Origin of the sequence: Paraburkholderia sabiae (genome assembly GCF_030412785.1) — a bacterium.
Classification (GTDB): Bacteria; Pseudomonadota; Gammaproteobacteria; order Burkholderiales; family Burkholderiaceae; genus Paraburkholderia; species Paraburkholderia sabiae.
This window is the reverse complement of record NZ_CP125296.1, coordinates 749,731-862,873: the sequence shown is the minus strand read 5'-3', so window position 1 is coordinate 862,873 and position 113,143 is coordinate 749,731. Positions and strand designations below refer to the sequence as shown.

The following is a 113,143-nucleotide window of genomic DNA, read 5'->3' as shown; positions in this document are numbered from 1 at the left end:
TGTCGGCGCCCTGACCTTCGTAGATCGCCGTCGCGATGCCCGCCATCGACGGCAGGTAGTAGCTGCGGTGCTTGCAGACCACATTTGCGGGCAGCGCGCCGCGCATCGTCAGCCACATGATCACTTCCGCGCCTTCGTAGCCGCCGAGTTCCGCATACTCGGCGAGCGTCATGCCTGCGAGCTGTTCGGGATCCTGTTCGAGCAGATCGAGAAAACGGTGATCCCACGGCGTGTTGTTGAAGCCCGAGCGCTCGCCGTGCACCTGATGCGACAGACCGCCCGTCGCAACGATCGCGACGTCGAGATCTTCCGGGTAGCTCTCGACTGCACGTCGCAGCGCCTGGCCGAGCTTGTAGAAACGGCGCGCGCTCGGCACGGGCAATTGCAGCACGCCCATTTGCAGCGGCACGAGCTTCACGGGCCATTCGGGCTTGTGCGGACACAGCATCGACAGCGGCGAGAAGCAGCCGTGATCGAGCGGCTTGTTCTGAAAGAACGACATGTCGAATTCGTCCGTCATCAGCGACTTGCCGACGTGCGCGGCGAATTCGGGGTGGCCTTGAATCGACGGCAGATCGCGCGGTCCGCCGCCTTCGTCGGCCACGTTCCATTCCTGACCGACGCCGAGTGCGAACGCGGAGTAATGGTCGAAGAAGAACGACGTCACGTGATCGTTGTAGATCAGCAGCAGAACATCGGGACGCTTCTCCGCGAGCCAGTCCGCGAGCGGCGCGAAGTTCTCGAAGATGGGCGCCCACACGGGGTCGTCCCGCTTGTTCTTGTCGAAGGCAAACCCGATGGTGGGCGTGTGTGAGGCCGCAATGCCTCCGATGATCCGTGCCATGCCAAAACTCCTTGGTGCTAGTACTTTCCTGCCAACGGGCGTCGATACGTCCGTCTGTCTATCGTTTCTGCGGGTCGAGCATTCGCTTGACGACCAGCGCGAGCGGAACGGTGAACACGAAATGCGACATGAAGCCGCCGATGATCACGTTCGGATCGAAGTAATTCGGGTGATTGCTCGATGCAATCATGATCAGCACGTGCATCACGATCCACGCGAATATCGCGTAGAACAGCGCGATGAACGTCGCTTCGTAACCGCGCCGGCGGAAATACGGCCAGATCGCGGCGAACAGCACACCCCAGCTGAGCGCGAACACAAAATGGATACCCGTGCCGAGCAGATAGGCCCAAACGCCGAGCGCATCCTGCACGCTCTTGCCGAACACGAGACCCGTCGCGTTGCGCGGAATGCCCGCGAGCGGCATCAGATGCTGCGCGCCGACCCAGACCAACGCTTCGTAAACCCAGATCAACACCGCGCCCGTCAGACCGCCCGCCAGCCCTGCGCGGATCGTGTCCTTCACACTGTGACGATCCGCTTCGGGATTGCCGAGGTGCCGGCTCGAATCATTGCTGCTGGTAGCAAAATGACTGCCCATGTCTCCTCCTGTGTAGTCGCATCGAACCGAACAATCGCCGGTCTGTATGGGATACGAAGTACAAACCCAGCTTAGCGTTGCAGGAAGTCAGGGTAAATACCGGGTGGAGTGGGTTTGGCGGCGTCCGGACAACGGTCCGGAGAGAACGGAGGGAGGTATGAAGATACCGGGAGGCCCGCGTAGAAGGCATTCCACGGTATCCCGTGCGAATGCCGTGCGCCGTATCGGCTCACGGCTCGCGTGTTGGGCTCATAAACAAAACAGATGGCTTAATAGCGACTCTGTGTGGGTACGGGTGCAAGCGGGCGTCAGGGCTTGCTGAAACCGGCGTGCAAAGGGGCCGCGCCCATTGCGTAGTTCGCGAAGCCCGGCGGCAATTCGCTTGCCACCCCGACGGATTCACGAAGGCGATCCGCGCGATATGCATTGGGTGCGACGCCGAATTCCTTACGAAATTCTCGCCCCATATGCGAGGCGTCCGCGAAGCCGCAGATCGCCGCGATCTCCGCCACGGTACGATCCGAATCCGTCAGCAGCCATGCGGCCGTCCGCAGCCGCATGCGTCTCGCGTACGCGAGCGGCGACTCGCCCGTTTGCGTCTTGAAGAGGCGCTGCAAATGACGCACCGACATGTCGACGCGTGCGGCCAGTTCATCGAGACTCAACGGCTGCCCGATGTGCTGCTCCATCAGATGCACCACACGCTTCACGCGCGGATGCGTCACCGGTTTCGTGCCGGGCGGATGCGGTTGCGGCGCGCTCGCCCGCTGCGCATCTTCGACGAGAAGAATGCGCAGCGCCTTTTGCACGGTCGCGGCATCGACATGCCGCTGCAGAATCGCGGCGGCCACATCGATCGATGCGCGCCCGCCCGAACACGAAATGCGCCGTCGATCGATCACGAACAGACGGTCCGCGACGAGCAGCGTCTCGTCTGCATCGGGAAAGCGCGCGAGGTAGTCCCAGTAGTGAAACCAGCTGACACACACGCGATGCCCGTCCATCACGCCCGCGCGTGAAAGCGCGAACACGCCGGTGCAAATGCCGACCAGCGTCGACGAGCCAGCGGCGGCGCGGCGCACGAATTGAAGCGTCGCGTCGCTCGCACCAGGCCCGGAATGCAGCAGTCCGCCGATCACGACGACGTAATCGAATGAGCCGGCGTCGTCGAAGGTTTGCCACGGCTGGATCTGGATGCCGCAACTCGCTCTGACGGGCGTCAGCGTTTCGCCGACAACCGTCCATGCGCACCGCACCGGCTTGCTGAAATCGCCTTCGTCGCTTGCGAGGCGCAACAGATCGACGAAACCGGAAAACGCCGTCAGCGTGAAATTCGGCAGCAGGACGATGCCAAACGTCACGGGCCGCGTTTTCCCGGCGACGACGACAGGCTTTCTCGACGTGCCGACAGCGCGCACGCCCGAGCCGAATTGATCCGTCACGATGCGCATGGCGGATTACTCGTCGGCCAGAGGTGCACGCGACGTCTCGCGGCTCGCGCTCATCGCAATCAACGCGACGACGGACGCGCCCACCAGATACCACGCGGGCGCGAGCTTGCTGCCCGTCGCGCCGATCAGCCACGTCGCGACCAGCGGCGCCGTGCCGCCGAACAGCGCGTTGGCCGCATTGAAGCAGAACGCGAACCCACTGTAACGCACACGCGTCGGGAAGATCTCCGACAGGAAGCAAGGCAGCGTGCCGTCGTTCATCGTCAGCAACGCACCGAACGCAATCTGGATCGCGACGATCGTCATGAAGCCTGCGCCCGCCAGCCCCTTGAAGAGCGGCACCGTCAGCACCGCAAAGAGGATCGACGCGCCGATCAGCATCGACTTGCGTCCGAGCCGATCGGACAACGCGCCCATCAGGAAGATCAGCCCGATATACGCCGTCAGCGAAATCGTCGCTGCGATGAACGACGCTGTCTCGTCCATCCCGAGTTCCGTCGACAGATAGGTCGGCATGTAGCTCAGCACCAGATAGAACGCGACGGCATTCAGGCAGGTCACGCCGAACGCGATCACCATCTTCATCCGATGCTTGCCGAGCAGTTCTGCGATCGGTGCGCGCGCCACGTGGCTCTGTTGTTCGAGCGCCTTGAAACGCGGCGTGTCTTCGAGCTTCACGCGAATGTAGCGGCCGATCAGACCGAACGGCGCGGCGAGCAGAAACGGCAGACGCCAGCCGAACGCATGCAGTTGCTCGCTGCTCAGCACGGCATGCATGATCGCGATCAGAATCGAGCCGAACAGCAGGCCCGCCGCGGTGCTGGCGGGCACGATGCTCGTATAGAAGCCGCGCCGGTTCGACGGCGCATACTCGGCGAGAAACGCCGACGCGCCAGCATATTCGCCGGAAGCGGAAAAGCCCTGGACCACGCGCACGAGTAGCAAAAGCACGGGCGCGAGCACGCCCACTTGCGCGTAGGTCGGCAACAGCGCAATCACGAACGTCGATGCCGACATGATCAGAATCGACAGTGACAGCGAAGCGCGCCGCCCGATCTTGTCGCCGAAATGTCCCCACACGATGCCGCCAATCGGCCGCACGATGAACGAAATGGCGAACACGCCATAGGCCGCGAGCAGCCCCGTGCTGCCGTCCGTCTTCGGGAAGAACACGACGGCGATGATCGTCGCAAGATAGCCGTACGACGCGTAATCGAACCACTCGACGAAGTTGCCGATAAAGCTCGCGCAGGCCGCACGCTTAAGCAGTTTCGGATCGACGGCGGCGTCCGCTGCAGTGTCACCCGTAAGCGTGCCCGTTGATGCGATGCCACGCGTGGAGGACTCTCCATGTACTGCTCTTCTCGTATTCATTGATGCTCTCCAGACCTGACGATGATCGATTGGCTTGAGTGCATGGTAGAAGTCCAATAACGCGGAATATTTCCCCTTTCGACATCGCGCTCGCTGTTTCCGACATCGAGGGTATACGCCAGCGAGCCCATGAAAATAGACGTAAACGCAAAAAAGCCCGCTATCTCCGCGGGCGTTATGCAACGCCTGCGGACATAGAGGGCAACCTCGGACGCGACGGATCAGATCGGGATCAGATCGACGTGGAGTGAACGTCGCCGCGCAGGCGATCGCTAGCCGATGTCGTGATAAACAGCGGATGTTTGCGCGCCAGCAGGAAGTACGCGATACCGCCCGTCAGCAACGAGAACTCGAAGCTCAGATCGCCCCAGCCGAGATAGTCGCGCATCAGCGGGCTTGCATAGGTTGGCGAGTTCGAGAACACGATCGATGCAACGATGCCCAGCATCCACGCGATCATGCCCGGCCAGAAGATTCCGTTCGTGTACCAGTACGCGCCGCTGCCCCACTTCGTCCAGTCGTCCGCACGATAGTGGCCGCCGCGCATGAAGTAGTCGACGACGACGATCGCAGCCCACGGCGCAGTCCAGAAGACCATGTAGTTGAGAAAGACCTGATACATGTCGAAGAACTGGCCATAGAACACGGTCACCACGCGGAACGACAACGTGAACAGCGCGATGATCGCCAGCGACGTCACGCGGTTGATCGGAATGCGCAGCGCGAGCAGACCGAGACCCGCCGTATAACCGTTCGGCACGTTCGCCGCGATGCCGCCCAGAATGATCGCGAACAGCAGCGGCACGATGAACCACGTCGGCAGAAAGCGGCCCAACTGGCTCACGGGATCTTCGCCAAGCGAGCCGCCAAGCGCCGTCGCGAACAGCACCCCGATCACTTCGCAGAACATCAGCGCGACGAACTGTCCGCCGCCTGCCGCCAGCACGATCTTTTTCCAGCTCGTTTCAGCGGGGAAATAGCGGCTGTAGTCAGAGGCGAAATTGGCCCAGCCGATCGGGTAAGAAAACACGATCCCCATTGCGATCAGCCACGTGCTGAACGAGCCGCCGCCATGATTGACCTGCGATGCGATCGCGAGGCTCGTATGCGGCAACACGAACGCGGCAAGCCCCGCGAACAGCACCGCGAGTATCACCGCGATCCATTTTTCGGCGGCGATGATGGTCGCGTGACCGAAGATCGCGAGCACGATTTCCGCAGCGAGAATGATCGCGAGCGATACCCACACCACCGCATGGCTATGAAAACCGCCCATTTTCAGCAGTGTTTCGAGTGCTTGCGTGGCGACGACGGAGTTGATCGAGAACCAGCTCAACGCGGAAATCAGGCTGACGGCTTTCGGCAGAAACGAGCCGAGTTGTCCGAACGAGCTTCGCGACGTCATGATCCCCGACGTGCCCGTTTTCGGCCCCATGATGGTCGTGAGTCCGAGCACGAAGCAGCCGAATGCATTGCCCACCAGAATCGCGAGCAACGCCTGCCACAACGACAGCCCTTGAGACAGCGCCAGCGCGCCCGTGACCACCACCACGTAGTTCGTGTTTGCACCGATCCACATCTTGAAGAGTTCGGCGGGCGTGCCGTGCCGGTCTTCGCGAGGGATCGGATCGATTGCGTGCTGCTCGATGCTCCACGCCTTGTCGGCGTCCACTTCATGCTGCGGGTGACTGCTCTGGTGCGCGCTCATCGCTCTCTCCCGGTTGTCAGGCCCGCGATGCTTTCGCACGCGCTTGCCAGGCTTCGCCCAGTGCCTGCGACATACCTTCGACGCAGACATCGAACAGCAATTTCCCCTTCTCCGCAGACGCATTCGCGGCCGACGACAGACATCCCGATGCGGGCGTCCACTCGGGAATCGGCGGGAATACGTCGTACGGCGGGAACGTCGCGGCCGCGTGCGTGGGCACTTGCGACATGTCCACGAGATGCGGATGCAGATGCAGCATCAGCGAGGTCTCCAGCACGCCGCCATGCTCGACGGCCCAGCCTGGAAATCCATCGGGATAGATGCGCGCAATCGTCTGCTCGGTGACGAAGTCCCAATACGACAGCATCACGACCTGCAAGTCGTGCACGCCTTCCCATTTCAGTTCGCGCAACGCGAGATCGATGCCCTCGACGGCAAACATCGAATTCTCGAAGTGACCGTTGATCAGGCAGATCTTGCGTGCGCCGTGCCGCGCGAATTCCTTGAGAATGTCCTTGATGGTCGATGACAACGTATGACCGTCGAGACTCGTCGTGCCGCACAGATGATTGCCGCCGCCGCTCTTTTGCTGCGACTTGTACCCGTAGGCGATCGCGGGCGCGACCAGCGCGTCGATGTTCTGCGCGACCGCGATGCCGATGGCCGTCGGTAGCAGCACGTCGGGGTTCATCGACATATGCGGCCCGTGCTGCTCCAGCGCGCCGAGCGGAATCAGCACAGGCCAGCCGCCGCCGATACGGCGCGCGTACTCGGGCGCCGCCAGTTCTCCTATCACTACGTTTTGCTTCATGGCTGTTGCCTCCTTCACTTGTCTCGTTCCTGCTGCAATGTCGATATGCGTCGGCGCGATGCGTCACAGTCCGCGATAAACGGGCAAGCGCGCGCACAGTTGCGCGACCTGCTCGCGCACGCTAGCTTCCGTGTTCTCGTCGCCGATGCTGTCAAGCACATCGCACACGAGCGACGCCGTCAGCCGCGCTTCGTTCTCGCCGAATCCGCGCGTCGTGATCGCGGGCGTGCCGATGCGAATGCCGCTCGTCACGAATGGCGACTGCGGGTCGTTCGGCACCGCGTTCTTGTTCACCGTGATATGCGTCCGGCCGAGCGCCGCGTCCGCGTCCTTGCCCGTGATCCCTTTGTCGATGAGATCCACGAGGAACAGGTGATCGTCCGTGCCGCCCGACACTACCTTGTAGCCTCGTTCGATGAATACCGCCACCATCGCGCGTGCATTGTCGAGTGTCTGCTTCTGGTAAGCGGCGAACTCCGCGCCGAGCGCTTCCTTGAACGCCACCGCCTTCGCGGCGATCACGTGCATCAGCGGACCGCCTTGCGTGCCTGAGAACACCATCGCGTTGAGCTTTTTTTCGAGCGCTTCGTTGGCGCGCGCGAGAATCAGGCCGCCGCGCGGACCGCGCAGCGTCTTGTGCGTGGTCGTCGTCACGACGTCCGCGAACGGCACGGGGTTCGGATAGAGGCCTGCGGCGACGAGGCCCGCCACGTGCGCCATATCGACGAAGAGAAGCGCGTCGATACGATCGGCGATCTCGCGAAAGCGCGCGAAATCGAGCACGCGCGAATATGCGGAGAAGCCCGCGACGATCATCTTCGGCCGATGTTCGAGCGCCAGCCGCTCGACTTCGTCGTAGTCGATCAGGCCCGTCGACGCGTCGACGCCGTACTGCACCGCGTTGAATACCTTGCCCGAAAACGACACTTTCGCGCCGTGCGTCAGATGCCCGCCGTGCGCGAGGCTCATGCCGAGTATCGTGTCGCCGGGCGTGAGCAGCGCGAGATAAACGGCTGCGTTCGCCTGCGATCCGCTATGCGGCTGAACGTTCACATAGTCGGCGTTGAACAGCTTCTTGGCACGTTCGATAGCCAGCGACTCGACCACGTCAACATGTTCGCAACCGCCGTAATAACGCTTGCCCGGATACCCTTCCGCGTACTTGTTGGTCAGCACCGAACCCTGCGCTTCCAGCACGCGCGGGCTCGCATAGTTTTCCGATGCGATCAGTTCGATGTGATCTTCCTGTCGTTGACGCTCGCCCTGCATCGCGGCCGACAGTTCGGGATCGAAGCCCGCGATCGTCTGTTCTTTCGAAAACATGTACTACGCCTCCTGCCACAGTGGGTCGCCTGCGGCCTGCGCCGCAGGGTGTCGCGCAACGTGCCGTCAGGCCGCGATGATGTTGTGCTCCGGCCCGTACGCGAAGCCGGTGATGTTCGTCGCGCCCTTCTCGCCGATCACGAGAATGTCGTGCTCGCGATAACCGCCCGCGCCCGGCTGACCTTCCGGCAGCATGATCATCGGTTCCATCGACACGACCATGTTCGGCTCCAGCACGGTGTCGATGTCTTCGCGCAGCTCGAGCCCCGCTTCGCGGCCGTAGTAATGCGACAGCACGCCGAACGAATGGCCGTAGCCGAACGTGCGGTACTTCAACACACCGTACTCGGCGTAGATCTTGTTGAGTTCGTTCGCGATGTCGCCGCAGCGCGCGCCCGGCTTGATCAGCTTGAGACCCGCTTCATGCACTTCGACGTTGATCTTCCAGAGCCGCAGATGCTCGTCCGGGCAATGATCGAAGAACATCGTGCGTTCGAGCGCCGTGTAGTAGCCGGCGATCATCGAGAAACAGTTCAGGCTCAGGATGTCGCCCTTCTGCACCTTGCGCGTCGTGACGGGGTTGTGCGCGCCGTCGGTGTTGATGCCCGACTGGAACCATGTCCACGTGTCCATCAGTTCCGAATCGGGAAAACGCCGCGCGATTTCGCGCACCATCGCCTGCGTCGACGCGAGCGCCACTTCGTGCTCGGGCACGCCTTCGTGCACGGCCGCCGCGAGCGCCGCACCGCCCACGTCGCAGACGTTCGCGCCATGCTTGATCAGTTCGATTTCTTCTGCCGACTTGATCATCCGCATGCGCATGGTCTGCGCGCTGATATCGACGAATTCGGCGGAAGGCAGCGCCGCTTTCAGTTTAGCCAGCACTTCGACGGGCATCTGATCGAATTCGACGCCCACGCGCCCACGGTTGTCGATTTCGCCCTGCACGGCGCGGAAAAAGTTGTCGCGCTGCCAGTCGGTATAGACCACGTTGTAGTCGCCGACCGTGCGCCGCCACGGCTGGCCGCCGTCGATATTCGCCGAAATCGATACGACCTTCTTGTCCGTCACGACGAGCCCGTATTTGCGGCCAAACGAGCAGTAGAGGAAGTCCGCGTAGTAGTTGATGTTGTGATACGACGTGAACAGCACGGCGTCGATATTTTCGCGCGCCATCAGTTCACGCAGTTTGCCTTGACGGTTCGCATATTCGGCGTCGGAGAAGGTGTGCTTCGCTTTCTCCCCGTTCTCGATCCGGATCAGGTTTTCCAGTTTCATGTGCTCGACTCCTCGGTGAAAAATCCAGTTGAAGTGAGCCTCATGTTAGGGTTCTGCCCGTTTCGAATATTTCTCGAAGCGACACCGGAGTTTTTATTTTCGACATCGAGGGTTAACCACGACCATTCGCGTACTCACGCGCGGCGGCTCGCTGCGGGGTGGTTAGAGCGCCTTCTGATAGCGTCGGCGATCGGCCATCGGGGAGATATGAAACTGCGCCTTGTAGCGCGTCGAGAAGTGCGTCAGCGACGTGAAGCCGGTGCGCGCGCAGACCTCTTCGAGCGGCTTGGCCGTCCGGTAGAGCAACTGCCGCGCGCGCAACAGGCGAATTTCCAGGTACGCCTGTGCTGGCGTCTTGCCGAGCCGCTCGTTGAACCAGCGTTCGAGCTGACGTTGCGAAACGTCGAGAAACGTCGCGATTTCCGCGACTGAAAGCGTTTCCTCCACGTTGCTTTCCATCACCTGCAAGGCTTCGTCGAGTTTCGCGTGCTCGGCGCCGATGTACTGCCGCAGCGACGTGACCTGCCGCTGCTCGTGACTGCGCCGCTCGGCGACCAGCAGTTCGAGCACGCGCGCCGCCAGCGAATGGCTGCCGGGCGGCATGCCGAGCAGATGCACCATCAGATCGAGTGGCGCGACGCCGCCGCTGCACGTATAACGGTCGCGATCGACCTCGTACAGACGATTGGATACGGTGAGCTTCGGAAACTGTTCGAGCAGCACGTCCTGGTCTTCCCAGTGAATCGTGCATCGATAGCCGTTCAGCAGCCCCGCTCGCGCGAGAAAATAGCTGCCTGTATCGAGGCCGCCGAGCGCCGTTCCGCTGCGCGCGTGATAACGCAGCCAGTCGAGCACCGCGCCGATGCCTTTGCGCGGAATCGGATTCGGACCGACGACGAACACGGCGTCGAATTTCCCCGCATCGGCCATCGACGTGTCGGGCATCACGCGGATGCCGTCGCTCGAACAGACGTACTCGTCGCCGGTTCCGATCAGCTGATAGTCGTACACCTTGCGTTCGACGAGCATGTTCGCGATACGCAACGGGTCCACGGCCGTGCCCAGTGCGATCAGCGAAAAGTTGTCCAGCAGCAGGAAGCCGTAGCGCGTGACGCGCAGATCGTGCACGCCCGCCTCGATACGGCTCTCGGGACGTTGCTCAGGTGATGACGACATGGCCGGCCATAGCGGGGGCGATGGTTGAAACCGGCATCATAGCGTCACTTCATTCGACAACCCGGTATCAACGGAAGTACGCCACAAGCTGAAGAATCGTGCCGATACCCGCGATCAGCGTGAACACGGCCGCCAGTACGACGCCTGCCGTTTCCTTGATCTGTTCGGAACGATCGTGCGGGACGCTGTACGTTCTCAGGCGCCCTTCCACCAGGTGATCAGCCAGATACCCTTTGCCAGCCGTTTGACGATAGTTCTTCGTGTTCATTCTGGATCAGTGCCGTAGAGGAACGGGCGACGCGCGATGCGCGGCGCTTGTGTGTGCCACCACAGGTTCTTCGGCGCTGATCCGGAAAACTTTAGAGCTCTCGCGAGGCTGCTCGCGAAATGCCAATGCAGCCGGGAATTACTGATTCGACCCGTCGAAACTCACGACCTCGACCCAGTTCGCACCCTTGCCGACCGGGTACTTGCCGATCTCGCCGAGGTCGCCCGTCTTCGCGTCGATGCGATACACGCTCAAGGTGGGCGACAACTGTCCCACGGCGAACAGATAGTGCCCCGTCGGATCGATGTTGAAACCGCGCGGCTGCTTCTCCGTAGAGAACGTGCCGACGCGCTTCAACTTGCCCGTCGCCGCGTCGATCTTGTACGCCGCGAGCGTGCTCGACGTCCGCTCCGACGCGTACAGGAAGCGTCCGTCGGGCGTCAGGTGGACATCGGCGCCCCACGGTTTATCGCCTGAAAATGCGGGCGGCAGGATCGAGACCGTCTGGATCGGCGTGACCGTATCCGACGCGCGATTGAACGACAGCACGTGCAGCTTGCCGTCGAGTTCGTCGATCAGATACACGAAGCGTTGATCGTGCGAAAACACGAAGTGACGCGGCCCCGACTTTTCCGGCAGCTTGTACGCAGGATCGTGGTCTTCCGTCAGATGCCCTGTCGATGGATCGAATTTCAGGCGCAGCCACGCGTCCGAACCGAGCACCGATGCGAACGCGTAACGGTTGTCGGCGGACGTGCGGATTGCGTGAGCCATCGGTCCCGTCTTGATGGTCTGCTGCACGTCCTTCGCAACGCCATCGGCGCCGATCGCGTTGACCGCGAGCATGTTGCCGCCGTAGGACGCCGAAAACAGATAGCGCCCCGTGGCGTCCGTCGATACATAAGCCATGCTGTCGGCGAGCGGCGCGCGGCCCAGTTCGATCAACTTGCCGTCGAGCGGATTGATCGCGAAACTCACCACGCGATACGGCGTGGAACGCAAGCCCGCATACAGACGATGCCGGTCCGGCGACAACGCCATCGGCATCACCGTGCCATCGACGGACACGGTTTCGACGGAAGTCAGCTTGCCGTTCGCCTGATCGAGCGCCAGCACGGAAATATCCTTGCTGTCGGCATTCGACACATACACGTAGGTCGACGCATGCGCCGCGAGCGTGACCGTCACGCCGACCACTGCCGCCGTGACGATCCGAAGAGCATGCTTCGTGAACTTCTGTTTGCTTTTCATTGTTGTGGTCTCCGTTTTGTCGTTTTCAAGCATGCTTCGGCTTGCCGATACGCGCAGGCGTGTCCGCTCAGGTCACCGGCGCGGGATTGAACAGCACGAGCGCGTTGTGCAGCTTGAGCGCTTCGGCGCAAGTCTTCTTGCGGCCGCTCGCGACTTCGAGCATCAGATGGAACAGTTCCCAGCCCACGTCTTCGATGGTGGCGTCGCCGGTCGCGATCGTCCCCGCGTTGACGTCGATCAGATCGAACCAGCGACGCGCGAGGTCCGTGCGCGTCGCGAGCTTGATGACGGGCACTTCGGCGAGGCTATACGGCGTGCCGCGGCCCGTGGTGAACACGTGCAGGTTGATGCCGGCCGCCACCTGCAGCGTGCCGCAGATGAAATCGCTCGCGGGCGTCGCCGCGTAGATCAAGCCTTTTTTCGTGGCCTTCTCGCCCGGCGAGAGCACGCCGGAGATGGACGAATTGCCTGACTTGATGATCGAGCCCATCGCCTTTTCGACGATGTTCGACAAGCCGCCTTTCTTGTTGCCGGGCGTCGTGTTCGCGCTGCGGTCCGCGCCGCCGCGCTTGAGATAGCTGTCGTACCACTCCATCTCGCGGATGATGGCCGCGGCGACATCGGCATTGGCTGCGCGCGCCGTGAGCTGACCGACGCCGTCGCGCACTTCCGTCGTTTCGGAGAACATCACCGTGGCGCCCGCGCGAACCAGCAGGTCCGTTGCGAAACCCACGGCCGGATTCGCCGTAAGCCCGGAGAATGCGTCGCTGCCGCCGCATTGCACGCCGATCACGAGATCCGACGCCGGACAGGTCTCGCGGCGCCGCGTGTCGAGCCGCTTCAGATGCCCTTCGGCCATCTTCATGATCGATTCGATCATCGCCTGAAAGCCGATGTGCGAGTCGTCCTGCAACGTCACGACCTCGCCGTTGCCCGTCTTCACGGAGAGATCGCCGATATCCGCGACGTCTTCCACGGGCGCGGTTGCGATCGGGATCGTGCCCGGCGGCATCAGGCGTTCGGGCTGCAGCTTCTCGCAGCCGAGGCTCACCATCATCACTTCGCCGCCGAAGTTCGGATTCAGGCTGATGTTGCGCACCGTGCGGATCGGCACCATCGCATCGGGCGCGTCGATCGCGACGCCGCAACCGTACGTGTGCCCGAGGCTCACGACGTCATCGACGTTCGGGTACTTCGGCAGCAACTCGGCCTTGATGCGCGTCACTGCGTGCTGAACCACGTCGGCCACGCATTGCACGGTCGTCGTGATCGCGAGGATGTTGCGCGTGCCGACCGAGCCGTCCGCATTGCGATAGCCCGCGAACGTGTAGCCGTCGAGCGGCGGCATGTCGGGCGCCTTGATCGTCGCGATGGGCAGGTCGTCGAGCGCGGGCGGCGTCGGCATGCGGATGACGTGCTCGTTCACCCAGCTGCCCTTCGGCAGCGGCTGAAGCGCATAACCGATGACCACGTTGTAGCGCACGACGGCATCGCCTTCGGCCAGATCCTTGAGCGCGACCTTGTGTCCTTGCGGCACGCGCTCGCACAACGTCAGGCCATCGGCAAAGACGGCGCCGGCGTCCAGGCCGCCGTCGTTGACGACGATCGCGACGTTGTCGTCGGGGTGCACGCGAATGTAAAGCGGAGACTGTTTCATTGCCTTCAACTCGATCGGCTTCAAGCCGGATATTTCGTCAAACAACTTAGGCGTCATCGTACAACATTTGCCGTCCGATGAGCTACGAGTAAACCCTTAAAATTACGCAAATATGGTGATTTCGTTTGATTTGGCGGTGTCGCACTTGTACGATCTCTCCACACAACACGTCTGACAACCTCATTCCGACACACGAATCATGACGACACCCCAGGAACTCAAGCAGATTGTTTCGGAAGGCCTGCTGTCCTTCCCCGTAACCGACTTCGACGCGAACGGCGATTTCCGCCCCGACACTTACGCGAAGCGACTCGAATGGCTCGCGCCCTACGGCGCTTCGGCGTTGTTCGTGGCGGGCGGCACGGGCGAATTCTTCTCGCTCACGCATAACGAATACTCGAACGTCGTGCGTACGGCGACGGAAGTCTGCAAAGGCAAGGTGCCGATCCTCGCGGGCGCGGGCGGCCCGACGCGCGCTGCCATCGCCTTCGCGCAGGAAGCGCGGCGCAACGGCGCGAACGGCATTCTGCTGATGCCGCACTATCTGACGGAAGCGTCGCAGGAAGGCATTGCGCTGCACGCCGAACAGGTGTGCAAGTCGGTGCCCGACATGGGCGTGATCATCTACAACCGCGCCAATTCCAAACTCAACGCCGACACGCTTGAGCAACTGGCTGACAAGTGTCCGAACCTGATCGGCTTCAAGGACGGCGTGGGCGAGATCGAAAGCATGGTGTCGATCCGCCGCCGCCTCGGCGACCGGTTCTCGTATCTCGGCGGCCTGCCGACCGCGGAAGTCTACGCAGCGGCGTACAAGGCGCTGGGCGTGCCCGTGTATTCGTCGGCTGTCTTCAACTTCATTCCGAAAACGGCGATGGAGTTCTATCGCGCGATCGCCGCCGACGATCACGCCACTACGGGCCGCCTGATCGACGAGTTCTTCCTGCCGTATCTGGCCATCCGCAACCGTCGCGCAGGCTACGCGGTGAGCATCGTGAAGGCGGGCGCGAAACTCGTCGGCCACGATGCGGGCCCCGTGCGCGCGCCGCTCACCGATCTGACGGAAGAAGAACTCGCGCAACTCGACGCGCTGATCCGCAAGCTCGGCGCGCAATAAACGCCAGCGGAAGGAGACCGGCGAGGCCGCGCCTTTCGCGCGCCTCGCCGGTTGCAAACCGGCGCGCATTCAAGAGGAGACATCATGGCTATCAGCCGCACTGCGAACCCGGCAGACGCCGCAACACCGACGCGCGTGCGCTACGTCATCCTGTTGCTGATCTTCGCGATCACGACGTTCAACTACGCGGACCGCGCGACGCTCTCCGTCACGGGCTCAGCGATGCGCGCCGAGTTCGGCTTCGACGCGATCCGCATGGGCTATATCTTTTCGGCGTTCAGCTGGGCGTATGTGCTCTCGCAGGTGCCGGCGGGATGGCTGCTCGACCGTTTCGGCGCGCGCCGCGTGTATGCGGCGAGTATCTTTCTGTGGTCGCTCTTCACGCTGCTGCAGAGTTCGATCGGCGTGCTGGGCAGCGGCGCGGCCGCCGTCACCGCGCTGTTCGTGTTGCGCTTCGCGATGGGCGCGGCCGAAGCGCCCGCCTTCCCCGCCAACGCGAAAGTCGTCGCGAGCTGGTTTCCGACGAAGGAGCGCGGCACGGCATCGGCGATCTTCAACTCGGCGCAGTATTTTGCGGCCGTCATCTTCACGCCGTTGATGGCGTGGCTCACGCATGCGTTCGGCTGGCATCACGTGTACATCGTGATGGGTGTCGCGGGCTTTCTGCTGGCGTTCACGTGGCTGAAGGTGATGAAGAATCCCGCGCAGCATCCGAAGGTCAACCGCTCCGAACTCGAACATATCGAGCAAGGCGGCGGGCTGATTCACGGACGGCAGACGCAGGTTGCAGGCTCACTAGCCGGTTCACGCTCGGGCCATGCACGCTGGTCGATCGTGCGTCAGCTGCTGGGCAACCGGATGCTGCTCGGCGTCTATCTCGCGCAGTTCTGCATCAACGTGCTGACGTACTTCTTCCTCACGTGGTTCCCCATCTACCTCGTGCAGGCACGCGGCATGACGATCCTGAAAGCGGGCCTCGTCGCTTCGCTGCCGGCGATCTGCGGCTTCCTCGGCGGCGTGCTCGGCGGCATTCTGTCGGACGCGATGATCCGGCGCGGCCATTCGCTGACCGTCGCGCGCAAGGTGCCGATCGTGGGCGGTATGCTGCTGTCGGCTTGCATCATCGGATGCAATTACGTCGACACGGACTGGCTCGTGGTTGCGCTGATGTCGCTCGCGTTCTTCGGCAAAGGACTGGGCGCATTGGGATGGGCCGTCGTCGCGGATACGTCGCCTAAGGAAGCGATCGGTCTGTCGGGCTCGATCTTCAACATGTTCGGCAACATGGCGGGCATCGTCACGCCGATCGTGATCGGCTACCTGGTCGCGCAGTCGGGATCGTTCAACGGCGCGCTCGCGTTCGTCGGCATCAACGCGCTCGTGACGATCTTCAGTTACCTCGTGATCGTCAAAGACATCAAGCGAGTCGAACTGCAGCAGTAATCCCGTCACTTCAGCCGCGAAAAACGCCCGGGTTTCCGGGCGTTTTTACTTTTGCATCGACCATTGCGTCGTCCACTCGATTTCCCTCCACGTCTTCCCCGTTGCACGTCATCTCGCCTGTCAGGGAAACTCCCGATACAGTAATTGATGACTAATAATATTATTAATTCCGCCGTATCGTTTCCGTGTCTTCCTAACATAAGAATCGCCGTGCACAGGTGAAGGCAGAGCCATGCACGATAAATTAATAATAATCTTCGACCTTTTATAAACACGGGGGATCACAGGAGAGACAGGTGCGCAACTTATTCGTGCTTTCGGCAAGCGCGGTGCTTCTGGCCGCGTGCGGTGGAAACAGCGATTCATCTAACCCAACAGCGGTGGCCGACACACAGACGCCCGCCGCGAACACAGCAGCGGCCGCGGCATCGGCTGCCGTGCAGAACGAATTCAAGCTGGCGGGCTCCACGCCGCTCGGCATGCGAACGACGACACCCGCCGTCGTCATCAGCGATCCCGACAAGAACCTTCCGCCGTACACGCCACCCGCGCCGCCCGCGGCGCTCTCCACCACCACGCTCAGCTTCGGCGACTTCACGAGCTATCTCGCGCCCGGTTCCACGCAGGGCTGGGTGCCCGGCACGTCGGCGTCGAGCATCACGATTCCGGCGCCCGCCACCAACGGCACGGGCGCCGGCGACAAGGCCGTCGCGCTCGGCAGCACGTATGCGACGGCATCGTACGAAGCGGACGTCACGATCAGCAATCCTGTCGGCACGGGCCCGGCCAACGCGGGCTTTATCGTGCGCACGAGCAATCCGACGGCGGGCGGCCCCGATAGCCTGACGGGCTACTACATCGGCCTCGACACGGGTTCGCACACGCTGGTCGTCGGTCGCGAAAACAACAACTGGACGCAGTTCATCCAGTATCCGAACAGCGCGATCACAGGTGGCAGCACGCACCATCTGAAGGTCACGACAAGCGGCACGGCCATCACCGTCGACCTCGACCAGCAACGCGTGATCAGCGCGAACGATGCGACCAATGCCCTGCCCGCCGCGTTCGCGAACGGCAGCTTCGGTGTACGGCGCTTTGGCGTAGGCGCGACCTTCAGCAACGTGACGATCAAGACCTATCCGAAGGTCACATCGCCGACGTTCGATTTCTCGAAGGTGGCCGGCATGGTCTACACGCCATCGACGGCCGTCAACGCGATCGACTTCTGGCAGAACTACGATCCCGCTGTGGTCAATCGCGAACTGACGTACGCGCAGACCTACGGCATCAACACGATCGCCGTGTATCTGCACTACCTCGTGTGGGCCAACGACCGCGTCGCGTTCCTCAGCAAGTTCGAAAACCTGCTGGAGATTGCGTCGCGGCACGGCATCAAGGTGTCGCCGATCTTCTACGACGACTGCTGGAATCCGACGCCGCAATACGGCCCGCAACCTGCTCCCGTCTGGGGCGTTCACAACAGCCAGTGGGTGCAGTCGCCGGGCACGCCGGTCGAGCAGGCGTACTTCCAGCCGACGGCATCGAATGCGTCGATCACCTACAAGGCGAGCCTCGCGAACTACATCACCGATTTCGTCGCGCCGCATCGTAACGACTCGCGCATCATCTTCTGGGAGCCGATGAACGAGCCGGGCTGCAGTGGCAACGGTTCGCTGCAGCAGACGCGTGCCGTGCTGATGAACGACGCGCGCATCGCGATCCTGAATGCGGGTGCGACGCAGCCGATCAACTCGCCGCAGGTGCAGGAGGACGAAGGCACGTACTTCTCGGACTTCTACGCGTTCCATCCGTATGGCAACCCGTACGCGGGCCCCGTCAACGGCAGCTATGCGAACGCGCTGAATTCGGAGACGCTGCAACGCGGCTTCCCAGGCACGACAGGTCAGACGATGCCCGGCATCGTGTCGAACTACGGCGGCAGCACGGGCTTCATCATCTGGGAGCTGATGATCGGGCGCACCAACACGCGCTTCCACTGGGGGCAAGTGCCGAGCGCACCCGCGACGGTCGAACCGGCGACGCCGTTCCAGGGAACGATCTATCCTGACGGCCACCCGTGGCAGACGTCGGAAGTTCAGGCGCTGACGGGTGGATTCGATGTGAAGCTGCCCGTGTTGAACGTCGCGTACTACAACGATCCGACCTTCAGCAGCGCGCCCGTCAAGACGTCGGTCACCCCGCTCGTCGATTTCGATCTGAACACGGAGCGCGGCACCGACTCGCCGGATGCGTCGGCGGGCGTCAATGCGTCGAACTACGGCATCCGCTGGACAGGTGCGATCGAAGCGTCGATGACGGGTCTCTACACGTTCTCGATCAATAGCGATAACGTGGCGCGGCTGTGGATCAACGGCGTGCAGGTCATCAACAAGAAGACCTCGACGCGTTCGACGACGAGCGGCATCGTGTGGCTGAATGCGAAGCAGGCTGCGTCGATCAAGGTCGAATACGTGCATGGCACGGGTGCCGCAAACATGCATCTGTCGTGGTGGAATCCGCTGGTTCAGAGTCCTGCTGCTGTGCGGATCGTGCCGTCGAATCCGCTTGTGGCGACGAACTGATTGCGTGTTGTTTGTGTGAGAAGGCCGGCGGCGCGAAAGCGTCGCCGGTTTTTTTCGTCATTTCTTTACGATCTCGCACGTCTCGCGCCCGATGAGCGCCCTGACCCCGAAACCAGGGTAAACATCCATTCGCGCAGGTAGTTCTTTAAAATGGTTGGTGTACGGAGTATATTCACCAACAAGATGACCTGTACGCAATGGAGGACGACATCATGCAATTTCATCTCAACGGTTTCCGCGTCGGCGATCCGACGATCGAGCCCGCACTGGAGAGCGCGCCTCGCGCCGATATGCCCGAGACGGTCGATGTACTCATCGTCGGAAGCGGTCCTGCGGGACTCGTGCTCGCCGCACAACTCTCGCAGTTCCCGTCGATCACGACGCGCATCGTCGAGCGCCGCGCGGGACCGTTGTTGATGGGCCAGGCGGATGGCGTCGCGTGTCGGACTGTGGAGATGTTCAATGCGTTTGGACTCAGCGACCGTCTGTTGCGCGAAGCCTATTGGGTCAACGAAACCGTGTTCTGGAGACCCGATGCGAACGATCGTGGCGCGATCAAGCGTACCGGTCGCGTTCAGGATACCGAAACAGGTATGTCGGAGTTTCCGCACGTCATCGTCAATCAGGCCCGCGTGCAGGACTATCTGCTCGACGTGATGCGTCGCTCCGCGCAACGTCTCGAACCCGACTACGATCTCGAACTCGTCGATGTACAGCGCGACGACGGCGACTACCCTGTGCGCGTCACGTTGCGTCGCACCGATGCGACGCGGCTCGATGAACAGGTCACCGTGCGTGCGCGTTATGTAGTAGGTTGCGACGGCGCACGCAGCCGAGTGCGCACGGCCATCGGTCAAACGCTGCGTGGCGATGCCGCCAATCATGCATGGGGCGTGATGGATGCGCTGGCCGTCACGGACTTTCCGGACATCCGCCTGAAGGCCGCCATTCAGTCGGCAAGCAAAGGGAATCTGCTCATCATTCCGCGTGAAGGCGGCTATCTGGTGCGCTTTTACGTCGATCTCGGCGAGGTCACGCCGGAGAACCGCGACGACATCAAGCAGGCCACCGTCGAGCGCATCATTCAGACGGCGCAAGGCATCCTGCATCCCTATTCGCTCGATGTAAAGGAGGTCGCATGGTTCTCGGTGTATGAAGTCGGTCAGCGTCTGACCGACCGCTTCGACGACGCCATTGCAGCCGATGGATCGTCGCGCGAACCACGCGTGTTCATCGCGGGCGATGCCTGCCACACGCACAGCGCGAAGGCAGGCCAGGGCATGAACGTATCGATGCAGGACGGCTTCAACCTCGGCTGGAAGCTCGCGGCCGTGTTGCAGGGACGCAGCGGCATCGATCTGTTGCGCACGTATTCCGACGAACGTCAGCCCATCGCGCAAGAGCTGATCGACTTCGACAAGGAGTGGTCCGCGATGATGGCCGCGCCGCCGAAAGATCCCCTGCATCCGGAAGCTGGCGGCGTCGATCCCGCCGAGCTTCAGGCGTATTTCGTACGCGCGGGCCGCTATACGGCGGGCGTCGCGACGCGTTATCGTCCGGCCATGCTGACGGGCGAAGCGACGCATCAGGCGCTGGCCAAAGGCTTTGCGATCGGCACGCGTTTTCACTCTGCGCCTGTCGTGCGTCTCGCGGATGCGAAGCCTGTGCACCTCGGACATGCAGCACGCGCGGACGGTTGCTGGCGGCTGTATGCGTTCGCTGATGCCGACCGAAGCGTGTTCGACAAGCTGTGCGAACATCTCGCCACATCGACCGATTCGATCTTGCGGCTCGTCACGCCGGAAGGCGCCGATATCGACAGCGTGCTCGATCTGCGCGCCGTGTTGCAGCAGCCTCATCGCGAAGTGCGGCTCGACGGCCTGCCCGCTATCCTGCTTCCACGCAAGGGGCAACACGGTCTCATCGACTACGAGAAAGCATTTACGAGCGATGCCGCGGCTGATATCTTCGACGAACGCGGCATCGATCGCGAACGGGGTGCGCTCGTCGTGGTCCGTCCGGATCAGTATGTCGCGCATGTTCTTCCACTCGATGCATACGCCGAACTGAACGCCTTCTTCCGGCCGATATTCCGCATGCACTAACCCTTCGAACATCGCGAAATTGCCGAACAAACACGACACACCCGAAGCGCTTTCGAAATTCACAGGCAGCCTCGTGCGCCGCGCCCAGCAGCGCCACGTCGCGGTATGGCTCAGCGAAGTGTCTGCGGACATCACGAGCGTGCAGTACGCGGCGCTCGAGATCCTGCAGAAGACGCCGGGCATCAATCAGCGGCAACTCGGCGATGAACTCGATGTAGACCGTTCGACCATCGCCGATCTCACCGCGCGCATGGTTCGCAACGGTCTGATCGAACGCTCCGACGATCCCGACGACAAGCGCAGTTACGTGCTGTTTCTCACGATTGCGGGCAAGAAGCAGCTTGCGATCCTGCGGCCGCGTGTCGAGGAAGTCGAGCGGATTCTCACGGCGAAGTTATCGCCGCGGGAGTCGGGTGAGTTGAAGCGGCTGCTGGCGGCGTTGCTGGCGTAGCGGCTAGTCGCGTTCACACGCGGGACGTGATTCACCGCGCCGAATCAACAGCAAGCAACTGCATATGCCGCGCTTCCGTTTCATCATCGGCGGGAAACATGGATTCCAGCCGTAGCTCCTGCGCCGCCACGTTCTGTGGCGCACCCACCGTCGTGACCATCGAGAAGTAGCGCAGCACCGCGCCCTCGCTGACGAAGTTCAGCGGAATGACAGGCATCGACGGCGCGCTGGAGGTGATTTGATGCGTCTTCCAGTCGCGCGGCACATCGGGATAGGCAAGCAGTTCGTCGAGCAGATGCTGCGTCGTGCCGTCGACCACATGTCCGACGGATTCGCGATGCACCCGCTGCAAGAGGCTACGCGCCACATTGTCCCAATCCGCCACGAAAGGACGCATGCCTTGCGGATCAAACATCAGATGCAGCATGTTGCGCGGTCCTTCGCGCGCCGCCATGTCGACGAAATGACCGAAAAAACGCGGCGCGGCGTCATTGGTCATCAGCACGTTCCAGTGGCGATCCATTACGATCGCCGGAAACGGCTCATGCTGCCGCACCACGCGTTCGAGTGCGCGAACCACGCTGTGCATTTCCTGCGCATTCCACGGTGCCTCCGAATACATCGGCGCGTAGCCTGCGGCAAGCAGTAACGCGTTGCGCTCGCGCAGCGGCACGTCGAGCGTTTGCGCGAGAATCAGCAGCGTGTCGCGGCCCGGCACGCTGCGTCCGCTTTCGATAAAGCTGATCTGCCGCTGGGAAATACCGGCCTCCAGCGACAGATCGAGCTGACTCACGCCTCGCACATCGCGCCAGTAGCGCAGCAGGTTTCCAAGTTCGCCCGGCGGCATGTCAGCGTTCATCACATTTCCCCGATTCGAGAAGCAGCAATATATAACGTAGCGGACTCAGACTGCGGGCGCGCGCCAGACGAATTCCTCGAACTGCCCTTCGAGCGCCGGTTGCGTGACGCTCGCCGTGTAGTTCGTAATCGCAGAGGCCGCCACGACTGCGATGACTTCGAGCAACTGCTCGGCACTGAATCCGGCTTCGAAGAAGCGCTGCTGATCCGCGTCGGTGAGGCGCCCGCGTTTGCCGATCAACGTGCGCGCGGTCGTCGACAGCGCGGCCAGTCCGGCGTCGTTCGGCAGATCGCCTTGCCGCATCGCTTCGACATCGGCAGGATGAACGCCTTGTTGCAACGCGAGCGCCGTATGAAACGCGACAGGCCATTCGCTCGCGTTCGTGACCGCATTGGTCAGCAGCAGCGTCTGGATCTGCGGCTCCGTGAGGCTGCTCGCGTGCACGCGTTCGAACACGCCGATGAAGCCGTTGATCAGCACAGGCGACACAGCCATCTTCGCCGCGATGTTCGGGATCATGCCGAACGTGTGTTGCAGCTGTTCGAGAACGGGCTTCGATTGCGCGGGTGCGGATTCGATCGTATGGGTGGGATAGCGGGACATCGTGACTCTCCGTGGTGTTGAGCGCAGCCGAACTGGTCGCGCGACAGTCCGAAGAGTAGGCGCGCCCTGGAGGCGCGCCAATTACATCGCATGTAATCACTCTGCCGCGTCGAGTCTCACGAATTCGCGCGCCTGATACGACCTCTGCGCCCCGTCGATCAGACGATGCATCCGTACTGCATCCGCGAAAGTGGGCGCTGTGTGCGTGCCGTTCGCGACGTCCTGCGCATAGGCCCAATACAGTTCGGCGAGTTCCAGCACCGCCGAAGGCAAAGGCGAATCCGGCAGTCGCCGATACGATTCGGGCACGTCGAGCCGTTCGAGCGCGAGCTTGTCGCCATGCGCGCCGAAGATTTCATAATCGTCGCCGACATCGCCGAATGCCGATGCATTCGTAATGCGCAAATCGCCTTCCGTCCCCGTGATATCGATCTGCACGCCCGAGCCGTTGCGCTTGCCGCCTTCGATATGCACCGACACGACCGCGTTGCCCTTCAGCATGCCTGCAAGCACGAGCTGATCGGGCGTCGATGTCGGCATCGATACGCCCGTTTCCCTGATCGTCACCGATGGAAACTGGTTCGGCGTGAGCGCGGCAATCGATACGGGCCAGCCGGTTGCGGAGAACAGCATGTCGAGAAAGTGCCCGCCGTAGATCGACACGACCGACGAAAAATTCTCCGGCGGCACGGTCCATTCGAGCGCACGCGTGCGCGTCGCCTGGAAGTAATTCATGCTCACATGCATGCGCACGGAACGCAATTCGCCGACGTAGCCCTGCTCGATCAGACCGCGTACATAACGGCTGTGCGGCGCAAGACGGCGCTGCAATCCGACGACATGACGCACGCCGCGCGCTTGCGCAAGCCGCAGCAGTTCTTCCGATTCGGCGAGCGTCGTCGTCAACGGCCACTCGCAATACGCATGCTTCCCCGCCGCGATCACGCGCTTCACCGTCTGCGCATGTTGAGGCGCGGTGTTCAGCACAAGCACGAGATCGATATCGTCGCTTTCGATCAGTTCATCCGTCGACGCCGCCACGCGGCCAATGCGGTACTCGCGCGCCGCTGCTTCGGCGGCCTCGCGACGCTGACTATAGACGGCCTGCAACGTGTACTGCGGCAACAGATCGAGCACGCGCAGATGGCCGTGCTTCGCCCAGTTGCCCACGCCGATCACGCCCACGCGCAACGGCGAACCTTGCGATGCTTCCATGATGTTCGATTCTCCAGTGAATGACGGACGCCGGCATCAAGCCGGCCGCTCCGTCCAGCTTTGCAGCGCGATGGCGGGCAGACGTATCACGTCGTCGGTGCGTACATAGGTATTCGGTTCGCCGCGTCCGATCAGACGCAGTTTGCGCGCGTCGATATAAGCCTTCTGCGCATCGATCACGGCAGTATCGGCGATATGCATCGTGAGCACTTCGCCGAGTACGAGCGAGCGCGACGGCCCAAGCTCGACGACATCGAACAGCCTGCATTCGAATGAAACGGGACTGTGCGCAATGCGCGGCGTGCGTATCCGCGTCGACGGCGCGGCGACCAGCCCCGCTTCGATGAATTCGCTGCGATCCGGCGGAAAGTCGATGGCGGTGACGTTCATCGCATCGAGATTCGCCTCGCCCACCAGATTCACAACGAACTCACGCTCACGCCGCACGTTCTCGCCCGTGTCCTTGCGATCCGTATCCGAGCGATGCAGGATGCTGAAGCCCAGCACGGGCGGATCCTCGCCGAATGCATTGAAGAACGAGAATGGCGCAGCGTTCAGCTCGCCGCGTTCGCCCAGCGTCGACACCCATGCGATCGGGCGCGGCGTGATCGCGGCGCCGAGCAGCTTGTAGCGTTGCTTCGCGTCGATTGCTTCGAAGTCGAATTCCATCTTTACCTCCTCATCGAGCAAGGACGCGGCATCACACCGACACCACGACACGGCCAAAGTGTTCGTTGCGTTCGAGCAGCGTGTGCGCCTGCACCATCTGCGCGAATTCGAAGCGATGCGCGATCACGGTCTTGAGCGCGCCCGACTGCAAGCCGTCGAACACGAACGCGGCGGCAGCGGCCTGGCGTTGCGCGTCGGTGGTGGTCGCGAAGAGGTTGTAGCCGTGCACGGTGATGCGTTTCAACAGCAGCGGCAGTACGGGCAACACGGTTTCATCGGCACTCAACGCGCCGTATAGCAGGATCGTGCCGCCTGGCCGCAACGCATCGATCAGCCGCGCGAAATCCTTGCCGCCGACAGGATCGAACGCGAGGTCCGCGCCGCGTCCTTCCGTGATGCGCTGCACCGCAACGACCAGATCTTCTTCTCCAGTGACGATCACATGATCGGCGCCGAGCGCGACGAGCGCATCGCGCTTCTCGCGCGTTCGTGTGAGCGCAACGGCCGTCGCACCGAGACGCTTCGCCACCTGAATCGCGCCGATGCCCACGCCGCTCGATGCCGCTGGAATCAGCACGACGTCGCCCGGTTTGACGCGCTCGTGTTCCGTGAACGCCGCATAGGGCGTCACGAATACATTCCAGATCGCCACGGCATCTTCGTGCGACAGCCACGCGGGACTCTTCACGACGGCATGTTCAGGCGCGAGTACGAGTTCGCCGTACACGCCGTAATCGTTCATCGAAAACGACGGCACGGTGCTGACCGCATCGCCGACGCTCACATGCGTCACGTTCGCGCCGATCGCATCGACCACACCGGACGCCTCATAGCCGACGCGCGCCGGCAGCGTCGCCGGCTCGACATACTCGCCGCGCCGCCACATCGATTCCGCGCGATTCAGGCCAATCGCCTTCACGCGTATACGCACTTCGTTCGCAGCAGGTTCAGGTGTGCCCGCTTCGATGTATTCGAAGACCTCGGGGCCGCCGTGCCGCGCAAAGCTGATGACTTTCGCCATGATGCATTCCTTTCATCGTATCTATCGGACGCGCATTGCCGAACGCGATGCGCGTTGAAGTGGGTCGGATTATGGAAATGCCTTCACCGCGGATAAACGCGGCGCAAAAGACATCAGTGTTCTGCTGACACAAACAATCGCCGCGCGCCGCGTGCAGCGGGCTTCGCGCGATTGCGGACACGCGCGTCCGCAGTGACCGAACCCGCCGACGGTTTTTCCGGCGCGGTGCTGCGTCTACATTTGCGTCAAGCGTCGCCCGACAGCGGGCCAATACGCAGCAGCTTCCCGAATCACTGAAATTGTGGAGATTGACATGTCCAAACTGTTCTCGAACGTCGCAGTCGGCCCTTATGAAATCGCTCACCGCGTCGTGCTTGCCCCGCTCACCCGCATGCGCGCCGAAAGCGGCGCACGCCCCGGCCCGCTGATGGCCGAATACTATGCACAGCGCGCGTCTGCTGGCGCGCTACTGATCGGCGAAGCGACCATCGCCGCACCCGACGGCAACGGCTATCTTGGCGCGCCCGGTCTGTACGACGACAGCCAGATCGCCGGATGGAAAGTCGTGACGGACGCCGTGCACGCGAAAGGCGGCAAGATCTTTCTTCAGCTGTATCACGCAGGCCGGCAATCGAACGCACAGTTGCAACCCGATGGCGGCCGTCCCGTCGGACCGTCGGAGATCCCGCACGGCGGCGTTGCGTACACGGAAGCGGGCTGGGTGCCCAACACGCCGAACCGCGCGCTCGAAAAAGCGGAAATCGCGCGCATCGTCGAGAGCTTCCGCACGGCTGCCGAACGCGGCGTGAAGGCAGGCTTCGACGGTGTCGAACTGCATGCCGCCAACGGCTATCTGTTCGATCAATTCCTTCAGGACGGCAGCAACCGGCGCACGGACGAATACGGCGGCTCCATCGCCAACCGCGCCCGCCTGCTGCTGGACACCACGCGCGCCGTGATTTCCGTGTGGGGCGCCGACAAGGTTGCCGTTCGCCTCGGCCCGAGCGGCTCGTGGGGCGACATGTCGGACAGCGATCCTGAAGCGCTGTTCACGTATGTGGCCACGGAACTGAATACGCTCGGCATCGCTTATCTGCATCTGATCGAGCCGCGCATTGCAGGCAATGTCGAGGATGACGCGCGCGACCAGACCCCTGTCGCCGCGAAGTCGCTGCGCACGCATTTTCATGGTGCGATCATCGCGGCGGGCGGCTTCGACGGCGATAGCGCCGAAGCGATCCTGCAAAGCGGCGACGCCGATCTCGTCGCCTTCGGACGGCATTTCATCGCGAACCCGGATCTGCCGGAACGTCTGCGCAATCGTCTGCCATTGAACAGGTACGATCGCGCGACCTTCTTCGGCGGCACGGAAGTCGGCTACACCGACTATCCGTCGTACGACGAAGACGCCGTCGCGGCTTAAGCGCTCCGAACCCTTCTCCGAACCCTTCTCCGAACCCTTCTGTTACGCAATGCGGCCGGTCCGCGCGATGCACATGCACGCGCGGACGGCTGCGCGCCTGCTGGAAATTTCAACCATGGATACCAATCAGCCCGCATCGATCGCCGATGCGCCCACGTCACTTTCATCCGCCGCCGCCAAACGACGCTGGCTAGCCGTGCTGTCGATTGCGCTCGGCTCGTTCGCTTTCGTGACGACGGAATATCTGCCCGTCGGCGTGCTGCCGAAGATCGCCGCCGACCTCGGCGTCACGTCCGGCACGGCGGGCCTGATGACCACCACGCCCGGACTCATCGCAGCGCTCTCCGCGCCGATGCTGCTGCTCGCGGCAGGCCGTCTGAACCGTCGCTCGATCCTGCTGTTGCTGTCCGTCGCACTGGTCGCATCGAACCTCGTCGCGGCGCTCGCGACCAACTTCACGACGATGCTCATCGGACGCGCATTGCTCGGTGTCAGCCTCGGCGGATTCTGGACGGTCGCGCTGGGCGTCTCCGGACAGATCGTCACCGAAGACGAAAGCGCGAAGGCCAGCGCGACGATCTTCATGGGCATTACGCTCGCGACGGTGATCGGCGTGCCGCTTGGAACATTCATCGCCGATCTGTCGTCGTGGCGCGTGTCGTTCTTCGCCACGTCCGCGCTCGCGCTCGCCGCGCTGCTGCTGCAAGCGACGCTGCTGCCCGATCTGCCGCCGCGCGCCGCTGCCCGTCTGATCGATTTCGGCCGCATGCTCACGCGCTGGACCGTTGTGCGCAGCCTCGTGCTCGTCGCGCTGCTGTTCGGCGCTCACTTCAGTGCATATACATACATCGCACCGTTTCTCGAAGACAATGCGGTGCTCAGCGCGACGTGGGTGACGGCGCTCCTGCTCGGCTTCGGCATCGTCGGCTTCATGTCGAACTTCGTCGCGTCGACGTTCGTCACCTCGCATCCACGGCTTTCATTGTCGGCGATGACGGCGCTCGTGATGGCGTCGCTGGTTGCGTTGCCCGCGTTCGCGCACATGCATGGTGCCGTCGTTGCAGGCGTGCTCGCGTGGGGCATCGCTTACGGCGCGATTCCGCTGTGTTTGAGCGTGTGGATGCAGCTGACGTCGCCGGATCGTCCGGAAGCCGCTTCTGCGCTGTTCGTCAGCGCTGTGCAGACTGCGATTGCAGCGGGTTCGCTCGCGGGCGGCGTGGTCGTCGATCATGCAGGCGCGACGGGCGCGATGCATCTCGGTGTGCTGCTGTCGGTATTGGGACTCGCGGTGCTCGCGTCGTTCGCGACGACGGGCCGCACGCTCGCATCCGTGCTCGCGGAGTAATCGTTCGCCGGGTCCGTACCTGCTGGCATGTCACGTCTCCGTGCTACGATGTTCTGCGCTCACCGCGCCGAGGAGACGAACATGCCAGCCCATGACTTCAACGAGTTTTCGTGGGACGAACAGGAAGACGTCAAGGCTGTCCTTGCGAGCCGCGGACTCGCGCTGGGCGAGTTCAAAATCACGGACACCGCTGATTCGCCGCAGAGCGGAAAAAACGGAGCGATCCGGCAAATCTCCGTCACCCGTCTCTCCAACGGCAAGGCGGCGATCTACGACACCGATCATTTCGCTCCGTGGCTCACCGATTTCGACGAGGCGCTGGCAGCGGGTTATTTCGACGACTGACTGACTAATCCGTCAGGCAAGACTCGCCAGCTGGAACCGCCCCGCCGCAGCCTTCAGCAAATCGGTCTGTTCTTTCAGCGAGGCAGCCGCTGCCGCCGCCTCTTCGACGAGCGCGGCATTCTGCTGCGACATCTCATCCATCTGCGAGACCGCGCGATTCACTTCCTCGATGCCGTCGCTCTGCTCGGCGGAGGCCGTCGCGATCTCGTTCATGATCGACGACACGCGACTCACAGCCGAACGCACTTCGCCGATGGTCTGCCCCGCCTGTCCGACGAGACGCGAGCCGTCGTCGACACGCGCACTCGATGCGTCGATCAATGCCTTGATTTCTTTTGCCGCACTCGCGGAGCGTTGCGCGAGCGTGCGCACTTCGCCTGCCACGACGGCGAAACCGCGACCTTCTTCGCCGGCGCGCGCAGCCTCGACGGCAGCATTGAGCGCGAGGATATTCGTCTGGAACGCAATGCCCTCGATCACCGCGATGATCTCGTTCATCCGCTTCGCGCCGTCGTGAATGTCGCGCATCGTGGCAATGACCTGATTCACCACGTCGGCGCCCGCACCTGCCGTAGCGCTCGTTTCTTCGGCAAGCGCGCGCGCTGCGCGTGCATGCTCGGCGTTCTGCGAGACGGCGCTCGTCAGCTGTTCCATGCTCGCTGCCGTTTCTTCGACGGATGCGGCCTGCGCTTCCGTGCGTGCGGACAGGTCGGCATTGCCGGCGGAAATCTGGTGCGTCGCGGCTGCAATCGAATCGCTGCCGCGCGCGATCTGTTCGATCATCGACGCGACGCCTTGCTGCATCTGTCCGACGCTCTTCACGAGACGCCCCATTTCGTCGTCGGTTTCGAAACGCAATTGCTGGGACATGTCGCCGCGCGCGATCCGTTCGACGTGCTGCACGGTCATCTCGATCGGACGTGAGATCGCGCGAAGCAATGAGAAGGCGCACGTGACGCAAGCCAGCAGCCCGACGACGATCGCGATGATCGTCACCGTGAACAGCGTGTCGTAGCGGTCCTGCGCTGCCTGGTAGCGCTCGGCGCCCTGCGTCGTGCGGAACTTGTCGAGCGCCGCCGTTTTCTGCGTGAGGGACGCAGCGAGCGGCGGCATGTCGACCATGGCAATGTGGTCGGCGCGTGCGTGATCGCCGTGGCGCATCGCATCGACCATCGGTTCGAGCGCGCCATGCAGCATCGCTGCGCGCGCGTCGGCGACAGCCGTCGACAACGTCGCTTCTGCGTCGGATGCGGGCAGTGCGCGGTATTCCTTCCACGCCGCATCGGATACCGCGAGATAGTTGAGCGCCTTGTCGATCAATGCTCCCGTGTCCGCTGCTTCGGGATGCAGCAGCACGCGGTCGAGCGTCGTGCGCACCACTGTGAGGTTCAGGTTCGATTTGCCCAGCGAGGTCGCTGCCGCCACATCGCTCGTATAAGCCTGCGCAACCGCGCTGTTCGATCCGCGCATACCCATGATACCCAGTACGCCGCTCACCATCAGGAGCAGGCCGAGCAGCGTCAAGGTAGCGAGGAGACGGAACTTGATGGTGAATTTCATGCTTGTTTCATCGATACAAAGGGACCAATCCTTGTTATCGGCACGGATCTGCAGGAACTTCACTTTTCCTGCGATCCGTTCGTCCCTATTTTTTGTCAGTGTGCGTTCGAACGCACGGCCGGTTCACGTTCGGCAGCCGGTTCGATCGCTGGCTGCGCGTGCGGCTCCGCAGCGATTTCGCGATTCAACACGGCGCGCGCCTGCTTCATGTCGAGCTGCCCTTCCCAACGCGCAACGACCAGCGTCGCCACGCCATTGCCGATCAGATTCGTGACGGCGCGCGCCTCGTTCAGAAAGCGGTCGACGCCCAGCAGCAGCACCAGACCTTCCACAGGAATCTTGTGCATCGATGCCAGCGTCGCGGCCAATGCAACGAAGCCCGCGCCCGCCACGCCCGCGGAACCCTTCGATGTCAGCAGCAGCACGCCGAGCACGAGCAGTTGATCCCAGATCGACAGATGCACGTTCATCGCCTGCGCGATGAAGAGCGCCGCCATCGTCAGATAGATCGCCGTGCCGTCGGCGTTGAACGTGTAGCCCGTCGGCAGCACCATGCCGACCACGGGACGCGAGCAGCCCATCTTCTCCATCTTGATCAGCATCTGCGGCAACACCGCTTCCGTCGACGCCGTGCCGAGCGTGATGAGAATTTCGTCGCGGATATAGCGGAGATATTTCCACAACGACAGCCCGCACATCTTCATGACAAGGCCAAGCACGACCACCACGAAGAAGATCGACGTGAGATACAGGCACACCATCAACTCGCCGAACGATGCCAGCGTGCCGATGCCGTACTTGCCGATGGTGAACGCCATGCCGCCGAATGCGCCGACAGGCGCGACATACATGACGATCCGCACCACGCCGAACATGCCTTGCAGGAACATGTCGAGCATGTCGACGAACGGCGCAGTACGCGGCCCGAGCTTCGCAAGAGAAATCGCGAGCAGCACTGAAAAGAAAATAATGGGCAGCATCTCGCCATTCGCGAATGCACCGACGATGCTGTTCGGCACAATGCTCATGAAGAAGTCGAGCATGCCGTGCTGTTTCGCCGCGTGCGTGTACGTCGTGATGGCCGCGCTGTCGATATGCGCGGGGTCGATGTTCATCCCGCTGCCGGGCTTGATCACGTTCACGACGAGCATCCCGACCACGAGCGCGATCGTCGATGCAACCTCGAAGTACAGCACCGCCTTGACGCCGACGCGCCCGGCTTCGTGCAGATCGTTCATGCGCGCAATGCCCACGACGACCGACGCGAAAATGATCGGTGCGAGCAGCATCCGGATCAGTTTGATGAACAGATCGCCGAGCGGCTTCATCTGCGAGCCGATGTCGGGATAGAAGTGCCCCACCAAGATGCCCGCGACGATCCCGATGAGCACCTGCACGTAAAGCTTCGAAAGGGTTTTTCTGACCTTTGATACCAGCATGTCTGTCTCCTGCATGGCCTCTACTGACGAAACAGTGCGAGCGTCCGCCGCGGAACATGCCGAGGCGGCGGATACAGGCCGGCTTTCGCCTGCGTTGCTTAGTCTTTTTATGAAGGTCGGCGCCGGCCACATCCCGGCGCCCTGCTGCGAGTGGCGTTACGCCGACAGCTTCTGCATTTCGACGATGAGGTCGGACTTGCCCTCGAAGCCGATACCGGGCAGATCCGGCATGGCGATGTAGCCGTTCTCGACGCGCACGCCGTCGGGGAAACCGCCGTACGGCTGGAACAGATCCGGATACGATTCGTTGCCGCCCAGACCCAGACCCGCCGCGATGTTCAGCGACATCTGATGCCCGCCGTGCGGAATGCAGCGGCTTGCCGACCAGCCGTGCTGATGCAGCATGTCGAGCGTGCGCAGATATTCGACGAGGCCATAGCTCAGTGCGCAATCGAACTGCAGCCAGTCGCGGTCGGGACGCATGCCGCCATAGCGGATCAGGTTGCGGGCGTCCTGCATCGAGAACAGATCTTCGCCCGTTGCCATCGGCTTGTCATAGTAGTTGCGCAGCGCCGCCTGCAATTCGAAGTCGAGCGGATCGCCCGGCTCTTCGTACCAGAACAGGTCGTATTGCGACAGCGCCTTCGCGTATTGAATCGCGGTGTCGAGATCGAAACGGCCGTTGGCATCGACGGCGAGTTTCTGGCCGTCCTGCAGCACGCTCAGAATGGAATCGATACGACGCAGGTCTTCGTCGAGCGACGCGCCGCCGATCTTCTTCTTCACGACCGTATAACCACGGTCGATATAGCTGCGCATCTCGTCCTTCAGCTTGCCGTGATCCTGGCCCGGGTAGTAGTAACCGCCCGCTGCATAGACGAAGATCTCGCGATTCGGCTGGCCGTTACCGTAACGGTCCGCCAGCAGCTGAAACAGCGGTTTGCCTTCGATTTTCGCCACGGCGTCCCACACGGCCATGTCGATCGTGCCGATCGCGACCGAGCGCTCGCCGTGACCGCCGGGCTTCTCGTTCGTGAACATCGTCGCCCAGATCTTGTGCGGATCGAGATTGTCGCCGGCGTCGTTGACGAGCGAAGCCGGGTCCGCTTCGAGCAGCCGGGGAATGAAGCGCTCGCGCATCAGCTTGCCCTGACCATAGCGGCCATTCGAATTGAAGCCGTATCCGACCACCGGCTTGCCGTCGCGAATCACGTCCGTGATCACCGCAACGAGGCTTAGCGTCATCTTGCTGAAGTCGATGTACGCGTTGCGGATCGGGGAACTGATGGGAACGGTCTTTTCGCGGATTTCTACGATTCTCACAGCACTGTCTCCTGACTTTGAACAGTTATTGCGCCACACCGGCTGCAATGCTGGACGTAGCTTAGTCGCGAAAGCCCCTGCTACACTTCACCAAGATTCATTTCATCTTTCACCAAAAGTGAATACCGATTCATGAATACCGATACCGCTTCCGACTTCGAATTTTTCATTCTGCTTGCGAAACTCAAGAGCATGTCGGGCGCGGCGCGCGCGCTCGACCTCACGCCGCCTGCGGCCACGAAACGGCTGGGTATCATCGAAAAGCGGCTTGGCGCGCGTCTCGTCAACCGGACGACACGCAGCGTCAGTCTCACGCCGGAGGGAGAAACGTACCTGCGCTACGCGAGCCAGATCGTCGGGCAGGTTCGTGAAATGGAAGAGGCGATCTCGGGCGCGAAGCGCGACCCGCAAGGTTTGCTGCGCATCAACGCAACGCTCGGCTTTGGCAGAACGACGATCGCGCCGCTCGTATCGGATTTCGCCAAGCGCTTTCCAAATGTCGAGGTGCAGTTCGAAGTGACGGACCGGCCCGTCGATCTGGTCGAAGGCGCGTTCGACATGGCGATCCGCTTCGGCGAACTCCCCGACAGCCGACTCAGCGCGCGCCGCATCATGAGCAATCGCCGCTTTTTGTGCGCGTCGCCGAAGTATCTCGAACGGTTCGGCACGCCTGAGCGCGTCGACGATTTGCAGCAGCATCGCTGCATCATTCATCGACAAAACGACGACGCGTATGGCGTGTGGCGCTACATCGTGAACGACCACATCGAGGCGATCAAGGTCAAGGGCGCGCTGTCCAGCAACGACGGCGATATCGTGCTTCGCTGGGCGCTCGACGGCCACGGCATCCTGATCCGTTCCGAGTGGGACCTGGCAAAGTACGTGCAGAGCGGACGGCTCAAGCTGGTGCTGCCCAATACCGTGCTGCCCTCAGCGGACCTGTTCGTCTATTACTCGCGGCAGCGCAATCAGACGGCACGCGCGCGGGCTTTTATCGATTTCCTCGTCGATCGTTTTCAGGCGCCCTTCACACCCGTCGATACGACCGTCGACACACGCGAGCGAAAAAAGCGCACTACGCGAAAGTGATGGCAGCAGATTCAACGCAACGGGACACGCCACTTCAGCAGCACTTCAACATCCGTTTCTGTCGCGATGATGAAACCGTGCTTGACGAACAGGCGCACGGCGGGATTCGTCCGTTCGAGTATCGCTGAAACGTTGACTCGCGCCAGTTGCGCTTCGTCCTGCACCGCGATCAGCAGCAGGCTGCCGAAGCCTTTGCCACGGTGATCGAGATCGATGTGAAGCGCCCTGAGCCGCCATTCCCTGGGGCGCCGATCGATGTCCAGCACGCCGATGGGCACCTCGTCGGCACACGCGAGCATGGCCTTGCCCAGTTGCGTGTCCTGATGACCGAATTGCACGACATCGCCGAGCAGTTCATAGCCTTCCGCCCGCAATGCCGTCGACGGCTTCAATATCCTCAGCAGGATCGGCTCGTCGCCGGGCCCGCACGGACGCAGCTTCAGACTGACGAAATTCGTGGGCTCCATGCGTTTTTTTGACGACGGACAGGTTGATCGCGAATGCCGCGCGATGCGGATGCAGGCTCGAATGCAGGCGAACAGGCAGCGTTCCCTTGCGGACACCTGTCATAACTTCATCGTAACGTCTGCAGCAGCACACTGGTGTGTACGAAAGCTATCCATTTCGAACAGCATGAACATGCAAGGAGAACGCCGGATTAGCGCGTATCGAGGCGACCGGACGCGTCGCACGCACACGTTTGCGTCCTTTCGCATCTGCGCTCATAACGTATCATGTTGTGATGTATTGGATGGTAGAAGGAGGCCGGACATGTCACTCTCTCGCAGACGTTTCATGATACTTTCCGCATCCGTTGCATCGACGGCCGCGCTGCCGATCGGCGCGCGCGCCGACGCGCCGACACTCGCCGAAAACGATCCGACCGCACAGGCGCTCGGCTACAAGATGGATGCATCGAAGGTCGACAAGGCGAAGTTTCCCCGCTATCAGACGGGGCAAACCTGCGCCAACTGCCAGCTTTATCAGGGCAAGCCCGGTTCTGCGGAAGGACCATGCCCGACCTATGGCGGCAAACTGGTGAATGCGAAGGGTTGGTGCAACTCTTATGTGAAGAAAGCCTGATTCGAGGTCGTTATCGCTGTCGCACAGGACCTTCCGGGCGCGTCTTGCGCCGTCGTGCGACAGTCGTACCATGAATGTCCCGAACGGAAGCGCGGTCGCGCGCGCGTTCTTCCTTGCCTGTCGTGCAACGTGCCGGCATGCACGCCGTTTGCGCGCCACCACGCTCCTCACACTTCCCCACAGCGGAGGCCCGCATGCTCACCCAGCGTACGAAGGATATCGTCAAGGCAACTGCGCCCGTCCTCGCCGAACACGGCTATCCCATCATTCAGCGCTTCTACAGGCGTCTGTTCGAAGCGCACCCTGAATTGAAGAACACGTTCAACATGGCGCATCAGGAGCAGGGTCAGCAGCAGCAGGCGCTGGCGCGCGCCGTGTATGCGTACGCAGAAAACATCGACGATCCCAGCAGTCTCTCCGCCGTCCTGCAGAACATCGCGAACAAGCACGCGAGTCTCGATGTACGTCCGGAACAGTACCCCATCGTCGGCGAACATCTTCTCGGTGCGATCCAGGATGTACTCGGCGATGCCGCCACGGAAGAAATCCTGTCGGCGTGGGCACAGGCATACGGCAATCTCGCCGATGTGCTGATGGGCATGGAAAGCGGGCTGCGCGAACAGCGAGCCGCGCAGCTGGGCGGCTGGAATGGCTGGCGTACTTTCGTCGTGAAGGAGAAGAAGCCGGAAAGCAGCGTCATCACGTCGTTCGTGCTCGCGCCTGCGGACGGCAAGCCCGTCGTCAATTTCGAACCCGGCCAGTACATCAGCGTCGCCGTACCCGTGCCTTCGCTCGGCCTGCAGCAGATTCGCCAGTACAGCCTGTCGGATATGCCCAATGGCAACACGTATCGCATCACCGTCAAACGCGAAAGCGGCGAAGGGCAAAAGCCGGCGGGCTATGTGTCGTCGCTGTTGCACGATGAAGTGCAAGTCGGCACCGAAGTACTTCTCGCCGCGCCGTACGGCAGCTTTCACATCGACGTCGACGCGAAGACGCCGATCGTGCTCATCAGCGGCGGCGTCGGCCTCACGCCGATGATCAGCATGCTCAAGCGCGCGATCCAGGATCCCGCGCGTCAGGTCGTGTTCGTGCACGGCGCGCGCAATAGCGCGGTTCATGCGATGCGAGACCGCCTGAAACAGACGGCCACGACGCACGCAAATTTCCGCGCGATCATCTTCTACGATTCGCCCTTGCCCGCCGATACGCAAGGAGAGAACTACGACTATCCGGGCTTCATCGACCTCGATCTGATTTCACGCGAGGTGCTGTTGCCCGAAGCCGACTATTACATCTGCGGACCGATTCCGTTCATGCGGATACAGCACGACAAGCTCAAGAGCATGGATATTCACGAATCGCATATCCACTACGAGGTGTTCGGCCCGGATCTGTTCGCTGAATAGGCCCCACGCAATCGATACGTCGAAGCAAGCCGGATGCACTACGCATGTGCATCCGCTTCGGGGAATAGCGTGGATACGTCGAGGTCCGCCATCTGCTCCAGTTCGTCACGCCGCGTATCGAACGCCTGCCGTATCTGCGAGCCGAGAACTATCCATACGCCGAGTGAAACGACGGCGAGGCTGCCTAGCACCATGAAAGCGACGGGAAACCCGAAGCGGTTCGCGAGCCACCCGCCCAGCAACGGACTCAGGCACGCACCCGCCGCTTCGACGCCTTTGACGGCGCCCTGGCCGAGGTTCACGCGCCCGCTGCCATGCAGCAGATGCATGACGAGCGCCGGTATCGCAACGCCTTGCAAACCCGAGCCCAGACCGTCGAATATCTGCACGGGCAGAATCCCCCAAGGGGTGTTGAGCAGCGCCGCCGTGAAGCCGCGCAGAGGCAGCGTGAACAGCGTCGCGAGAATGATCCACCAGAAGCCCCAGCGACGAATCGCGCGACTCGCATACACGGCGGCGATCAACATCACGACCTGCGAAATGACGATATTCGCGGCCGTGATCTGGCTCGCATCCTGATGATGGGTCGCCGCGACGGCGAGACTGAAAAGCGGCAGCAGCGCGGAATTGCCGAGACTGAACGCGGCCAGCACCAGCGAGAGCACCAGCAGTGGACGGCAGTGCAGCAGCATCCGCAAGCTGTCCGCAGGGACGTTCGATGGCTCCTTCTCGTCCGTATGCGCGAGGCCACGGGCAAAGTGACGATGCACCGCACGCGGCGGGATCAGCAGCACGGAAACGATGCACGCGAGTCCGAACGCTGCGCCCAGCGCGAACACATACGGAATGCCGAGCCACCATCCGAGCGCGCCCGACAGCACGGCCGCGGCGATATTGCCCGCATGGTTCGCCACCTGATTGCGGCCGTATTGCCGGTCGAAGTTTTTGCGCCCGCTCATGCCGAGCGTCAGCCCCATCATCGCGGGGCCCATCGTCGTACCGGCAATCGCCGTGGCCGTCTGTGCGAGCGTGATGGGCCAGAAGCGCTGCGAGATCCAGATCACGCCGGCGGCGGCAATCGTCAGCACGCCTGCGCCCACCACCACAGCGCGCCGATGATAGAGCGCATCGACGAGCGCGCCGGCTGGCACCGTCACCAGCATGCCGACGATCGCACCGAGCGTCATCACCGTGCCGATCGTATCGGGCGTCCATCCGCGCGATTGCAGGAAGATGCCGAGGAATGGACCGGCGCCCGCCTGGACGTCGGCGGCGAAGAAACTCACGGCCAGCAGCGGGATCGTCGGCTTCACGATGTCCCCACACCCGTCTGCATAGCGGCTCCCGAAGTTCCCCGTTCGAGGCTTCGGCAAGCAATGCGTGCGCCCGCCGGCTTATGCCACGGCCATGCTCTTCTTCTGGCGCTTGACCTCGTACATCGCGGCGTCCGCGACGGCCACGATCTTGTCGATCGTGTTGGCATCGTCCGTCACTGCTGCCACGCCGATGCTCGCGCCAACGTGGACGGTCACATTGGCCGCCAGTTGAAACGGCCTCTCAATCTCGCCGATCGCGCGGCTCGCAAACGCATCCGGCTCGCGCGCGTTCGACACCTCGCCTGCAATCACGAACTCGTCGCCGCCCATGCGCGCCACCAGCGCATTCGCGCCCGCGAGCTGACGAAGCCTTGTCGCGACCTGCACGAGCAAGCGGTCGCCGAACTCGTGCCCGTATGCATCGTTGACGGCCTTGAAGCCGTCGAGATCGATATAGAAGAGCGGCGTCTTGCCGCCCGCTCGCGCCGCGCCCACGAGTTCATGCGTGGCCGCATGGAAGAAGCCCGCGCGGTTGAGCAGCCCCGTCAGGCCATCGTGGCGCGCACGGCGGTCGTTTTCGCGCTCCGCTTCCATCGTGGAGATCAGCATCACGTTGAGCTTTCTGGCCGCGACGCTCATCGCGAACAGATAGAACGGGATCTGAACCAGGGTCAACAGCAGCACCCGTTCGCCCGACAGCACCGCGCCGACACAGCACGGACCGAGCGACAGGAAGATCATGATCGCCACCAGACGCGGCGCTGCGAAGTTGCGGAAGCAGATGCCGCCGACCATCGCTGCGGCGGAAAGGAAAGACAGCGTGGCCGCGACCCAGTCGCCGCTGGTTGCGCTGATCAGCGCGCCGTAGCCGACCGTCGCGCCCCATAGCGGCGCGAGCAGCAGGTAGATGTCGGTGGGCGTCGGTCTGCCCTGCCGCGCCCGCCGATGCGCGACGATCAGGATCACGAGCCGCACCGCGCAGACGAGGACTTCGGAAATCAGCCAGAAGCGGAACGGCGGGCTCGGATGGCGGTACGCCAGCACCCACGCGACGGCGATCGTATTGAACACGCCGCCGAAAAAGATCGGCAATGTGCCGAACAGGGTCGCGACCAGTGCGACCCGGATTTCGGGAGGCGTATCGCGCCCAGGATAGAGCAGCCAGGTGGCCAGCCTGCCTTGGGGCAAGCTGAACGTTTCAGGGTAATTCGTCATGCAAGCGCCCCGCAAACCGCCTCGTGACGACCGATGTCGCCTCTGGCGGCTGCCGTCAGAGTAACGTCGCCCGCTTGCTGGCAGGGGAAACGGGAATGCACGATGGCCGACGGTGGAGCACGATTTGCGCGTTCGCTTTGTCAGACGCCAGCAGTACAAAGCTCGACCGCAGATGACGCTTTCTGCCATTGCTTAACTGGTTATCGGCGCTAACCTGACAAATCTTAAGGGTCGAAGCAATGTGCCCGACCTCTGCCCCATAAGGGCGGCGCTGGTCGATGCGTACCGGATAGTTTCGTGCCTGCATCCGGCTTCGAGCGGCACGTGGCTTTCGTGGTGTGCATCGCACGAACCGTCGCCTAGAATGGAAGCGGCCACGTCATAACGGAGGATGCCGTGAATGAAACCCTGATCGCTTATTTGCTGGGTCCGGCCGTGATGGTGCTGATCGCAGCGCTGCTGTGGCTAGCCAGTCGTCATCACTGGCACGACAATCCGAGGCGGATGGCCCGATGGCTCGATACCCATTACGTCGACCTGATGCATCATCGGCATTGAGCGCCATTTACACCCTCTCTTCAGCAGTTCCACGCTGCACACTCTGCCTGGCGCGCTCCTGAAAGCGCGCCATTCGGCCTCTCTCCATCTCTACGAGCGGCACATCGCTTGCAGGCTTCACCTGAAATACGCATGAGTTCAGGGAGGCCTCAATGGAAAAACGCTTCGCAGGCAAAGTCGTCATCGTGACGGGCGCGGGTTCGGGCATCGGCGCCGCCACGGCCCGACGATTTTCGTTTGAAGGCGCAACCGTCGTGCTGTGCGGCCGCACCCGCAGCAAGCTCGAAGGCGTTGCGAGCACTCTGCCCGCCGAACGCACGCTCGTCCACCCTGCCGACGTGCGCAAGTTCGACGAAGTCGCGTCGCTCGTCGAGAGCACGGTCGAACGCTTTGCCCGTCTCGACGTGATCGTGAATAACGCGGGCGTCGCGCCGACAGGCCCGATCACCGAAGTCCCCATCGACGACTGGCACGACGTCATCGCCACCGATGTCAGCGGCGTCTTCTACGGATGCCGGGCCGCGATTCCGCATCTGAAAGCGACGCGTGGCGCGATCGTCAATGTGTCGTCGGTATCGGGGTTGAGCGGCGACTGGGGCATGAGCTTCTACAACGCGGCAAAAGGCGCGGTGTCGAACTTCACGCGGGCGGCGGCACTCGATTGCGCGGCGGACGGCATTCGCGTGAACGCTGTATGCCCATCGCTGACGGCCACTGATCTGACGCGCGACATGCTCGACGATGAAAAGCTCATGAAGGCCTTTCGCGAACGCATTCCGCTCGGCGATCATGCGCAGCCCGAAGACGTGGCCGCCGCGATCGCATTTCTTGCAAGCGACGACGCGCGTTTCATCACAGGCGTCAATCTTCCCGTCGACGGCGGATTGATGGCGTCGAACGGACAGCCGCGGCAAGCGTGAACGCGCAGCGCACAGCGCGCGGTTCGCCGCTTGCTGTTCATCAGGTCCACACCGACTCAGGGAGAACATCAATGAAACTCAAACACGTGATCATCGGTACGATCGTCGTAACGAGTGCCCTCGCCATCGCCCCGCTCGCGGCGCAAACGGAAGCGGCCTCGACCACCGCCGCCAATCCGCTGGCGCAAGCCGACAAGGACTTCGTGCAAGCGGCATCGATGTCGTCATCGACGGAGATTGACGCGGCCAAGCTCGCGACGTCGAACTCGGAAGACAAGGACGTGAAATCGTTCGCGCATCACATGATGCTCGATCACACCAAGCTCACGATCCAGCTGAAAATGGCCGCGCCGCACGGCGTGACGGTTCCGAAGGACAACTCGGATACGACCGTGCTCGGCCCGTTGAAGGGATTGAAGGGCAAGGCCTTCGATCAGGCGTATATCTCGAAGGTCGGCGTGGAAGGCCACAAGGAAGCCGTCGCAGCGTTCGAAAAGGAAATCGCCGAAGGCCAGAACGCGAAGCTCAAGAAGGCGGCGCAGGACGCATTGCCGACCATTCAGAAGCACTATCAGATGGCTCAAGACCTCGCCGCGAAGAAGGGCCTTTCACAATAGCGCTGCCGCTTTGACGTCATTCATAAGCTGCGCGGACAGGCACCGCGTTTGCGGCTCGCCTGAATCGCGGCGATGCAGTCCGCGCGGCTTTCATCAACGGAGAACATTTCATGTCACAACATCCGGCACATTCGCAGGATCAACGTCATCCCGGACAACCCAATCCTATCGATATCCAGAAGGCGCTGGCCGGCATCGCCTATCCGACGACGCGCGAGAAACTCGTCGAACGCGCGCGCCAGAATCACGCCAATACGGATATCGTCGATCTGATCGACAAGCTGCCCGATCACAATTACGACAGCCCGGCCTCGGTGTCGAAGCAGATTTCGCGTATCCAGTGAGCACGACCGACGCTTCGATGCCGAGGCACGCAGGGTCGCGCATCACGATCGTCGTGCTGACGCATAACCGCGCAGAGCGTCTCATGGAGACGCTGCATTGTTTGCGTGCGTTGCCGGAGTATCCGCAGATCATCGTCGCCGATAACGCATCGACGGACGAAACGGTATGGATGGCCGACGTCGCGTTCCCCGACGTGCGCATCGTTCAATGCGGCAGCAATCTGGGCGCAGCGGGCCGCAATCGCGCGGTGGCGTGCGTCGATAGCGGGTACATCGTACCACGCGAGCAAACGCAGGACCACCGTCTTTCGTAGAACGCAGGAAAAAAAGCGACCGGCACAGGGAACAATGCCGGTCGCACGGGCGCCAGAGATGGCCCTCCGGCTATCCGTTGCCCGCAGCAACGGAATGACTGGCAGCAACGCGTATCAACGCGTCGCTGCCGTTACTCTTCGAGGCCTGGCGCAGGCTCGCTTTCGGGTGCAAGAACGTGGAGCAACGCGTGCGTGATCCACTTCTGCTCCTTGAGACTCGACAGAATCTTGTCGGCTTGCGCCCTGCCCAGCGGTTCGAAACTGATCGTGATGCGCTCGAATTCTTCGCGCCTCACGCAGGTCGTCGACGTGCCCCGCATGCATGCGCCCGCATCCGTGAGCAAACGCCAGAGCGCAATGACATGCAGGTCGCCGCACGCCGCCTGAACCGTGATACCGCCCACACGCCCAGTCAACTGCCGATTGCGCGTCATGTCTGTCATCCGGAACGGTATCGCGATGAAGGCGTCGAGTGAGCGCCTTTTCGTGAGCGGTTGCCGCCGCTCTTCCGGCAGCTTTCCACTCACACCTGCTGAAAGACTAGCGGTTGCCAGCACGCTTGTTAAGCGCTGCGACATGTCCGTAAGTGCTGGATATCGTACAGCGACCTTTTCGGACAACACCCGCTGCTCCCTTACCAGTGCGGGAACGCGGCTTGCCGCTCGATCAATAGCAATCCGGACAGGCATCGGCGCAGACACTAACCCCGCAGGCAAAACCATTAGGAGCAAATCATGAGCATCACTACGATTCGTACATCGGACACCGAGCTCCAGGTCGAGCAGACCTCCTGCACGTTTGCAAACAAGGAAGACGCCGACGCATTCCAGCAATGTCTCGTCAATGGCAGCGTCGAAAGCTGTTATCGCGATCATCCGCCTGTGTCGATGAGGCCCGCGCGCCCCGACGAACGCGCCGACGATCCCAATCGCGACAGCACCATCTCGCCTTCGCTGGGCGGCGACACCGCGATGTGACGAGCCGATGTGACGTATTTAAACGGGAATAACGTTTGCAACCGCGTCGATTGCGATCTCAAACCGAATGGACACATGGAGGCTCACATGCAACCCGACGAACCACCCCTTAGCCCCGGCGACGACGGGCCGCCCGACGCGCCTGGCGTCGGCGAGGACGTATGCCGCGCATGCCACGGCACGGGCAGCGTCGAAGGACAGCGCTGCAGCGTGTGCAACGGGACCGGCAAGGTGCTGCAAGGCATCGGCGGCGGCTGACTGACACGCCACACAACAGGCTCAAGGAGATGGAGACACGAATGGATCTGACAGACAAGGTAGCGCTCGTGACGGGTGCCGGGTCGGGCATCGGCAAGGCATGCGCGCTCAAGATGGCGGCGGAAGGTGCGCGGGTGATCGTCCATGCGCACAAGGACGAAGAAACACGCGCGACCGTCGACGCCATCACGCAGGCGCGCGGCACCGCGTTCGGCGTGACGGCCGACCTGCGCGACGATGCGGGCTTCAAGGCCGCCATCGAGCGCGGCATCACGAACTTCGGCGCGCTCGACATCGTCGTGGCGAACGCGGGCATCAACGGTATCTGGGCGCCCATCGACGAACTGCAGCCCGACGAATGGGACAACACGCTCAACACCAATCTGCGCGGCACCTATCTGACGCTGCACTACACCGTGCCGCACCTCAAACGCGCGGGACAAGGCTCGATCATCATCATTTCGTCGATCAACGGCACGCGCGTGTTCAGTCACGGCGGCGCATCCGCGTATTCGACCACCAAGGGCGGCCTTCTTGCACTCGGCCAGATGGTGGCGCTGGAACTCGCCAAGCATCGGATCCGCGTCAACGTGGTCTGTCCGGGCAAGATCGAAACGAAGATCGACGAAAACACCCGCGCCCGTTCGAGCGGCGAGGCATCCGAACCCGCGCAATATCCGGACGGCAAGATTCCGCTGACCGACGGCGCGGCAGGCACGGGCAACGACATCGCCGAAATGGTGACGTTTCTCGTCTCGGAGCGTGCCCGCTACATCACAGGAACGCCTGTCTGGATCGACGGCGGCCAGTCGCTGCTGGTGGGCTAGCACCTCGATCCGTTCGCTTCGCCTTGGCCTGCTCGCACTGCAAGTTCGCGGCATGCGGATTGCTACACAGTAGAGTTATGGCGAAGCGGAGGCATTTTGACCCACCGAGACTTTATTGCAGTTGGCGCGTCGGCGGGCGGTGTCGACGCGCTGCGCGATCTCGCGTCCCAGTTCCCGCCCGACCTGCCCGCGACCGTGGCCATCGTGCTGCACGTGGGATCGCACGAGAGCCTGTTGCCCTCGCTGCTCAATGGCGCCGGCCCGCTCGAAGCCAGTCACGCCGAGGATGGCCAGGTCTACAAGCGCGGCAAGATTTACGTCGCGCCGCCTGACCGGCATCTGGTCGTCGAAGGCACACGTTTGCGTCTCGTGCACGGCGCCAAGGAAAACTTCGCACGCCCCGCCATCGATCCGCTCTTTCGCAGCGCCGCCGCCGAGATCGGCTCGGGCGCAATCGGCGTGGTACTCACGGGCCTGCTCGACGACGGCGCGGCGGGCCTCGAAGCCATCCAGGCCTGCGGCGGCGCGACGCTCGTACAGGATCCCGCCGACGCCTTCGCTCAAGACATGCCGCTCAACGCTTCGCCCTTTGCCGACTACATCCTGCCGCTCGCCGGTCTCGCTGCGCGCCTCGTGCAACTGGCAGGCGGCGTGGTCCATGCGCAGGGAAAAGACGTCGGCGGGCGGCAGACCGCCGCCCGCCAGCGGATCGCCATCGAACAGCACGCATGGACGGGTGACCGTTCGCCGCCCAACGCGCTGAGCCAGATTGCCGTGCCGTCGACGTTCACCTGTCCGGACTGCAACGGTTCGCTGTGGCAGGTGAAGGACTCGCGGCTCTTGCGCTTTCGCTGTCACACAGGGCATGCCTTCTCGCCTGCTTCGCTGACCTCCGGCCGCCGCGACGACGTGGAACGCTCGCTGCTCGACGCCATGCGCGCACTGCGCGAACGGGAGATGGCGAGCCGTGCGCTGGGCGAGCATTTCGGCCGGCAGGGAGACACCGCCGCGCAAACCTACGAGGAGGACATTGCCCGCCGTGCAAACGAAGCGGCAGGACTCTTGCAGTCACTTCTGCTAGAGCGATAATAGCGGTCTACGCCTGGTTGCATGGCCAGCCCCCACGTGGCGGCCCGCCACCGGCGGCGATCCCTATTCTCTAATGGACATGCGGCCATGCCGAAAAAACGTGCACAGACACTGCCCAGCCAGGCCAATTTCCCGATCGTCGGTATTGGAGCCTCTGCGGGTGGACTGAGCGCACTCCGGGAGTTCTTCGAAGCGTTGCCCGCCCACACGTCGATGGCCTTCGTGGTGATCGTCCATCTGGCGCCCGATCACGAAAGCAATCTGGCCTCGCTGCTCCAGAAGGCCACCGACATGCCTGTGCTGGAAGTCACCAGCGCCACCCCCATCGAACCCGACCACGTCTATCTGATCGCGCCTTCGCTCGAGCTGACGATGGTCGACGACTATCTGCGCGTCGCGCCCAAGCAGCCGGAAGACGGCCGCCGCGCGGCCATCGATCTGTTCTTCCGCACGCTCGCCGAGGTTCACCGCGAACGCGCAATCGGCGTCGTGCTGTCGGGCGCGGGTTCGGACGGCTCGGTCGGGCTGTCGCGCGTCAAGGAGATGGGCGGGATCACGCTCGCGCAGGATCCCGCCGAAGCCGAATACGACAGCATGCCGCGCAGCGCGATCGCGACGGGCATGGTCGACTTCGTGCTGACGGCGGCCGAGATGCCGCAGCGTCTGCTCGATCTGTGGGTGACGGCGAAGGAAATCCATCTGCCCATCGCCGATAGCGACGAGCGCGAACCCGCACTCACCAACGAGTCCGCCGAACGCGCGCTGCGCGAAATCATGGTGATTCTGCGCACGCGCACGGGTCACGACTTCCGGCATTACAAGCGGGCCACCGTCCTGCGCCGCATCGAGCGGCGTCTGCAGGTCAACGGCATCACCGACCTGCAGGCCTATCGCGACCACCTGCATCTGCATCCGGACGAAACCCAGGCGCTGCTGCAGGACATGCTGATCAGCGTGACCAACTTCTTCCGCGACAAGGAAGCCTTCGACGTGCTCGAACGCGAAGTGCTGCCGCAGCTCTTCGAAGGGCGCGGCGAGCAGGACCGGATCCGCACGTGGTCGGTCGGCTGCGCGACGGGCGAAGAAGCCTATTCGCTCGCCATGCTTCTGCAGGAGCGTTCGCTCAAGTCGGCGGAAGGCATTTCGTTCCAGGTGTTCGCCACCGACATCGACGAACGCGCCATTTCGTTCGCCCGCACGGGCCTCTTTCCCGACTCGATTCTCGCCGACGTCACCACGTCGCGCGTGCGCCAGTTCTTCTCGAAGGACGCCGCGCATTACCGCGTGAAGAAGGAACTGCGCGAGCACATGCTGTTCGCGCATCACAACGTCCTGAGCGATCCGCCGTTCTCGCGGCTCGACCTGATCTGCTGCCGCAATCTGCTGATCTATCTCGACCGCGAAGCGCAGATCGAAATTCTCAAGATGTTCCACTTCGCGCTGCGTCCGGGCGGTGTGCTGTTTCTCGGCAGCTCGGAATCGGCGGACAGCGTCAGTTCGATGTTCAGCGTCATCGACAAGCGCAACCGCATCTATCGCGCGAACATGGCCGTGCGCGGCGATACGCCCGTGCCCGTCGCCATTTCGGGCATGGCGAGCACGCGGCCCATCGTCGCGACGGTGCAGCCGCCGGGACGGCGCCGCTTCTCGTTCGGCGATCTGCATCAGCGTCTTGTCGAGCAATACGCGCCGCCTAGCGTGCTCGTGAGCCGCGACTCCGAAATCGTTCATCTGTCCGATCGCGCGGGCCGCTTCCTGCAGTATTCGGGCGGCGAACCGTCGCACAACATCGTGGCCGTCGTGCGCGCCGAACTTCGGCTCGAATTGCGCACGGCGATCTATCAGGCGCTGCACACGAATCGCAGCGTCGAGGCGCGGCGCGTAAGGATCGAGCGCGAAGGCCGCTCGTATTTCGTCAATATGACAGCGCGCCCGGTGCACGATCCCGAGGCGAACGCGGACTTCGTGCTGGTGCTGTTCGACGAAGTCGAAGACAGCATGGGCGGCTCGGAAACGTCGGCCTCCGATGCGCAGAAAGACCCGATCATCAGCCAGCTCGAACGCGAGCTGCAGCGCACGAAGGAACAGCTGCAGTCGACCATCGAACAATCGGAAACGTCGACGGAAGAACTGAAGGCATCCAACGAAGAACTGCAGGCAATCAACGAAGAACTGCGCTCGGCGACGGAAGAACTCGAAACGAGCAAGGAAGAACTTCAGTCGATCAACGAAGAACTCACCACGGTCAACGCGGAACTCAAGTCGAAGGTCGAGGAAACGGGCAAGATCAACGACGACTTGCAGAACCTCATCGCCGCGAACGACATCGGCACGATCTTCGTCGACCGCAATATCTGCATCAAGCGTTACACGCCGCGCGCAACGGACGTGTTCAGCATCATTCCGTCGGATATCGGCCGCTCGCTGCTCGACATCACGCACCGGCTCGAATACGACAAGCTCGCCGACGACGCAGCGGAAGCGTTCGACTCGCTACGCCTGATCGAGCGCGAACTGAAGAGCAACGACGGCCGCTGGTATCTCGCGCGCTTCGTGCCTTATCGCACGACGGAAGACCGGATCGACGGCGCGGTGCTCTCGTTCATCGACATCACGGGCCGCCGCCAGGCGGAAGACCGTCTGCGCGAAGGCGAGCGGCGCATGCGCATCGTCGCGGAAGGCACCAAGGACTACGCGATCATCACGTTCGACGACGAAGGCCTCGTGACCAGCTGGAACGCGGGCGCCGAGCGGATCTTCGGCTACACCGAAGCGGAAATGATCGGCCAGTCCGCCGATATCCTGTCCACCGAAGAAGACCGCTCCAGCAACATCGCGCAGCAGGAATTCGCCGAAGCGCGCCTGAACGGCCGCACGGAAGAAGAGCGCTGGCACGTGCGCAAGGACGGCACGCGCTTCTTCGCGAGCGGCGTGCTGTCGCGTCTGGACGAAGCGGGCGTCAGCGGCTTTGCGAAGATCGCGCGCGATCTCGGCGAATTCACCCACGCGACGGCCGAGCGCGGCACGCAGGGCGAACTGCTGCGCGCCGCCACCGAGCGTGACGCGCAACGACGTCGCGACGAATTCCTCGCTGTCGTGTCGCACGAACTGAAGCATCCGCTCAATCTCATTTCCGCCAGCGCGGAACTGATCGCGCGCGCGCCGGAAACGCGCCAGAGCCTGAACATTTCGCGTGCCGCCGACACGATCCGCCGCACGGTGATCGGCCAGGCGCAGATCATCGACGATCTGCTCGACATTTCGCGCGTGCGTACGGGCAAGCTGTCGGTGGTGCGCACCATCGTCGATATGCGCGAGGTCGTGCAGCGCGTCTGCAACGCGGTTCAGGACGACGCGCGGCAACGCGGCATCGCGTTCAATGTCACGATGGCCGAATCGCCCGTCATCGTTCACGCCGATCTCACGCGGGTCGAGCAGATCGTCTGGAATCTGGTCAGCAACGCGCTGAAGTTCACGACCCGCGGTTCGATCGACGTCTCACTGCACGTCAACGAATACGCCGAAGCCGTGCTGCGCGTGACGGACACGGGTAACGGCATCGAGCCGTCGCTGCTGCCGCATATCTTCGAGATGTTCCAGCAAAGCCGCGATCCCATGGCGCGCCGCGCGGGCCTCGGCATCGGCCTCGCGCTGGTCAGGGATCTCGTCAATCTGCATGGCGGCGCGGTGCGGGCCGAATCGGAAGGCGTGGGCCGCGGTTCGATCTTCACGGTCACGCTGCCGACGCATCGCCCGCTCGGCTATGCGAACATCGACGGCCACGCGGCGGATTCGCTGCAGGGCGTGCGCGTGCTGATGGTCGACGACGACGCGGCAACCGTCGAAACCTTCCGGCTGTTACTCGAAAGCGAAGGCGCGATCGTGCAGACCGCGACGAGCGGCGAAGAGGCGCTGGCCATGCTCGACGGCGACGTCCCCGATGTCGTGCTGTCGGATATCGGCATGCACGGCATGGACGGCTTCGAGTTCGTCGGCAAGCTGCGCGGCGAGCCCAATCTGAAATCCGTGCTCTGCATCGCGCTCAGCGGCTTCGGCCAGGAAGCCGATGTGAAGATGGCGGAAAACGCGGGCTTCGACGCGCACCTGAAAAAGCCCGTCATGCTCGAGGATCTGTTGCATGTGTTCTCGCGACTGCGAACATAGCGACCACGCGAACGATATCGCCGCGACGGTCGTGTTCTCTGCAATCGACGACGTATCCGGCTGCCCGTGCTGAATCGCGGGCAGCCGTGCAAGGAGAGTCAAGGAGGCAAGCGGTGGCGAACGATAGCGGCAACGATCCCGTCGGACAGGCAAAGGCGCAGTTCGATGCAGCGTTCAGGCGGCTCGAAACGGCCCAGTTGCGTCTGCAGACGCTGGCAAGCAAACCGGATGCAGACGAAGAGGCGCTCCAATCGGCGCGCGTCGTCTATGACGAGGCCCGGCTGCTGTGGCTGAGCAGCGAAGCCGCGTTGCGCAGCGCGGCGATTGCGGACAGCTATAGTCATTACATGAACCGGCTTGTCGTGGTGCTGGAAGGCAATGCGCACGTCGCGGAATCGATCGCGCTGCTGCTGCGCCTGCGCGGTTTCAGGGCGACCGTGATGTCGCGCTATCCGTCGGACGACGAGCGGACGATCGAACCGGCTTCCGCCGTCATCGCCGATTTCGAGCGCCGGCCGGTTCCCGCCGACGCGCAAGCCATCAAACGGCTCAGGGCCAGCCCATCCACGCGCATGATCGCGATGGTTCCACCCTCGCTGCTGCTCCACAACTGGGACGGCTTCGACGCCGTGCTGGAGAAACCCGCTTCGATCGAAACCATCATCCAGCAGGGAATCCTCGGCAATGGCTACGAATAAAGCGATTGCGCCGCAGTTGCCGGACGTTCCCGCGCAAAAGACCTACTTCTACATCAACAACCCGCACACTCGCCAGTTCCCCGAACAGGAACTGATCGATCTCGATCGCGCCGGCTTTACCGTCGTGCTCAGTCGCGTCGCCGTCGATCACTTTCCGCCTTTCGTGCCGGCTGTGGATCGTGTCGAACTGAACGGATTGCTGCGGCGCATCGCACCCGACGATGCGCTCGTCGTGCTGGAACTCGCGTCGCTCGGCTGCAATGCGCGCGACGTGCTGTCGACCTTGATGCTGTGCCGGAAGGCCAGGATTTCCGTGCGCTGCGTCGAACTGGGCGGCGCCGAACTCACGCGGCGTCCCGAGCCGCAGGCGGTCAGGACGCTTCGGGCGATCATCCGCATGGAGACGTCGGCGCGCAGCGAACGCAGCACGAACAGCCTGAAATCGGCGCGCGAAAGCGGGCGTCCGACGGGCAGACCCGCTTCGCTGTCGCGCACGGATCAGGAGCGGATCGTGCGATTCCTCGGCAAAGGGCTGTCCGTCAGTGAGGTTGCGCGCCGGTTCGGCACGTCGCGTCAGACGGTCATGCGCGTGCGGGCCGCGGCCGCCATCCAGTTGCAGGACGAGTGACGCCTCAACTCACGCATACCTGCCGCACTCACGCTCAGCCCTGCTGCATCTCCGGCTCGCGAACCACCCGCACGGGAACCGACTTCGCCGCGGGCACCTTGCTCTCTTTCGCGTGATGCGAAAGCGGGATCAGCGGATTGCATTCCGGGTAGTAGCCCGCCGCGCAGCCGACGGGCACATCGTAGCTGACGACCGTGAAGCCATCGACCTGCCGCTTCACGCCATCGGGCGAAACCGCTTCGAGCGAAACCGACATACCGGGATCGAGCCCGTGACGCGCGATGTCCACCGGGTTCATCAACACCACCATCCGCGTGCCGCTGATGCCGCGAAACCGGTCGTCGTGCCGGTAGATCGTCGTGTTGAACTGGCTGTCGCTGCGTAGCGTGAAGAGGCGCAGGTCGCTTGAACTGCGCTCCGGCATGTCAGGGTCTTCGTTCAAGCTCTCGGGCACGGCGAATTCCGCTTTGCCGCTCTTCGTCTTCCATTTCCGCTCGCGCGCGGCGAGCGGCCGATGAAAACCGCCCGGCGTCCAGAGACGCGCGTTGAAGTCGTGAAAGATGTCCGGATAGGTTTCGGCGATCGCGTCGCGCACCAGCGCATAGTCGTCGCTCCACGCCTGCCAGTCGACGGAAGACTGATCGAGTGTCGCCATCGCGATGCCCGCGACGATCGCCTGTTCGGACAGCAGCCGGTCGCTGGCGGGCAGCGCGACGCCGCGCGAGCCATGCATGCAGCCCGTGCTGTCCTCCATCGCGACGGCCTGCCGCTTGCCGCCGCGCACGTCGATCTCGATACGGCTCAGGCACGGCAGCAGATACGACACCTCGCCATGCACGAGATGACTCCGGTTGAGCTTGGTCGCCACGTTCACCGTGAGACGCAGCTTGCGCCACGCGGGCTCGATCGCGTAACGGTCCGGCACCGAGCGCACGAGGTTGCCGCCCAACTGCATGACGGCGCGCACGCGCCCGTCGATCACGCCCTTGCACGCATCGACGGTCGACATGCCCGTTTCGCGCGGCGGCTCGAAACGATATTGCTCGGCGAGCTTGTCGAGCGGCGCGAGCTTTGGCTTTTCGGTGATGCCGACGGTGCGCTGTCCCTGCACGTTCGAATGTCCACGGATCGGCGACGGTCCCGCGCCGGGCTTGCCGATATTGCCGCGCAACAGCAGCAGATTCACGATCATGCGCACGTTCTGCACGCCCATCCGATGCTGCGTGAGACCCATGCCGTAGTGCGCGATCACGGCTTTCGCGCGCATGTACTCGTCGGCGGCCTCGATCAGCGCGGCGCGCGGCAGCCCGCTCATCTGCTCGATCTCTTCCCAGCCGGTCGCGCGGACGTAGTCGGCGAACGCGTCGAAGCCCGTCGTATGTTCGTCGATGAAGGCCACGTCGACGATGCGTTCGCGCCCTTCCGCCTTCGCCTGATCATCCGCTTCGATCACGGCCTTGCAGATGCCCGCGATCGCCGCCGAGTCGCCGCCCGCTCGCACCTGGTGATACTGCGTGCTGATCTGCGTTTCGCCCGGCTTGACCATCTGCGCCGGCGACTGCGGATTGACGAAACTGACGAGCCCCGGTTCGCGTAACGGATTGAACGTGATGATAGGCACGCCGCGTTCGCGCGCTTCCTGCAGATCGTGCAGCATGCGCGGACTGTTGGTGCCGACGTTCTGGCCGAAGAAGAACATCAGATCGGTCGCCTTGAAGTCGTCGAGCGTGATCGTGCCGACGCCCACGCCGATCGCCTCCGTGAGTCCCACGCTCGTGCTCTCGTGACACATGTTCGAACTGTCGGGCAGATTGTTGGTGCCGTACATGCGCGCGAAAAGCTGGTACATGTACGACGTTTCCAGCGACGCCCGTCCCGATGTGTAGAACACGACGGAATCGGGATCGAGCGCGCGCAGTTCGCGGCCGATCTCGCCGAACGCGTGTTCCCAGGTGGTTTCGACGTATTTGTCGGTGGCGGCGTCCCAGCGCATCGGTGCGCACAGACGGCCCGCTTCTTCGAGATCGTGGTCGTGCCACGTTTCGAGTTCGCTCAACGTGTGTCCGGCGAAGAACTCGGGATCGACGCGGCGCGAGGTCATATCCCACGCCGTCGCCTTCGCGCCGCTCTCGCAGAACTCGAACGGATGCGAATGCGCCGGCTTGGCCCACGAACAGCTGACGCACATGAAGCCGTCAGTCTTGTTCTGATGCACCAGCACGCGGCTCGTCGTGACGGGCGCGCCTTCGTGCATCAAGGCGCCCGCGACGGCCTTGACGGAACCCCATCCGCCGCTTGCGTGCTGATACGCGTCTGTCTTCTTGTGCACCGTGCTCATCATGCGCTCCCTGAATTTCACGCAGACGAGGCAAGCATCCGGTGTGCCTTGCGATTCTTTCGAGGCGTGGCACGCTAATCGCTCCCGGCGAACGTTTGGCGTATTGCATCGGCGGACGTGCGCGTCGGCGAAGCGGACTAGCATCTGCTTATTGATGTCGATCTATCGAGCTGTCGAGCCGTCGACGAACACAACCGCGCGTGCGAATCGCACGATACGAAAGGAGTTCATCATGCCCGCTCTCATGCCCATCCTGACTGACCGCGTCGCCCTCGTGACGGGCGGCTCGCGCGGAATCGGACGCGCGACGTCGATTGCGCTCGCGTCGACGGGCGCCGCCGTCGCCGTCAACTATCTGCACAGCGAGAACGAAGCGGCCAATGTGGTCGCGGAAATCGAACGTGCAGGCGGACGCGCGCTTGCGGTGCGCGCCGACGTCTCCGTGGCGGCCGACGTGACGGCGCTGATCGAAGCAATCGAACAACAGCTGGGCCCCGTCGATGTGCTCGTCAACAATGCAGGCACGGCCACGTTCGTCGACATCGACCATCTCACCGAAGTCGAGTTCGACCGCACGCTCGCCGTCAACCTGAAGTCGGCGTTTCTCTGCACGCAGGCCGTGTTGCCGGGCATGCGCTCGCGACGCTGGGGGCGCATCGTCAATGTGTCGTCGGCGGCTGCGCGCGGTCCGGGGCTGGTCGGCATTCACTACAACGCGTCGAAAGCGGGCCTCGAAGGTCTCACGCGCGGCTATGCGTCGAAGGTCGCGCGCGAGGGCATCACCGTCAACGCCGTCGCGCCCGGCCCGATCGATACCGACATGGCCGGCCCGCTCAAGGCGGCCAATGTCGCGGACCGCCTGCCCGTGGGACGACTCGGCGAAACGGAGGAAATCGCGCAGGCCGTGCTGATGGTGGTCGGCAATGCGTTCATCACCGGCCAGACGATCTCCGTGAACGGCGGCGCCAGCTTTATCTAGGCGGGCGTTTTCTGGGGTGGCTTCTGCTGGCGGTTTTGAGAGCGATTCTCGCAAGATTGCGTCGAAAGCGATGTTTGTGCCCCGACTAACATACGAACCCGCCGCCTTGCCGAAGAATGCGTCTGAGCGCGCCGCCGCGCACGGCCTGTAGAAAGAAACGGCGGCGGCGTGCAATGCGCCGGAGGATGCCCTCCTGCCGGTGACAAGGAAAAGAACGCAACGCGCCAGCGGCAGGGGGACATCGACTATGGGCATCATTCGCAAACGTCTTGCGACGTCGAGCGAGGCGTCTGCGGAAGCGCCAGGCACCCAGCCCACAGAAGGCGATCCCGCGCAGCCGCTCGACGAACACGCGTCGTCGCCGCCCGCCGCGTCCGAAGCGCCCAGGAAGACTTCGAAGCGCGCGAACGATGTCACGCGTCCGCTCGTGATCGTGCGCGTGCGCTCCAAACCCCGACAGATCGCGCAGGTCAGCGACATGGGCATGCCGGACTGGAGCCTGAGCGCGGGTGTGGCGATCGTCCTGTTCGGCCTGGCGGCTGCGTACGGCACCTTCGCGATCCTGGATCAACGGGAAGCCATGAAGAGCGAGATGCAACGGCTCACCAGGCACGAAGAGCCGCGTCCTGCCGCGCGGCATGAGCCGCCCGCGCCGACGATACCGCCCGTCGAGGTGGCGCAAGCGCCCCGCCCTGTGATCGATACGCCGCAGATTCCCGTCGCAGCCAGCAGCATCGCGCCGGTGGGTACGAAGCTGAGTCATGCGGCAAGCGCGCCCAGCGTGGCCGTCGTTGCGAGCAACAAGTCACCCGAGCCAGCCCGAGCCTCCATCGACGCGCCGCCGACCGCCGCCGCAAAGCCCCCGATCAAGCGTGGCGATGCGGTTGCCACTCCTGTTCTGGCGCGACAGGCGCCGAAAATCACTCAGGAAGTCGCGAGCACGACGCCAACCCGCGCACGCGCGGCGCCGTCAGTGGCTGTGACCTCGCCAATGTCTGCGCCTGCGCCAAAGACGCGTCGCACTGGCCCGGCACCGGCGGGCGTTTCGTTGGCTTCGCTGGGTTCGTCGCAAGGTTCGAACGTGCGGCAGGAAGACCGTGTGGTTCACGAGCCACCGCCGACCGCGCGGCCACCCGCAAGAACGGTAGCAGCGGCTGCAGTGCCGCGAGAGAACGTGGCAGCGCTGTCGGACACGTCAGCGATGGTCATGGCGTCCGCGGCGGCACAGCCTCGCCCGCAAGCCGAAACCCCTGTCTCGCTGCGCTCAGCGGAAAACAAGGACCTGTTTCGCGGGCACTGAGGGCGCGCCACGCGATCCGCTTCGCTCTGCTCGTCATGCGAAACAAAGTGAGACGCACTGTCAAGCCATGACGGTTTTCGCCCCTATCATTGCGGCGACTGCAAGATTGGGGACGAAAACGGCTATGAACGCAGATTGCATCGACTATGAATCGCTGACGCTGGTGATGGAAAAGCGCATTGCCGGCCATGTGAAAGCCGCGAGTAAAAAGCGTTCGCGGCTGGAGGAGAAGGAGCGGCTGTTTTTCACGGCAGCCGCGAACGAGGCGCTGTTCCTGTGGATGCTGCTCGCGGGCCGCATGAATTCCGATCTGTACCAGGACGACAAGGTGCGCCTCACCCGCATGGTCGAGGACATCGCGGCGGAAAGCGCGCCAGTCACGCATGAGCGCTTCCATGTCGAGACGCTGACGCTCGCGTAAGACGCGAGCGTCAGGCCGCCGATCCTGCGCGGCACCATCGTCACGCTTCCGTCACGCCTTCGCCGCGTCAGGCGACGAACGGTTATCGAGCTTCAGCTGCATGAAGGCCAGGTCGAGCCACGTGCCGAACTTCATGCCCACTTCCTTCAGAAGCCCGACCTGCTCGAAACCGAGCTTCTCGTGCAGCCGGATCGAATCCGCGTTATTGGCTTCGATGCCCGCCACCATCACGTGTTTGCCGATCGACTGCGCCCGGACGATCAGCGCCTGCATCAGCAAACGCCCGAGTCCCTTGCCGCGCTGGTCGCCGCGCACATACACCGAATGCTCGACAGTGTGCCGGTAGCCATCGAACGCGCGCCAGTCGCCGAACGACGCATAGCCGAGCACGGCGTCCTGCTCGTCGACGGCAACCAGCACGGGATAGCCGGCCTTGTGCCGGTCGGCCAGCCAGGCGGTGCGGTTCGCGTGATCGACGGTCTGGTCGTTCCAGATCGCGGTGGTGTGCGCGACGGCGTCGTTGTAGATGGCCGTGATACCTTCGATGTGCTCCGGACCTGCATCGCGAATGTGCATTTGATGACTCCTTGATAGCGCCTGATTCGTCCACTATAGTATAACCAATGGACAATATAATAGACAATGTGGATCTGCGTATCGGCGCCCGTATTCGTGCCGAGCGGGAAAGCCGCGGCTGGTCGCTGACCAGTCTCGCAGAAAAATCCGGCGTATCGCGGGCGATGGTGCACAAGGTCGAGCGCGGCGAAAGCAGCCCGACCGCGTCCCTGCTGGCGAAGCTCGCGGGCGCGTTCGGCATGAGCATGTCGGCGCTGATGGCGCTCGCGGAACTCGAAGACGGACGCCTGCTGCGGCTCGCCGATCAGCCGCTATGGGTCGATCCGCAAAGCGGCTACGTGCGGCGTCATGTGTCGCCGAAATCGGCGTCGCCACTGAATCTGGTCGAGATCGACTTGCCGCCGTCGACGGAAATTCCGATGCCCGCGTCGGCGTATCTGCACTCGCAACAGCTAATCTGGGTGCTGGACGGCGAACTGGTGTTCATCGAAGGCGGCGAACGGCATGAACTGGGCGCGGGCGATTGCCTCGAACTCGGCCCGCCGGGCGATTGCGTTTTCAAGAACGAAAGCGCGCGGACCTGCAAGTACGCTGTGGTGCTCGTGCGCAAGGCCTGAGCGCGCGGCGCGCACTTTTTTCGACGCCGCCTGTCCGTCAGCATGCGGCCCGAGCGTCAATGTGATGACGGGCCGATTCGATCGATTCAAACGCCCGCCTCAACCCCATGACGGAGGCTCATATGCAATATCTGTTGATGATCTATTCCGAGGAAACGCGCTGGAGCCAGATGACGGACAGCGAGCGGCAGCAAGGCGTCGCGGCGTATCAGGCGTACACCGAATCGCTGAAAAAAGCGGGCGCGCTGGTCGGCGCGAACCGGCTGCAACAGTCGAACTCGGCTACCACGGTGCGCCTCGTCGATACCAAGCCGCAAGTGCTCGACGGTCCGTTCTCCGATTCGAAGGAACAGCTTGCCGGCTACTACCTGATCGACGTGCCGAACCTGGACGCGGCGATCGCGTGGGCGTCGCGCTGTCCCGGCGCGGCGCACGGCGCGATGGAAGTGCGCCCGGTGTGGACGGCTCCTTACGACGCGCCTTCCGGTGCATGAACCCGTCCGGCGGCCGCGACGCTGACGGCGCCGCGCAGGCGATCGCCGAGGCCGTCGCGCGCCGCAGTTACGGCAAGCTCGTCGCGCTGCTGGCGATGCGCACGCGCGACATCGCCGCCGCCGAAGACGCACTCGCCGACGCCTTCGCAGCCGCGCTCGCCGACTGGCCCGCGCGCGGCTGTCCCGCGAATCCCGAAGCGTGGCTGATGACGGTCGCGCGCCGCCGGGCGATCGACGGCGCGCGTCATCGACGCATCGGCGACGACGTCGCGAACCAGCTGGCGATTCTCACCGACGAGATCGACGAACACGACGCCGGCGCGTTGCCCGACCGGCGGCTCGCACTGCTGTTCGCGTGCACGCACCCTGCACTCGACGCCGCGATCCGCACGCCACTGATGCTGCAGGTCGTGCTCGGACTCGAAGCGAAGACGATTGCGTCCGCGTTCCTGACCTCGCCGGCCGCAATGGGCAAGCGCCTCGTGCGGGCCAAGAACAAGATTCGCGAAGCGGGCATTCCGTTCAGCGTGCCCGAGCGCGAAGAATGGCCCGACCGGCTGGCCGCCGTGCTCGAAGCCGTCTATGCAGCGTACGCGGAAGGCTGGACCGATCCTGTCGGCGGCGATACGGAGCGGCGCGATCTGACGGGCGAAGCGTTGTTTCTCGCGCATCTGCTCGTCGAACTGCTGCCCGATGAACCCGAGACGCTCGGTCTGCTCGCGTTGATGCTGTATGCGCAAGCGCGTTGCGACGCACGTCGCGATGCAGCGGGTGACTATGTGCCGCTGTCGGCGCAGGATCCGTCGACGTGGAACGCGCCGATGATCGACGCCGCCGATGCGTTGCTGAGGCGCGCAAACGCGTTCAATGCGATTGGGCGGTTTCAGCTTGAAGCGGCGTTGCAGTCGGCGCATGTGTATCGCTGCCGCACGCGTCGTCCGAACTGGGACGAGGTCGTGCAACTCTACGATGCATTGCTCGCGATTGCGGCATCGCCTGTGGTTGCCGTGAACCGCGCGCTCGCGCTGGCGGAGCGTGACGGTCCGCAAGCGGCGCTCGATGCGCTTGCGCCGTATGCGGACGATCCGCGTCTCGCCGACTATCAGCCGTACTGGGCGGCGCGCGCCGATCTGCTCGCGCGAGCGGGCGCGACGGCGGAAGCGCTTGGCGCCTACGATCTCGCGATCGGCCTCGAACGCGATCCGGCTGTGCGACGGTTTTTGCAGCGCAAGCGGCTGGCGTTGTCGTCGGCTAATGGCCGAGATTAAACCGGGCTGGTCTCGCGTCTGACTGCCCTGCCGCCGATTTGCACAGCGCCGTCCATATAGCGCGCCAGCAGCGTGCACGGCTGGCCGAGCGCGTCGCCTTGCAGCAGCGTGATGCTTCTCTCCAGCGACAACGCAAGCGCGCCCGCCGCCACACCCGTCGCGGCATCTTCGAAACGCGGCTCCAGGTGATTGAAATTGCGGCCCGCATAGACGTCGTCATCGACGCGGCAATACGCGTACATGCCCGACACGCCGTGCTCGCGGCTCCAGTTCGAAATACCGTGCAGATCGGGGTTCAGTGCAGCGAGCACGGACGGCTCGTCGACCTCGACCAGCAGCTTCGCGCTGCCAACCGATGCGAGTCGCGGCACGCTCTTCAGCTCACGCGTTTCGATTCGAAGCAGTTGAGCCACTTCGGCGATATCGACGGCCAGATCCGGGCAACGCTGCGCTTTGACGCCGACGAAAATAAGCCCGTCGATTCGCTCGACGTCGAGCGTCTGCCGATGCATGCCCGTCACGAACCGGACCTTTGACGTCTGCGGGTTGCGCTCAAAGAACACCGCGCTTGCCGCGAGGGTCGCATGGAGGCATAGCGGGCTGCGCGCGTGCGGGTAGTAGAAATCGAGTTGCATATCGCCCGCCGTGTTCGCATCGATGAACACGGTCGCGCTGGCGTCCTGCTGTCGAGCGAACATCAGCCGTTCCTGTTCGGCGAGTGTCGATGCTTCGACAACGAGCGCCGCGTTGCCGCTTTCGTCGTGACGGCCGAAGCACAGCATGCGATGGGTTTTCATGGTCGATTGGATTGCTGTTGGATTGCGGTCGGATTGCGGGGAGCGCGAAATATCCCGTACTCTATCCTGAAGGCAGCCGATATGCCGCCCCTTCATCCAACGGCACGAACCATGGTCAATGCGATAAATCCTGCTGGCGTGTGGCAGCCGTTCGGTGCGTTCTCCATGGCCGTCGTGCAAGGCGACGGACAGATCGTTCATCTGAAGGGCCAGGTTTCGCTCGACATCGACGGTCGCGTGACGGGACCCGGCGACATGCGCGCGCAAGTGCGCAAAGTGCTCGAGAATATCCGCGACGTGCTCGCGGCGATGGGCGGCAACATGACAGACGTGATCTCCCTTGTCCACTATGCAACCGATATCGAAGCGTTCATGGCGACAGGCGATATCCGTGCCGAGTTTTTTAGCGCGCTTTATCCCGTTACGACCACCGTGCAGATCGAACGGCTCTATCACCCGGATCTGATGATCGAGATCACCGCCGTCGCGGAGATTCCGCGCGCACGGTTCAGGATGCCGTGAGCCCGCCGCTCGACTGCTGAACTCGCGCGTCGCGTGTACGATAGACCGCATCGACCGATGATTTGCAGGAGGCGCCATGAACGCCATCTGTCCGCTGCACGGGCCCACCACTGTCGTGCGCACCAACGCATACGGGTTTCCCGTGTACGCATGCTGCTGTAACGACGTCGCCGATCCGACACCGCCCGACGCCTGCACGCGCGCGCCGACGCAACGCGGCGCCGAGCGGCAGCCGCTGCCCCAGGAGCGCAAGACGACCCGGGAATGACACGCACGTGTCACACCTTCCATCTATGGAGCGCACACATGTCCCTCGCCAGCGAACAAACGATACGTGACACGATCGAGCGCTTTTATGCCGCGTTTTCGGCGAAGGACACGGCGCTGCTGCGCCAGGTCGTCACGCCCGACTGGCAATATCTGCCCGAGCCCGCTGGCGCAGCGCCCGGTCCGGAACAGATGACCAAAATGTTCGAGAACATTGCTTCGGCGATGCCCGACATGAAAATCCACATCCTCGATCTGCTGATACACGGCGACCGCGTCGGCGTGCGGGCAGAGGTGACGGGCACGCAAACGGGCAAGCTGTTGGGCATTGCGGCGACATCGAAGGAAGTGCGTTTCGCCATTCATTCGTTTCATCAGTTGCGCGGCGATCTGATCGAAAAGACATGGCATCTGGAAGACTGGCTTTCGGTGTTCCGGCAACTCGGCGAATTGCCAAAACAACTCGACCTAAGTTGATCCTCTGTTGCTTCCCAGTCGATGGCACTTTTGACCGATTCTTTCTGATAATTGCTTGCGCAACAAATGACGATAATTCCGCGCACTACTTCCACGCGCCCGACAACGCCGCGCTTCAAAAAATCTTCAATCAGATTGCCGGTGGATTGAGCGAACTGCGCCTGATTCAGTAGCGGACATTCCGCGACTAGTGCGGAGATCCGGGGTTCCTCCAGCAGCCGTCGTCATCCTGTCGCTCGCGTCGACCCGACCGGACGGCGATCGATCCCGCAGAGTCGGGACCGGAGGTGGAGTCCTCGATAATCTGCGACGGCGCCACATTGCCCTTCGCTCCCGGCGCGAACGCGAGAATGCGCCGGTTCGGCACGGCGACGAAGAGACGTCCGTCTGCGGACACGGCGATCCTGTTGCCCGGCGGCGGCAAGCTTTGGCCGACAATTTCCGTTGCCGGACCGCTGATTGTCCGTAGCGGGCTCACGTTGCCATTCGCCTTGGCAGCGAAAATGCTTACCTGGACCTGGCTTGCATCGGCCGTCGTGTTGTAGACGAACAATTCGTCCGTATGAGGATCGACAGCGATCGACGTAGCGATCTGTGAGAAAAAGACGTTGCGGCCCGGAAACAGGCCAGTTTTGGGACCTGTGATGCTGCGCAGCAGCGGTGGCGCGGTCACGCTTCGGCTCGTGCCGAACGTGTCGATAACCACTGTTCCCTGTATGTCATAACCCGCAATCAGCAGATTGTCGTCGCCGTCGATCGCGACGCTCTGATAGTGAGTGATGTTCGGATCGTTGATGCGGGCGGGATTCGGTATCGGCCCGGAACTGTGAACGGGAATGACCATCACGCCCGCCGTCGACGGACGTACGCTCAGAACGAAGTCGTTGAGGCGTGAATCCACCGCTATACCGGGCAGATCATTTGTCATCGGCAACGTGAACGAGCGACCGGGTGGCTGATTGCCCTCGGCGTTGCGCGGAAAGATGTCGACTGCATCGTTGCCGAACTGCGCAACGTGGAAGGCATCCTTTTTGTCGATTGCCGTCCCCCCTGCCGACATCAGCGTCGTGAGCGGCCCTTGCAGCAACTGACACGGTTCGGTCGCGCCGTTGGCGCGCGCTGAATAACCGCGAATCTGATCGCCGAGCGTGAGAAAGACGGTATCGTGCGAGCACTCGGCATGCGCCAGCGGGACTGCGAAAAGCATGCCGACGACAGCGACACATAGCGCGGGTCTCATCACACACCTCCTTGCTCGGATCGTGCAAATGCACCGATCAAGCATAGACGCCACAAGGAGGCCTAACGGAACTCCGCCAGCTGGAACCTGTGTTTTGGCGGACAAAGAGGATATACCGGGCGCTGTGCAGAAACTCAGACGCTATATCCCGACTCGCGCATCATCAGGCGCGAGACGTCACCGCGTGGGCCTTGCGCCTCGAACTGTTCGCGAAGCCGCGCATCCGCCTTGCGGGCCACGCCGCGGTGCATGGCCACGATTAGCGCGAAAAGCGCGATGAGAAACATCAGCGTGGGTACGGTCATCATCATGTTGCTCCTGGCTACGTCGATACCGATGCAGCGCATAGGCCGGGCCTGACGCGCGCAACGGTAACGTGATCTCTGTGCGTACCTGCATAAAACTACGAGCATGCAAGCTCACGATCAATGCCAGCCTGGCGTCCGTAAGTGCACGGTTTTGTACTGCAGCGGCCAGCCCGCTTCATCTCTCACGCCTCATCTCTCACGCTTCATCTCTCACGCTTCAGCCAAGCCTCATCGACACCTCGACGTCGTCGCTGACTGCCGTCGACAGATAGCCGTTTGCAGGCGAACGCACGCGCGCCAGATAGTCGGGGCTGAAATCGGCGTTGTCCGCGACGATCAGCGAACCCGGCCTCAAACGGCTTTCAATCAGCTTCAGCACTTCGGGCGAAATCGCGGCGACCGCCGGGTTCGTCGACGGTGACAGGGAAGCCGCCTCGTCGAACAGACGATCCAGCAGCGGCGCAAGCGGAATACTGGTCAGTGTGCTTGTCATGTGAATTCCATTTAACGGTTAAACACATCGGATACCTGATCATCTGAATTGCTTTTTCGTCTGCACACGACGAAGCAAACTCAGTTATCGAACGTACCGCGATATTCCGGCGCAGCATCGCGACGCGTGTTCATCTCGAACATCACGCCGCCCGGCGCGCGGCAGAAGAAGCGCGAGCCGCGTCCATTGTTGAAGACTTCCGTCTCCATGTGCACACCGTCAGCCTTGAAACGCTCGTACAGCGCGTGAACGTCATCGAGGCTCGGCAGTTCGAAGCCGATATGAAAATTCGCGGGCCACACGGGGACTTCGTTGCTGGTGTGATCGATCACCACGTCATAACCGGGGCGCTTCAATATGTACGACTGCTCCCACGTTCCTGCAATCGTGAAGCCCAGATACTGTTCGAAGAAACGGGCCGTCGCGGCCGTATCGGCGGAAGGGAAGCTCAGGTGATTGAGCTTCATGCTTTGAGTAATGTCGGTCATCGTCGGTCTCTCTGTCGTTGGCGGTGGCCCTTTGCCACACTCGCCGAGGACTTCAGAATATAAGCAGATGCTCACATTCGCCAACTCGCATTGCGCACGCATCTCGGGGCACGTAAAACCCGCATACGTATAGCGGTTTGACCGACCATTGCCCGTTACAGCACATCCGTTTGCTCACATTCAGCGTGCGCGCGTCTTCGACAGATAGCCGAAAACCGCGGCGCGCACGCGATATTCGAGGTATTCGATATCCGTCTCGCCTCGTTCGCCGGCGGCATCGACCATGCCTTTGACCATCGCGAAGAGATCGCCCGCCGCGACTTCGGGATACGCGTGTCGGGGGATTGCGCGCCGGATGATATCGGTAGCCATGCGTTCCAGTTCCGGCTTGGCCACTTCGCCGCGCACTGCGGGGCGGCCTTCTTCGATATCGAGCAGCCGCGCCAGCCTCGGCCGCTGCAATTGCTGGCGCACGGCCGCGCCGATCAGATATTCGAGCGCGGCCTTCGCGCTTCGCAAGGTCAGCGCAACGGAGACGTCTTCATGAAAGCGCTGCGTTTCGCGGCGAATCAGCGCGACCGTCAATGCGTCCTTGCCTGGAAAGTACTGATAGAGCGAACCGATGCTCACGCCCGCTCGCGCCGCCACTGCGTTCGTGTTGAATCCGTCGAAACCTTCCGTTTCGAGAATCTGCGCCGCGGCCTCGACGATCGTTGCAACCGTCTCTTCCGAGCGCGACTGGGTCGGTGTTTTACGGGGCCGCAAGCGCTTCGGCGATGACCGCTCGTTCATTGTGTTTCCCTGTAGAGTCGTGCGCCGCACCAATCGGGCGACGGACTATTCTACGGGTCACACGCAGATCAAAGCGCGCCGCTGAACGAAACGGCGATGGCCAGTCCGATGTTGATCGCGACCAGCGCAATCCAGCCGGCCAGCATCCACAGAGGATCGACACGCACCATGGTGCCCTCCATACAGGTCTCGACGTCGACATACCTGAATGGTAGGAGCCGGGCCGCAACCCCGCTAGATTCACGCGTGAACACTCAGCGTTTCCGCGCGAGCACCAATGCGGCCCGCGCAAAAACGCACGACTGCATCACGCCTGATGCGCGTCTTGCGGAAAGTCCATGTAGAAATCGTCGAGACAAAGCAGATTGAGCGCGCGAATCTGCTCGGTCATGAAATCGACGAACACGCGAATGCGCGACGGCAAATGCTGGCGGCACAGATAGCAGATGTAATGCCCCCGGTCGTCGGGCACATGCCGCCGCAACGCCATGACGAGTTCGTTGCGCGCGAGGTGGTCGCCGATCTCATAGCCCGGCAACTGCGCGATTCCGCGTCCTTCCAGCACCGCGCGCAGCACCAGTTCGGCATCGTTGAAAGTCAATCGCGCGGTGGGCAGATACTTGCGCAGATGGCCGTCGATCTTGAACTCCCATTCGAACACGCGACCGCCCGATGAACGCAGGTTGATGCATTCGTGCTGCGCCAGTTCGTCGAACGTCGTGGGCAGGCCGTGTTTTTGCGCGTAGAGCGGCGACGCGCACAGCGCCATCTGCATCGGCACCAGCTGCTTCGCGATGATGCTCGAATCTTCGATGCAACCGTCGCGAAACGACACGTCGATCTGCTCGGCGGCGAAATCGGCCGTCTTGTCGTCCAGCATCAGATCGACGGCGATGTCGGGATACGCTTCGCAGAAGCGCGACAGCAACGGCGCCACGACCTTGCGTCCGAAACCCACGGTCGAGCTGACGCGCAGCAGGCCGCGCGGCGGACCCGCACGCAGATCGAGCATGTCGTTCATTGCATCGACGATATGCGTCACGCCCTGATTGCAGTTTTCGAAGAAGCGTTCGCCTTCGCGTGTCAGATGCGTCGAACGCGTCGTGCGAAGAAAAAGCCGTGTGCTGAGCTGCGATTCGAGCTTCTGGACATTCCGGCTGACCGCCGAGCGGCCTATCCCCAGACGTTCCCCCGCTTTCGCGAAGCTGCCTTCCGTGGCGACCGCCATGAAGGCGATGATGCCCGCGTAGCTGGTCGAAAAGCAGGTGGACAGCGCGTCGGCGGGATTCGGCAAGCCAACGCGAAAGGCATGCTGCGATGCATCCAGTTGATCCATTGACGGCTCCACTTTCGACGCAGGAGTCTTGGCTCGGCCCGCCAGAAACAGATACTCGCACTGCACAATCGCGGCATATCTGGAGTGTGCGGCTTTCGGCGGGCTTTCCCAGTGTAGAACACAAATCGCGCGATTGACGCCATTCAGGAAACACCGTGAGTCCCTGAATGAATCTAGCGCGCGCGTTTCCGATCGCTTAGCATCGAGACGGGTTCACTGTCGCTCTGCAGGGAACCCGGGAGGAAGTAATGTTCGTCGTCAAGTTCGAGAGTGCTTTATGAACAAAAAGAAGCTGGAAGCGCCCCCGCTTTCTCTACTCGACCGATATCGCGGCCGCGATTTCGAACCGTTGTACACGACGACGGTTACGGTTTCAGGCGGCGAGACGGGACATGGCCGCGCGTCAGGCGTGGCGCGTTCGGACGACGGCAATCTCGATGTCGAACTGCGTTTGCCCACTGCACTCGGCGGTTCCGGCGACGGCACCAATCCCGAGCAACTGTTCGCCGCGGGCTTTGCGGGCTGCTTTCATGGCGCGTTGAACCTGCTCGGCAAGCGTATCGACAGAGAACTGGACGATATCGCCGTCGACGTGCAGGTGTCGTTCGGCCGCGATCCGATGGACGGCGGCTACGCGCTCGTGATCGATGTGCGGGTGCGGATTCCGGGTGTCGAGCGGGCTGTCGCGGAAGAACTCGTGCGCAATGCCGAGCGTCTGTGTCCGTACGCGAAGATGGCGCGGCAGGGAACGGTGAATATCGTCGCTGTCGTCGATTGAGGGAGCACGTCGGCGCTTTCGCTTTCGCGCGCCGACGTGTGAGCGTGCTTCAGTACGCGATCGTCGAAGCTTGCCGGAGTTCTTCCGGCGTCGCGGTGCCGAAGCCGAAAAACTCCAGATACGCGGGAATCATTTCGAACAGCATGTCAGTGCCGACCTGCACTTCGCAGCCCTTTTCGTGGGCGGCGCGCAGGAACGGCGTGTACTCCGACTTCATCACGACTTCGCCGACGAAGGTGTCAGGCGACAGGCGCGCGACGTCGAACGGCAGCGGATCGCCCTCCTTCATGCCGAGCGGCGTCGCGTTCACGACGACGTCGTAGCCGTCCGGATCGTTCGAACCCGTGCTGACTTTCAGATCCGGATAGTTCTCGCGCAGCCGCTGCGCGAGCCCTTCCGCCGAATCGGCGCGCGTGTCGAACAGCGACAGTTCGCCGACGTCGGCGGCCGCGAGCGAGGCCGCGATCGCCGAACCCACACCGCCCGAACCGGACACCAGCACGCGCGCGCCCTTCAGTTGCCGGCCCTTGCGCAGCACGCCGCGTACGAAACCGGCGCCGTCGAACTGATCGCCGAGCAGCGTGCCGTCGGCGCGTTTGAGCACCGCATTGCAGGCGCCCGCGATGCGCACGGCGGGCGTGACTTCATCGACCAGCCCGACCGTCGTCACCTTGTGCGGCATCGTGATGAGCGCCCCACGCAGATTGGTGAAGCGGAAGATCGACGTGAAGCTCTGCTCGTAATCTTCCGGCTTGACGCCCATCGGCACGACGACGGCATCGATACCCTTCTGCTCGAACCACGGGTTGTAGATCATCGGCGACTTGAAGCTTTCGGTCGGAAAACCGATGTGCGCGACGAGGGTGGTTTTTCCGGAAATCATGGTCGGGGGTGCTCTCTCAAACGACGGTTCTTGGTTCAGTGGGCAAACGCATCGGAGCGCAGGCGGTCGTACTCCGTCTTGTCGACCGGCTTCGCGTCGGGTTGGCCCAGGTCGTTCATATGAACGCGATAGGTTTCGCGGGCGCTGAGTGCAGCGAGCGACGCGATCACGGTGACGGCGAACGCGAGGCCGCCGACGGTCAACCAGATGTTCGTCGATCCCGGAGGCGCGACGGCCGTGAAGAGTGCGGGCAGCATCGCGGTAATCGCCGTGCCGACGTTCTGTGCAATCGCCATTGCCGAAACGCGGGTGCGCGTCGGGAACAGTTCGGGGTAGAAGCTCGGGAACACGGCGTTGTAGCCCTGATAGACCACGCCCCACATCAGCAGCGACATCAGGAACGCGAGCGGCACGTTGTGGATGCTGATTGCGTACAGATAGGCGAACGCCAGCAGACCTGCGACCAGCGAACCGACGATCATCGGCGGCTTGCGGCCGATCTTGTCCGACAGATTGCCGACATACGGAATCACCAGCACGGCGACGATGTTGCCGACGACGGGAATCCACAGGTACACGTCTTTCGCAAAACCGATGCCGTAGGCCGGCTGCACTGCGTAGGCCGCACCGAAGATCGTGGCGACGACGGGGATCACGTTCATCAGCGACATGCACACCACGCGCAGCATGTTCGGCGAGCTGTACTTGAAGGCGTCGACCACGGGCGAGCGGGCACGCGTCTGACGTTGGCCTTCATCCTTGAAAGCAGGCGTTTCGTCGACCTTGCGGCGGATAATCCAGCCCGCGATGATCACCACAAAGCTCAGCAGGAACGGAATGCGCCAACCCCAGGTGTTGAACTGGTCGGTGGGCATGTAGTGCGCGAGCGGCAGGAACACGGCTGCGGCGAGAATCTGTCCCGCCTGCACGCCTTGCAGCGTGAAGCTGGAGTAGAAGCCGCGTCGGCCGAACGGCGCGTGCTCGAGAATCATCGAGCTTGCGCCGGAGATTTCGCCCGCCACCGCAAAGCCCTGGACCAGACGCAGGACCACGAGCAGCACGGGAGCCAGCACGCCGACCTGAGCGTACGTGGGCAGGAGACCGACGCCGATCGTCGAGAAGCCCATCATGAACATGCACCACAGCAGCACGTTCTTGCGACCGTGCGTATCACCCAGGTGGCCGAGCACGAACGCGCCGATCGGCCGCGCCACGTAGCCCACGCCGTACGTCGCCAGCGACGCGACAATCGCGGTTGTCGCGTTGCCCTTCGCGAAGAAAATCTGCGGAAAGATCAGTGCCGAAGCCGTCGCGTAGATGAAGAAGTCGTAGTACTCGAGCGCCGAGCCGATCCAGCCGCTCGCGGCGGCCTTCTTCGACTGATGCTTACCGTGCGGCTCAGTGGTGGGGACTGCAGTCATGGTTGTCTCCTATGTCGACTGAAGTTGGCGCTTTAGCGCTTACCTCCAGTCCCATGCAACATTGCATGTTGCGCTTGTAGGCTGGCGACTGTCAGATGTCACCAGATGGACCGCAGAGTAGCGTTTCTGGGCCCTTATACACAAGCGAACGATACACCTTTTCGTTCGATCATCGCGCACAACTGCGCGATGATCGAACGCTCTGAGGGTTTCTCCGGGTTCGGGGCATGGGTCCGCCGACGCCCGGATGATCGGCAGCGAGCGTCCGCGGCATTGGTATGATGGCGGGCTCGCGCCATCGCATGCATCGGGCGCCGCCGCATCCATTCACAACGACCCAGAGGATCATCGCCATGACGGCCGCAACGCAATTCGATCAGGTTTCCGTAGTCAAGAAAGCCAACGTCTACTTCGACGGCAAGTGCGTGTCGCACACCGTTCTGTTCGCGGACGGCACGCGCAAGACGCTCGGCGTGATCCTGCCCGGCACGCTCAACTTCGGCACCGACGCGCCCGAACTGATGGAAGTGCAGGCCGGCAAGTGCCGCATCCGTCTCGACGGCAGCGACGAGTGGAAGACGTACGCCGCGGGCGACTCGTTCTCGGTGCCCGGCAAGAGCCGCTTCGACATCGACGTGGTCGAAACGCTCGACTACGTGTGCAGTTATCTGTAACGACGCACCTCCACGCAATTGCCGCGACGCAGCCAGCGCCGTCGTCGCGGCAACCTTCCGCATCACCGCCCAGCCCGTTTGGCGCCTGGCCTGCGCGTACGCTTCGGCGTCGAATCCGGCACGATGTCTTTCATTTTCCCGATCAGTTCGTCATGCTCCTCGCGCAGCACGTCGACGAACGCCGACGCCAGCCGCTCGCGCGGCCGATGCGGCGGAAACAGCAGATAGGTCGGAAATAGCACCGCCGGCGAGAACGGCCTGATCGCGATATCCGGCCCGGCGAAATCGCGCGCGACGACAGGATGCGCGAGCGTCACGCCCATTCCGCAGCGCACCAGTTCGCAGCAGATCGCCGTGTATTGCGCCTCGATTGCAAGCACGCGTTGCACGCCTGCGCGCGCGAACACCTCGTCCATCTGCACGCGCGTGCCGTCGCCGTGACACAGCGAGATGAACGACTCGCCTTCGAGATCGGACGGCTTGATCGACGCCTTCGCCGCGAGCCGGTGCGTCGCCGGCATCACGCAGACGGCCGCCACCTTCGACAGCATCTCGACATCGCAATTCGAAGCCTCGCTGATGTACACCGCCACGCCGAGATCGCAGAACTGCGACGCGGTCCAGTGATTCACCGTCCCCGACGTATTCACATGCAGCGACACCGTCACGCCCGGATGCAGCGCCTGAAAACGCTTGATCGCGTGCGGCACGAGCGTGAGTCCCGCTGACGGCATTGCCGCGATGCGCAGACGTCCGCTGCCCAGGTTGCGAATCTGCGCAGCGGCATTCGCGAGTCCTTGCAGACCGACATACGCGCGCTCCACTTCACGAAAGAACGCTGTGCCCTCGCTGGTCGGAATCAGCCGCACGCCGCTGCGCTGAAACAGCAGCAGGCCCGTTTCGCGTTCGAGCTGTGAGATCAGACGGCTCACATTCGGCTGCGACGTGAACAGCGCTTTCGCCGCCGCCGTCATCGACCCGGCCACCATGACGGCGCGAAACGCCTCGACGTGTTTCAGGTTCATCGTCATCAACCCATATCAGCGATGTATGGATAGCTATTTTATTCGTATTGGACGATATAACCATAGCGGACCAGACTGTGTCGCATGGATACGCCGCCAGAGCGTCCATCCCACACTCCAAGGAGATCACCGTCATGCAAGAAACGCTGCGCCGCCGTTGCCGTTTTACGAGCCATGTCCTCTCCACCACGCTGTCTCTCGCCTGCCTGACCGCTTCCCTCTATGCACATGCCGACACTACGCTCTATGTCGCGAACGTCGGCGGTTCGAACGAGCAGCTCTATCGTCAGAAGATCATTCCGCCGTTCGAAAAAGCGCATGACGTGAAGATCGTCTACGTCGCGGGCAATTCGAGCGACACGCTCGCGAAGCTTCAGGCGCAGAAGGGTCATCAGCAGATCAACGTCGCCGTGATGGACGACGGCCCGATGTACCAGGCGATGCAGCTCGGCCTGTGCGCAAAGGTCGACGACGCGCCCGTGATGAAGGACGTCTATCCGCTCGCGCGGCTCGGCCCGACGGCCGTCGGCGTCGGCATGGTGGCGACGGGCATCGGCTACAACGAAGAGGCGTTCAAAAAGCTCGGCCTGCCCGCGCCCGACTCGTGGCAGGTGCTCACCGACAAGCGCCTGAAAGGCAAGCTCGGCGTGCCGCCCATCACCAACACGTACGGACTGCATACGCTCGTGATGCTCGCGCGGATGAACGGCGGCGGCGAGAAGAACATCGACCCCGGCTTCAACGCGATGACGAAGCAGGTCGCGCCCGACGTGCTCTCGTGGGCGCCGACGCCCGGCGAAATGGACGGCCTGATGCAGGCCGGCGACGTGATCCTCGCGCCGTACGGAAGCGGCCGCGCGGTCGCGCTGCAGAACACGGGCTTCCCGCTCAAGTTCGTCTATCCGAAGGAAGGCGGCGTCGCGCTGCAGGTGGCCGCCTGCGCAGTCGCGGAAAACGCGCAGCCGAAGCTGTCGCAGGAATTCATCCAGTACCTGCTGAGCCCCGAAGTGCAGGCGATGCAGGCACAAGGCATCGGTCTGGGCCCCGTGAACAAGACGGTCAAATTGACGCCCGAAGTGGCCGCGCGCGTGCCGTACGGTCCCGAGCAGGTCGGCAAGCTGACAGCGATGGACTGGAGCACGATCAACCAGCATCGCACGGAATGGACGGAGCGCTGGAACCGCTCGGTCGAACGCTAGGCCGCGTGCCGCACATCAGTCAGACCGTCCGCATCTGAACAGGACCGACGCATATGACCTTCCTCACCTTGCAAGGCATCTCGAAGCGCTACGGCGACTTCACGGCCGTCGAGCAACTCGATCTGTCCGTCGAGCGCGGCGAGTTCCTGTCGCTGCTCGGCCCGTCCGGCTGCGGCAAGACGACCACGCTGCAGATGATCGCCGGCTTCGTCACGCCGAGCGCGGGCCGCATCACGCTCGATGGCCGCGACATCACGAACCAGCGCCCCGAGAAGCGCGGCATGGGCGTGGTGTTCCAGAGCTACGCGCTGTTTCCGCATATGACGGTGGCGGGCAACGTCGGCTTCGGTCTGGAAATGCGCAACATGAAGCGCGCCGAGCGCGCGGTGCGCGTCGCCGAAGCGCTCGATCTGGTGCGCCTCAAAGGGCTCGACGCGCGCTATCCGAAGGAACTGTCGGGCGGCCAGCGCCAGCGCGTCGCGATTGCGCGTGCGCTGGCGATGCGCCCCGACCTGCTGCTGCTCGACGAACCGATGTCGAACCTCGACGCCAAGCTGCGCGAGGAAATGCACATCGAACTGCGCGCGATCCAGAAGCGCCTCGGCATCACGACGATCCTCGTCACGCACGATCAGGTCGAAGCGATGACGATGAGCGACCGCATCGCCGTGCTGCATCGCGGCCGCATCGCGCAACTGAGCACGCCGTTCGACGCCTACGAGCGCCCCGCCACGCCGTTCGCATCGACGTTTCTGGGCCGCACGAACACGCTGCCGGGCGAAGTGCTCAGGCTCAATCCGCGCTGTGCGGAAGTCGATGTCGCGGGCACGACCCTGCATGTGCCGCACGAAGGCCGCGAGGTGGAAGGCGCGGTTCACGTGTATATCCGTCCGGAGAAAGTGCGGCTCGCGAACGGCGATGCGCGCATGCTGGGACGCGTCGCGAACCGTGTGTTCATCGGCAATCAATGGCTGCTCGAAATCGACACGGAACTCGGCAAGCTGCACGTCGCGCAGCCGAATTTCGGCGCGCCGCCGCCCGAGGAAGGCCATGAAGTCGGCCTCGCCTTCACCGACGACGACCTGCGTGTGCTGACCCGGGAGAGCGCTCATGGCAACGCTTGACGATACCCGCGCGGGCGCGGCGCCGTGGCTGCTGTCCGCACCCGCGCTGCTGCTGTTCGGCGCGCTGCTGCTCGTGCCGCTCGTGCTGACATTGCTACTGTCGTTTCGCGTCTTCAGCGACGTAGCGGGCGTGCAGACGCTCTACACACTCAAGAACTACGCCGAAGTATTGAGCGATCCGTACTACGGCGAAATCTTCCTGCGCACGGCAGGCCTCGCGCTCGCGGTCACGCTGCTGAGCGTGCTGCTCGGCGTGCCGGAGACGATCGTGCTCGCGCGCATGAAGCGTCCGTGGCAATCGCTGTGTCTGCTGATCGTGCTCGGGCCGCTGCTGATTTCCGTCGTGGTGCGCACGCTCGGCTGGCAGATCCTGCTCGGCAACAATGGTGTGCTGAACAACGTGCTGCAAGCGCTGCACATCACGTCCGAGCCGATCCGTCTCGTCTTCACGATGACGGGCATGATCATCGCGCTCACGCACGTGCTGGTGCCGTTCATGGTGATGTCGGTGTGGGCGACGCTGCAGAAGCTCGATCCGCAGGTCGAATGGGCGGGGCTGTCGATGGGCGGCTCGCCGCTGCGCGTATTTCGCCGCGTGGTGCTGCCGCAGATCATGCCCGGCGTGCTGTCCGGCTCGATCATCGTGTTCGCGCTGTCGGCTTCGGCTTTCGCGACGCCGGCGCTGATCGGCGGCCGCCGTCTGAAAGTGGTCGCGACGGCCGCCTACGACGAATTCCTCGGCACGCTGAACTGGCCACTCGGCGCAAGCATCGCGGTGCTGCTGCTGATCGCGAATGTCGCGATCGTGATGGGCTGCAGCCGTCTCGCCGAACGCCGCTTCAAGCACATCTTCGAGTGAGGCCGTCATGAAACAGAACGGATTCTGGGGCCTGCTGTTCAACGCGCTGTTCCTCACCTTCATCCTCGCGCCGCTCGTCGTCGTGCTGCTGGTCGCGTTCACCGACAAGGGTTTCATTTCGATGCCCTTCGACGGCGCGTCGCTGCGCTGGTTTCGCGCGATTCTCGACAACGACGACATCGTCTCGGCGTTCTGGCTGTCGGTGCGGCTCGCGTTCGCCGCCGCGACGATCGGCGTCGTGCTCGCGGTGCCCGCCGCGCTCGCCATTGCGCGTTATCGCTTCACGGGCCGCGCCGCGCTGATGAGCTTCTTCCTCTCGCCGATGATGATTCCCGCCGTCGTGCTCGGCATCGCGTTCCTGCGCTTCCTGTCGCTGCTGCATCTGAGCGGCTCGTTCTGGGCGCTCGTCGCAACGCACGTGATCGTCGTGTTGCCGTACGCGCTGCGGCTTGCGCTGTCGTCGGCTGTCGGGCTCGACCGCGACGCCGAGCGCGCCGCACTCTCTTGTGGCGCGAGCCGCTTCACGGCCTTCCGCCGCGTCGTCCTGCCGATGATCCGCACGGGCGTCGCGGGCGGCTGGGTGCTGTCGTTCATCCAGAGCTTCGACGAGCTCACGATGACCATTTTCGTCGCGACGCCCGGCACGACCACGCTGCCCGTCGCGATGTACAACCAGATCGCGCAGACCATCGATCCCCTCGTCGCTTCCGTGTCGGCGGTGCTGATCGTCGGCACGGTTCTGCTGATGGTGCTGCTCGACCGCATGGTCGGACTGGACCGTATCCTGATCGGAGAAGCTCGATGACCCGCAACTCATCCGCGAACCCCGACGTGCTCGTGCTGGGCGGCGGGCTGGTCGGTTCCGCCGTCGCCTGGGGCCTCGCGCGCGAAGGCGCGCGCGTGACCGTGCTCGATCAGGACGACGGCGCGCTGCGCGCGTCGCGCGGCAATTTCGGGCTCGTGTGGATTCAGGGCAAAGGCTACGGACTCTCGCCGTATGCACGCTGGTCGCGCAGCTCGGCCGCGCGCTGGCCGTCGCTGGCCGATGCGCTGCTCGCCGAAACGGGCATCGACGTCGCGCTGCGTCAGCCGGGCGGCTTTCACTTCTGCTTTTCCGACGACGACCTCGCCGAACGCGCGAAGCGGCTCGGCACGCTGCAACGCGAACTCGGCGACTACCCGTACCAGTTGCTCGACGCACGCGAAGTGCGCGAACGCCTGCCCGCGATCGGGCCGGACGTGATCGGCGCGAGCTACACGCCGATGGACGGCCACGTCAATCCGCTCAAGCTGCTGCGCGCGCTGCATGCAGGCATGCAGGGACGCGGCGTGAAGCTGATCGGCGGCGAAGAAGCGCTGCACATCACGCCCGAAAGCGGCGGCTTCGCGGTGCAGGGCAAGCGCGGCACGTATCGCGCGGCGCGCGTGGTGCTCGCGGCGGGACTCGGCAATCGCGTGCTCGCACCGCAGGTCGGACTGCATGCGCCCGTCGCGCCGAATCGCGGCCAGGTGCTGATCAGCGAGCGCGTTGCGCCGTTCCTGCACTACCCGACGCTGAACGTCCGGCAAACCGACGAAGGCACCGTGCAATTCGGCGATTCGATGGAAGAAGTCGGCTTCAACGACTTCACGACCACGCCCGTGCTGTCCGATATCGCGCGACGCGGCGTGCGTGCATTCCCGCTGCTGAAGAACGTGCGGCTGGTGCGCACGTGGGCCGCGCTGCGCGTCTATAGCCCGGACGGCTTTCCCGTCTACGACGAATCCGCGCGTCATCCGGGCGCGTTCGTCGTCACCTGCCACAGCGGCGTGACGCTCGCCGCGGCGCATGCGCTGCGCGTCGCGCCGTGGATCGCCGGCGGCGCGATGCCCGACGAGATTCCCGCGTTTTCGGGCAACCGCTTCCTCGAATCCCCCGCTCTCATTCCCGCTCACTGATTCCGCCATGACTTCCACACCGCTATTCAAGGCCCTGCCCGGCGCCGATGCGCCCGTCGACATCTGGTTCAACGATCAGCCGCTGCGTGTGCCGGGCGGACGCTCGGTAGCCGCGGCGCTGCTGGTCGCGGGCATTGCGCGGTTTCGCGCGACGCCCGTTTCGGGCGCGCCGCGCGCGCCGTTCTGCATGATGGGCGCGTGCTTCGAGTGCCTCGTCGAGATCGACGGCGTGCCGAGCCGGCAAAGCTGCATGGTGACCGTACGCAACGGCATGCGTATCCGTTCGCAGGAAGGCGCGCGCGATCTGCCGCCGTCCGAAGTCTCGCTGGAGGATGCTCATGGCCGCTGAACACGATGCAACGCTCGCAGCCGTATTTGCCGCCGAAGCCGTCGATGTCGTCGTCGTAGGCGCCGGTCCCGCCGGCATGAGCGCGGCGACGCTCGCAGCGCGTGCGGGCCTGTCCGTCGTGCTGCTCGACGAACAGGATGCCGTCGGCGGGCAGATCTATCGCGCAATCGGTCATGCCGATGCGCGCCGCAAGGAGATTCTCGGTCCCGACTACGCGGCGGGTTCGGCCATCGCGGAGGCGTTCGCCCGTTCCGGCGCGCGCCACGTCGCGCATGCGTCCGTGTGGCAGGTCACGCGCGAGCGTTCCGTGCATTACCTGAAAGACGGCAAGGTCGGCAGCTTCGACGCACGGCGCGTGATTCTCGCGACGGGTGCGCTCGAACGGCCGTTCCCGATTCCCGGCTGGACGCTGCCCGGCGTGCTGACGGCGGGCGCCGCGCAAATCCTGCTGAAAAGCGCAGGCGAAGTACCCGCCGAAGCGCCCGTGCTGGCGGGCTGCGGCCCGCTGCTGTATCTGCTCGGCTGGCAATACGTGCGCGCAGGCGTGCCGATCCGCGCGCTCGTCGATACGACGCGCCACGAGGACCGCTGGCGCGCGAAGAAGCATCTGCTGTCCGCACTGCGCGCGTGGCCGTTCCTGAGCAAAGGCCTGCAGCTGATCCGCACGCTGCGCGCCGCTGGCGTGCCCATCTACGAAGCCGCCGACGATCTGCAGATCGAGTCGAAGCGCGACAGTGAGGGCACCGACGGCACCGAGCGCGCCGCCGCGCTGCGCTTCACGACGCAAGGCCGCGCGCATCGGGTCGAAGCGAACGTGATCCTGCTGCATCAGGGCGTCGTGCCGAACACGCAGTTCACGCTGTCGCTGCGCGCGCAGCACCACTGGGACGCAGCGCAGTTGTGCTTCGCGCCGACCACGGACGCCTGGGGCGAACTCGACGTGCCGGGCATTTTCGTGGCGGGCGACGGCGGCGGCATCGGCGGCGCGCAGGCGGCGGCCGAACAGGGCGCGCTGAGCGCGCTGCAGGTCGCATGTCAGCTCGGCGCGATCGATGCGGCGGCGCTCGAACGCGAAGCCGCGCCGCATCGCCGCGCGCTCGCCGACGTGCTGCGCATCCGTCCGTTTCTCGACAGCCTGTACCGTCCGCGCGACGCGAACCGCATTCCGTCCAACGACGTGGTCGTGTGCCGTTGCGAAGAAGTGACGGCGGGCGACGTGCGCGGCTTCGTCGAACTGGGCTGCATGGGACCGAACCAGGCGAAGTCGTTTGGACGCTGCGGCATGGGCCCGTGCCAGGGACGCATGTGCGGCCTGACCGTCACCGAAATCATCGCGGATGCCCGCAAGGTGTCGCCGGGCGAAGTCGGCTATTACCGCATTCGTCCGCCTATCAAGCCGCTCACGCTCGGAGAACTCGCCGGTGAATGACGCCGCCCTGTCCCATTCCGGCGACGTGCGCGAGGCCGATGTGCTCGTGATCGGCGGCGGCCTGCACGGTTCGAGCAGCGCGTTCCACATGGCGCGGCGCGGCGCGAACGTGATCGTGCTCGAAGCCGATTATGTCGGGCGGCACTCGTCGGGCGTCAACGCGGGCGGTGTGCGAACGCTCGGCCGGCCGGTGCCCGAAATCCCGCTCGCGCTGATGTCGCGCGAAATCTGGCACACGTTGCACGACACGATCGGCGACGACGGCGGCTTCGTGCCGTCCGGCCAGTTGAAGATCGCCGAAACGGACGCCGAACTCGACGAGTGCCGCGCGCGCGTCGCGCTGCTCGAATCGCATGGTTTCACGCATGAAAAACTGATCGACCGTGCGAGCGTGCTCGAACTCGAACCTGCGCTCGCGCCGCATGTGACGGGCGGCATCTGGGTCGAGCGCGATGGCTACGCGTTGCCGTTCAGGACCACGACATCTTTCCGCCTCGCCGCGCAACGGCACGGCGCGCGCTTCTTCGAAGGCACGCCCGTTGGCCGCATCGAACAGCGCGGGACGCGCTGGTTCGCGCAAACGCCGCGCGGCCTCTTCAGCGCGGAAAAACTCGTGATCACGGCGGGCGCGTGGGCGGGCCAACTCGCGGATCAGGTCGGCGAACGCGTGCCCGTTCATCCCGAAGGCCTGATGCTGATGGTCACGCATCGCGTCGCACCGTTCTGCCGCGCGACGCTCGGCGCAACGGGGCGTCCGCTGTCGTTCAAGCAGTTCGACAACGGCACGGTGGTGATCGGCGGCAAGCTGATCGGTATCGCCGATCTGGAGGCGCGTCATGGCGAAGTCGATTTCGCGCGCCTCGTGCGCAGCGCCAATACCGTCGTCGATCTGTTTCCGCATTTGCGGCATCTCGGCGTGAACCGCGCATGGGCAGGCGTCGAAGCCTTCACCGACGACTCGCTGCCCGTCATCTCCGCGAGCCGCCGCGCATCGAATCTCGTCTACTCGTTCGGCTATTGCGGCAGCGGCTTCCAGCTCGGACCGGGATGCGGAAAGCTCGTCTCCGAACTCGTGCTCGACGGCAAGCCTTCATTGCCGCTCGACGCGTTTGCAATCGACCGTTTCGACGAGCCGCAAGCTGCCTCGATCCGAGCGGCCAGCGCCGTCGCTCATTGATTTCTTCACTCACCCACAGGAGCAAACCAGCGTATGTCCGATATCGTCAGAATCGAAACGAACCAGCGCATGAGCCGTGTCGTCAAGGCAGCGGGACTCGTGTTCATCGGCGGGCAGACTTCGAACGATCACGCGCCCGATGTGAAAACGCAGACGGCGAGCGTGCTCGCGAAGATCGACGGCTTTCTGGAGAAGGCGGGTATCGACAGGACGCGCCTCGTGTCGGCGCAAGTGTGGCTCGCGAATATCGAGCGCGATTTCGCGGGCATGAACAGCGTGTGGGACGCATGGGTTGCGCCCGGCTGCGCGCCGACCCGCGCAACGGTCGAGGCGAAGCTCGCCGCGCCGGAACTGCTGGTCGAGATCGCCGTCGTCGCGCTCGCGTAACGGCTGCGTCGAAACAGGCGATAGCCGCCTGAAATCGGCTACGCGTTCGACACGCGATACGTGCCCCTTCCCGCCTGCTTCGCGCTGTACAACGCCTGATCCGCGCGCCGGATCAGGCCGTCGACGGAATCGTCGTTCGCTGCGAGCGCAATGCCGACGCTCGTGCCGATGCTCACCGCCTCGCCCGTCGACAGGTGATACGGCAGCGCGATGTCGCGAATCACGCGCTGCGCGAGCGCGACGACGGACGGCAACGTGGTGTGATCGGCGATGATCGCGAACTCGTCGCCGCCCAGCCGCGCGACCAGTTCGCCCGGACGCAGCACGCGCGAGAGCCGCGCGGCGACCGTCTCCAGCACCTCGTCGCCCGCGCAATGGCCGAGCCGGTCGTTGACCTGCTTGAAGCCGTCGAGATCCAGATACATCATCGCGCACGCTCCGCCCTGATCGCGCGCACTCACCCTCAGAATCTGTTCGAGGCGGTCGCGCAGTTCGCGGCGGTTCGGCAGGCCCGTCAGCGAATCGTGACTCGCGAGATGCAGGATCTTCGCCTCCGTCTGCCGACGCTGCGTGACGTCCTCGATGATGATGACGGCGCTGCCGTCGGGCACGGGATTACGCGTCAGTTCGAGCTGGCGGCCGTCCTGCAGTTCGAGATCCATCGGCGTGCGCTCGTCGTGGAGCCACGCGTTGCACTGTTCGACGAGCCGTTTATGCAGCGTCTCGCCGAACTGCGCGATACCCACATGGCCGATGAATTCCGGCAGCGGCACATTCAGTTTCAGCATCTCGACGGTCGCGCCGAACAGTTCCGCCGTGCGGCGATTCGCGATCACGACGTTGCCCGTTCCGTCGACCGTGCACAAACCGTGCGGCATGTAGGCGAGCGCCGCGTCGAAGCGCGCGGCGAGTTCGGCGTGGCGCTGCTCGGCCGTCATCAGCGCGACGAGCCCTTTGTAGTGGCGTTGCACGACCGAGACCATCGCGGCGTTGTACGCGATGAGCGGCGGCACGAGAATCCATGCGCCGCTTTGCGGCGCGATCAGCGCGCCGATGCCGATGGGCACCGTGCCGAGGAAAATCTGTGCGATCGCGAGCCGCGGCAGCGCCGCGTTGCGCGACGCGATGCCGCCGAGTATGCCCGCCGCGACCATGATCGCGAGCGTCGCGAGTTCCTTGTCCGGCGACAGAAAACAGGCCGCCGTGCCGAGCCCGAGCAGCAGACACGCCACGAGGCTCACGGGCGCATAACGCGTCGCCCACGGCGCCGGATGCACCGCGCAGACGCGGCTGCGCGCAACGTAAATGCGGACGATGCCGAGCCGCGCGGCGAGCACGGCGATATCGGCGATCAGCCAGAGCGCCGTCCATGACTGATGCAGCCGGAAGCACGCGACGATCGCCACGAACACGCTCGACATGCCCGACAGAAACAGCGGCCATGCGTTGTCGAACAGCGCGGACATCAGCGCGGCGCGCACCGACGGGCTGATCACGCCCTTTTCCGGCGTAGGCGTCGCCAGCAGCGAATCGTAAAGAGAGGCTTTCTCAGACATGGCTCGGCCGTAGTCGGGACGCTGGTTTCCGGCTCATTGGAAGGCAACCTTTTTTCTTTGGTTTAACGGCCTGAAAATGGAGGGATTGAGTCAGGTGAAACGCGAACTACAGGTGAACTGCGCGCGAACTGAAGAGGACTCCCCGCCAAGCCACGCATAATGCCGCAATTTTGTCCGTTCGTGCTGACGAGCGGATCGTTGCGCATGCAAAATCTGCCGAACACGCCGGCATCGCAGAACTTTGGAGACTGAAACAACTGTGAGACTCGATACGACCACTGTCCGGCTGGTGCTCGCCATCGTCGATGAAGGCAGTATTTCCCGCGCCGCCGACAAGCTCGGGCTCGCCGTGGCCGCCGCCTCGCGCCGCGTGTCGGACCTCGAGGAGCAACTCGGCGCGAAGCTGTTCCGGCGCGTGCCGCATGGCGTCGAAGTCACCGAATCGGGCGACAAGCTGCTGCGCTATATCCGCCAGATCGACACGCTCGTCGACCGGCTGGCAGGCGACGCGCAGGCGCTCGTTCAGGGACTCGAAGGCCGCATCATCATCGGCGCGCCGAAGGCTGTCGTGATCGAGTTTCTCGCGCGCGATATCGCGGGCATCCAGCGGCAGTATCCGGGCATTTCGCTGAAGATCGTCGAAGAGAACAGCAAGATCATCCAGCAGATGCTGCGCGACAAGGTGATCGATATCGGCATCTACGAGAAAAAGAGCGGCTTTCTCGACCTCGCGCAGTTGCCGTATCGGCAGGACCGTCTCGTGCTGGTCTACAGCCCGGCGCACTTCAGTTTTGCCGGCGCGCCCGTCTCGATCGACGATCTGCTCGACATGCCGCTAGTCAGTCTCGGCAAGGGCTCGGCGATCCTCTCTGCCGTGCAGCGCGCGTATCGCAGCCGCGGCCGGCAGTTCACCAACGACTTCTCCGTCAACGGCTTCGACACGATGCTCGCCTTCGTGCGGCATGGGCTCGGCGTCGGTCTGATGCCGCCCGACGTGCTGAGCAGCTTCGGCCCCGATGACAGACTCGCCTGCGCCGAACTGCAAGGCGACTGGCACGAGCGCAGCTATGTGCTGTCGTGCGCCGAAGGGCATGCGCAGGCGCAGACACTGCAAAACGTCGTGACGGCGCTGACGAACGCGCCGCAGTGAGCCGCTGACGTGCCCTTTCGCGAATTGCGAATCCAGCCATGACTGTTACGTCCTTGCCGCGGTCTCCCGGGTAGGTGAGAGTTGTGCATACAACAACGACATGGAGACGGCATGACAACCATCCTTCTTTCGACGCGCGGCTAATGCACTCGCATTGAGCCCGCGCAGCGTTCGCGCTGCGTCCGCCTTCTCCTCTCGCCATTCATATAACCGGCCGGTCGCCGTTGCGATCGCACGCCCTTACCTTTCGGGAGACACCGCTATGTCGCAAGCCGACGAAACCGCAGAAAACACAGGCAACACCCAGTCGCGCCCCTTGCCGCTGCAAGGCATTCGCGTCCTCGATGTCAGCCAGGTGATGGCCGGACCGTTCGCCTGCATGCTGCTCGCCGATCTCGGCGCCGACGTGATCAAGGTCGAGCCGCTCGAAGGCGACCAGACGCGCGGCGCGATGGGCTTCAAGATGAAGGGGCCGGACAGCATGGGCTTCCTGAACATGAACCGCAACAAGCGTTCCGTTTCGCTCGATCTGAAGACCGACGAAGGCCGCGAGTTCTTCTACAAGCTCGCGAAAACGGCCGACGTGATCGTCGAAAACTACCGGCCCGGTGTTGTGCAACGTTTGCGCATCGACTACGAGACCATCCGCAAGATCAATCCGAAGATCGTGTACGCGAGCATTTCCGGCTTCGGACAGAGCGGGCCGTGGGCGTCGCGTCCCGGCTTCGACCTGATGGCGCAAGCGATGTCGGGCGTGATGAGTGTGACGGGCTACAAAGGCGGCAAGCCGGTGAAGGCCGGTGTACCCGTCGCCGATATCGGCTGCGCGCTGTTTGCCGTCTACGGGCTGCTGTCCGCGTATATCGGCGCGCAGACGACGGGGCAAGGACAGCACATCGACGCGTCGCTGTTCGATTCGGCGATGGCGTTCTCGATCTGGGACATGTCCGATTACTGGGGCACGGGCGTGCCGCCGACGCCGCTCGGCACCAGCAACAAGATGAGCGCGCCCTATCAGGCCGTGAAAGCGCGCGACGGCTACTTCGTGATGGGCGCGACCAACCAGAAGCTGTGGACGAAGCTGTGCGAACTCATCGAGCGTCCCGATCTGCTGAAGCACGCCGATTATGAAACCGTCTCGCTGCGCCTGAAAAACCGTGAGGCGCTGATCGAAACGCTGGAGCAGTCGTTTGCGAAACGCGATTGCGAGGACTGGATCGACACGATGCTCGCGGCAGGCATTCCCGCCGGACCGATCCTCTCGTATCCCGAGGCATTCGGCAGCGAGCACGCGCAGCAGCGCGGCATGTGCATGGAGATCGATCACCCCATCGAAGGCAAGGTGAAGAACATCGGTTTTCCCGTCAAGCTGCTCGGCACGCCGCAACAGGTGCGGCGCCATCCGCCGCTGCTCGGCGAGCACAACGACGAACTTCTTGCCGAGATCAACGGGACAAAGCCATGAGCGAACACGTCACATTGAAGAAGGTCGACGCGGGCACGGCGGAGATTCTGATCGACCGTCCCGAGCGTCACAACGCGATGACGATACCGATGTACGAAGCGCTGCTCGCGCTGATCGACGAATGTCAGCGCGATGCGAACGTGCGCTGCATTCTGCTGCGCGGCGCGGGCGGCAAGTCGTTCGTGTCGGGCACCGACATCGGCTATTTCAGCGACTTCCGCAACGGACGCCAGGGCGTCGAGTATGAGGCGCTGGTCGAACGCGTGATCGATGCTGTCGAGCGTATTGCCGTGCCGACTGTCGCCGTAATCGACGGCTGGGCTGTCGGCGGCGGGCTCGCGATTGCGACCGCATGCGACTTCCGTGTTTGCAGCGATGCATCGAAATTCGGCGCGCCGATTGCGAAGACGCTGTCGAACACGCTGTCGTCGCGCAATCTCGCGCGGCTTCATGCGGCGTTCGGCGTACCGCGCGTAAAGAAGATGCTGCTGCTCGCGGATTTCCTCTCCGCCGATGAAGCGCTGGCGTGCGACTACGTCTACGAGATCTGCGCGAAAGATGCACTGCACGATGCGGCTCTCAAGCTCGCGCAACGGCTCGGTTCACTGTCGCAAGTCACGCAGCACGCGGTAAAGGAAAGCCTGCGTCGGCTCGTGGTCGAACAGCGTCTCGACGACGAAGATCTGATCGAGTCCGTCTACGGCAGCAGCGCATTCCACGAGGGGGTGGCCGCATTCACGTCGGGTTCGGCGTCCGGCTCAGCAAAGCGCTAACGGCGAACACAGCCGACAACATAAGGAGGAGACATGAAACGATTGCTGCCCAGATTGCTGCCCAGATTGCTGCCTAAAGCCACGACGATGGTGCTCGCGACGCTGTGCCTGATGTACTTCATCACGTACGTCGATCGTGTCAACATCAGCACGGCGGCCGGTCAGTTCAAGAGCGAACTCGGACTCACGAATACGCAGCTTGGCCTGATCTTTTCGGCATTCGCGTATCCGTATGTGATCTTTCAGTTCATCGGCGGCTGGGTCAGCGACCGCTTCGGCGCGCGCCGCACGCTGATCGCGTGCGCGGCCGTCTGGGCCGTCGCGACGGCGCTCACGGGCTTCGCGGGCGGCTTCTTCTCGCTGATCGCCGCGCGGCTGCTGCTCGGACTCGGCGAAGGCGCGACCTTCCCTGCTTCGACAAGCGCGATGGCCGCGTGGGTGACGAAAGACAAGCGCGGCATGGCGCAAGGCATCACGCATTCGTGCGCGCGTCTCGGCAATGCGATTGCGCCGATGCTCGTGCTCGCGTTGATGACGGCGTTCAACTGGCGCTTCTCGTTCTATCTGCTCGGCGCGCTGAGCGCCGGATGGCTCGTGCTGTGGTACTTCACGTACACCGAAAAGCCCGCCGATCACGCGCGCATCACGCAAGCGGAACTCGCCGTATTGCCCCCGCCGAAAGTGCGTCCCGCCGATGAACCCGGCACATGGATGCGCCTCTACAAGCGCATGGCGCCCGTATCGGCCGTCTACTTCTGCTACAACTGGATTCTCTGGCTGATGCTCGACTGGATGCCGCTGTACTTCATGCACAGCTTCCATCTGAACATCAAGAAGGCTGTCGTGTTCACATCGGGCGTGTTCATCGCGGGCGTGGTGGGCGATCTGGCAGGCGGCCTCGTCAGCGACAAACTGATGCGCAAGTCGGGCAATGTCAGGCTCGCGCGCAGCTATCTGGTTGCGTGCTGCATGGCGCTGACGGGTCTTTCGCTGATTCCCGTCGTACTGCTGCACGACCCCATGTACTCGCTGATCTTTCTCGCCGCCGCGATGTTCTTCAACGAAATGAACATCGGTCCGATGTGGGCAATTCCGATGGACATCGCCTACGATCGCTCGGGCACCGCCAGCGGCATCATGAGCGGCAACGGGTTTATCGCGGCCATCGTGAGTCCTGTTGTGGCAGGTTTCGTGGTCGATCGGCTCGGCAACTGGAACGTGACGTTCATGCTGTCGATTGGTGTGATGATCTGCGGAATCGTGTTGAGCTTCGCGATGAAGCCCGAAGTGCCGTTCCTCAACAGCCGGCGCGCCGGTCACGCGCGCGCGGATCGCGATGCGCTCGATGCGTCGCTGCCTTTAGCCGACAAGCGTTAGTTGTGACTATCGTGAGCGGGCAATGCAAAACCCAACGCCCGCTCGCGATCCTGCATATTCACGGCCGTAATCACCGTGCTACGCGGAATCAGGATTTTCACGCCGTCGTGTTCCGCTTCGCACATGTCTTCGCTGGCATCGAAGGTATCGCATGTCAGCTGGCTCCAGTCGTCACGCTTCGCGTGCTCCCTGAATACCTCGGGAGATACGTCGCGCCAATAAGCGCCGTGCAGAATCACAAGCCATGTCATCGGAACCTCTTTTGCATGGATGACCAGACGCGAGCCGGATCGCCGCCCTGCGTATTTCTAAGCGTTTAGTTACCGCGCATCGTCCCGCGTCAACTCTTGCGCGACGTCTTCGCGACGAATGGCGCCGGTGCGTGCTGCACCTTCTCGCTGCCGCACTTGGGGCATTTCAGTTGCACCGTTGCATGCTCTGCGACGTGCTCCGCGTGTTCGAACTTTTCACCACAGCTTTCGCAACGATACTGATAGGTCGGCATGCTGGTTCTCCGATGCAGACGAATTGAATGCAGCAGTAACTCATTCTAGTGCGGCATGCATCGATTGAAGGCCTTTTTCATGGTGTCGATTGCGTGACAACGATGCGAGCGGCATGCGCGTTCATTCAATGCACATGGTTGTCTCACATCGCGCTGCGTCAAACAGCATTTTCTGCACTCACGTTCGTATATCCGCACCCGTTCGTATAAATGGGCACTTAAAATCCCTGCGTCTCTGGGGCTGTCCATCCAAAGCACTCCATCTTTCTCGACGTCAGGAGAACATCGGCATGCTCAACATACGAATGCGACTGCGCGCACTGCTGTTCGGCGCAATCGTCACCATGATCGCTTCCGTCTGTCATGCGCAATACACGACCGACTGGCTCGCGAATACCTACGGCACACTTGCCGCGCATGTCGGCAATGCCGCGCGCTCGATGTGGGTCTCGCCAGAAGGCGTCGTTTATACGGCGTCGCTCTGGGACGAAAACGAAGGCGGCGTCGCGATCTATCAGAACGGTCGAAGCATCGGCTCGATCGGCATTCATAGCGAGTTCCAGGGCGGCGCGATCACGGGCAATGCAACGTCGATCTTCGCGGCGATGCAGGCGGGCACGCAATACGGCACGGGCGGCGTCGGCCGCTACAACCGTGCAACGGGTGCGCGCGATCTCGTCATCAACGTCAGCACGTGGACGACGATGAGCCGCGCCGATCCGATTGCAGGTCTCGCGACGGCAGGCTCGCTGCTCTATGCCAGCGACTTCTTCGGCAATCGCGTGCGCGTGTTCACGACGGACGGCGCATGGCAGCAGGACATCGCCGTCGCGAACCCCGGCGCGCTTGCGCTGGATAACGCGGGCAATGTGTGGGTCGCGCGCAAGAGCGCGGGCGTGATCGTCGAATACGGTCCTGCGGGCGCGTTGCTGAACATGATCCAGATGTCCGCTACGTCGCGCCCTTCCGCGTTGTATTTCGATGCATCGAGCGGATTGCTGATGGTCGGCGATGAAGGGCCCGATATGAACATCAAGCTCTATAGCGTGACAGGCGCGCCGCAACTGGTCGGCACGTTTGGTGTTGAGGGCGGCTATCTCGACACGACGACGGGCATCAAAGGCCAGGTGGGCGACAAGCGCTTTACACGCGTCGAGGGTATTGGCAAGGACGCGGCGGGCAATCTGTACGTGCTCAACAATCCGTGGGGCGGCGGCTGGGATCTCGGCCGCAACGGTGGCACCGACATTCACGCATACAGCAACGCCGGAACCCTGCTATGGAAGCTGCAATCGCTAAACTTCGAAGCCGTCGCAGCACCCGACCCCGTCACGAATGGCGCATTGTTCTATAGCGGCACGAACATCTATTCGGGCACTGCGGGCGGCACCTTCGTCGCGAACACTGTCGATCCCTTTTCGTATCCCGACGATCCGCGCCTGAACGTCAACGACACGCAGCGCAACGAACACTTCGGCCAGCTGGTCAGCGTCGGCGGAAACCGGATTCTCGTCGCGTCGGGACAGAACCCTGCGATCTTTTATTTCTTCCACTTCGAACCGTCGAAAGGCTATATCGCCGTGCCGGATGGATCGATTCCCGGTACGGCATTCAATACGACGCGCCCGATCACAGGCGGCTTCAGTATCGACAGCAAGGGCGATGTGTGGGCCGGACTCGATCGCACGAATCATATCTATCACTATCCATTAACGGGCTTCGACGGATACGGCAAGCCGATGTGGGGACCGGGCATCGCGTTGCCGATCCCGATGAGCATCAGGCCATTGACGCGCATCGTCTATCTCGCCGAAAGCGACACGATGATCCTTGCGCAAGGCATCGCGGGCAGTGCGGACTGGACGGCGATGAACACGCGGATCGAGGTGTATCACGGCTGGAGCGCGGGCAACATGACGCGGCCTGATCCTGTCATCACACTCACCAGCGCGAATCCGAAGTCGATGACGGCGGCGGGCAATTATCTGTTCGTCGGTTACGTGCATACGGTGCCGAACATCGACGCGTTCAATCTCACTACAGGTCGACTCGACACCACATTCACCAATTCGAATCCCGGCAACGTGGACGTCGGCAATGACGTCGACTCGATGTATGGACTCAGAGCGTTCCTGCGATCGACGGGCGAATACGTCGTCACCAAAGACAACTACAACGGATCGAGCGTGATCGTGTATCGCTGGACGCCGTGATCACGCGGCGGGCGCGCCCGGCACATCGGGCGCGTACTTGCGCAGCCGCTGCGAGATCACATGCGACGGCTTTTCGATCACGCGATAAAACGCATAGCTGATCGCGAATGCCAATGCGACTTCGACGAACCACGCAAAGCGCCAGCTTTCATCGAACGATGTGACTTCGAGCAGCGCGAGCGCCGTCTTGTGACACAGATAGAGGCTATACGACCATGCGCCGCACGCAGCGAGCGTCGACCACACGCGGGATCGGGAAGGCGTCGCCGTTTCCGTCGCGATCCACACCACGGCGAGGATCTGGAAGACGGGCAACGTGATATCGGGCGTGATCAGCGGCAGCATGGCCGGCTTGAGACTGGAATCGGATAGCAGAATCATCACGGCAGCGCCCGCAGCAACGACGACCACTCTCAACACGATCAGATGTTTCGCGAGCACCCGCGTACTCGCATTCAGCGCACGCTTGAGCGCTACGGTGAGCGGCGAGTATGCGCCACGAATCTGGAATTGCGCGGTATTACGCTGCGTCTCCGCGATCAGGCAGCCGGAGATCCATCCCGCCGCGTACAGCAACGCCGTGCCCGGAACACGATAGGTTTCGTAAACGCAGCCATGACAAACGGGATGTCCGAAGAGCCGCACACATGCGACCATCGCCACCGCCAGCAACGCACAGCCGACGATCATTTCGCCGATATACCGAAAGCGCGGCCGCAAAAGCGGATAAACCGCGTAATAGATCATTTCGCAGTAAAGCGACCACAATACCGATTCCAGATAATTCTGGCCCGTCGGCAAAGGCTGAACGACGCATAGCAGCACAACCAGCGGCAATCCAATACGGATAAATCTGGATGCGTAGTAGTTGACCGGCTTTAGCGCGACGTCCTTGTGATATGCGGCGTGAATGCAATAGCCGGAAATGACGAAGAACACGATCACGGCTGCGGGCCCCGCGAATAGCGCCGTCGCGCCGGACCATAGCGCGCCGCCCAAGAACGAAAGCTGATGCGGCAGGAGTTGTTTGAAAAGGGGCGGCTTGAAGTGGTACATCAACACCCAGAACGCCGCAAGAAAACGGATGGCGTCTATCTTCAGAGACTTGCCCGAACCGGACGACGCCGGCACATTCAGAGTGATCGCCATTTTTTCTTCCCTTTTATTACGGCTGCGACGATCTTATCGCCGCAGCCGCTAACAAAAATCGAAAAAAATTGGCGAAATTATTTAAAGCGGTTTTGAACCGGTTTGCTGCAATGCATTACATCGGCGGCGCGACGCCATCCTTTTCGACGACCACGCGCTGTGCGACAAATGCGCCTTGCGATGCGGCAGGCGTCGCCACGACGAACACCTTCTTGCCCGGCGTGAGATCGCTATGCGCGGCGGGCGCAATCGTCACGATGGGCACGTTCGGCGGGACCGTCACGACGTTGCTGCCGCCCTTGTACGACAGCTTCAGATCGCGACCGCTCGTGCTCTGCACCACGGTATCCACATTCGCGTTGGTCATCGAACTGTTCGGGCCGAGGTCCCACGCATAGTGGCCTTCACCCGTGCCACGCGCCGATTCGGGGAACACCACCACTTCCGTTGCCGTCAGCTTGCCGTCCGTGCCCGTGGTCGCCGCCGTGCCGATGAACGAGCCCGGCTTGATATCGGACAACTGCATCGGCTTCACGGATGAAACGGTGACAGCCGGCTTCACCTCGATCGATACCGTGTCGCCGCTGCGGCGATGCACCTTGAGCGTATCGCCGTCGAGCGAGACGATTTCTCCACGAATGCGCGACGGCTTCGTCGCGGGCGTTTGCGCGAATGCGGCTGTCGCGAGCGTGGCCGTCAACAGAGCCGTGCCGAATTTTATGCGGAAAGACATAGAAGCTCCCAACTGGTTGGTTTGGTTTTAAGAAGACTCAACAACGCAATGCCGTCACGAACCGCCGAACCAGTTGTAGCCCTGGTTCTCCCAATAGCCGCCCGGGTACTGGTTCGTGATTTCGATGGAAACGATGTGCTTCGGATTCTTGTAGCCGAGCTTGGTCGGCATGCGCAGCTTCATCGGAAAGCCGTATTTGGGTGGCAGCACGTCGCCGTCATACGTGAGCGTCAGCAATGTCTGCGCGTGCAGCGCAGTCGGCATGTCGATGCTGGTCCAGTAGTTGTCCGCGCAACGCAGCGATACATATTTCGCGCTCGTATCCGCACCTGCACGCCGCAGGAAATCAGAGAAGCGAACGCCGCCCCAATGACCGATTGCGCTCCAGCCTTCGATGCAGATATGCCGCGTAATCTGGTTTTCCTGCGGCAACGCGCGCAATTCGTCCAGCGTCCATGTGCGCTTGCCATGCGCGAGGCCGCTCAGTTGCAAACGATAAGAAGCGGCGTCGACTTCGGGCACATCGTCGATGTCATAGAACGCGTTGAATGGAAAAGGCCGCGTGATCATCGACTCGGGATACGTCGGCGCGAGTTTGTTCGGATCGAATAGCAGCGCCTGCACGTCGTCGTTGAAAAACGAAATGCGGCGCAATGCCGTGTTCACGGATTTGTCGTTGGTGAGATCGCAGCCCGACAGCAATGCAATCCCGCCAAGCGTCAGCAAACGTTGACCGAACAGACGCCGCGCGGGCGACTTGAGTTCGCGCTGCGCGTCCTGAATGATCGAGTCGCCATGCGTGGCGAGAAATGAGCCGGGCTGCGGCGTGCGCTTGCGGATCGTCATGATTCAGCGCCCCCGGATCATCAGCAGCAACGAACGCGGCACCAGCGCCACCATCACGACATGCACGACGAAGAACGCGACCAGCACGCTCATGCAAACGAAGTGCACGATACGCGCATTGTCGTAACCGCCCATCAGCGTGCGCAGCAACGGAAACTGCACCGATTTCCACACGGCGAGTCCCGACAGCACGATCAACACGATATCGGCGATCACGACGAGATACGCGAGCTTTTGCAGCGCGTTGTAGTGCGTGAGATCGTCGTGTTTCAGGCGTCCGCGCAACGCGGCGAACAGATCCTCTGCAACCTGTTCTGGTTTGAGTGGCAGCAGCTTGCGCCTAAAGCGACCCGACGCAAAGTTGCACGCCAGATAGACGATGAAGTTCGCGACCAGCAGCCACATCACGGCGAAGTGCCATTGCAGCGCGCCGCCTAGCCAGCCGCCTAGCGTGATCGAAGGAGAAAACTGAATGACCGGAAAGATGGGCGATGCATCGTAAATCTGCCAGCCGCTCATCACCATGAGTACGACTGCGAATGCATTGATCCAGTGCGTGATGCGCACCCACCCCGGTTGAACCGTGTTGTGACCCAAGACCGCTCCGTTTGATGACGTTTGTTTGAGCGCTGCGCGAGCGAGGCTCGCGCACCCGACAGTGCGACTCAAGGGCTAACGCAATCAATTAGCGGTTATTCCATCACCTCAAAAGATTTTTTTCTTGCAGTTCACTTTCGATCACGAGACCGTTATGCGCTCGCTTTGTCCTCATCGAGAATCTGCCGGATGGCTTGCTCGAATGCTTCGGCGGGTTGGCCGCCCGTCACCAGATAGCGCTGATTGAAGACGATCGACGGCACCGACTGGATGCCCATTGACTGGTACTCCTGCTCTTGTGCGCGAACATCATCGGCATAGTCCGTGCTGTCCAACACGGCGCGCGCTTTAACGGCGTCGAGGCCCACCGATTGCGCAGCGTCGACGAGCACGTCGTGATTGCTCGGGTCCTTGCCGTCGCCGTGATACGCCTGCAGCAACGCGATCTTCAACGGCAGCTGCTTGCCTTCGATACCTGCCCAATGCAGCAGCCTGTGCGCATCGAACGTGTTGTACACGTAGTTGCGCGGACCGAACGTAAAGCCGACGCTCGCACCGCGCTCGCGAATCATCGCTTGCGTCTCTTCGATCTGCGCCGGCGTGCGGCCATATTTCTTGCCGAGATAATCGACGATCTTCTCGCCTTCCGGCCCCATCTGCGGATTCAGTTCGAACGGATGCATGACGATCTGCGCATCGACTGCATCGCCGAGACGCGACAGTGCAAGACGTAGCGACGAAAGACCGATCGCGCACCAAGGGCAAGCAATATCGGAGACAAAATCGATTCTGAGCGGCTGGGTCATGGTGTGTCGATCCAATGAATGTTCGCGAAGATCGGCCCACGTTATCAGAACCTGCGCGGATGCGTGCGCGGGCCGTTTCTACCGCGCCGCAGCATACCGGAGTTCGCAATTTGCTGCGCGCCGGCTGGCAGGACGCGCCATTTTCACCAATAATGGCCCAATCACTGCCGCAGAATGAGGACGGTCATGGATTATCCACCCGAAGCCATCCGTACCATCGCGCTGGTCGGCCATGCAGGATGCGGCAAGACCTCGCTCATCGAAGCGCTGCTGAAAGAAGGTGGCGCGATCCACGCGGCAGGCAGCGTCGATCGAGGCTCGACCGTCTGCGACTTCGATCCGCTGGAGCGCAAATACCACCACTCGCTCACTTCCGCGATCGCCCACCTGCACTACCAGAACACCCGCATCTATCTCGCCGACACACCCGGCTACCCCGACTTCTCCGGCCTCTCCATCAGCGCACTGCCCGCCGTCGAAACGGCCGCCATCGTGGTCAACGCGCGCACCGGCATCGAAATGACGACGCGCCGCATGATGGCGTGGGCCGAGGCGCGCAAGCTGTGCCGCATCATCGTCGTGAACGATATCGACGGCGAGAAGGTCGATCTGTCGCGACTGCTCGAAGACATTCAGGAGACGTTCGGCAAGAACTGTCTGCCTATCAATCTGCCCGCGCAGGACGCGCATGCCGTGGTCGACTGCTTCTTCAATCCGTCCGGCGAATCGGATCTGATGTCGGTCGAGTCCGCGCATGACGCGCTCGTCGATCAGGTGATCGAACTCGATGCAAAGCTGATGGAGCTGTATCTCGAACAGGGCGAAGCGATCAAGCCGGAACAGTTGCACGAACCCTTCGAAAAAGCGTTGCGCGAAGGTCATCTCGTGCCTGTGTGCTTTGCGTCGGCGGCGACGGGCGCGGGCATTCAGGAACTGCTCGATGTGTTCGTGAAGCTGCTGCCCAACCCGCTCGAAGGCAATCCGCCTCTGTTCTATCGCGATGTCGATGGACGGCGCGAGACCGTGCAGGCCGAGCCCGATCCCGACAAGCATGTGCTCGCGCATGTGTTCAAGATCGTGATCGATCCGTACATCGGCAAGATGGCCGTGTTCCGCATTCATCAAGGCACGGTGCGGCGCGACAGTCAGCTGTATATCGGCGATGCGCGCCAGCCCTTTCGCGTCGCGCATCTGATGCTGTTGCAGGGCAAGGATCACGAAGAGGTCCTCCAGGCCGGTCCCGGCGATATCTGCGCGACGGCCAAGGTCGACGAGATCTCATTCGATGCCGTGCTGCACGACGCGCCCGAAGACGGCAACATTCATCTCGCGCCGCTTGCGTTTCCGACGCCGATCTACGGCCTTGCCATCGAACCCGAACGGCGCGGCAACGAACAGCGTCTATGGGAAATCCTGCAGAAGCTCGCGGCGGAAGATCCATGCCTGAAGATCGAGCATCCCGTCGGCACGAATGAGACTGTTGTGCGCGGTCTCGGCGAGCTTCATTTGCGGCACATGCTGGAGCGGCTCACCGATCAGTACAAGCTCGGCGTTATCACAAGACCGCCGAAGATCGCGTATCGCGAGACCATCGGCGGCAAGGCGGAAGGACATCATCGGCACAAGAAGCAGACGGGTGGCGCGGGACAGTTCGGCGAAGTGATGCTGCGTGTCGAACCGTTGCCGCGCGGCGCGGGCTACGAATTCGTCGATGCCGTGAAAGGCGGCGCAATTCCCGGCCAGTTCATGCCCGCCGTCGAGAAAGGGATTTTGCAGGTGATCGAAAACGGGCCGCTTGCGGGCTTTCCGATGCAGGACGTGCGCATTACCGTGTTCGACGGCAAGAGCCATCCCGTCGATTCGAAGGAAGTGGCCTTCGTCACGGCGGGCCGCAAGGCCTTCATCGATGCCGTGCTGAAGGCGCAGCCGATTCTGCTCGAACCCATCGTCAACATCGAGGTGATGACGCCTGAGACGACGATGGGCGACATCATCGGCGATCTGTCGTCGCGGCGCGCGCAGGTGCAGGGCACGCGCAATCTGGCGGGCCATGCTGTTGTCGTCGCGGGGAAAGTGCCGCTATCGGAACTCGCCGACTATCAATCGCGGCTCAACGCGATCGCGGGCGGGCACGGCAATTACAACATCGAACTGAGCCATTACGATCCCGTGCCGCCGAACCAGCAAGACAAGCTTGCGTCGCAGTACAAGAAGCAGGCCGATGCGGACTGACCTCTATCGCGACTTGCCGCGTGCGCCCTTCTTCGCGCTCGCAGCGCGCGGCGCTTCCTTGACGGGCTGCACGCCACCGCCCGTGGTGAGCTGCTCCATCCACGACAACGCATCGACGTACGACAAGAACTGCTGCAGATAACCCGGCGACAGTTCGCGCATCAGCGACAGCGACCGATGCACGAGGCTGCTCGAATTGAGCGGACCGGCATTGCCCGGCACCTGTTCGAACGACTGACGCAACTGCTTCTCCGCGCTGACCTTCGACCAGGTTTCGCGGAAGTAATCGAGCGCCTGCAATTCGGCGTGAACAGCGGAACCGGACGGCGCGCGCACGCCAAGTTCCGTCGCCTGATTCGCGATGTAGTCGACCAGCCCGGCAAGCGGGCCGTGCGACGGCTTGCAAGGCGTTGCCTCAGGCGCTTGCGCTTCGCCTGAAAGATCCGCCGCATACGCATCGAGCAACGACGACAGCCGCGCGTCGAGCACGCGACGTGCCTCGCCATCATGCCCGGCAGCACGCCGCGCCAATGCATCGATGAAATGAAAGCGCAGCGGATCGTGCGCGTCCGCGCCCTGCTCGCGCCAGGCGTCGAGCGTCGCTTGCGCGGCGTTCACTTCGTTACTCATGATTCGCGTTGCCCGCCGACGCCGGCCTCGGCACGGCCGCAATCTCCACGCGACGGTTCTTCGCGCGCCCTTCGCTGTCGGCGTTCGAACTGACGGGCTGTTGCGAGCCAAACGCCGCCGCGAACACCGACGACGCGGGGATGCCCGAATCGATAAACGCACGTGTCACGGTCAACGCGCGCTGCGCCGACAGTTCCCAGTTATCGGCGAAACGCCGGTTGCCTGCACGCACCTGCTGATCGTCGGCGAAACCGCTGACCATCAGGATTTCATCATGCGAGCGCAGATACGCGGACAACGGCGCTGCAAGACTCCTCAACAGTTCACGCCCCTCCGGCTGCAACTGATCCGAGTTCAACGCAAACAGCACGTTGCCGCTGATGCCGATGCGTCCGTTGACGAGCGTCACACGCCCCGCCGCGAGCGGTCCCGCGAGCGCCTGTTCGAGTGTCTTGCGGCGCTGCGCTTCCATTTGCCGCTGCTTCACGGCGTCGTCGAGTCGCGCGGACAGTTCCAGCTGCACGCCGATCACGGCGACCAGCAGCAGCACGAACGCGCCCAGCAACACCGACATCAGATCGCTGAACGCGGCCCAGATGGGTGTCGTCGGCTCGACGCCGCCGTCGATGTCCTCGTTCATGCCGCGTCGGCTCCTGCTGCGCGTCGGCCCGCCAGTTGCTGCAGATCTTCGACGATCTGCTTCTGCGACAGCATGCTCAGGTCGATCACTTCGCGCGCCTGCGCGACGTAGTACGCGAGTTGTTCGTCGCTACGCATCAGCGACTTGTCGAGTGCGGCTTCGATGCGTTGCAGATGCGCCGTCAGCTTGTCGTTCGATTCGCCGAACAGACGCACGGCCACGCCGAACGCTTCGCCGAGGCTCGCCACTTCGACCGCGCTGCCCGTCACCTGCGCGGCGACGTCGCCGAGCTTGCGCGTTTCGGACTCGACCTTGTCGGTGAACTGCGTGCCGACACGTTCCAGCAAGCCCGCCGACGTCGACACGAGCGCATCGACAGCCGTGCGCTGTTCCGTCGATGCATGGTTTACCGCGTCGAGCAGCGTTTCGAGCGTGGCCAGCAAACGGCTGCGCTCGTCGAGCATCGCGTTGTCGCGGACCATGCTGTCGGAGAGCTTCTGGCGCAGTTCGGCGACCACTTCGGCCGCCACGCGCGGCGCTTCCGACGCGGCCTCGACGAGCCGCGAGATTTCGGCGATCGTGCCGCTCGCGTGCGCCTGGGTTTGCTCCGAAATATCGCGGGCCGTTTGCGCGAGCGTGTCGCAGATTTCCTGCTGGCGGCTCGCGCTGCGCGCGCCCGTTTCTTCCCACTGCTGGCTCAAGGTCGCAGCGAGTGCTTCGAGCGATGCGCGCCATGCGGCGAGGCGCGCTTCATCGCGCGATGCAAGCTCCGCCTGCAAGCCCGCATGCGACTGACCGACGGCTTGCAACAGCGCTGCCGAATGCTGTTCGAATGCGGCGGCTGCCGTCGTGAGCGCCACGCGGTTCTGATCCGCGAGCTTTTCGCCGGCGCGCTCCTGCTGCGACAGCGCGTCCGTCCATGCTTGCGACACCTGGCCCGCCGTCGCGTCGAGACGGGACGAGACGCCATCCAGCAAAGTGCCCGAACGTTGTTCGAACGTCTGACTGAAACCCTCCAGCGACGCGCGCAAATCCCGAACCAGCGATTCGCTCGCGCTCTGATGTCCTTGAAGCGCCTTGTTCCACAGTTCCGCGACGGTCGTCGTGGTCGCCTCGAAGCCCGTCGACAAACCGTCGAGTTGACGCTGAACCGCCTGTTCGACGGTCTCGCGCAACGCGGCCATTTCGCGCGCGTGGCCCGCCATCGTCGCTTCCATCGCCGGTTGCAGGGCTGCGCCCGCCGCGCGCGCGCTTTCGGCTGCGCTCGATACCTGGCCCGCCGTCGCATCGAGTCGCGCGGACACGCCGTCCAGCAATGTCGTCGAACGCTGTTCGAAACTCTGGCTAAAACCTTCCAGCGACGCGCGCAGATCCGCGACCATCGACTCGCTCGCGTTCTGCTGGCCTTGCAGCGCCTTGTTCCAAAGATCGGCGACGGTCGTCGTGCTCGCTTCGAAGCCCGTCGACAGTCCATCGAGTTGACGTTGCACCGCCTGTTCGACGGTCGCGCGCAGCGACGCCATTTCTTGCGCGTGGCCGGACATCGACGCTTCCATCACCGGCTGCAACGCCGCGCTCGCCGCGCGCGCGCTTTCCGCCGCGCTCTCCTTCAACGACTGCGTCACCGACGACACCAGCCGCGCATACGCCGCTTCCGTCCTGCCGTGGAACGCGTGCTGATTCGAGATCAGGCGTTCGTTCAATGCGACGCTCTGCTGCTCGATGGCCGTCATCATCAACTGAAGACGGTCGACCAGCGCGGGCATCATGTCGGCCTGGCGCTGCAGCAGCTTGAACGTCTCGTCGCGCTTCTGGCTCTGCGAGAACGCACGCAGCGTGGTCGCGATCTTCGTGTCGAGCAGATGCGCGGCCAGCGCGCGCTCGCGGCGGCACAGCGCGGACAGCAGTCCGAGCATCGCCGACGTCGCCACGCCCGCAATCGAGGTGCCGAACGCGAAGCCCAGCCCCTTGACGGGCGCAGCGAGCGACGCGCGGATCGCCTGGAGATCGGTCGCGCTGTCGAGCGCGAGGCCCGTGCCGCGCAGCGTCGTCACCATGCCGAGCAGCGTGCCGAGCATGCCGAGCAGCACCAGCAGACCGACCAGATACGGCGTGAGCGCCGGCCCCGGCAGCGCGACGCGCTCGCCTTCGATGCGCAAGCGCACCGGCGTGCGCAAACCGGCATCCACCCGTTCGAGCCACGCGCCGAGCCGCGCCGGCGCTTCGGTAAGCTCCGCGACCGCCTGCGTCAGCGTCGCCGTGGCCTGCTGATAGCGCTGCAACTCCAGCGCGCCCGCCACGTAGCAGGCGCCGACCAGCAGCGTGACGACGAGCGCCAGCGGGTTCGACAGAAGATAGCCTGCGCCGACCCAACCGACAGCAACCAGACCTACGAGAAAAACAACAACAAAATCAATGCGATATCTGGACATGTCGTCCCAGTTAGCTGATGCGAAGGGCGGCGAGCAGCCCTTCGACCGGTTGAAAACGAATGTCGAGTTCGGCAAGCAACACGCTTTGCATGTCCTTGCGGAACGCGTCGAGCCACGCGCCGGGCCGCGCGGCGGCGGAATCCGCCGGAGCCTCGCCATCGGCGGAGGCCTCGGACGCCTGATCGGCCTTGCGCAAGCGCTCGAAATGACCGCCGAGCAGGCCCGGCACCGTGCCGAACAGACTGCGCTCGCGCGCGCCCAGCGAGCGCTCCATGATCGCGTCGACGACCGCGAGGCGCGTCATCTCGGACGTCCTTGTCGCCAGCTGGCTACGCAGACGGCCGCGCAACGTGCCGATGCGCGTTTCCATCGACTGCTGAAGCGCGAGGTAGCACTGGCGGAAATCCGCGTAAGTGGCCTCGGTTTCCGCCGACGCAGTCTGCGCGTGCGCCGAGCCGCGCCGCCGGCGCGTGCTCAACATGCTGTCGCCCGCGATGGCGTCGGCCAGCGAAGCACGCACGCTCGTGCACTCCTGCTCGACCGTGCCCGCGCCGCGTGCGCCGCGCGCATTGGCGGCCACGGCGGGCGGCGTGCCGTTGAGCGCCGTCGACAGCGCGATGGCGTCCGTCCAGCCGAGCCACTGGCTCAACTGGTCGGACAGCGACTGGCTGGAGGCGGGCACATCGGCGGCCGTCAGGCGCGCGAGCAGGCGAACGAGCGTCGGGCCGCTGACCGCAGTGCGCTGAGGGGCTTGAACCATACCACCACAAATCTTGAAAAAGGCAGCAGTTTACACGTTGCGGAGCGTCGAACCGCCTGGGGAAGATGTCGATGGGCGTCAGCGGACCCGCCGCGGACGCTGCAAAGCCCGGAAATCAAGGGAAAAGAAGCCTTTTTGGCCGCCGTCCGCGTGCGCGCGACGGCGGCCTTCCCGAAGGCGTTACATCGTCAGCACGACGCGGAATCGCGCGGCGCCGCTCATCATGCGGTCGTACGCTTCGGCGGCGCGTTCGAGCGGATAGGTCTCGATCATCGGCTTGACGTCGGCGAGCGCGCTGAACGCGAGCGTGTCCTCCGAATCCGCCGACGAACCCGACGGCCAGCCCTGCACCGCGTTGCGGCCCATGATGAACTGGACGGGCGGCACCTCGATCGGCTTGTCCGCGACGCCGAGGATGATCAGCTTGCCGTCGAGCCCGAGACCGCCGAGCGTCGCCGTCATCGCGTCGCCGCTCGTCACCGTCGCGAGGATCACCTTCGCGCCGCCCAGCGCCTTCAGTGCTTCGGCCACGTCCTGCTTGCGGCTGTCGATGTAATGATGCGCACCGAGCTGTTTCGCGAGCGGCGCCTTGTCCTCGCCGCGCGCGATCGCGACCGTGTTGAAGCCCATCCGGCGCGCGAACTGCACGCCCAGATGCCCCAGCCCGCCGATACCGAGCACGGCGACCAGATCGCCCGCCCGCGCGCCGCTGTTGCGCAGCGCGTTGAACGTCGTGATGCCCGCGCAAAGCAGCGGCGCGGCGTCGACATCCTTGAGATCGTCGGGCATGCGCGCGACGGCTTCGATGGGCGCGACGAGGTAGTCGGCGTAGCCGCCGTCATAGCTGATGCCCGGCACCTGCGCCTTTTCGCAGACGACGAAATGGCCGCGCCGGCAGGCCGCGCAATGCCCGCAATGTCCGCCATGCCAGCCGACACCCACGCGATCGCCCGCTTTCCAGCCTTCGACGCCCGCGCCCACGGTGTCGATCACGCCCGCCACTTCGTGTCCGGGCACGCGCGGAAATTGCAGACCCGGCCACTGGCCCTCTTTCGTCAGCGAGTCGCTGTGACAGATGCCGCACGCCTGCACCTTGATCAGCACCTGACCGGCGCCCGGCGCCGGCACCTCGCGCTCCACGAGTTCAAGCGCCCCGCCCGCGGCGCCGACCTGTACCGCTCTCATCTTGCGCATCGAATTTGCTCCAGTCGAAGAACAGTCCTTCCAGCGTGTCGGGATACGCGACATAACCTTGTCCGCTGGTCCGAAATGGATACTAGGTGCTGATCGATGCACGCGCAATTGAACGGTCGCTCCCGCTTTATCCATGCACTGCGCGTGACGGAGAGATGTCACGGCAGTTTCACAGGCACGGGCCGCGTCAGCAGATCGACGTAGAAATCGAAGAAGCGCGCGTTGTCGAAACGCTTCACGACCGTCATCTTTTGCAGACCTCCAGGCGGCGCACTCGCGTAAGCCGTCGCTTTGCCGTCGTTCGCGCCGAAGCTCGCATCGACGTCGACCCAGCGCTCTTCCGTTTGCGTCGCGAAGCTCGGATCCATCAGATACGCGATGGTCAGCGTGTCCCAGATATCGGTCGTGTAGTCCGGAGTGGTTTCGAAGCCGTTCTTGCCGTCGAAGCCATAACCGTTCAACTGTTTGAACAATCGCGTGATGACGGTCTGTTTGTTGGGATCATGCGTGATGCGGTCGTAGATGCGCTTGTCCATCTTCACGGTGTCGGTCACGTCGAGAGGAATCACCGTTTGTCTGACCGGCAGACGCAGCACTTCGCGCGCCGCCTGCGGATCGAACCACCAGTTGAATTCGGCCGTGGCCGTGGTGTTGCCCGGCACATCGAACGCACCGCCCATGTAGATGATCTGCCCGATCAACGGCACGATCTCGGGATGCTGTCGCGCCGCGAGCGCGATATTCGTGAGCGGGCCGATCGCGAGTATCGTGACCTCGTGCGGGTTCGCCTTCACCGTATCGACGATGAACTCCACCGCGCTTTTGTTCTGCAACTTCGTGTGCGTCGCGAAGCCGTCGGGTGGCGCGACGAGTTGCGCATCCGAAGTCGGCTCCGGCTTGCTCCATGCGCCGAGATAACCGTCGCCACTGGGAAACTGCGCGAGTTCGCGCTGGATTTCCGCGTACGGATGCGACAGCGCGTAATTCGCGCCGGCATAGACGCCGATCCGGTCGCCGACGCCCAGCCGCTCCATCGACTTCAACGCATCGGCGACGCCCTGCTTCAGCCACTGATTGCCCGACACGACCGTGATGCCGAGCACGTCGAGCTTGCCTTGCGCCTGCAATTGCGCGGCCATCGCGCCGAGCTGGCCGTCGTCGCCCAGCGTGTTGTAGTCGCTGTCGATGATCACCTTCGGCACAGTGCTTTTGACGCCGCCCGTGACACAGCCCGACAGCGCGACCGCGCATGACATCGCTACGAAAAGTCGCTTCAAGAACGTCTCCCTTCAGGCAGAAGGCCAATCATAGTGGCAAAGCCAACACGTTCACGGCAATGTCCATGCGCGCTGCATGCGCTACGCACATCGCGCACGCAAACATGCAAAGCAGCACAGCGCGAACGCAACATCGTCCGGTACAGTCGATACCTCACGGAGACATCGCGTTGCAACCATAAGGAGGAAACAAGTGCAGCCCAGACACTCTCTCGCGGTCATATTTGCATGTGCGGCGCTAGGCGCATTGTCCGTTCAACCGGCCTGCGCGGAGCGCGCGCCCGACGAAACGATCACCGTCGAGGGGCTGTCGCGCCCCACGGATATCCTCATCGACAAATGGGGCGTGCCGCATATCTTCGCGGAGAACGAGCACGACGCGTTCTTCGTGCAAGGCTTCAACGCGGCGCGCGACCGCATGTTCCAGATCGACTTGTGGCGGCGTCGCGGTCTCGGCGAACTCGCGGAAGTGTTCGGTCCCGCGTACGTCGAGCAGGACAAGGCGACGCGGCTCTTCGTGTATCGCGGCGACATGGCCGCGGAATGGAAACGTTACGGGCCCGACGCGAAGCCGGTGGCGACGCGTTTTGCTGCGGGCGTGAATGCGTATATCGACTGGCTCGCCGCGCATCCCGACCGCTTGCCGTACGAGTTTCGCAAGGTCGGCTACTGGCCCGCGAAGTGGTCCGCTGAAGATGTCGTGCGTATCCGCAGTCACGGACTCACGCGCAATCTGACGAGCGAAGTGGCGCGCGCGAAAGTCGCGTGCAAGAGCAATCTCGACGCCGATTCGGTGCGCTTCGGCTTGCAGCCGCCGTGGCAAACGCACATGCCGGAAGGACTCGATCCGTGTCTGCCCGACGACGTGCTCAAGGTCTTCACGCTCGCCACGCAGAACGTGCGCGTAACGCGCGATTCGCTCAAGAGCGCCGATGCATCGACCACCGTGATCGCCGCCGCCGACAATCCCGAAGAGGTCACGGAAGGCAGCAACAACTGGGTGATCTCTCCGGACAAATCGGCGACGGGCCGCGCGATCATGGCCAACGATCCGCATCGCGCATATGCTGCGCCGAGCCTGCGCTACATCCAGCAGGTCAGCGCGCCGACACTCGATCTGATCGGCGGCGGCGAACCTTCTGCGCCGGGCGTGTCGATCGGACATAACGGCGCGATCGCGTTCGGTCTCACGATCTTCAACATCGATCAGGAAGATCTCTACGTCTATGAACTGAATCCCGCGAATGCACACGAGTATCGCTACAAGGGACGCTGGGAACCGATGCGTATCGTGCGCGAACAGATCGCCGTGCGCGGCGGCCAGCCCGTCACCGCGGAACTCGCATTCACGCGGCATGGTCCCGTGATCTATACCGACAACGAAAAGCATCGAGCGTTTGCCGTGCGCACCGCATGGCTCGAACCCGGCATGTCGCCGTACTTCGATTCCATGCGCTACATGCGCGCGAAAAACTACGCGCAGTTCAAGCAGGATCTGTCGACATGGGGCGCGCCGACCGTCAATCAGGTGTACGCGGACACACATGGCGACATCGGCTGGGTGCCGAGCGGACTCGCGCCGAAGCGTCCGAACTGGGACGGCCTGATGCCCGTGCCAGGCGACGGGCGCTACGAATGGGCGGGCTTCTGGCCGCGCGACGACATGCCCTCCGCGTTCAATCCGAAAGACGGCTACTTCACCACGTCGAACGAAATGAATCTGCCTGCGGGCTATCCGTACAAGGAGCGCAAGCTCGGTTTCGAATGGACCAACGGGTCGCGCCATCAACGCATCGACGAAGTGCTGAAGGGCTTGCAGAAAGTGTCGATCGAAGACAGCGAGCGTCTGCAGAACGACGACGTATCGATTCCCGCGCGGCGGCTCGTCGCGTTGCTCGCGCCGTTGTCGAGCGACGACGCCGACACGCGCGCCGCGCTCGCGCTGCTCAAGGGCTGGGACGCGCACATGCGGGCCGATTCCGCGCAAGCAGCGCTCGAAGAAGTGTGGCTGTCGCGTCATTTAGGCCGCGCGTTCAAGCAGGCAGTGTTACCGAAGGCCGCCGCCGATGCGTTCGGTCCGCCCGACACAGCCGTGCTGCTCGACACGCTCGAACATCCCGACGCGCGCTTCGGCGACAACGCGCAGACGAAGCGCGATACCGTGCTGCTGTCGAGTCTCGGCGACGCGTATCGCGAGATGGTGCGTCTGCAAGGCGCGGAGGCAAGCGCATGGCAATGGGGCAAGCTGCAGACGAACCTCAATGCGCATCCGTTCGCCGATCTCGTCGACGACGACATGCGCGCGAAGCTCGACGTCGGTCCCATCGGCAAAGGCGGCAGCGCGTACACGCCGAACCAGTCGACGTATCGCGCGAGCGACTTCCGCGAGACCAACGGGCCGTCGTTTCGCGTGATCGTCGATGTCGGCAACTGGGACAACTCGCGTGCCGTCAATCTGCCCGGCGAATCCGGCGATCCCGACAATCCGCACTATCGCGATCTCGCGCAGATGTGGCTGAACGGCGAGTATTTCCCGCTGCTCTACACGCGCGCCGCCGTCGAGCAGGCAACGGAAACGCGCATCCATCTCGTGCCGGGTGCGTCGACGCGATGAACGCCGAGGTCCGCCGAATCCGCTCATGACGCTGCTGCTCCAGATCTCCGATCCGCACTTCGGCACCGAGCGGCACGAGGTTGTCGAAGCGCTGCTGCAGCTTGCCGCGCGCACGCAGCCGGATCTCGCCGTGCTGTCCGGCGATATCACGCAGCGCGCGCGGCGCAGCCAGTTTGCGGCGGCGCGCGCGTTCGTCGATCGACTCGGGGCAATGCCTTCGCTCGTGATACCGGGCAATCACGACCTGCCGCTCTTCAATATGTTCACACGCGTGCTGTGTCCGTTTGCGAACCATCGACGTGTGTTTGGGACGAATCTCGAACCGCAGTTCGAATCGCGCGAACTGCTCGTGATCGGTGTGAACTCCGCGCGGCGGTCGCGTCATACGGAAGGCGAAGTGTCGATGGAGCAGATCGAGCGCGTCGCGCAGCGGCTGGAACGCGCGACGCCGTTGCAGTTGCGCGTTGTGGTCGCGCATCATCCGGTGGCGTCGGCAACCGCCGACGATGCGCGTCACCTGCTGTATCGACGCGAGCCGGCAGTCCGCAGATGGGCGCAGGCGGGCGTCGATCTGATCGTCGGCGGACATATCCATCTGCCGTATGTGCAGCCGCTCGCGGAACGCATGGAGATCGCGCGGCCCGTGTGGGCGGTGCAGGCGGGCACGGCCTTATCGACGCGCGTGCGCGGACAGGTGCCCAACTCCGTCAATCTGATCCGTTATGACGCGGCCGAAACGGGCACGCGCCAAGCCGTCGTCGCGCGCTACGACTATGAAGACGCCAGCAAGACGTTCGTGCCCGTTGCGCAGCACGAACTCGATCTGGCGACCAGCCGTTAAGCCGACCCGACCTTGCCATCGCGCCGTTGCCGCGCAAACACGTATTTCAGCCACTCGCGCCCATTGACGACGAACATGCCGGCCAGTACGAGCGCCGCGCCCGCGAGAAACGTCGGATCGAGCCGTTCATGCAGCAGCAGCGCGCCCAGCACGACACCGAACAGCGGCGCCATGAACGACAGCACGCCGAGCCGCGACGCGAGATACACGCGCAGCAGATAGAACCACGCGACATAGCTGAAGAAGCACACGACGACCGCCTGAAACCCCAGGCTCGCCCATACGAGCGTCGTGCCATGAAACGCGTATTGCCCCGACAACAGCGCGAACGGCAGCAATACGACGAAGGCCCACACCAGCTGATAGAACAGCGTCTGCGTGGCGGGCGCTTCGCTCAGACGCGTCGCGCGCACGGCGACCGTCGTCAGGCCCCACGCAGCGCCTGCGCAGATGCCGAGCAGGTCGCCCAGCATCCAGTTGGGCGCCGACGGCCCTGCGCTTGCGCCTGCGCCCGGACCCGTGAACGTGACCACGATGCCCACGAACGAAACCGCGATCCCCGCCCATTGCGCCCGCGTCATGCGTTCGGAAGGCAGCGCCAGTTGCAGGCCGACGGCGGCGAACATCGGCGCCGTGTACAGGAACACGGCCATATGCGACGCCGTGGTCCAGCGCAGCCCTTCGGCGACGAACAGAAACTCGGCGGCAAACAGCACGCCGACTATCGCTCCCGGCATCAGCGCGACGCCCTTGAGCCACTTGTCGCGCACGATCAGCCGGCCGAACACCCAGACCAGCACGGCGGCGACGCCGGAGCGCAGCGATACCTGAAGCAGCGGCGCGACGTCGGCCGCAATCGATTTCATCGCAGGCTGTTGCAGCCCCCAGATCAGGCACAGCAACACCATGCTTGACACGGCCAGGCCGTCCAGAGTCTTTCTCATCGATATTCGCCAGCAGGTCTTTGCGCGAAAGCGCGCGCCCGGACTGGCGGGGCCTCTTTCGCATGAGTGGAAATTGCGCGGCGGGTGGAATTTCAATGCTTCGTCGACGGCACGGCGGTGCCGTTGCGAACGAATCACCCGCGCGCAGGGCTTCCGATTTTCGACGATTTGGACTTCGTTGTCGAATGCCTTACGGCGGACCTGAGCGGCAAGCTGTGGCGCCTGGCGAAAGCTCAGGGGAAGATCGGCGTGGTCGGTTCAGCGCCTTCGAGATCGGCCCGTGGCACATGCTGCGCGATCAGTTGTTCGATCTCGTGTTCGCGCGATCCGGGCACGTCCGCCATGATCAGCAGCTGGCCCGCGCGTATTGCTTCGCGGAAGCGTTCGAGCCGCGTGTTCGGCTCGTTGACGCCGATCATCGTTGCCGTCCATGCACCGAAACCCGCGCCTGCCAGCGCCAGCATGACGACGGCGCCGCCTGCAATCGCCAGTTCCGCAGGCGGGAATGCCAGCGCGACAAGGCCGAGCAGCGCGCCCGTCGCGCCGCCGAGCGCCACGCCGCGTTCCAGTGCGTGCACGACGTCGCTGCTTTGCAGCAAAGAGGCTTGCGGCAGGGCTTCGAGTGTGACGCTGTGATTGGCGAGCACGTGGATGTGCCGCCATGTGATACGCGCGCGCAGCAGATCGTCGACGATCGCTTTGGCCGTGGATGTGTCGGGGGCGAGGAAATAAAGGCGTCTCATATCGGCTCTCCGTCAGATGGCGGGTGTCCGCAACGGGGCGATGCCTTTGATCGTACGCCTGAACGGCTTCAGCGGCTTGCGCTTGCAGCGTGCTCCCGGCTGATTGCAGCAATGGAGCAACGCAGCAAAGAAGGCGCTAGCCGTGTCCCGTCACGAACTTTTTGGTCGCGTGATAACCGTGTTTCGTTGCGTCGGCCACGGCATGGCCCGCCGACTTCGCGCCATGTCCGACCGCATGCACGGCGTTGCGAACGGCGTGCCCGGTATCTTTGCCCGCCGCCTTGGCGTCGGTCTTGAACTGATGCGCGCCGCTTGCGAGGCTCGCGTGGGCAAGCGGGCTGGCGAGCGCCAGCACGGCCACGATGAGTGAAAGTCTGGACGTTTTCATGCCCCGATTTTCCCACACCGAACGGCTGCGAACAGCCGTCAACCGGTAAGCATCATGCCGACTTTGTATCGCAATGTTTCATACCTTCACGACGATCTTCCCGACCTGCGCGCCCGCTTCCATGTAACGATGCGCGTCGGCCATTTCCGTGAAGCCGAAAATGCGGTCGATGGAAGGCTTCAGCGCGCCCGACGCCAGGCCATCCGTGATGAACCGTTTCGCATGCGCCAGTTTCTGCGCATCGCCGGTAATTTCGAACAGCCGATAGCCGCGCACCGTCAAATCCTTCGACAGCAGATCCATCACGGGCACAGGAATGTCCCGCGTATCGAGCGCGCCGTACTGGAAGAAAATGCCGTTCGCGCACAGCGCCTTCAGCTGATACGCGGCCGCCGGGCCGCCGACGGGATCGAAGGCGATTCGCGCGCCCCGCCCTTGCGTCAGCGCCGTCACCTGCTGCGGCAGGTCCGAACCGTCGCCGGCAATGACATGCGCGGCGCCTGCCGCCAGAAGCGCATCGCGCTTTTTGTCGCTGCGTGTCAACGCGACGGGAACGGCCCCGACCATGTTCGCGATCTGGATCGCCGCAAGTCCGACGCTGCTCGACGCCGCGCCGATCAGCACCGTTTCGCCCGCCTGCAAGCGGCCGATTTCGATCAGCGCGCCGTAAGCCGTGGTGAACATCATCCACGTCGCGGCAGCGTCCTCGAAGGATAACGACGGCGGATTCTTCACCACAGCATGAGCGGGCGCATTCACGCGTTCGCCATACATGCCGTAATCCGCGAACGAGAATGCGGGCACGACGCTTACCGCATCGCCGACCGCAACATCCTTCACGCCGCTGCCCACTGCCGCGACGATACCCGACGCTTCGTAGCCGAGTATCGCGGGAAAGTTCGGGACGATCGTGTATTCGCCCGTTCGATACATGACTTCGGCGCGATTGATGCCGATTGCCTTGACGTCGATCTGCACTTCGTGCGCGCCGGGCGCGGGCACATCGATGTCCTCGATCTGCAGCACTTCGGGACCGCCGATGCGATGAAAACGGATGACTCGGGACATGGGTCGTCTCCTTCATGTCACAACCGGCCCATGGTCGCACACTCCTCTACTTTGAGCAGGCCGTCTGCCACCCTGCGCTTTCGCTCGATCACGCTTGCGTCTACGCTAGAGGAAAATTGGAACGAGCGGCTGGCGAACGGGTCTTTTCTTAAATCTTCCGGGAGTCACGACACCCGCCATTCGTACGCATTCGTGCATGTTCACCGGCGTTTTTTGCCGCTACGGAGCGAGGCCCGCCATGCAACTGTCCGCTGTCACCGTCGTCAAGCCCGAAACGACCAACTTCATCCTCGGGCAATCTCACTTCATCAAATCCGTCGAGGATATTCACGAGGCGCTCGTCGGCACCGTGCCCGGCATCAAGTTCGGCCTCGCGTTCTGCGAGGCGTCGGGCAAGCGGCTCGTGCGGCGCTCGGGCACCGACGAAGCATTGATCGACATGGCAAGCCAGAACGCCCTGAACGTCGCGGCGGGCCACAGCTTCTTCGTGTTCCTCGGCGACGGCTTTTTTCCCGTCAACGTGCTGAATGTGCTGAAAGCCGTGCCCGAGGTCTGTCGCCTTTTCTGCGCGACGGCGAATCCCGTCGAAGTACTGGTGGCCGAAACGGATCAGGGACGCGGCATCGTCGGCGTGATCGACGGATTTTCGCCGCTCGGTGTGGAGGGCGCCGAAGACGTGCAATGGCGCAAGGATCTGTTGCGCACGATCGGCTACAAACTCTGATGCCGCCACGTCGATTCATGGAACCCCCACACTTCGATCCCGCCGAGCTGTGGCCCGCCATCGAAAGGCAAACGGCGCACGCTCTACAGTGCGGCGCGCTGCAACCGATCGACACCGTGCAGGACGTCATCGAAAGCGACGGCGTGCGTTTCATCGTGCGGCAGGTGTCGAGCCTCACGCGCAAGGAACAGCAGCGTCTGCAGGCGCGCAAGCTTCAGGCCGAAAAGCAGGTGCCCGTCAATCCGTTTCTTCCGTACGAACCCGACCTCTTCGTCGCCGATATCTCGGCTACGCATCTCGCGTTGCTCAACAAGTTCAACGTCATCGATCATCATCTGCTGATCGTCACGCGCGATTTTCAACGACAGGACGCGCTGCTGACGCTTGCGGATTTCGAAGCGCTGATGCGCTGCATGGCGGGATTCGACGGCATCGGGTTCTACAACGCCGGTCCCGAAGCGGGCGCGAGCCAGCCGCACAAGCATCTGCAGATCGTGCCGTTGCCGCTCGGCGATAGCGAGCCGCCCGTGCCCGTCGCGCCGCTGCTCGCGCAGGCCGTTGCCGAAGGTCCGACGGCTCGCGTGCCGGGCTTGCCGTTTCGTCATGCGTTTGCGCGCGTCGCGCTCGACGATGTTGCGCCCGACGCGGCCGCTCAAATCGCGTTTGCGTCCTACCGTGCGCTACTGGAAGCGGCGGGCGTCGGCACAGTCGCAACCGGAGGCGAGCCGTGTCACGCGACGCCATACAACCTGCTCGTCACGCGACGCTGGATGCTGCTCGTCCCGCGTTCGACGGAGCGCGTGGAAGGCGTGTCCGTGAATGCGCTGGGGTTCGCGGGTTCGCTGTTCGTGCGCGACGCGGCGCATCTCGAACTGATCGAGCGGCTGGGTCCGATGAACGTGCTGCAACGCGTCGCGCTGCCTTAGCGGTTTGCGCATCGGGCCGTTTGCCACCCCCGCTGCCGATTTCGCGCAACGCCCCTACAATGGCTGTCACCGCCGTGAAACCCCTTCGCGGCCATCGTTCCATCCCGCATTCAATCATGACTATCGCCCACATGAGATCGCGATTTCTCGCCGCCGTCCTGTTCCTCACGATGCTTGCGTTCGGCGGTACGGCATCGGCGCAGAGCGTCGACAGTTCCGATCCGCAGCTGCTGGTCAAGACCGTGACGCAGCAGGTGCTCGACGAGGTTCACACGCGCGCAATCGACCCGTCGGATATCCCGCGCATCATGGATATCGTGAATCGCGACATCCTCCCGTATATCGACTTCGAGCACACGACGCAGCTTGCCTTGGCGCGTTACTGGCGCACGGCCACGCCGGAGCAGCAGAAGGAACTCGTGCAACAGTTCAAGATGCTGCTGATTCACCTGTATTCGGGCGCGCTCGCGCAGCTCAAGCCCGATCAGAAAATGGAATATCCGCCGATGCGCGTCTCGTCATCGGATACGGACGCCGTCGTGCGCACGATTGCTCTCACGAATGCCCAGCCCGTCGAAATCGACTACCGTCTGCGCAAGACGCCGCAAGGCTGGCGCGTCTACGACCTCAACGTGATGGGCGCGTGGCTGGTGCAGACGTATCGTCAGCAGTTCGGCGAGACGATCCAGCAAAGCGGCGTCGATGGATTGCTGAAGTTTCTGACCGACCGCAATCAGCAGCTCGCGTCGGGCAAGCAGTAACGCGTCGTGTGGGTTCACGCGCGCGGCTGATCACAACTTCGGCGACGCGAACATATCGACCAGTTGATCGCGTAACCAGCGATGCGCGGGAACCGTCTCGTTGCGCTGATGCCAGAACAGGCTGATCACGCGATCGGGGGCTTCGAGCGGCGCGCGCACGCTCACGAGTTCGCCGTCCATGCCGCCGCGTTCGCACAGGTCGCGCGGCAGCACGGCGATCAGGTCGCTTGCACGGACGATCTCGCACGCGACCGTGTAGTGATTGACCGTCGCGACCAGGTTGCGCTTCATTCCACGCGAAGCAAGAAAGCTGTCGAATGACGGCGCGGTCTGCCCGGCAAGACTGATATCGACGTGACGCGCATTCAGAAAGCGCCGCGTCGTCAGGCGTCCCGGCGCCGCCAGCGGATGACCGCGCCGCATCAGGCACGCGTAATCGACGGTCCACAGCGAGCGCGAACGGATGTGCGCGGGCGGCAGCGTCTCGTTCACATAGACGCCGATCACGCAATCGACACGATTGCCTTCGAGCAACTCCGGCACATCGAGCAGGATGTTCGGCACCGTATGCCACTGCAGGCGCGGTGCGTCCGCGCTGAACCGTTCGATCAGGCGCGGCATCACGATGCCCGCCACGTAGTCCGACATCGACAGGCTGAAACTCACCTCGGCATTGCCGGGCGAAAACGTCTCTTCGTCGAGCGCCGCGCGAATGCGGCTCAACGAATCGCCGACGGGCCCCCATAGCGCCATCGCCCGCTGCGTCGGCGCGACGCCGGCGCCATTGCGGATGAACAGCGGATCGTCGAAAGCCTCGCGCAGGCGGCTCAGCGCATTGCTGACGGCGGGCTGCGTCAGCGACAGCTTGGTGGCGGCCCGCGTGACGGCGCCTTCCGTCATCAAGGCTTCGAAGACCTTCAGCAGGTTCAGATCGAGCGAACGGAAGCTCATGGGCGATCATTCATGGTGTCAATGTACTGAATCAAGAATATAAATATTTATGACGTTCGACAAGCCATAGAATCGGCTCACGAATCGGCCTCAGATCAGGCTCGCGGCATGCAGACAAGCTCGCGAAGCCACGCCGTCATACCGGGTTTGTGAGGACTCAAGGAGCGCACTGTGTCAAACGTTTCTGCACGTATCGAGCGCCTTCCGTTTGGACGCTTCCATGGACACCTGCTGCTGATGGGCGGACTCGGCTACGCGTTCGATGCGATGGACGCCGCCGCCGTCGCCTTCGTTCTGCCCGTGCTGCGCAACGACTGGGGCTTGTCCAGTGTGCAGACGGGCGTGCTCGGCAGCGGCAACTTCATCGGCTTCTTCTTCGGCGCGCTGCTCGCGGGCACGCTCGGCGATCTGATCGGTCGTCGCAAGGTGATGATGTCGGCGCTGCTGATCTACTGCGTCGCGTCCGTCGTCAGCGCGATGACGGATTCGTGGCCGACCTTCCTCGCCGCCCGCATCGTCGCGGGAATGGGAACGGGCGCGGAGAGCGCCATCATCGCGCCCTACCTCGCCGAGTTCGTCGCGAAACGCTATCGCGGCATCTTCACGGGCGCACTGGCCGGCTTCTTCTCGTTCGGTTTCGTGGCGGCCGCGCTGCTCGGTTATTTCATCGTGCCCGCGTTCCCCTACGGCTGGCGCGTCGTGTTGCTGATCACCGCCGTGCCGATCCTGATGTTGCTGTGGTGGCGCCGTTCGTTGCCCGAGTCACCGCGCTGGCTGGAAAGCCGTGGACGTACGGATGAAGCGAAGCGCGTGCTCGACGGAATCGAGGCGAGCTTCGCGGCGCGCGGCATTACACTGCCCGAACCCGAGAGCGGCGGCCCGCGTGGCGAGCCGGCGCTGCCGACGGGCACGCTCACGTCGAACTTCCGCGCACTGTGGGCGCGCCGCCAGGCACGCATCACGACGATGACATGGCTGATGTGGCTGTCGATCACGTTCAGCTACTACGCGTTCTTCACGTGGATTCCCGGCCTGCTCGTGCAGCACGGCATGAGCATTACGCGCAGCTTCGGGTATTCCGTCGCGATGTATGTCGCGCAGGTGCCGGGTTACTTCAGCGCGTCGTGGTTCAACGAGCGCATCGGACGACAGGCGACGATTGCCACATACATGCTGTTCGGCTGCGCATGCGCGCTCGGGATGGCGTTCGCGAGCACCAACGGCGAGATCATGGCGGCGGGCATCGGCCTGTCGTTCTTCATGAACGGCACCTATGCGGGCGTCTATGCGTACACGGCCGAAGTGTTTCCCACCGCCGTGCGCACGACGGGCGCGGGCACGGCTTCGGCAATCGGCCGCATCGGCGCGATCGTATCGCCGATTCTCGTCGGCTATCTGTATCCGCGCTTCGGCTTCGCGGGCGTGTTCGGCGTGACGACCGTCGTGCTGCTGCTCGGCGCAATCGCGGTCGTTGTGATGGGCGTGCCGACGCGCGGCCGCTCGCTCGAAGATATTGCGGCGGGAGAAGCGGCATGAATGCGACTTTCGAACCTTCTCTCCAGCCGTTCTTGAAGCTGGCTCAGGCACACGCGCATGAAACGCAGCCCGCCACGCTTTATCGCGCGCTCGATACCGTTCTTGCCGATACGATCGGGCATACGCTCTTCACGATTCTGCGTTACGACGATACGACGCACGAATCGGCGCGCATCTATAGCAACATGCCCGCTGCGTATCCGACTTCGACGAGCAAGCCGCTGTCGGGCGGCGATTGGGTCGAGACGGTGCTGACGCGCGGCGAAGCGTTCATCGGTAAAACGCCCGACGATCTGCGCGCGGTGTTCGCCGATCATGAACTGATCGCGTCGCTCGGATGCGAAAGCGTGCTGAACGTGCCCGTGCGCTGGAAAGGACGCACGCTCGCGTCGCTCAATCTGCTGCATACGCGTGCGTGGTATCGCGACGATCATGTACCGCTCGCGCAATCGCTTGCACAGTTTGCGTTGCCCGCCTTGCTCGACTGCGACTGAAACGTGTAAACGGGCGGCAGACGGCAGTATCGAAACATCGACCGAACCGGAGGGGATACGAGTGGAAAGCATTCTGTTCACGAACGCAGGCGTGCTCGATGTCGAGCGTGGTGA

General features: G+C 63.1%; 111 protein-coding genes and 1 pseudogene (2 of these 112 running past the window's edge). 57 read left to right on the top strand and 55 right to left on the bottom strand.

Going from position 1 to position 113,143, the window contains the following annotated elements; all coding sequences use genetic code 11:
* The 12 genes from QEN71_RS33630 to garD all read right to left on the bottom strand — a co-directional run.
* Window positions 1-844, bottom strand: the 5' portion of a protein-coding gene (locus QEN71_RS33630) for a gallate dioxygenase (RefSeq protein WP_201647455.1). Its footprint begins 470 nt before the window's first position; 844 of the gene's 1,314 nt are visible here — the first part of the coding sequence; its start codon is at window positions 842-844; its stop codon lies off the left edge, out of view.
* 58 nt (window positions 845-902) lie between these two features.
* On the bottom strand, window positions 903-1,445 hold the full coding sequence (locus tag QEN71_RS33625; RefSeq protein ID WP_201647454.1) for a hypothetical protein: 543 nt from the start codon (window positions 1,443-1,445) through the stop codon (window positions 903-905).
* A 308-nt stretch (window positions 1,446-1,753) separates the two neighbouring features.
* Complete coding sequence (locus QEN71_RS33620) at window positions 1,754-2,896, bottom strand: GlxA family transcriptional regulator (RefSeq protein ID WP_307790061.1); 1,143 nt, start codon at window positions 2,894-2,896, stop codon at window positions 1,754-1,756.
* Window positions 2,897-2,902: 6 nt separating this feature from the next.
* Window positions 2,903-4,270, bottom strand: a complete 1,368-nt coding sequence (locus QEN71_RS33615; RefSeq protein WP_233471637.1) for an MFS transporter — start codon at window positions 4,268-4,270, stop codon at window positions 2,903-2,905.
* A 232-nt stretch (window positions 4,271-4,502) separates the two neighbouring features.
* A complete protein-coding gene (locus tag QEN71_RS33610; RefSeq protein ID WP_201647453.1) occupies window positions 4,503-5,978 on the bottom strand; it encodes a purine-cytosine permease family protein in 1,476 nt (491 codons plus the stop codon).
* A 16-nt stretch (window positions 5,979-5,994) separates the two neighbouring features.
* Window positions 5,995-6,789 carry a creatininase gene (locus tag QEN71_RS33605; RefSeq protein WP_201647452.1) on the bottom strand — a complete coding sequence of 265 codons (795 nt, stop codon included), beginning with the start codon at window positions 6,787-6,789 and terminating at the stop codon, window positions 5,995-5,997.
* Window positions 6,790-6,852: 63 nt separating this feature from the next.
* Window positions 6,853-8,112 (bottom strand): serine hydroxymethyltransferase, encoded by a 1,260-nt coding sequence (gene glyA, locus QEN71_RS33600; RefSeq protein WP_201647451.1) that lies wholly within the window; start codon window positions 8,110-8,112, stop codon window positions 6,853-6,855.
* Window positions 8,113-8,178: 66 nt separating this feature from the next.
* Window positions 8,179-9,390 (bottom strand): M24 family metallopeptidase, encoded by a 1,212-nt coding sequence (locus QEN71_RS33595; RefSeq protein WP_201647450.1) that lies wholly within the window; start codon window positions 9,388-9,390, stop codon window positions 8,179-8,181.
* Window positions 9,391-9,552: 162 nt separating this feature from the next.
* Window positions 9,553-10,566: a GlxA family transcriptional regulator gene (locus QEN71_RS33590; RefSeq protein WP_201647449.1), complete on the bottom strand. Its 1,014-nt coding sequence runs from the start codon at window positions 10,564-10,566 to the stop codon at window positions 9,553-9,555.
* A gap of 67 nt (window positions 10,567-10,633) precedes the next feature.
* A complete protein-coding gene (locus QEN71_RS33585) occupies window positions 10,634-10,834 on the bottom strand; it encodes a hypothetical protein (RefSeq protein WP_201647448.1) in 201 nt (66 codons plus the stop codon).
* Between the two features lie 138 nt (window positions 10,835-10,972).
* Window positions 10,973-12,085: a lactonase family protein gene (locus QEN71_RS33580; RefSeq protein WP_201647447.1), complete on the bottom strand. Its 1,113-nt coding sequence runs from the start codon at window positions 12,083-12,085 to the stop codon at window positions 10,973-10,975.
* 67 nt (window positions 12,086-12,152) lie between these two features.
* The gene (gene garD / locus QEN71_RS33575) at window positions 12,153-13,742 is read right to left on the bottom strand and encodes a galactarate dehydratase (RefSeq protein WP_201647446.1); all 1,590 of its coding nucleotides are present in this window, start codon (window positions 13,740-13,742) and stop codon (window positions 12,153-12,155) included.
* A 199-nt stretch (window positions 13,743-13,941) separates the two neighbouring features.
* Here garD and kdgD point away from each other — a divergent pair, with 199 nt between their 5' ends.
* From kdgD to QEN71_RS33550, 5 genes are all read left to right on the top strand, one after another.
* Window positions 13,942-14,859, top strand: coding sequence for a 5-dehydro-4-deoxyglucarate dehydratase (kdgD, locus tag QEN71_RS33570; RefSeq protein WP_201647445.1), 918 nt, complete (start codon window positions 13,942-13,944; stop codon window positions 14,857-14,859).
* Between the two features lie 84 nt (window positions 14,860-14,943).
* Window positions 14,944-16,302 (top strand): MFS transporter, encoded by a 1,359-nt coding sequence (locus QEN71_RS33565; RefSeq protein ID WP_201647444.1) that lies wholly within the window; start codon window positions 14,944-14,946, stop codon window positions 16,300-16,302.
* A 296-nt stretch (window positions 16,303-16,598) separates the two neighbouring features.
* Entirely contained in the window at window positions 16,599-18,884 is a 2,286-nt protein-coding gene (locus QEN71_RS33560) for a PA14 domain-containing protein (RefSeq protein ID WP_201647443.1), read from the top strand.
* Window positions 18,885-19,096: 212 nt separating this feature from the next.
* Window positions 19,097-20,989 (top strand): FAD-binding monooxygenase, encoded by a 1,893-nt coding sequence (locus QEN71_RS33555; RefSeq protein ID WP_201647442.1) that lies wholly within the window; start codon window positions 19,097-19,099, stop codon window positions 20,987-20,989.
* Between the two features lie 19 nt (window positions 20,990-21,008).
* The gene (locus tag QEN71_RS33550; protein ID WP_201647441.1) at window positions 21,009-21,440 is read left to right on the top strand and encodes a MarR family winged helix-turn-helix transcriptional regulator; all 432 of its coding nucleotides are present in this window, start codon (window positions 21,009-21,011) and stop codon (window positions 21,438-21,440) included.
* 31 nt (window positions 21,441-21,471) lie between these two features.
* Here the strand turns inward: QEN71_RS33550 and QEN71_RS33545 are convergent, their stop codons facing one another.
* The 5 genes from QEN71_RS33545 to QEN71_RS33525 all read right to left on the bottom strand — a co-directional run bounded on the left by QEN71_RS33545 (window position 21,472) and on the right by QEN71_RS33525 (window position 25,807).
* Window positions 21,472-22,299: a helix-turn-helix transcriptional regulator gene (locus QEN71_RS33545; RefSeq protein ID WP_201647440.1), complete on the bottom strand. Its 828-nt coding sequence runs from the start codon at window positions 22,297-22,299 to the stop codon at window positions 21,472-21,474.
* Window positions 22,300-22,344: 45 nt separating this feature from the next.
* Entirely contained in the window at window positions 22,345-22,902 is a 558-nt protein-coding gene (locus QEN71_RS33540; protein WP_201647439.1) for a carboxymuconolactone decarboxylase family protein, read from the bottom strand.
* 96 nt (window positions 22,903-22,998) lie between these two features.
* A complete protein-coding gene (locus tag QEN71_RS33535) occupies window positions 22,999-24,117 on the bottom strand; it encodes a Gfo/Idh/MocA family protein (RefSeq protein WP_201647438.1) in 1,119 nt (372 codons plus the stop codon).
* A gap of 36 nt (window positions 24,118-24,153) precedes the next feature.
* Window positions 24,154-24,786 carry a flavin reductase family protein gene (locus QEN71_RS33530; protein WP_201647437.1) on the bottom strand — a complete coding sequence of 211 codons (633 nt, stop codon included), beginning with the start codon at window positions 24,784-24,786 and terminating at the stop codon, window positions 24,154-24,156.
* 31 nt (window positions 24,787-24,817) lie between these two features.
* The gene (locus QEN71_RS33525; protein WP_201647436.1) at window positions 24,818-25,807 is read right to left on the bottom strand and encodes a zinc-dependent alcohol dehydrogenase family protein; all 990 of its coding nucleotides are present in this window, start codon (window positions 25,805-25,807) and stop codon (window positions 24,818-24,820) included.
* Between the two features lie 313 nt (window positions 25,808-26,120).
* Here QEN71_RS33525 and QEN71_RS33520 point away from each other — a divergent pair, with 313 nt between their 5' ends.
* The 3 genes from QEN71_RS33520 to QEN71_RS33510 all read left to right on the top strand — a co-directional run bounded on the left by QEN71_RS33520 (window position 26,121) and on the right by QEN71_RS33510 (window position 28,920).
* Entirely contained in the window at window positions 26,121-27,230 is a 1,110-nt protein-coding gene (locus tag QEN71_RS33520; RefSeq protein WP_201647435.1) for an alkene reductase, read from the top strand.
* Between the two features lie 115 nt (window positions 27,231-27,345).
* Window positions 27,346-28,575, top strand: a complete 1,230-nt coding sequence (locus QEN71_RS33515) for an MFS transporter (RefSeq protein WP_201647434.1) — start codon at window positions 27,346-27,348, stop codon at window positions 28,573-28,575.
* A gap of 81 nt (window positions 28,576-28,656) precedes the next feature.
* Window positions 28,657-28,920: a hypothetical protein gene (locus QEN71_RS33510; RefSeq protein WP_201647433.1), complete on the top strand. Its 264-nt coding sequence runs from the start codon at window positions 28,657-28,659 to the stop codon at window positions 28,918-28,920.
* 12 nt (window positions 28,921-28,932) lie between these two features.
* Here QEN71_RS33510 and QEN71_RS33505 read toward each other — a convergent pair whose 3' ends face one another.
* The 3 genes from QEN71_RS33505 to QEN71_RS33495 all read right to left on the bottom strand — a co-directional run bounded on the left by QEN71_RS33505 (window position 28,933) and on the right by QEN71_RS33495 (window position 33,242).
* Window positions 28,933-30,480, bottom strand: a complete 1,548-nt coding sequence (locus QEN71_RS33505) for a methyl-accepting chemotaxis protein (RefSeq protein WP_201647432.1) — start codon at window positions 30,478-30,480, stop codon at window positions 28,933-28,935.
* Between the two features lie 95 nt (window positions 30,481-30,575).
* Window positions 30,576-31,919: a C4-dicarboxylate transporter DctA gene (gene dctA, locus QEN71_RS33500; protein WP_201647431.1), complete on the bottom strand. Its 1,344-nt coding sequence runs from the start codon at window positions 31,917-31,919 to the stop codon at window positions 30,576-30,578.
* A 156-nt stretch (window positions 31,920-32,075) separates the two neighbouring features.
* A complete protein-coding gene (locus QEN71_RS33495) occupies window positions 32,076-33,242 on the bottom strand; it encodes a mandelate racemase/muconate lactonizing enzyme family protein (RefSeq protein ID WP_201647430.1) in 1,167 nt (388 codons plus the stop codon).
* Window positions 33,243-33,374: 132 nt separating this feature from the next.
* Between QEN71_RS33495 and QEN71_RS33490 the strand changes: the two genes are divergently transcribed.
* The gene (locus QEN71_RS33490) at window positions 33,375-34,331 is read left to right on the top strand and encodes a LysR substrate-binding domain-containing protein (RefSeq protein WP_201647429.1); all 957 of its coding nucleotides are present in this window, start codon (window positions 33,375-33,377) and stop codon (window positions 34,329-34,331) included.
* Window positions 34,332-34,342: 11 nt separating this feature from the next.
* Here QEN71_RS33490 and QEN71_RS33485 read toward each other — a convergent pair whose 3' ends face one another.
* Window positions 34,343-34,798: a GNAT family N-acetyltransferase gene (locus tag QEN71_RS33485; protein WP_201647428.1), complete on the bottom strand. Its 456-nt coding sequence runs from the start codon at window positions 34,796-34,798 to the stop codon at window positions 34,343-34,345.
* Window positions 34,799-35,102: 304 nt separating this feature from the next.
* On the opposite strand from QEN71_RS33485, the gene QEN71_RS33480 reads away from it, so the two are divergent.
* Both QEN71_RS33480 and hmpA read left to right on the top strand, forming a co-directional pair.
* The gene (locus QEN71_RS33480; RefSeq protein WP_201647427.1) at window positions 35,103-35,414 is read left to right on the top strand and encodes a high-potential iron-sulfur protein; all 312 of its coding nucleotides are present in this window, start codon (window positions 35,103-35,105) and stop codon (window positions 35,412-35,414) included.
* Between the two features lie 194 nt (window positions 35,415-35,608).
* A complete protein-coding gene (gene hmpA / locus QEN71_RS33475; protein WP_201647426.1) occupies window positions 35,609-36,823 on the top strand; it encodes an NO-inducible flavohemoprotein in 1,215 nt (404 codons plus the stop codon).
* A gap of 38 nt (window positions 36,824-36,861) precedes the next feature.
* Here the strand turns inward: hmpA and QEN71_RS33470 are convergent, their stop codons facing one another.
* Window positions 36,862-38,136 (bottom strand): MFS transporter, encoded by a 1,275-nt coding sequence (locus tag QEN71_RS33470; protein WP_201647425.1) that lies wholly within the window; start codon window positions 38,134-38,136, stop codon window positions 36,862-36,864.
* 81 nt (window positions 38,137-38,217) lie between these two features.
* Window positions 38,218-39,354, bottom strand: coding sequence for a sensor domain-containing diguanylate cyclase (locus QEN71_RS33465; protein WP_201647424.1), 1,137 nt, complete (start codon window positions 39,352-39,354; stop codon window positions 38,218-38,220).
* 396 nt (window positions 39,355-39,750) lie between these two features.
* Here QEN71_RS33465 and QEN71_RS33460 point away from each other — a divergent pair, with 396 nt between their 5' ends.
* From QEN71_RS33460 to QEN71_RS33440, 5 genes are all read left to right on the top strand, one after another.
* The gene (locus QEN71_RS33460; protein ID WP_201647423.1) at window positions 39,751-39,912 is read left to right on the top strand and encodes a hypothetical protein; all 162 of its coding nucleotides are present in this window, start codon (window positions 39,751-39,753) and stop codon (window positions 39,910-39,912) included.
* Between the two features lie 152 nt (window positions 39,913-40,064).
* The gene (locus QEN71_RS33455; RefSeq protein WP_201647422.1) at window positions 40,065-40,832 is read left to right on the top strand and encodes an SDR family NAD(P)-dependent oxidoreductase; all 768 of its coding nucleotides are present in this window, start codon (window positions 40,065-40,067) and stop codon (window positions 40,830-40,832) included.
* A gap of 71 nt (window positions 40,833-40,903) precedes the next feature.
* Window positions 40,904-41,449 (top strand): DUF4142 domain-containing protein, encoded by a 546-nt coding sequence (locus QEN71_RS33450; protein WP_201647421.1) that lies wholly within the window; start codon window positions 40,904-40,906, stop codon window positions 41,447-41,449.
* Window positions 41,450-41,559: 110 nt separating this feature from the next.
* Window positions 41,560-41,793, top strand: a complete 234-nt coding sequence (locus QEN71_RS33445; RefSeq protein ID WP_201647420.1) for a DUF2795 domain-containing protein — start codon at window positions 41,560-41,562, stop codon at window positions 41,791-41,793.
* Window positions 41,794-41,810: 17 nt separating this feature from the next.
* Window positions 41,811-42,107 (top strand): glycosyltransferase family 2 protein, encoded by a 297-nt coding sequence (locus tag QEN71_RS33440; RefSeq protein ID WP_233471635.1) that lies wholly within the window; start codon window positions 41,811-41,813, stop codon window positions 42,105-42,107.
* 131 nt (window positions 42,108-42,238) lie between these two features.
* On the opposite strand, the gene QEN71_RS33435 is transcribed toward QEN71_RS33440, so the two are convergent.
* Entirely contained in the window at window positions 42,239-42,541 is a 303-nt protein-coding gene (locus tag QEN71_RS33435) for a hypothetical protein (protein ID WP_201647419.1), read from the bottom strand.
* Between the two features lie 300 nt (window positions 42,542-42,841).
* Here QEN71_RS33435 and QEN71_RS33430 point away from each other — a divergent pair, with 300 nt between their 5' ends.
* The 7 genes from QEN71_RS33430 to QEN71_RS33400 all read left to right on the top strand — a co-directional run bounded on the left by QEN71_RS33430 (window position 42,842) and on the right by QEN71_RS33400 (window position 50,748).
* Window positions 42,842-43,084: a hypothetical protein gene (locus QEN71_RS33430; protein WP_201647418.1), complete on the top strand. Its 243-nt coding sequence runs from the start codon at window positions 42,842-42,844 to the stop codon at window positions 43,082-43,084.
* A gap of 87 nt (window positions 43,085-43,171) precedes the next feature.
* A complete protein-coding gene (locus tag QEN71_RS33425) occupies window positions 43,172-43,342 on the top strand; it encodes a hypothetical protein (RefSeq protein WP_201647417.1) in 171 nt (56 codons plus the stop codon).
* A gap of 41 nt (window positions 43,343-43,383) precedes the next feature.
* On the top strand, window positions 43,384-44,169 hold the full coding sequence (locus tag QEN71_RS33420) for an SDR family oxidoreductase (RefSeq protein ID WP_201647416.1): 786 nt from the start codon (window positions 43,384-43,386) through the stop codon (window positions 44,167-44,169).
* 96 nt (window positions 44,170-44,265) lie between these two features.
* The gene (locus QEN71_RS33415; RefSeq protein ID WP_201647415.1) at window positions 44,266-45,258 is read left to right on the top strand and encodes a chemotaxis protein CheB; all 993 of its coding nucleotides are present in this window, start codon (window positions 44,266-44,268) and stop codon (window positions 45,256-45,258) included.
* Window positions 45,259-45,345: 87 nt separating this feature from the next.
* A complete protein-coding gene (locus tag QEN71_RS33410; RefSeq protein WP_201647414.1) occupies window positions 45,346-49,422 on the top strand; it encodes a CheR family methyltransferase in 4,077 nt (1,358 codons plus the stop codon).
* Between the two features lie 113 nt (window positions 49,423-49,535).
* Window positions 49,536-50,120 carry an efflux RND transporter periplasmic adaptor subunit gene (locus QEN71_RS33405; protein ID WP_201647413.1) on the top strand — a complete coding sequence of 195 codons (585 nt, stop codon included), beginning with the start codon at window positions 49,536-49,538 and terminating at the stop codon, window positions 50,118-50,120.
* Window positions 50,107-50,748, top strand: a complete 642-nt coding sequence (locus QEN71_RS33400; RefSeq protein ID WP_201647412.1) for a helix-turn-helix domain-containing protein — start codon at window positions 50,107-50,109, stop codon at window positions 50,746-50,748. The genes QEN71_RS33405 and QEN71_RS33400 overlap by 14 nt, the downstream gene beginning before the upstream one ends.
* A gap of 34 nt (window positions 50,749-50,782) precedes the next feature.
* On the opposite strand, the gene QEN71_RS33395 is transcribed toward QEN71_RS33400, so the two are convergent.
* A complete protein-coding gene (locus QEN71_RS33395) occupies window positions 50,783-53,086 on the bottom strand; it encodes an FdhF/YdeP family oxidoreductase (protein WP_201648077.1) in 2,304 nt (767 codons plus the stop codon).
* Between the two features lie 232 nt (window positions 53,087-53,318).
* On the opposite strand from QEN71_RS33395, the gene QEN71_RS33390 reads away from it, so the two are divergent.
* From QEN71_RS33390 to QEN71_RS33380, 3 genes are all read left to right on the top strand, one after another.
* Window positions 53,319-54,065: an SDR family NAD(P)-dependent oxidoreductase gene (locus tag QEN71_RS33390; protein WP_201647411.1), complete on the top strand. Its 747-nt coding sequence runs from the start codon at window positions 53,319-53,321 to the stop codon at window positions 54,063-54,065.
* 247 nt (window positions 54,066-54,312) lie between these two features.
* Window positions 54,313-55,365, top strand: coding sequence for a hypothetical protein (locus QEN71_RS33385; RefSeq protein WP_201647410.1), 1,053 nt, complete (start codon window positions 54,313-54,315; stop codon window positions 55,363-55,365).
* A gap of 124 nt (window positions 55,366-55,489) precedes the next feature.
* Window positions 55,490-55,786, top strand: coding sequence for a hypothetical protein (locus QEN71_RS33380; protein WP_201647409.1), 297 nt, complete (start codon window positions 55,490-55,492; stop codon window positions 55,784-55,786).
* A gap of 51 nt (window positions 55,787-55,837) precedes the next feature.
* On the opposite strand, the gene QEN71_RS33375 is transcribed toward QEN71_RS33380, so the two are convergent.
* A complete protein-coding gene (locus tag QEN71_RS33375; protein ID WP_201647408.1) occupies window positions 55,838-56,362 on the bottom strand; it encodes a GNAT family N-acetyltransferase in 525 nt (174 codons plus the stop codon).
* 47 nt (window positions 56,363-56,409) lie between these two features.
* On the opposite strand from QEN71_RS33375, the gene QEN71_RS33370 reads away from it, so the two are divergent.
* From QEN71_RS33370 to QEN71_RS33360, 3 genes are all read left to right on the top strand, one after another.
* The gene (locus tag QEN71_RS33370) at window positions 56,410-56,979 is read left to right on the top strand and encodes a helix-turn-helix domain-containing protein (RefSeq protein WP_201647407.1); all 570 of its coding nucleotides are present in this window, start codon (window positions 56,410-56,412) and stop codon (window positions 56,977-56,979) included.
* A gap of 122 nt (window positions 56,980-57,101) precedes the next feature.
* Entirely contained in the window at window positions 57,102-57,473 is a 372-nt protein-coding gene (locus QEN71_RS33365) for a YciI family protein (protein WP_035541086.1), read from the top strand.
* Entirely contained in the window at window positions 57,470-58,741 is a 1,272-nt protein-coding gene (locus QEN71_RS33360) for an RNA polymerase sigma factor (protein ID WP_201647406.1), read from the top strand. Before QEN71_RS33365 ends, QEN71_RS33360 begins: the two co-directional genes overlap by 4 nt.
* Here QEN71_RS33360 and QEN71_RS33355 read toward each other — a convergent pair.
* Window positions 58,738-59,538, bottom strand: coding sequence for a PhzF family phenazine biosynthesis protein (locus QEN71_RS33355; protein WP_201647405.1), 801 nt, complete (start codon window positions 59,536-59,538; stop codon window positions 58,738-58,740). The two genes, QEN71_RS33360 and QEN71_RS33355, sit on opposite strands and share 4 nt — an antisense overlap.
* Window positions 59,539-59,649: 111 nt before the next feature.
* Here QEN71_RS33355 and QEN71_RS33350 point away from each other — a divergent pair, with 111 nt between their 5' ends.
* The 3 genes from QEN71_RS33350 (at window position 59,650) to QEN71_RS33340 (ending at window position 60,804) form a co-directional block, all read left to right on the top strand.
* Window positions 59,650-60,060, top strand: a complete 411-nt coding sequence (locus QEN71_RS33350) for a RidA family protein (RefSeq protein ID WP_201647404.1) — start codon at window positions 59,650-59,652, stop codon at window positions 60,058-60,060.
* A 76-nt stretch (window positions 60,061-60,136) separates the two neighbouring features.
* Window positions 60,137-60,328 carry a hypothetical protein gene (locus QEN71_RS33345; RefSeq protein ID WP_201647403.1) on the top strand — a complete coding sequence of 64 codons (192 nt, stop codon included), beginning with the start codon at window positions 60,137-60,139 and terminating at the stop codon, window positions 60,326-60,328.
* A gap of 38 nt (window positions 60,329-60,366) precedes the next feature.
* Window positions 60,367-60,804: an ester cyclase gene (locus QEN71_RS33340; RefSeq protein ID WP_201647402.1), complete on the top strand. Its 438-nt coding sequence runs from the start codon at window positions 60,367-60,369 to the stop codon at window positions 60,802-60,804.
* Between the two features lie 187 nt (window positions 60,805-60,991).
* On the opposite strand, the gene QEN71_RS33335 is transcribed toward QEN71_RS33340, so the two are convergent.
* The 6 genes and pseudogenes from QEN71_RS33335 to QEN71_RS33310 all read right to left on the bottom strand — a co-directional run bounded on the left by QEN71_RS33335 (window position 60,992) and on the right by QEN71_RS33310 (window position 65,461).
* Complete coding sequence (locus tag QEN71_RS33335; protein ID WP_201647401.1) at window positions 60,992-62,044, bottom strand: NHL repeat-containing protein; 1,053 nt, start codon at window positions 62,042-62,044, stop codon at window positions 60,992-60,994.
* A 134-nt stretch (window positions 62,045-62,178) separates the two neighbouring features.
* Window positions 62,179-62,355 (bottom strand): hypothetical protein, encoded by a 177-nt coding sequence (locus QEN71_RS33330; protein ID WP_201648111.1) that lies wholly within the window; start codon window positions 62,353-62,355, stop codon window positions 62,179-62,181.
* Window positions 62,356-62,569: 214 nt separating this feature from the next.
* Window positions 62,570-62,734, bottom strand: a pseudogene (locus tag QEN71_RS33325) (O-methyltransferase); the annotation flags it as partial.
* Window positions 62,735-62,925: 191 nt separating this feature from the next.
* Window positions 62,926-63,333 (bottom strand): VOC family protein, encoded by a 408-nt coding sequence (locus QEN71_RS33320; protein ID WP_201647400.1) that lies wholly within the window; start codon window positions 63,331-63,333, stop codon window positions 62,926-62,928.
* 180 nt (window positions 63,334-63,513) lie between these two features.
* Window positions 63,514-64,125, bottom strand: coding sequence for a TetR/AcrR family transcriptional regulator (locus tag QEN71_RS33315; RefSeq protein WP_201647399.1), 612 nt, complete (start codon window positions 64,123-64,125; stop codon window positions 63,514-63,516).
* A gap of 307 nt (window positions 64,126-64,432) precedes the next feature.
* Window positions 64,433-65,461: a LysR family transcriptional regulator gene (locus QEN71_RS33310; RefSeq protein ID WP_201647398.1), complete on the bottom strand. Its 1,029-nt coding sequence runs from the start codon at window positions 65,459-65,461 to the stop codon at window positions 64,433-64,435.
* 277 nt (window positions 65,462-65,738) lie between these two features.
* Between QEN71_RS33310 and QEN71_RS33305 the strand changes: the two genes are divergently transcribed.
* The gene (locus tag QEN71_RS33305; RefSeq protein ID WP_201647397.1) at window positions 65,739-66,239 is read left to right on the top strand and encodes an Ohr family peroxiredoxin; all 501 of its coding nucleotides are present in this window, start codon (window positions 65,739-65,741) and stop codon (window positions 66,237-66,239) included.
* Between the two features lie 49 nt (window positions 66,240-66,288).
* Here the strand turns inward: QEN71_RS33305 and QEN71_RS33300 are convergent, their stop codons facing one another.
* Together QEN71_RS33300 and QEN71_RS33295 are read right to left on the bottom strand one after the other, a co-directional pair.
* The gene (locus QEN71_RS33300; protein ID WP_201647396.1) at window positions 66,289-67,122 is read right to left on the bottom strand and encodes a shikimate dehydrogenase family protein; all 834 of its coding nucleotides are present in this window, start codon (window positions 67,120-67,122) and stop codon (window positions 66,289-66,291) included.
* A gap of 35 nt (window positions 67,123-67,157) precedes the next feature.
* Entirely contained in the window at window positions 67,158-68,543 is a 1,386-nt protein-coding gene (locus tag QEN71_RS33295) for an MFS transporter (RefSeq protein ID WP_201647395.1), read from the bottom strand.
* A 353-nt stretch (window positions 68,544-68,896) separates the two neighbouring features.
* Here QEN71_RS33295 and ppnP point away from each other — a divergent pair, with 353 nt between their 5' ends.
* A complete protein-coding gene (ppnP, locus tag QEN71_RS33290; RefSeq protein ID WP_201647394.1) occupies window positions 68,897-69,217 on the top strand; it encodes a pyrimidine/purine nucleoside phosphorylase in 321 nt (106 codons plus the stop codon).
* Between the two features lie 62 nt (window positions 69,218-69,279).
* Here ppnP and QEN71_RS33285 read toward each other — a convergent pair whose 3' ends face one another.
* Window positions 69,280-70,242 carry a LysR substrate-binding domain-containing protein gene (locus tag QEN71_RS33285; RefSeq protein WP_201647393.1) on the bottom strand — a complete coding sequence of 321 codons (963 nt, stop codon included), beginning with the start codon at window positions 70,240-70,242 and terminating at the stop codon, window positions 69,280-69,282.
* Window positions 70,243-70,376: 134 nt separating this feature from the next.
* Here QEN71_RS33285 and QEN71_RS33280 point away from each other — a divergent pair, with 134 nt between their 5' ends.
* From QEN71_RS33280 to QEN71_RS33240, 9 genes are read left to right on the top strand one after another with little or no spacing between them, the layout of a single operon-like run.
* A complete protein-coding gene (locus QEN71_RS33280; protein WP_201647392.1) occupies window positions 70,377-71,441 on the top strand; it encodes an ABC transporter substrate-binding protein in 1,065 nt (354 codons plus the stop codon).
* Window positions 71,442-71,494: 53 nt separating this feature from the next.
* A complete protein-coding gene (locus tag QEN71_RS33275; protein WP_201647391.1) occupies window positions 71,495-72,565 on the top strand; it encodes an ABC transporter ATP-binding protein in 1,071 nt (356 codons plus the stop codon).
* Window positions 72,552-73,424 (top strand): ABC transporter permease, encoded by an 873-nt coding sequence (locus QEN71_RS33270; RefSeq protein WP_201647390.1) that lies wholly within the window; start codon window positions 72,552-72,554, stop codon window positions 73,422-73,424. Before QEN71_RS33275 ends, QEN71_RS33270 begins: the two co-directional genes overlap by 14 nt.
* Window positions 73,425-73,431: 7 nt before the next feature.
* Entirely contained in the window at window positions 73,432-74,229 is a 798-nt protein-coding gene (locus QEN71_RS33265) for an ABC transporter permease (RefSeq protein ID WP_201647389.1), read from the top strand.
* Window positions 74,226-75,362: an NAD(P)/FAD-dependent oxidoreductase gene (locus QEN71_RS33260; RefSeq protein WP_201647388.1), complete on the top strand. Its 1,137-nt coding sequence runs from the start codon at window positions 74,226-74,228 to the stop codon at window positions 75,360-75,362. Before QEN71_RS33265 ends, QEN71_RS33260 begins: the two co-directional genes overlap by 4 nt.
* A 7-nt stretch (window positions 75,363-75,369) precedes the next feature.
* Window positions 75,370-75,711, top strand: a complete 342-nt coding sequence (locus QEN71_RS33255; protein WP_201647387.1) for a (2Fe-2S)-binding protein — start codon at window positions 75,370-75,372, stop codon at window positions 75,709-75,711.
* Entirely contained in the window at window positions 75,701-77,140 is a 1,440-nt protein-coding gene (locus QEN71_RS33250) for an FAD/NAD(P)-dependent oxidoreductase (protein WP_201647386.1), read from the top strand. The genes QEN71_RS33255 and QEN71_RS33250 overlap by 11 nt, the downstream gene beginning before the upstream one ends.
* Window positions 77,133-78,317: an NAD(P)/FAD-dependent oxidoreductase gene (locus QEN71_RS33245; protein WP_201647385.1), complete on the top strand. Its 1,185-nt coding sequence runs from the start codon at window positions 77,133-77,135 to the stop codon at window positions 78,315-78,317. Before QEN71_RS33250 ends, QEN71_RS33245 begins: the two co-directional genes overlap by 8 nt.
* 33 nt (window positions 78,318-78,350) lie before the next feature.
* Window positions 78,351-78,704, top strand: coding sequence for a RidA family protein (locus QEN71_RS33240; RefSeq protein ID WP_201647384.1), 354 nt, complete (start codon window positions 78,351-78,353; stop codon window positions 78,702-78,704).
* 38 nt (window positions 78,705-78,742) lie between these two features.
* On the opposite strand, the gene QEN71_RS33235 is transcribed toward QEN71_RS33240, so the two are convergent.
* Window positions 78,743-80,260: a sensor domain-containing diguanylate cyclase gene (locus tag QEN71_RS33235; RefSeq protein ID WP_201647383.1), complete on the bottom strand. Its 1,518-nt coding sequence runs from the start codon at window positions 80,258-80,260 to the stop codon at window positions 78,743-78,745.
* A 259-nt stretch (window positions 80,261-80,519) separates the two neighbouring features.
* On the opposite strand from QEN71_RS33235, the gene QEN71_RS33230 reads away from it, so the two are divergent.
* From QEN71_RS33230 to QEN71_RS33215, 4 genes are all read left to right on the top strand, one after another.
* Window positions 80,520-81,410, top strand: a complete 891-nt coding sequence (locus tag QEN71_RS33230) for a LysR family transcriptional regulator (RefSeq protein ID WP_201647382.1) — start codon at window positions 80,520-80,522, stop codon at window positions 81,408-81,410.
* Window positions 81,411-81,672: 262 nt separating this feature from the next.
* A complete protein-coding gene (locus QEN71_RS33225; RefSeq protein WP_201647381.1) occupies window positions 81,673-82,875 on the top strand; it encodes a CaiB/BaiF CoA transferase family protein in 1,203 nt (400 codons plus the stop codon).
* Window positions 82,872-83,648 (top strand): enoyl-CoA hydratase, encoded by a 777-nt coding sequence (locus QEN71_RS33220; protein WP_201647380.1) that lies wholly within the window; start codon window positions 82,872-82,874, stop codon window positions 83,646-83,648. The genes QEN71_RS33225 and QEN71_RS33220 overlap by 4 nt, the downstream gene beginning before the upstream one ends.
* A 57-nt stretch (window positions 83,649-83,705) precedes the next feature.
* Window positions 83,706-85,025, top strand: a complete 1,320-nt coding sequence (locus QEN71_RS33215) for an MFS transporter (protein ID WP_377789801.1) — start codon at window positions 83,706-83,708, stop codon at window positions 85,023-85,025.
* Here the strand turns inward: QEN71_RS33215 and QEN71_RS33210 are convergent.
* Window positions 85,022-85,276 carry a hypothetical protein gene (locus tag QEN71_RS33210; protein ID WP_201647378.1) on the bottom strand — a complete coding sequence of 85 codons (255 nt, stop codon included), beginning with the start codon at window positions 85,274-85,276 and terminating at the stop codon, window positions 85,022-85,024. The genes QEN71_RS33215 and QEN71_RS33210 overlap by 4 nt on opposite strands.
* Before the next feature lie 89 nt (window positions 85,277-85,365).
* Window positions 85,366-85,530: an FmdB family zinc ribbon protein gene (locus QEN71_RS33205; protein WP_201647377.1), complete on the bottom strand. Its 165-nt coding sequence runs from the start codon at window positions 85,528-85,530 to the stop codon at window positions 85,366-85,368.
* A gap of 290 nt (window positions 85,531-85,820) precedes the next feature.
* Between QEN71_RS33205 and QEN71_RS33200 the strand changes: the two genes are divergently transcribed.
* The gene (locus tag QEN71_RS33200; protein ID WP_201647376.1) at window positions 85,821-87,743 is read left to right on the top strand and encodes an SMP-30/gluconolactonase/LRE family protein; all 1,923 of its coding nucleotides are present in this window, start codon (window positions 85,821-85,823) and stop codon (window positions 87,741-87,743) included.
* Here the strand turns inward: QEN71_RS33200 and QEN71_RS33195 are convergent, their stop codons facing one another.
* The 5 genes from QEN71_RS33195 to QEN71_RS33175 form a co-directional block, all read right to left on the bottom strand.
* A complete protein-coding gene (locus tag QEN71_RS33195; protein WP_201647375.1) occupies window positions 87,744-88,892 on the bottom strand; it encodes an acyltransferase family protein in 1,149 nt (382 codons plus the stop codon).
* A 115-nt stretch (window positions 88,893-89,007) separates the two neighbouring features.
* The gene (locus tag QEN71_RS33190) at window positions 89,008-89,625 is read right to left on the bottom strand and encodes a hypothetical protein (RefSeq protein ID WP_201647374.1); all 618 of its coding nucleotides are present in this window, start codon (window positions 89,623-89,625) and stop codon (window positions 89,008-89,010) included.
* A gap of 54 nt (window positions 89,626-89,679) precedes the next feature.
* Window positions 89,680-90,471, bottom strand: coding sequence for a molybdopterin-dependent oxidoreductase (locus tag QEN71_RS33185; protein ID WP_201647373.1), 792 nt, complete (start codon window positions 90,469-90,471; stop codon window positions 89,680-89,682).
* Window positions 90,472-90,474: 3 nt separating this feature from the next.
* Window positions 90,475-91,068 (bottom strand): cytochrome b/b6 domain-containing protein, encoded by a 594-nt coding sequence (locus tag QEN71_RS33180; protein WP_201647372.1) that lies wholly within the window; start codon window positions 91,066-91,068, stop codon window positions 90,475-90,477.
* A 152-nt stretch (window positions 91,069-91,220) separates the two neighbouring features.
* The gene (locus tag QEN71_RS33175) at window positions 91,221-91,874 is read right to left on the bottom strand and encodes a DsbA family oxidoreductase (protein ID WP_201647371.1); all 654 of its coding nucleotides are present in this window, start codon (window positions 91,872-91,874) and stop codon (window positions 91,221-91,223) included.
* Window positions 91,875-92,060: 186 nt separating this feature from the next.
* Between QEN71_RS33175 and fusA the strand changes: the two genes are divergently transcribed.
* The gene (fusA, locus tag QEN71_RS33170) at window positions 92,061-94,106 is read left to right on the top strand and encodes an elongation factor G (protein ID WP_201647370.1); all 2,046 of its coding nucleotides are present in this window, start codon (window positions 92,061-92,063) and stop codon (window positions 94,104-94,106) included.
* A gap of 3 nt (window positions 94,107-94,109) precedes the next feature.
* On the opposite strand, the gene QEN71_RS33165 is transcribed toward fusA, so the two are convergent.
* The 6 genes from QEN71_RS33165 to QEN71_RS33140 form a co-directional block, all read right to left on the bottom strand.
* Window positions 94,110-94,736 carry a DUF2894 domain-containing protein gene (locus tag QEN71_RS33165; protein ID WP_201647369.1) on the bottom strand — a complete coding sequence of 209 codons (627 nt, stop codon included), beginning with the start codon at window positions 94,734-94,736 and terminating at the stop codon, window positions 94,110-94,112.
* Complete coding sequence (locus QEN71_RS33160) at window positions 94,729-95,376, bottom strand: OmpA family protein (protein ID WP_201647368.1); 648 nt, start codon at window positions 95,374-95,376, stop codon at window positions 94,729-94,731. The genes QEN71_RS33165 and QEN71_RS33160 overlap by 8 nt, the downstream gene beginning before the upstream one ends.
* Window positions 95,373-97,808: a DUF802 domain-containing protein gene (locus QEN71_RS33155; RefSeq protein WP_201647367.1), complete on the bottom strand. Its 2,436-nt coding sequence runs from the start codon at window positions 97,806-97,808 to the stop codon at window positions 95,373-95,375. The genes QEN71_RS33160 and QEN71_RS33155 overlap by 4 nt, the downstream gene beginning before the upstream one ends.
* Before the next feature lie 10 nt (window positions 97,809-97,818).
* Window positions 97,819-98,568 carry a DUF3348 domain-containing protein gene (locus QEN71_RS33150; RefSeq protein WP_201647366.1) on the bottom strand — a complete coding sequence of 250 codons (750 nt, stop codon included), beginning with the start codon at window positions 98,566-98,568 and terminating at the stop codon, window positions 97,819-97,821.
* A gap of 180 nt (window positions 98,569-98,748) precedes the next feature.
* Window positions 98,749-99,762 carry an alcohol dehydrogenase gene (locus QEN71_RS33145; protein ID WP_201647365.1) on the bottom strand — a complete coding sequence of 338 codons (1,014 nt, stop codon included), beginning with the start codon at window positions 99,760-99,762 and terminating at the stop codon, window positions 98,749-98,751.
* A gap of 158 nt (window positions 99,763-99,920) precedes the next feature.
* Complete coding sequence (locus QEN71_RS33140) at window positions 99,921-101,039, bottom strand: nucleoside hydrolase (protein ID WP_377789587.1); 1,119 nt, start codon at window positions 101,037-101,039, stop codon at window positions 99,921-99,923.
* Window positions 101,040-101,232: 193 nt separating this feature from the next.
* Between QEN71_RS33140 and QEN71_RS33135 the strand changes: the two genes are divergently transcribed.
* Both QEN71_RS33135 and QEN71_RS33130 read left to right on the top strand, forming a co-directional pair.
* A complete protein-coding gene (locus QEN71_RS33135; protein ID WP_233471634.1) occupies window positions 101,233-103,653 on the top strand; it encodes a penicillin acylase family protein in 2,421 nt (806 codons plus the stop codon).
* 25 nt (window positions 103,654-103,678) lie between these two features.
* Window positions 103,679-104,494 carry a metallophosphoesterase family protein gene (locus tag QEN71_RS33130; RefSeq protein ID WP_201647363.1) on the top strand — a complete coding sequence of 272 codons (816 nt, stop codon included), beginning with the start codon at window positions 103,679-103,681 and terminating at the stop codon, window positions 104,492-104,494.
* Here QEN71_RS33130 and QEN71_RS33125 read toward each other — a convergent pair.
* The 4 genes from QEN71_RS33125 to QEN71_RS33110 all read right to left on the bottom strand — a co-directional run bounded on the left by QEN71_RS33125 (window position 104,491) and on the right by QEN71_RS33110 (window position 107,637).
* Entirely contained in the window at window positions 104,491-105,438 is a 948-nt protein-coding gene (locus QEN71_RS33125) for a DMT family transporter (RefSeq protein WP_201647362.1), read from the bottom strand. The two genes, QEN71_RS33130 and QEN71_RS33125, sit on opposite strands and share 4 nt — an antisense overlap.
* A 233-nt stretch (window positions 105,439-105,671) precedes the next feature.
* Window positions 105,672-106,181: a DUF1269 domain-containing protein gene (locus QEN71_RS33120; RefSeq protein WP_201647361.1), complete on the bottom strand. Its 510-nt coding sequence runs from the start codon at window positions 106,179-106,181 to the stop codon at window positions 105,672-105,674.
* Window positions 106,182-106,317: 136 nt separating this feature from the next.
* Complete coding sequence (locus QEN71_RS33115) at window positions 106,318-106,569, bottom strand: hypothetical protein (RefSeq protein ID WP_201647360.1); 252 nt, start codon at window positions 106,567-106,569, stop codon at window positions 106,318-106,320.
* 78 nt (window positions 106,570-106,647) lie between these two features.
* Window positions 106,648-107,637 carry a zinc-dependent alcohol dehydrogenase family protein gene (locus QEN71_RS33110; protein WP_201647359.1) on the bottom strand — a complete coding sequence of 330 codons (990 nt, stop codon included), beginning with the start codon at window positions 107,635-107,637 and terminating at the stop codon, window positions 106,648-106,650.
* A gap of 238 nt (window positions 107,638-107,875) precedes the next feature.
* Between QEN71_RS33110 and QEN71_RS33105 the strand changes: the two genes are divergently transcribed.
* The 3 genes from QEN71_RS33105 to QEN71_RS33095 all read left to right on the top strand — a co-directional run bounded on the left by QEN71_RS33105 (window position 107,876) and on the right by QEN71_RS33095 (window position 110,048).
* Window positions 107,876-108,361, top strand: a complete 486-nt coding sequence (locus tag QEN71_RS33105; protein ID WP_201647358.1) for an adenosine-specific kinase — start codon at window positions 107,876-107,878, stop codon at window positions 108,359-108,361.
* A 17-nt stretch (window positions 108,362-108,378) separates the two neighbouring features.
* Window positions 108,379-109,287, top strand: coding sequence for an ATP adenylyltransferase family protein (locus QEN71_RS33100; protein ID WP_201647357.1), 909 nt, complete (start codon window positions 108,379-108,381; stop codon window positions 109,285-109,287).
* Window positions 109,288-109,418: 131 nt separating this feature from the next.
* Complete coding sequence (locus QEN71_RS33095; protein ID WP_201647356.1) at window positions 109,419-110,048, top strand: MlaC/ttg2D family ABC transporter substrate-binding protein; 630 nt, start codon at window positions 109,419-109,421, stop codon at window positions 110,046-110,048.
* Between the two features lie 30 nt (window positions 110,049-110,078).
* Here QEN71_RS33095 and QEN71_RS33090 read toward each other — a convergent pair whose 3' ends face one another.
* Window positions 110,079-110,999, bottom strand: coding sequence for a LysR family transcriptional regulator (locus QEN71_RS33090; protein WP_201647355.1), 921 nt, complete (start codon window positions 110,997-110,999; stop codon window positions 110,079-110,081).
* A 171-nt stretch (window positions 111,000-111,170) separates the two neighbouring features.
* Between QEN71_RS33090 and QEN71_RS33085 the strand changes: the two genes are divergently transcribed.
* From QEN71_RS33085 to QEN71_RS33075, 3 genes are all read left to right on the top strand, one after another.
* On the top strand, window positions 111,171-112,535 hold the full coding sequence (locus QEN71_RS33085; RefSeq protein ID WP_201647354.1) for an MFS transporter: 1,365 nt from the start codon (window positions 111,171-111,173) through the stop codon (window positions 112,533-112,535).
* Complete coding sequence (locus QEN71_RS33080; RefSeq protein WP_201647353.1) at window positions 112,532-113,029, top strand: GAF domain-containing protein; 498 nt, start codon at window positions 112,532-112,534, stop codon at window positions 113,027-113,029. The genes QEN71_RS33085 and QEN71_RS33080 overlap by 4 nt, the downstream gene beginning before the upstream one ends.
* 61 nt (window positions 113,030-113,090) lie before the next feature.
* On the top strand, window positions 113,091-113,143 hold the 5' end (the start) of the coding sequence (locus tag QEN71_RS33075) for a metal-dependent hydrolase family protein (RefSeq protein WP_201647352.1). It continues 1,195 nt past the right edge of the window; only the first 53 of its 1,248 coding nucleotides appear in the window; its start codon is at window positions 113,091-113,093; its stop codon lies beyond the right edge, outside the window.

Excerpts from the sequence above, each read along its gene's own strand:
- QEN71_RS33625 (WP_201647454.1), bottom strand. The coding sequence starts at position 1,445 with ATGGGCAGTCATTTTGCTACCAGCAGCAATGATTCGAGCCGGCACCTC.
- QEN71_RS33620 (WP_307790061.1), bottom strand. The coding sequence starts at position 2,896 with ATGCGCATCGTGACGGATCAATTCGGCTCGGGCGTGCGCGCTGTCGGC.
- QEN71_RS33615 (WP_233471637.1), bottom strand. The coding sequence starts at position 4,270 with ATGAATACGAGAAGAGCAGTACATGGAGAGTCCTCCACGCGTGGCATC.
- QEN71_RS33610 (WP_201647453.1), bottom strand. The coding sequence starts at position 5,978 with ATGAGCGCGCACCAGAGCAGTCACCCGCAGCATGAAGTGGACGCCGAC.
- QEN71_RS33605 (WP_201647452.1), bottom strand. The coding sequence starts at position 6,789 with ATGAAGCAAAACGTAGTGATAGGAGAACTGGCGGCGCCCGAGTACGCG.
- glyA (WP_201647451.1), bottom strand. The coding sequence starts at position 8,112 with ATGTTTTCGAAAGAACAGACGATCGCGGGCTTCGATCCCGAACTGTCG.
- QEN71_RS33595 (WP_201647450.1), bottom strand. The coding sequence starts at position 9,390 with ATGAAACTGGAAAACCTGATCCGGATCGAGAACGGGGAGAAAGCGAAG.
- QEN71_RS33590 (WP_201647449.1), bottom strand. The coding sequence starts at position 10,566 with ATGTCGTCATCACCTGAGCAACGTCCCGAGAGCCGTATCGAGGCGGGC.
- QEN71_RS33585 (WP_201647448.1), bottom strand. The coding sequence starts at position 10,834 with ATGAACACGAAGAACTATCGTCAAACGGCTGGCAAAGGGTATCTGGCT.
- QEN71_RS33580 (WP_201647447.1), bottom strand. The coding sequence starts at position 12,085 with ATGAAAAGCAAACAGAAGTTCACGAAGCATGCTCTTCGGATCGTCACG.
- garD (WP_201647446.1), bottom strand. The coding sequence starts at position 13,742 with ATGAAACAGTCTCCGCTTTACATTCGCGTGCACCCCGACGACAACGTC.
- kdgD (WP_201647445.1), top strand. The coding sequence starts at position 13,942 with ATGACGACACCCCAGGAACTCAAGCAGATTGTTTCGGAAGGCCTGCTG.
- QEN71_RS33565 (WP_201647444.1), top strand. The coding sequence starts at position 14,944 with ATGGCTATCAGCCGCACTGCGAACCCGGCAGACGCCGCAACACCGACG.
- QEN71_RS33555 (WP_201647442.1), top strand. The coding sequence starts at position 19,097 with ATGCAATTTCATCTCAACGGTTTCCGCGTCGGCGATCCGACGATCGAG.
- QEN71_RS33545 (WP_201647440.1), bottom strand. The coding sequence starts at position 22,299 with ATGAACGCTGACATGCCGCCGGGCGAACTTGGAAACCTGCTGCGCTAC.
- QEN71_RS33540 (WP_201647439.1), bottom strand. The coding sequence starts at position 22,902 with ATGTCCCGCTATCCCACCCATACGATCGAATCCGCACCCGCGCAATCG.
- QEN71_RS33535 (WP_201647438.1), bottom strand. The coding sequence starts at position 24,117 with ATGGAAGCATCGCAAGGTTCGCCGTTGCGCGTGGGCGTGATCGGCGTG.
- QEN71_RS33530 (WP_201647437.1), bottom strand. The coding sequence starts at position 24,786 with ATGGAATTCGACTTCGAAGCAATCGACGCGAAGCAACGCTACAAGCTG.
- QEN71_RS33525 (WP_201647436.1), bottom strand. The coding sequence starts at position 25,807 with ATGGCGAAAGTCATCAGCTTTGCGCGGCACGGCGGCCCCGAGGTCTTC.
- QEN71_RS33520 (WP_201647435.1), top strand. The coding sequence starts at position 26,121 with ATGTCCAAACTGTTCTCGAACGTCGCAGTCGGCCCTTATGAAATCGCT.
- QEN71_RS33515 (WP_201647434.1), top strand. The coding sequence starts at position 27,346 with ATGGATACCAATCAGCCCGCATCGATCGCCGATGCGCCCACGTCACTT.
- QEN71_RS33510 (WP_201647433.1), top strand. The coding sequence starts at position 28,657 with ATGCCAGCCCATGACTTCAACGAGTTTTCGTGGGACGAACAGGAAGAC.
- QEN71_RS33505 (WP_201647432.1), bottom strand. The coding sequence starts at position 30,480 with ATGAAATTCACCATCAAGTTCCGTCTCCTCGCTACCTTGACGCTGCTC.
- dctA (WP_201647431.1), bottom strand. The coding sequence starts at position 31,919 with ATGCTGGTATCAAAGGTCAGAAAAACCCTTTCGAAGCTTTACGTGCAG.
- QEN71_RS33490 (WP_201647429.1), top strand. The coding sequence starts at position 33,375 with ATGAATACCGATACCGCTTCCGACTTCGAATTTTTCATTCTGCTTGCG.
- QEN71_RS33485 (WP_201647428.1), bottom strand. The coding sequence starts at position 34,798 with ATGGAGCCCACGAATTTCGTCAGTCTGAAGCTGCGTCCGTGCGGGCCC.
- QEN71_RS33480 (WP_201647427.1), top strand. The coding sequence starts at position 35,103 with ATGTCACTCTCTCGCAGACGTTTCATGATACTTTCCGCATCCGTTGCA.
- hmpA (WP_201647426.1), top strand. The coding sequence starts at position 35,609 with ATGCTCACCCAGCGTACGAAGGATATCGTCAAGGCAACTGCGCCCGTC.
- QEN71_RS33465 (WP_201647424.1), bottom strand. The coding sequence starts at position 39,354 with ATGACGAATTACCCTGAAACGTTCAGCTTGCCCCAAGGCAGGCTGGCC.
- QEN71_RS33455 (WP_201647422.1), top strand. The coding sequence starts at position 40,065 with ATGGAAAAACGCTTCGCAGGCAAAGTCGTCATCGTGACGGGCGCGGGT.
- QEN71_RS33450 (WP_201647421.1), top strand. The coding sequence starts at position 40,904 with ATGAAACTCAAACACGTGATCATCGGTACGATCGTCGTAACGAGTGCC.
- QEN71_RS33445 (WP_201647420.1), top strand. The coding sequence starts at position 41,560 with ATGTCACAACATCCGGCACATTCGCAGGATCAACGTCATCCCGGACAA.
- QEN71_RS33440 (WP_233471635.1), top strand. The coding sequence starts at position 41,811 with ATGCCGAGGCACGCAGGGTCGCGCATCACGATCGTCGTGCTGACGCAT.
- QEN71_RS33435 (WP_201647419.1), bottom strand. The coding sequence starts at position 42,541 with ATGACGCGCAATCGGCAGTTGACTGGGCGTGTGGGCGGTATCACGGTT.
- QEN71_RS33430 (WP_201647418.1), top strand. The coding sequence starts at position 42,842 with ATGAGCATCACTACGATTCGTACATCGGACACCGAGCTCCAGGTCGAG.
- QEN71_RS33425 (WP_201647417.1), top strand. The coding sequence starts at position 43,172 with ATGCAACCCGACGAACCACCCCTTAGCCCCGGCGACGACGGGCCGCCC.
- QEN71_RS33420 (WP_201647416.1), top strand. The coding sequence starts at position 43,384 with ATGGATCTGACAGACAAGGTAGCGCTCGTGACGGGTGCCGGGTCGGGC.
- QEN71_RS33410 (WP_201647414.1), top strand. The coding sequence starts at position 45,346 with ATGCCGAAAAAACGTGCACAGACACTGCCCAGCCAGGCCAATTTCCCG.
- QEN71_RS33400 (WP_201647412.1), top strand. The coding sequence starts at position 50,107 with ATGGCTACGAATAAAGCGATTGCGCCGCAGTTGCCGGACGTTCCCGCG.
- QEN71_RS33395 (WP_201648077.1), bottom strand. The coding sequence starts at position 53,086 with ATGAGCACGGTGCACAAGAAGACAGACGCGTATCAGCACGCAAGCGGC.
- QEN71_RS33390 (WP_201647411.1), top strand. The coding sequence starts at position 53,319 with ATGCCCGCTCTCATGCCCATCCTGACTGACCGCGTCGCCCTCGTGACG.
- QEN71_RS33385 (WP_201647410.1), top strand. The coding sequence starts at position 54,313 with ATGGGCATCATTCGCAAACGTCTTGCGACGTCGAGCGAGGCGTCTGCG.
- QEN71_RS33380 (WP_201647409.1), top strand. The coding sequence starts at position 55,490 with ATGAACGCAGATTGCATCGACTATGAATCGCTGACGCTGGTGATGGAA.
- QEN71_RS33375 (WP_201647408.1), bottom strand. The coding sequence starts at position 56,362 with ATGCACATTCGCGATGCAGGTCCGGAGCACATCGAAGGTATCACGGCC.
- QEN71_RS33370 (WP_201647407.1), top strand. The coding sequence starts at position 56,410 with ATGGACAATATAATAGACAATGTGGATCTGCGTATCGGCGCCCGTATT.
- QEN71_RS33365 (WP_035541086.1), top strand. The coding sequence starts at position 57,102 with ATGCAATATCTGTTGATGATCTATTCCGAGGAAACGCGCTGGAGCCAG.
- QEN71_RS33360 (WP_201647406.1), top strand. The coding sequence starts at position 57,470 with ATGAACCCGTCCGGCGGCCGCGACGCTGACGGCGCCGCGCAGGCGATC.
- QEN71_RS33355 (WP_201647405.1), bottom strand. The coding sequence starts at position 59,538 with ATGAAAACCCATCGCATGCTGTGCTTCGGCCGTCACGACGAAAGCGGC.
- QEN71_RS33350 (WP_201647404.1), top strand. The coding sequence starts at position 59,650 with ATGGTCAATGCGATAAATCCTGCTGGCGTGTGGCAGCCGTTCGGTGCG.
- QEN71_RS33345 (WP_201647403.1), top strand. The coding sequence starts at position 60,137 with ATGAACGCCATCTGTCCGCTGCACGGGCCCACCACTGTCGTGCGCACC.
- QEN71_RS33340 (WP_201647402.1), top strand. The coding sequence starts at position 60,367 with ATGTCCCTCGCCAGCGAACAAACGATACGTGACACGATCGAGCGCTTT.
- QEN71_RS33335 (WP_201647401.1), bottom strand. The coding sequence starts at position 62,044 with ATGAGACCCGCGCTATGTGTCGCTGTCGTCGGCATGCTTTTCGCAGTC.
- QEN71_RS33330 (WP_201648111.1), bottom strand. The coding sequence starts at position 62,355 with ATGATGATGACCGTACCCACGCTGATGTTTCTCATCGCGCTTTTCGCG.
- QEN71_RS33320 (WP_201647400.1), bottom strand. The coding sequence starts at position 63,333 with ATGACCGACATTACTCAAAGCATGAAGCTCAATCACCTGAGCTTCCCT.
- QEN71_RS33315 (WP_201647399.1), bottom strand. The coding sequence starts at position 64,125 with ATGAACGAGCGGTCATCGCCGAAGCGCTTGCGGCCCCGTAAAACACCG.
- QEN71_RS33310 (WP_201647398.1), bottom strand. The coding sequence starts at position 65,461 with ATGGATCAACTGGATGCATCGCAGCATGCCTTTCGCGTTGGCTTGCCG.
- QEN71_RS33305 (WP_201647397.1), top strand. The coding sequence starts at position 65,739 with ATGAACAAAAAGAAGCTGGAAGCGCCCCCGCTTTCTCTACTCGACCGA.
- QEN71_RS33300 (WP_201647396.1), bottom strand. The coding sequence starts at position 67,122 with ATGATTTCCGGAAAAACCACCCTCGTCGCGCACATCGGTTTTCCGACC.
- QEN71_RS33295 (WP_201647395.1), bottom strand. The coding sequence starts at position 68,543 with ATGACTGCAGTCCCCACCACTGAGCCGCACGGTAAGCATCAGTCGAAG.
- ppnP (WP_201647394.1), top strand. The coding sequence starts at position 68,897 with ATGACGGCCGCAACGCAATTCGATCAGGTTTCCGTAGTCAAGAAAGCC.
- QEN71_RS33285 (WP_201647393.1), bottom strand. The coding sequence starts at position 70,242 with ATGAACCTGAAACACGTCGAGGCGTTTCGCGCCGTCATGGTGGCCGGG.
- QEN71_RS33280 (WP_201647392.1), top strand. The coding sequence starts at position 70,377 with ATGCAAGAAACGCTGCGCCGCCGTTGCCGTTTTACGAGCCATGTCCTC.
- QEN71_RS33275 (WP_201647391.1), top strand. The coding sequence starts at position 71,495 with ATGACCTTCCTCACCTTGCAAGGCATCTCGAAGCGCTACGGCGACTTC.
- QEN71_RS33270 (WP_201647390.1), top strand. The coding sequence starts at position 72,552 with ATGGCAACGCTTGACGATACCCGCGCGGGCGCGGCGCCGTGGCTGCTG.
- QEN71_RS33265 (WP_201647389.1), top strand. The coding sequence starts at position 73,432 with ATGAAACAGAACGGATTCTGGGGCCTGCTGTTCAACGCGCTGTTCCTC.
- QEN71_RS33260 (WP_201647388.1), top strand. The coding sequence starts at position 74,226 with ATGACCCGCAACTCATCCGCGAACCCCGACGTGCTCGTGCTGGGCGGC.
- QEN71_RS33255 (WP_201647387.1), top strand. The coding sequence starts at position 75,370 with ATGACTTCCACACCGCTATTCAAGGCCCTGCCCGGCGCCGATGCGCCC.
- QEN71_RS33250 (WP_201647386.1), top strand. The coding sequence starts at position 75,701 with ATGGCCGCTGAACACGATGCAACGCTCGCAGCCGTATTTGCCGCCGAA.
- QEN71_RS33240 (WP_201647384.1), top strand. The coding sequence starts at position 78,351 with ATGTCCGATATCGTCAGAATCGAAACGAACCAGCGCATGAGCCGTGTC.
- QEN71_RS33235 (WP_201647383.1), bottom strand. The coding sequence starts at position 80,260 with ATGTCTGAGAAAGCCTCTCTTTACGATTCGCTGCTGGCGACGCCTACG.
- QEN71_RS33225 (WP_201647381.1), top strand. The coding sequence starts at position 81,673 with ATGTCGCAAGCCGACGAAACCGCAGAAAACACAGGCAACACCCAGTCG.
- QEN71_RS33220 (WP_201647380.1), top strand. The coding sequence starts at position 82,872 with ATGAGCGAACACGTCACATTGAAGAAGGTCGACGCGGGCACGGCGGAG.
- QEN71_RS33210 (WP_201647378.1), bottom strand. The coding sequence starts at position 85,276 with ATGACATGGCTTGTGATTCTGCACGGCGCTTATTGGCGCGACGTATCT.
- QEN71_RS33205 (WP_201647377.1), bottom strand. The coding sequence starts at position 85,530 with ATGCCGACCTATCAGTATCGTTGCGAAAGCTGTGGTGAAAAGTTCGAA.
- QEN71_RS33200 (WP_201647376.1), top strand. The coding sequence starts at position 85,821 with ATGCTCAACATACGAATGCGACTGCGCGCACTGCTGTTCGGCGCAATC.
- QEN71_RS33195 (WP_201647375.1), bottom strand. The coding sequence starts at position 88,892 with ATGGCGATCACTCTGAATGTGCCGGCGTCGTCCGGTTCGGGCAAGTCT.
- QEN71_RS33190 (WP_201647374.1), bottom strand. The coding sequence starts at position 89,625 with ATGTCTTTCCGCATAAAATTCGGCACGGCTCTGTTGACGGCCACGCTC.
- QEN71_RS33185 (WP_201647373.1), bottom strand. The coding sequence starts at position 90,471 with ATGACGATCCGCAAGCGCACGCCGCAGCCCGGCTCATTTCTCGCCACG.
- QEN71_RS33175 (WP_201647371.1), bottom strand. The coding sequence starts at position 91,874 with ATGACCCAGCCGCTCAGAATCGATTTTGTCTCCGATATTGCTTGCCCT.
- fusA (WP_201647370.1), top strand. The coding sequence starts at position 92,061 with ATGGATTATCCACCCGAAGCCATCCGTACCATCGCGCTGGTCGGCCAT.
- QEN71_RS33165 (WP_201647369.1), bottom strand. The coding sequence starts at position 94,736 with ATGAGTAACGAAGTGAACGCCGCGCAAGCGACGCTCGACGCCTGGCGC.
- QEN71_RS33160 (WP_201647368.1), bottom strand. The coding sequence starts at position 95,376 with ATGAACGAGGACATCGACGGCGGCGTCGAGCCGACGACACCCATCTGG.
- QEN71_RS33155 (WP_201647367.1), bottom strand. The coding sequence starts at position 97,808 with ATGTCCAGATATCGCATTGATTTTGTTGTTGTTTTTCTCGTAGGTCTG.
- QEN71_RS33150 (WP_201647366.1), bottom strand. The coding sequence starts at position 98,568 with ATGGTTCAAGCCCCTCAGCGCACTGCGGTCAGCGGCCCGACGCTCGTT.
- QEN71_RS33145 (WP_201647365.1), bottom strand. The coding sequence starts at position 99,762 with ATGCGCAAGATGAGAGCGGTACAGGTCGGCGCCGCGGGCGGGGCGCTT.
- QEN71_RS33130 (WP_201647363.1), top strand. The coding sequence starts at position 103,679 with ATGACGCTGCTGCTCCAGATCTCCGATCCGCACTTCGGCACCGAGCGG.
- QEN71_RS33125 (WP_201647362.1), bottom strand. The coding sequence starts at position 105,438 with ATGAGAAAGACTCTGGACGGCCTGGCCGTGTCAAGCATGGTGTTGCTG.
- QEN71_RS33120 (WP_201647361.1), bottom strand. The coding sequence starts at position 106,181 with ATGAGACGCCTTTATTTCCTCGCCCCCGACACATCCACGGCCAAAGCG.
- QEN71_RS33115 (WP_201647360.1), bottom strand. The coding sequence starts at position 106,569 with ATGAAAACGTCCAGACTTTCACTCATCGTGGCCGTGCTGGCGCTCGCC.
- QEN71_RS33110 (WP_201647359.1), bottom strand. The coding sequence starts at position 107,637 with ATGTCCCGAGTCATCCGTTTTCATCGCATCGGCGGTCCCGAAGTGCTG.
- QEN71_RS33105 (WP_201647358.1), top strand. The coding sequence starts at position 107,876 with ATGCAACTGTCCGCTGTCACCGTCGTCAAGCCCGAAACGACCAACTTC.
- QEN71_RS33100 (WP_201647357.1), top strand. The coding sequence starts at position 108,379 with ATGGAACCCCCACACTTCGATCCCGCCGAGCTGTGGCCCGCCATCGAA.
- QEN71_RS33095 (WP_201647356.1), top strand. The coding sequence starts at position 109,419 with ATGAGATCGCGATTTCTCGCCGCCGTCCTGTTCCTCACGATGCTTGCG.
- QEN71_RS33090 (WP_201647355.1), bottom strand. The coding sequence starts at position 110,999 with ATGAGCTTCCGTTCGCTCGATCTGAACCTGCTGAAGGTCTTCGAAGCC.
- QEN71_RS33080 (WP_201647353.1), top strand. The coding sequence starts at position 112,532 with ATGAATGCGACTTTCGAACCTTCTCTCCAGCCGTTCTTGAAGCTGGCT.